Here is a 110,779-nt window from a genome sequence, read left to right as displayed (position 1 = left end):
GCAACCCGTAGTGCCTGAACACGTTTATCAGCTGTGACTGCACGGTCTCCCGCCGCTCATCGTCGCAGTGCGCCAGACAGAGGGAAAAACGGGAGTGGTCGTCGAGCAGGGTCAGTGGATGGCAGCGGCCGCCCCCAAAGGGAAAGTGGCCCTTAAAGTCCATCTGCCAGAGGCGGTTGGGGGCGTCATGCTCAAAGCGGCCAGTGGCCGGAATGCCCGGTGTCGTGCCCGGCAGCAGGCCGTGACGGGCCATCAGATTATGGACAGTGCTGAAAGCGGGCATCCTGTGCCCCTGGTCTTCGAGCCAGCGCTTAATCTTGCGCGCGCCCCAGCGTTCATGACGGGCATGCGCCAGGCGCAGCAGGTCAGTGATGCCGTCAGATGAGCAGTTCGGAGAATGATGAGGCACGCGGGAGCGGTCAGCCAGGCCGGCAGCGCCGTGTTCAGACCAGCGGGCGAGCCACTTGTAGCCAGTGGCAGGGGCAATGCCGAAATGACGGCAAAGAGAACGGATGTTCGCCCCGTCTTGCGAGGCGAACAGAACAAACTCGGTACGTAATGACATGATATCTCTCGCATCCCAGGGCATAAGCGACTCCAAAAACGGGTTCGTATGCCTTAGTTGTAAGTGTCTACCATGTCCCCGAACAAGTGTTCATGATGTGCCCGGACCGTACACCCACAGGGAGAGGGAGAAAAGAGTGTCCCTCTCCTCAGTCTCCACCCATCAGGCGGGGATGAAAAAACGGCTCCAGACCATCCGCTCTCTCATCGGATTAGGATAAAAAAAGACTCCGGACGATCCCCTCTCCCATTGGGAGAGGGTTAGGGTGAGGGGTAAAAAACTCAACGCTCCCAGTACGACTCTTCCAGACTGTCTTCCCGCTCCGGCAGGCCACGCGTTAAACGCGGGGAATGCTGGTTCAGCACCTGATAGCTCACGCGGTTCGCGTATTTACACACCTGCGCCAGCGACGAATAGGTCAACCAGCTCAGTTGATGCTTACTGGAGTTCGGCACGTTGGTCCGGTGGTAGGCGTTGGCGGTGATATCGTGGAGCAGTGCAGCCAGCGCGCCGTCGCCCGCGCCGTTGGTATTCATGATCTTCTCCGGGCCGCCCATGTACGGGGCAATGTGGGAGAAGATCCGCAGCGGATTCACGCAATCTTTGTGGCGCATCGCGCGGCTGAACTCGTACTGGTTGAACTCGGCAATCGCCCCCGGCAGCAGCGGATGCTGGGTTTTACGTTTGTTCTCTTCCTCGGTGAAACCGGCCATAAACAGCCCAATCGGACCGGCGGTGCAGAGCACCAAATCCACCCAGTCCAGCGCCTTATTGGACGCCAGCAGCGGATCGTTTTCACCGGTCAGCGCTTCGGCTTCTTCTTCGTTCATTGCCAGAATCGAAACGTGCTCTTTCAGGAACGCCTGCCACCACTCTGGGTTATCGGCGATCACAAACTTGGTGCCCAGCGTCAACACCACCGGCACGTTGTATTTCTTTGCGTATTCCACCGCTTTCATGGTCGCTTCCGGCATCGGCTCACCGGGCTTACAGCGCACCAGATAGGAGGTCAGCACCAGCGCGGACGCCCCGGCGATCACCTCTTCGGGGATACTTTCAGCACGCAGCTTATTCATGTGGCCAGGGCTGATGGCAAAGGTCCGTTCGCCGGAATCGCTGATCAGCGTAAAGCAGCGGCCAATCGCCCCGTCGACGCCTTGCAGGTAGTTCAGATCGGTGCGGCTGGAGGTGTTGCAGAGATAGCGGTAGGCGTAGCCACCGATTTCGATATTGCGGCACATCACGCCCAGTAATACTGAGCGGTCATCGGCAAGCACCGAATAGTTGTGCATGGTATTCCCGATAGTGCCACCGGCAAACTGATGAGTGATCAGATTTTCGTGCACCAGTTCCTGATACAAGGCTTCGGCGACATCGTCTTCGATTACCAGCGAATGCCCGGAACTGAGGCCATAACGAGCGACAAACGCATCATCCACTTTTGCTTCGATATCCACCAGCGTCTGATCGATACCGACCACCCACGCAGCGTTGGTTTCATTGACCGGCTGAGTTTGTTGCAGCAGCGGATCGCGGGCGTTGACGGGGAAATAGTGTTTGGATTTACGTTTACCGGGAAATTTCATTTTCTGCGCTGCAAGTGACTATTGGGCCGGAAATGGTAGCACAAACCCGGCCCACTGCGCGATTAGCGGCTCGCGGTCACCAGCGCCGCCATCATCTCTATATGTTCAGGTGAATCGTTAAGTGCCGGAATGTACTCATACTTTGTCCCTCCCGCTTCGAGGAAGAACTCCCGGTTTTGCACCGCAATCTCCTCAAGGGTTTCGAGGCAGTCCGCCGAAAAGCCCGGCGACATCACTTGAACGTGCTTCACGCCCTTCTCGCCAAGCATTTTGAGGGTTTCATCGGTATATGGCGTCAACCAGGGTTCACGGCCAAAGCGCGACTGGAAGGTCATCATCACCTTCTCTGGCGGTAATCCGAGCGCGGAAACCAACTCACGGGTGGTATCACGACAGCGCTGAGGATAATCATCGCCTTCATCAGCGTAACGCTGCGGAATGCCGTGGTAGGAGAGCAGGAGCAAATCCGGCTCGCCGTGTTTTTCAAACGAGGCGCGCGCACTGCTAACCAGCGCCGCGATGTAAAGCTCGTCTTCGGCGTAGTCGCGAATAAAGGTGATGGCAGGAATACGGCGACGGGTCGCCAGAATACGCGCCAGCTCGTCCCAGACGGCGGCGACGGTCGAACAGGAGTATTGCGGATACAAGGCCAGCACCACGATGTGGTCAACGTCCTGGGAGAGCAGCTCTTCGACCGCGCTTTCCAGTGACGGTTTACCGTAGCTCATCCCGAGTGCCACGGGCATATCCGGTAAACGTGCGGCCAGCGCTTTTTCCTGACGACGGCTATAAACCATCAGCGGCGAGCCCTCTTCCATCCACACGGACTGGTAGAGTTTAGCCACACGGGGGGAACGAATCGGCAGAATGACACCGCGCAGTAGCGGCCACCACAGCAATCTTGGGGTATCCACGACGCGGGAGTCGCTTAAAAACTGTCGCAGGTAACGTTTTACTGCCGCAGGGGTAGGTGCTTCTGGAGTGCCCAGATTGGCAAGCAGGATGCCGGTTTTCGCCTGACTCATTCACGCCTCTTAACCATTTGAATAGCTAATGATTGTAACTGAAAAGCAGGGAAACGGAACAGATTGCAGAAATAGGTGGGGGTTGGGTTGCCGGATGGCGCTTCACTTATCCGGCCTACAAAGTCATCTGCAGGCCGAATAAATCACACATTAGCCGAGGATTTTTTCCAGCTCTGCGCGCACGTCAGCGACAGCTTTAGTGCCGTCAACTTTCGCGTATTGGGTGTTGCCAGACTGCGCTTCTTTCGAGTAGTAGCCGATCAGTGGCGCGGTCATCTGATGGTATTCCACCAGGCGTTTACGCACGGTCTCTTCCTGATCGTCTTTACGCGTGGTCAGCTCTTCGCCAGTCACGTCGTCTTTGCCTTCCACTTTCGGTGGATTGAATTTGATGTGGTAAACGCGGCCAGAAGCAGCGTGAACGCGACGACCGATAATACGGTCAACGATCAGTTCATCAGGCACGTCGAATTCGAGAACGTAATCCACGTTGATGCCCGCTTCTTTCATGGCGTCAGCCTGCGGAATAGTGCGTGGGAAGCCGTCCAGCAGGAAACCGTTGCGGCAATCTTCCTGAGTGATGCGTTCTTTTACCAGCGCGATAACCAGTTCGTCAGTCACCAGCTTGCCTGCGTCCATGATGTCTTTCGCTTGTTTGCCCAGCTCGGAGCCAGATTTAACAGCGGCACGCAGCATGTCACCCGTAGAGATTTGCGGAATACCGTATTTCTCCATGATGAACTGAGCCTGAGTTCCTTTACCCGCGCCCGGAGCGCCAAGCAGAATAATACGCATTGCGAAAATCCCCTCAAAAGTTGGTTCAATATTTCAAAAAGCGCTAAACAATACCATCAGAATGGGTATCGCTCAAGGAAGCCGGGACGGCTGAAACGGTTAACGGGGGAGATTATTTGGGTTAGCGCGGTTTGGTGCCCTCACCCCGGCCCTCTCCCACAGGGTGAGGGAGAAGACCAGGGGAGGCCGGGTGATTACGCCATCAACAGCGCATTCACACGTTTGATGAACAGGTTCGGATCTTCCAGCGTGCCGCGCTCAGCCAGCAGGGACTGATCCAACAGCAGTTCAACCCACTCGTTAAACTGGGTTTCGTCCTGGGTATCCGCCGCACGTTTGACCAGCGGGTGATCCGGGTTCAGTTCAAAGATGTATTTCACTTCCGGGATAGCCTGGCCCGCAGCAGCGAACAGTTTCGCCATCTGAGTCCCCATTTCATCCGCGTCTGTGGTGACAATCGCCGGGGTGTCGGTCAGACGGTGTGTGAAACGCACTTCTTTCACGCGATCGCCCAGCAGGTTTTTCACACGCTCAACGAAGGGCTCCAGCGCTTTTTCCGCTTCTTTTGCGGTTTCGTCCACTTCATCAGCCAGCTTGTCGATAGATTCGTCAGCTTTGGCCACGGACTGGAATGATTTACCGTCGAACTCGGTCAGGTAGTTCATCATCCACTCATCAATGCGGTCGGAAAGCAGCAGCACTTCGATGCCTTTCTTACGCAGCAGCTCCAGATGCGGGCTGCTCTTCGCGGCAGCGTAGCTGTCAGCGGTGATGTAGTAGATTTTCTCCTGCCCTTCTTTCATGCGGGACACGTACTCTTCGAGAGACACGGTCTGCTCGGAAGAATCGGTATGCGTCGAGGCGAAGCGCAGCAGTTTAGCGATCGCTTCGACGTTAGAAGAATCTTCCGCTGGGCCTTCTTTCAGCACCAGGCCGAACTGTTTCCAGAAGGTCTGATATTTTTCAGCGTCGTCTTTCGCCAGTTTTTCCAGCATCTGCAGAGAACGTTTGGTCAGAGCGTTACGCAGATTGCGCGTCACGGTGCTGTCCTGCAGGATTTCACGGGAGACGTTCAGCGGCAGATCGTTGGAATCAATCAGGCCACGCACGAAACGCAGGTAGTTCGGCATGAACTGCTCGGCGTCGTCCATGATAAACACGCGCTGCACGTACAGCTTCAGGCCGTGCTTGTGATCGCGGTTCCACATGTCCCACGGCGCCTGGGCCGGGATGTACAGCAGGCTGGTGTACTCCTGCTTCCCTTCCACACGGTTGTGGGTCCAGGTCAGTGGATCGGTAAAGTCGTGGGCGATGTGCTTGTAGAATTCGTTGTATTCGTCGTCTTTGATTTCAGACTTGTTACGCGTCCACAGGGCCTGCGCCTTGTTGATTTTCTCCCAGGAGACCACGGTTTCACCGTCGACCTCTTCGGTTTTTTCAATCTCAACCGGCAATGCAATGTGATCGGAGTATTTGCTGATGATCGAGCGCACGCGCCAGTCATTCAGGAAATCGTCTTCGCCTTCGCGCAGGTGCAGGGTGATTTCGGTTCCGCGATCGGCTTTAGTGATGTCATCAACGGTGTATTCACCTTCGCCGTGGGATTCCCAGAACACACCATTTTCCGCGCTGTCGCCCGCTGCACGGGTGCGTACGGTCACTTTGTCGGCCACGATAAAGGCGGAGTAGAAGCCGACACCGAACTGGCCGATCAGCTGGCTGTCTTTCGCCTGATCGGAGCCCATCGATTCGAGGAACGATTTAGTGCCGGATTTCGCGATGGTACCGAGGTGATCGATAACCTCATCGCGGTTCATACCAATACCGTTATCGGCAATAGTCAGGGTGCGGTTGTCTTTGTCAAAAGAGACGCGCACGCGCAGTTCACCGTCGCCTTCATACAGATCCGGGTTGGACAGTGCGCGAAAACGCAGTTTGTCCGCCGCATCCGAGGCGTTGGAGATAAGCTCACGCAGGAAGATTTCTTTATTGGAATACAGGGAATGGATCATCAGGTGCAGAAGCTGTTTTACTTCTGACTGGAAACCACGGGTTTCTTGTCCTTTCATCTAGATCGACCTCAACAATGCCATTTTAAGTTAGGGTGTAAAAGCAGTTGAGTGAGAGATGGGGATAGTGCGGAAGGTTTTCAAGCGGAGGCCACGATTGCAGCCTCCGTTTGGTCAGAAAATAAGCTTGTGACGTCCAGCCAGAGAGTGTGACAGCGTGGTGCCGTCGACCATTTCCAGCTCGCCGCCAACCGGCACGCCGTGGGCGATGCGGCTGGCCTGAACGCCGTACTGCGCGCACAGTTCACCGATGTAGTTCGCGGTCGCTTCGCCTTCCACCGTCGGGTTTGTCGCGAGGATCACTTCGGTTAGCGTCTCGGATTCCAGACGCTGTTCGAGGCGATCGAGACCGATATCATCCGGGCCAATCCCATCCAGCGGAGAGAGATGGCCCATCAGCACGAAATAGCGGCCGGAAAACTGCCCGGTCTGCTCAATGGCGTAGATGTCCGCCGGACTCTCCACCACGCAAATCTGACCGTTTTCCTGACGACGCGGATTCGTGCAGATGTTGCACACATCCTGCTCGGTAAAGGTGCGGCAATCCGCACAGTGACCGATTTCTGACATGGCGCGGGTCAGTGCCTGCGCCAGGCGCATCCCGCCGCTGCGGTCGCGCTGTAACAGCGTAAACGCCATGCGCTGAGCTGATTTCGGGCCAACGCCCGGTAAGCAGCGCAGCGCTTCCATTAACTGCGTGAGCAGCGGACTGGTTTGCATCAGAACGGCATCTTAAAGCCTGGCGGCAGCTGCATTCCGGAGGAAACAGACGCCATTTTTTCTTTCTGGGTTTCATCGATACGGCGCGCAGCATCGTTGAATGCCGCAGCAACCAGATCTTCCAGCATGTCTTTGTCGTCTTCGAGCAGGCTAGGATCGATTTCCACGCGACGGCAGTTATGCGCGCCGTTGATGGTCACTTTGACCAGACCCGCACCGGATTCGCCAGTGACTTCCAGCTGTGCGATCTCTTCCTGTGCTTTCTGCATTTTGTCTTGCATCTGCTGGGCCTGTTTCATCAGGTTACCCAGACCGCCTTTACCACCAAACATAGGCTTCTCTCTTAAGTAGTCACGTTAAGGATTACGACTGTGAGTCAGACTCACGGTCAAATGGGACGGATACTCTCTTCATCCAGATCGGCGTCGAAGAAACGGCGCAAGGTCTGGATGTTATTATCCGCAATAATCGACTCGCGCGCCTGCGCGAGCTTCTCTTCATAAATGGCCTGACGCCACTCCAGTGGCGTGCGCATTGCTGGATTATCATCTTCAATGATAGTCAATTCAACCGGCGCGCCCTGTAATGTGGACAGCGCCTCAGCCAGCACCTGCTGTGCACTGGCAGAATTAAGGTGACGCTGGCCCGGACGTAAATGCAGACGAATTTGATGTCCGTCCTGCTCTTTCCAGGCATTCAGCGCAACCTGCTCGACCAGTTTCGGCAGCGTTAACTGGCTGACTTCAGCGGCCCAGGCATCCCGCTCGAGGGATTCTGCCGCCAGCTTCGCGGACAGTTCCGGCGTTTTATCATGCTCCAGCGCCTTTTTGAGCGCTTTCGGGGTCGCCACTTCCACCTTCACTGCTTCGGCGGTGTTGGTCGACTTCCAACGGTAAGCCTCTTTCTTCGCCGGGGCTTTCTGTTCGAGCGCCGACGGCGATGGGCGCGACTGAACGCGCTCCGTTACCGATGCCAGTCGTTCGAGGGCGGCGTTGTTAACCGGCCGCGCTCTTCCTGGCGCTGCCGGTTCACTCTTTTTTGGTTTGGTTGCTCCCTGCGCGCGCTGTAGCTGGCTACGGGCGGCGAGCACCGAACTGGTGGCATCCGGCAGCGGTACGTCCGGCCCAGGCGGCGGTGCAGAGTGTTGCGGCATCGCCGTAGGCGTCATGACCGCCGTCGGGGCAGCAGGAGCATAAGACTGGCGCGGCACTTCTGGCTCAGGCAACGGCATCCGCGGATGGAACGCCAGGGCGCGGAGAAGCGTCATCTCGACGCCCATTCGGCGGTCCGGCGCAAACGGTAATTCTTTGCGGCCAATCAGCAGCGTCTGGTAATAGAGCTGCACATCAGCGGGCGGAACGGTACGCGCCAGTTCACGCATCCGCTGTTCAATCATCGCCATATCCGCGCCAATGGCCGACGGGGAAAGTTGCAGCATCGCCACGCGATGCAGCAGCGCCAGCATTTCGACCAGCAGCGTTTCCCACTCGACGCCGCGAGACGCCGCAACGTTCACCAGTGACATGGCGCGTTCGCCGTTGGCCTCAATGATCGCTTCAATCAGCGACAGGGCCTGATCGTCGTCGAGCGTGCCGAGCATGGTACTCACCGCTTCGGTCGACAGCTGGCCGTCACCGCTGGCAATCGCCTGATCGGTCAGACTTAATGCGTCACGCAGGCTGCCGTCCGCCGCTCGCGCCAGCAGTTGCAGAGCGCGCGGTTCGTGGACGATCTTTTCTTCATCAAGAATGTGTTCGAGCTGAGTGCGAATCTGATCGACGTCGAGCGCCTTCAGATGGAACTGCAAACAGCGCGACAGGATCGTGACCGGCAGCTTTTGCGGATCGGTGGTCGCCAGCAGGAATTTGACGTGCGATGGCGGCTCTTCCAGCGTTTTCAGCAGAGCGTTAAAACTGTGGCGCGACAGCATGTGGACTTCATCGATCAGATAGACCTTGAAGCGACCACGCGCCGGGGCGTACTGCACGTTGTCCAGCAGGTCGCGCGTATCTTCGACTTTGGTGCGCGAGGCGGCATCGATTTCGATCAGATCGACAAAACGCCCCTGCTCGATTTCCCGGCAGTTATCACACACGCCGCATGGCGTAGCGGTGATCCCGGTTTCGCAGTTCAGGCCTTTTGCCAGCAAACGGGCAATAGAGGTTTTACCGACGCCGCGCGTGCCGGAGAAAAGATACGCGTGATGGATGCGTCCTAGCGATAAACCATTCGCCAGGGCGGTCAGCACATGTTCCTGGCCGACAACGTCAGCAAAGGTTTGGGGTCGCCACTTTCGGGCTAACACCTGATAACTCATGGGCAGGCTCTGCAACGCTGGAAGGTGGATATTCAGGGGGGTAATGCTAACACAACCTCACCCATTGGGCGAGGTTGCGGGAAGAGGGATTAATGACCCGGGAAAGGGACCAGGCTGTAGCTGGTGATACCCTGTTTTTCCAGGCGCTGTTCGCCGCCGAGATCGAACAGATTGATGATGAAGGCCGCATCGGTCACTTCGCCACCCAGACGACGGATCAGTTTCACGGTCGCTTCGATCGTACCGCCAGTCGCCAGCAGATCGTCAACCACCAGCACTTTGTCGCCAGGTTTGATCGCATCCACGTGAATTTCCAGCTGATCGGTGCCGTATTCCAGCTCATAGCTTTCGGCAATGGTTTCACGCGGCAGTTTGCGCGGTTTGCGTACCGGCACAAAGCCCACGCCCATCGCCAGCGCAACCGGTGCGCCGAACAGGAAGCCACGCGCTTCGGTCCCTACTACTTTGGTGATCCCGGCGTTTTTATAACGCTCCACCAGCAATTCAATGCTGAGTGCGTACGCTTTCGGGTCTTCCAGCAAGCTGGTGACATCACGGAAAAGAATGCCAGGCTTTGGATAGTCCTGGATGCTTTTGATGCTGTTTTTCAGAAATTCAAGCTGCTGCGCAGTCGCGGTCATAAATGTATGCCTGGTTAAAAACGGTGTTTCTCACGGCGCGCATAATCATGTGGTCAAAGTAACAAGCGATTAACTTTTGACCAGGCGCGCCTGTGCTCGAAAACGGTCGAATTTACTGGCTGAGCGGGATAATTGCAACAGCCATCATTGCTCTTCAGTGCTTTTGTTGCTTTTCATCAACGACGGGGATTCGCCACATAAAGAAAAGCAGACAGGCGAGGATCGCCAGCAGCAGGATACGCACCCACATCATCTTCACCAGCCATAATGAAATGGCAAAGGTCACAAGCGTAACTGCAATAGCACGAGGCTTTGCGCCAGGTGGCATCGCCCGGTATTGTTGCCAGTGGCGCAGATAGCCGCCAAACCACGAGCGATAGAGCAACCAGTGGTGAAAGCGCGGCGATGAACGGGCGAAACACCACGCCGCCAGCAGAATAAAGGGCGTCGTAGGTAGCAATGGCAAAACCACGCCGAGCGTACCCAGCACTACCGCAAGCCAGCCAATGATGATTAAAATAGTACGCTGCATAATGCGAATCGTTATCAAACTGAACGGCTACTTTACCACTGGAGAGCGTATTGAAAACAGCCTTGCTTTTGGAGACGCTGCAAAATCAGCTGATCGTCCTGCGTCAGCAGGCATCACCGCTGTTGCAGCACGCGACGCTGAAGCCACGCTTTGACCGGCAGTTGTTTCGTACCCGCAGTACCCTGATAAAAGATTATCTGGATGAAACTCAGCATAACCTTGATGAGCTGCGTCATGCCGTCGAGAGCCAGCAAAACGAGCAGGTGGCGTGGCTGGCGGAGCATCTGGTGGAACAGGTCACCGCCTTACACCGTGAAATCACCGCCTGGCCGCTGCGCGTATGGGATACACCTTCGCCGGGAGCGGCAAAATGGCAGCGTAAGCGGCTGGAGCATCAGGATTTTGAGCGTCGCCTGTACGCGATGAAAAACGAACGCGAACAGCAGCTTAAAGGAAGCGAAACGCTGGAAGAACAGCAGCGTTTAATGCGGGAAATTTCCGCCCTGGAAGGACGACTCATCCGCTGCCGTCAGGCGCTGGATGAGATAGAGCGCGTGATTGCGCGCATGACCCGCTAAATGGAGCTAAACATGTCGCTGGAAAATGCGCCTGATGAGGTCAAACTGGCCGTCGATTTGATAATGCTGCTGGAAAATCATGACCTTCCGGCGGAGACGGTGTTGAAAGCACTGGAGATTGTGCGGCGGGATTTTGAGGGGAAACTACGTCCTGACTCAGCGCCGTAGTTTCCCCCTCACCCCAGCCCTCTCCCAAAAGGAGAGGGAATAAGATCAAGCTGGCGTCGGATCGTCGCCCTTCACTTCGCGCTTCACTTCCGTGTGCTCGTCACCCTTCTCATTGCGCAGGTGAACTTCGAGCTGGTTGAAGGCGATATTGATGTCGTTTTCACGGCACAGACGATCGATGGTGCGGTTGAGTTCGTCCACCGCATAGCTACGATCGCGCAGTTCACGCACGTATAAACGCAGCTCGTGATCCAGGGTACTTGCCCCGAATGTGGTGAAGAACACGGACGGTGCCGGATCGTGCATCACTTTCGGATGCTCCGTTGCCGCTCGCAGCAGCACCTCTTTCACCTTGTCCAGATCCGAACCGTACGCCACGCCGAGGCGGATCACCACGCGAGTGATGGTGTCGGAAAGCGACCAGTTGATCAGACGTTCGGTCACGAAGGCTTTGTTCGGGATGATCACCTCTTTGCGGTCGAAGTCGGTGATCGTCGTCGCACGGATGCGGATCTTGCTGACCGTCCCGGAGAAGGTGCCGATGGTGACCGTATCGCCGATACGCACCGGGCGTTCGAACAGAATGATCAGGCCAGAGACGAAGTTCCCGAAGATCTCCTGCAAACCGAAACCGAGACCGACCGACAGCGCAGCGGCCAGCCACTGTAATTTATCCCACGAGACGCCCAGCGAACCGAAGACAGTCATCGCCCCGGTCACCAGAATCACATAGTTGAGAATAGTGGTGATGGCGTAAGAAGAGCCCTGGCGCATGTTGAGACGCGACAGGATAAGCACTTCCAGCAGACCGGGTAAGTTGCGGATCAGCGCCCAGGCCACCACCGACGAAACCAGCGCAAACAGCAGACTGCCCATCGTCACGCTTTTCATTACCGCCGCACCGGCTTCAGTGCCGTTGTACTGCCACAGGGTAATACTGTCGAGATAGGCAAACACGGTGATCAAATCAGACCAGATCGCCCAGAACATCACACCAAATAGGGCGATCATCACCAGCATGGTGATACGCAGCGTTTGCTGGTTCACCTGCTCCAGCGCGATGGTCGGCTCTTCCTGCGGCTCCGCCCCTTCAGCGCCCTCTTTCACCATGTTCTGACGACGGGCCAGCGCACGGCGATAGGCGATACGCCGCGCCGCAACGCTCAGACCGCGCAGCACCGTTTGGTACAGCAGGTTCCAGAGAATGACCAGATAGACGGTTTCAATCCAGCGGCCCGACAGGCGCAGCGTGGTGTAGAAATAGCCCGTCGCGGTGAGCACCATCAGCGCCAGCGGAATAATCGCCAGCACGGTGACGGTGATCAACCGAATGTTATGCGACTCTTTGTCGCGCCAGCTGTCGCGGCACATCGGCCACATCAGCACTGCAATCAGCAGCAGGTTCAGGAAGATAGCGAGCTGGCCGAGCACGTCGTCCATCAGATGCAGCGGAGAAAGTTCGGCCACAACTGACCAGAAGTGCAGCGGCAGCAGGGCCAGGCTCACGCGCACAATCTGGCGACGCCAGTGGCTGGTGAGCTGTTCAGGCATATTGAAGTGGCGCACCGCCACGCCGTCTTTTTCCAGCACTTTCCAGCACAGACCGAACACCAGCCAGAACAGCGCCAGTTTTTTGCTGAACGCCCACAGCAGATCGCTGATGTTGAGCTGCATGGTCAGCAGGATCAGGCCCGCCGCCAGGATCAGCAAACACACCGGCAGGGCGCGGATCAGGTCGATGAAAATCGCTTTTGGGGTGTGTAACTGGCTGTCATTGCGCAGTTGCCCCACTTCATGAGCCAGCTTCGCCTGATACTTTTTAAGCCAGCCGAGACGCCAGCGGATCAGTCCCGCAATCAACAGCAGCGGCAGACCGGCGAGGAATGCAATCATCACCGCAGGCCAGGCTTTCTCCCAGTTGACGGTAATTTTCATGCTCTTAATCTGGGATTTCAGTGTCTCAGGGAAAGACTTAATCCAGTCCCAGTCCATCGGTTTATTGCTGTTTACCCAGAAGATTTGCTGGGTAAGGATTTCCTTCAGGCTTTTCGACACGCTCACCAACTGCTGCTGGTTGATTTGCAGGTTAATCGCCATCATCAGCTGATTGCCCAACTGTTTGTTGAGCTGATCGAGCAGCTCACGGCGCATATCCACCACCTGGAGCAGCGCATCGTGAACTTCGTCATTCACTTCGCTGGAATGACCGTCTTCGACTTTGGCGACAAACACATCGCTCTGGAAAAGCGCATCGCGCTGCTGGTTGATTTCAAACTGTTCCAGACGCAAATCCGCAATGCGGTTGGTCATGTCTTCCAGTTCATCGGCGGACGGCAGCGTCTGCTGTTGCTGATAAAGAATGCGCGAAAGCAGCAGACTGCCCTTCAGCACCGCAATCTGTTCTTTAATATTACGTTCCGCCTGCAGCGCGCGATCCAGCCAGTTTTTAACTTTGATATTTTGCTGCACCAGCGAGTTACCGCTTTCAGTGGCCTGAATGAGCCGCTGGCTGAGCTGGTGGTTAATATCCAGTTCCTGCTTCACCAGCGGATTGCTCTGGATACGGGTAGTTTCGTCCGGCGAGACCGCTTCCTGCGCTGTTTTTTCCGTCAGCGTCAGGCGCTTACTGTTGACCGCTTCCTGCAATAGCTGGAGCTGATGCTCAAGTCGATTGATATTGGCCGTGACATAATCGCGTTGCTTTTGCAGCGTATCCTGCAAAATGGTATTGCCTTCGAGGCTTTTGCGTTGCTGGTCAATTTGCGCATTGAGCAGCGTTTGCTGGGCCAGGAGCAGCGTTTGCTGCGTCGGACGCAGCGCGCCCTCGCCCACCGTGGTGCCGTTCAGGCGGTTACGGATCTGCTGAAGCTGCTGCGAGGCGGAGTACATCGCGTTCTGCACGCGTTCCGGCTGTGTTTGCAGAGAAACCAGCTGGCTGTTGTAGGTGGCGAGATCGCTTTGCCCGGTTTGTAAATCATCGAGCACCTGCGACATGCGGGACTCAAGCTGGCGAAGGGAGAGCGTGGCCAGGGTCTTGCGGGTTTCATCGTCGTTGTCGACGTCGCTCAGGGCATTGAGCGAGGCCGTAGCCTGGCGCATTTTGTCCGGTGCTTCGGCCACTTTCTGACGTAGCTGGGTGGTTTCGGTTTTGACGCGCTCGATTTTATCCAGCGTCTCAATCGTTTCCGACAGATCGGCCTGCACTAGCTTTTCCTGCGGCGTGAGGTCTTTTTGCTTGTTCAGTGCGTCCAGTTGAGACTGAACGTCCGCACGGGTCGGGACATCGTTATTGTTGTCAGCACGAGCATGAACGACGGGGGCCATAGCGAAGTAAAACAGCACCGCGAAAATCAGGGCGAAAACAGGGTTTTGCGAGCGAGTGTAGTGCAGCATAGTGATGAATTTGATGTCAGAAATGACCGGAAATAGTCTGGCGCGAAGGATATCACGGCAGGTGCAGGCAGAATAGCGCGAACATAATGCTCCAGGATAATTCCTGGCCGCGCTCAGCCCGGCAGGGAATCGGGGTCAGCGCGAAGCGTCGGGCAGAACTGGCACATCTCCAGCAAAATGGCGACGTAGCTGCGTGCTTCTTGTCTCAGGTCGAACGACTGCGGGGCAAAAAGCCAGTTTTCCATCAGCCCGGAAATATAGCTGCGCATCAAAATAGCCGTTCTGCGGGTGAGCAAATTTGCTGGCAGCATGTTAGCCTGAATACATTGATTCAGCGTATATTCGATACGATCGTAACTTTCCAGGCATAAGCTTCGTTGTGCCTGTTGCACAACGGCCATTTCGCCGACAAACTCACATTTATGGAAGATGATCTCCATCATCAGGCGGCGTCTTTCCTCAATCACTGTCGCCTCAAGAACATGGACAAGAATTTCTCTCAGAACTGAGAGTGGATCGTCAGGGAATTTTGCCCGATACTCAGTCTCAAGATCGGTAATACTGGATTCTGATAACTCCCAAATTTCACTGAATAAATCTGACTTATTTTTGAAATGCCAGTAAATCGCTCCGCGTGTGACGCCAGCGGCCTGAGCAATCTGCGCCAGGGATGTAGAAGACACTCCCTGCTGAGAAAACAGGCGTAATGCCACATCCAGTATGTGTTGACGTGTCTCAAGCGCTTGTTGTTTGGTTTTTCGTGCCATACGTCAATGAATTTACAGGAGTCAGATTTACATACATTTATGAATGTATGTACCATAGCACGACGATAATATAAACGCAGCAATGGGTTTGCGGACTTTTGATCCATTGATCAATTTGAAATCGGACACTCGAGGTTTACATATGAACAAAAACAGAGGGCTAACGCCTCTGGCGATCGTTCTGATGCTCTCAGGCGGCTTAGCGCTTACAGGATGTGATGAGAAACAGGCTCAACAGGGAGCACAGCAGATGCCAGAAGTGGGTGTCGTGACGCTGAAAACTGAACCTCTCCAAATCACCACAGAATTACCAGGCCGTACAAGCGCTTACCGCGTTGCGGAAGTTCGTCCTCAGGTTAGCGGGATCATCCTGAAACGTAACTTCACCGAGGGTGGTGATATCGAAGCGGGTGTTTCTCTGTATCAGATTGATCCAGCAACCTATCAGGCCGCTTACGAAAGCGCTAAAGGCGATCTGGCTAAAGCCGAAGCGGCTGCCAAAATCTCCCAGCTGACGTTGAACCGCTATAAAAAATTGCTCGGCACGCAATACATCAGCCAACAGGATTACGACACGGCACTGGCCGATTCTCAACAGTCTAACGCTGCAGTTGTTGCCGCAAAAGCCGCTGTTGAAACGGCACGCATTAACCTGGCGTACACCAAAGTGACCTCCCCTATCAGCGGCCGTATTGGTAAATCAGCCGTCACTGAAGGCGCTCTGGTACAGAACGGACAAGCCACTGCGCTGGCAACTGTGCAGCAGCTTGACCCGATCTACGTGGATGTTACGCAGTCCAGCAACGATTTCCTGCGTCTGAAACAAGAGCTGGCCAGCGGTGCGCTGAAACAAGAAAACGGTAAAGCAAAAGTGGAACTGGTGACCAGCGATGGCATCAAATTCCCGCAGGCTGGCGCGCTGGAATTTTCTGACGTGACCGTCGATCAAACCACCGGTTCTATCACCTTACGTGCAATTTTCCCGAACCCTGACCACACGCTGTTGCCAGGTATGTTCGTTCGCGCGCGTCTGGAAGAAGGCACCAACCCAACCGCACTTCTGGTTCCACAGCAGGGCGTAACCCGTACGCCACGCGGTGATGCCAGCGCACTGGTTGTCGGTGCTGATGACAAAGTCGAAACGCGTCAAATCACTGCTACGCAGGCGATTGGCGACAAATGGCTGGTGACGGAAGGTTTGAAAGATGGCGATCGCGTGATTGTTACTGGTTTGCAAAAAGTACGTCCTGGCGCGCAGGTGAAAGCACAGGAAGTCAAATCTGACGAGAAACAACAAGCCGCAGCCGGTGGCCAGTCAGAACAAACCAAGTCTTAACTTAAACAGGAGCCGTTAAGACATGCCTAATTTCTTTATCGATCGCCCCATATTTGCATGGGTGATCGCTATCATCATCATGCTTGCAGGGGGACTGGCGATCCTGAAGCTGCCCGTAGCGCAATATCCAACGATTGCGCCGCCTGCAGTTTCGATCACCGCGACCTATCCTGGGGCTGACGCAAAAACGGTGCAGGACACCGTGACACAGGTTATCGAACAGAACATGAACGGTATCGATAACCTGATGTACATGTCCTCCAACAGTGACTCAACCGGTACAGTTCAGATTACACTGACCTTCCAGTCTGGTACTGATGCGGATATCGCGCAGGTTCAGGTGCAGAACAAACTGCAGCTGGCGATGCCGTTACTGCCGCAAGAAGTGCAGCAGCAGGGCGTGAGCGTGGAGAAATCTTCCAGTAGCTTCCTGATGGTTGTTGGCGTTATCAACACCAACGGCACCATGACGCAGGAGGATATTTCCGACTACGTGGGCGCCAACATGAAGGACGCGATCAGCCGTACTTCTGGTGTGGGTGACGTTCAGCTGTTTGGTTCACAGTACGCGATGCGTATCTGGATGGACCCGAACAAACTGAACAACTTCCAGCTGACGCCAGTGGACGTGATCAGCGCCATTAAAGCGCAGAACGCCCAGGTCGCCGCCGGTCAGTTAGGCGGTACGCCGCCGGTGAAAGGCCAGCAGTTGAACGCCTCTATCATCGCGCAGACCCGTCTGACGTCGGCCGATGAGTTCAGTAAAATTCTGCTAAAAGTGAACCAGGACGGTTCTCAGGTTCGCCTGCGCGACGTTGCGAAGGTTGAACTGGGCGGTGAAAACTACGACATCGTAGCGAAGTTCAACGGTCAGCCTGCTTCCGGTCTGGGGATTAAACTGGCGACTGGCGCAAACGCGCTGGATACCGCCAATGCGATCCGTGCTGAACTGGCGAAAATGGAGCCGTTCTTCCCGTCAGGTCTGAAAATCGTTTACCCGTATGACACCACGCCATTCGTTAAAATCTCGATTCACGAAGTAGTGAAAACGCTGGTCGAAGCGATCATCCTGGTGTTCCTGGTGATGTATCTGTTCCTGCAAAACTTCCGCGCGACGTTGATTCCAACCATCGCCGTACCGGTCGTATTGTTAGGCACATTTGCGATACTGGCGATGTTCGGCTTCTCGATAAACACCCTGACGATGTTCGGGATGGTGCTCGCCATCGGCTTGCTCGTGGACGACGCCATCGTGGTGGTCGAAAACGTCGAGCGTGTGATGGCCGAAGAAGGACTCCCGCCTAAGGAAGCGACGCGTAAATCAATGGGCCAGATTCAGGGCGCACTGGTCGGTATCGCGATGGTTCTGTCAGCGGTATTTATCCCGATGGCCTTCTTCGGTGGGTCAACCGGTGCGATTTACCGTCAGTTCTCCATCACCATTGTTTCGGCAATGGCGCTGTCTGTTCTCGTGGCATTGATCCTGACGCCAGCGCTGTGCGCCACCATGCTGAAACCGATTCAGAAAGGGGGCCACGGTGAGCATAAAGGGTTCTTCGGTTGGTTCAACCGCATGTTTGATAAGAGCACGCATCATTACACCGACAGCGTAGGCAATATTCTGCGCAGCACCGGTCGTTATCTGCTGCTGTATATCATCATCGTGGTCGGCATGGCGTTCCTGTTCGTTCGTCTGCCAAGCTCCTTCCTGCCGGATGAAGACCAGGGCGTATTCCTGACAATGGCGCAGCTTCCTGCGGGTGCATCGCAAGAACGTACCCAGAAAGTGCTGGATGAAGTGACCAATTACTACCTCACCAAAGAGAAAGCGAACGTTGAATCCGTATTTGCGGTTAACGGCTTTGGCTTTGCGGGTCGTGGTCAGAACACCGGTATCGCCTTCGTATCTCTGAAAGACTGGAGCGAACGTCCAGGCGAAGAGAACAAAGTTGAAGCAATTACCGGCCGCGCGATGGGCACCTTCTCGCAGATCAAAGATGCGATGGTGTTCGCCTTTAACCTGCCAGCGATCGTGGAACTGGGTACGGCAACCGGCTTCGATTTCCAGCTGATCGACCAGGGTGGTTTAGGTCACGAGAAACTGACTCAGGCGCGTAACCAGCTGTTTGGCGAAGTGGCGAAACACCCTGACCTGCTGGTCGGCGTGCGTCCTAACGGCCTGGAAGATACGCCGCAGTACAAGATCGATATCGACCAGGAAAAAGCACAGGCGCTGGGCGTTTCTATCAGTGACATCAATACCACGCTGGGCGCAGCCTGGGGCGGTAGCTACGTCAACGACTTCATCGACCGCGGTCGTGTGAAGAAAGTGTACGTGATGTCCGAAGCGCAATACCGTATGTTGCCGAACGATATCAACAACTGGTATGTACGCGGCAGCAATGGTCAGATGGTTCCGTTCTCGGCCTTCTCGACTTCCCATTGGGAATACGGTTCACCGCGTCTGGAACGTTACAACGGCTTGCCATCGATGGAAATCCTCGGTCAGGCAGCACCAGGCAGAAGTACTGGTGAAGCCATGAACCTGATGGAAGAACTGGCGGCGAAACTGCCTTCAGGCATCGGCTATGACTGGACGGGTATGTCCTATCAGGAACGTCTGTCCGGTAACCAGGCCCCTGCCCTGTACGCCATCTCACTGATTGTGGTGTTCTTGTGTCTGGCCGCATTGTACGAGAGCTGGTCGATTCCGTTCTCCGTTATGCTAGTGGTTCCGTTGGGTGTTATCGGCGCGCTACTCGCCGCTACATTCCGTGGTCTGACCAACGACGTTTACTTCCAGGTGGGCCTGCTGACAACCATTGGCTTGTCGGCGAAGAACGCGATACTTATCGTGGAATTCGCCAAAGACCTGATGGATAAAGAAGGTAAAGGCCTCATTGAGGCCACGCTGGAAGCGGTGCGTATGCGTCTGCGTCCAATTCTGATGACATCCCTGGCGTTTATCCTTGGGGTAATGCCGCTGGTCATCAGCTCTGGTGCAGGCTCCGGTGCGCAGAATGCCGTCGGTACAGGTGTAATGGGCGGGATGGTCACTGCGACCGTGTTGGCTATCTTCTTCGTTCCGGTATTCTTCGTGGTGGTACGCCGCCGCTTCAGCCGTAAGAGTGACGACGTTGAACATAGTCACCCGGTAGATCATCACTGATACCGGTTTCACATACTAAAAAGGCCGCAATTTGCGGCCTTTTTCTTTGTCTGAACGAAATCATAAAATACGCTTATTGTCGGTTCATTTATTTTCCCCATCGTAATATGGCGTATCCTATTTAATGCATTCATTAATCACTGCAGCGGGTATTATAATTCAGAGACACCTTAAATTATTAGGATTATTCCTGGTCGAGTAGTGTGACAAGCGACATGTCTGAATCCTGATTTCATTCGTAAATTTAAGCTAACGTGATGAATCTAAAGGTTGCAGCCAAATTACCAACCTTGATGACGTTAAAAATGCCCCCATTAATGATGGACATTCTCATAAAGCCCGTTAACTAAACTTTTAATTGTAATTTTTCGTAATAGCGCGGTGAAATCTTGATCAGCATGGATTATAGTTAAGGCATCAGGACAAGCACCCGTAAAGGCTAAGCCAGTTGTATCCATCCGGACATTGATGCTCGGTGAGTAAAGAATCACTCAAAAGGGGATGCGCTATGGACGAGTACTCGCCAAAAAGGCATGATATCGCGCAGTTGAAATTTCTCTGCGAATCCTTGTACCATGACTGCCTTGCCAATCTTGATGAAAGTAACCACGGCTGGGTTAATGATCCAACTTCCGCTATCAATTTGCAGCTAAATGAACTCATCGAACATATAGCAACCTTCGCACTTAATTATAAGATTAAGTACAATGAAGATAATAAACTGATTGAGCAAATTGATGAATATCTGGACGACACCTTTATGTTGTTCAGCAGTTACGGCATTAACACACAGGATTTGCAAAAATGGCGCAAATCGGGAAATCGCCTATTCCGTTGTTTCATCAACGTGAGCAGAGCTAACCCGGTCAGTCATTCCTGTTAAAATTATTACAAATACTAAGGTAAATTTATGTCTGATAAACCATTAACAAAGACAGATTATTTGATGCGCTTGCGACGTTGCCAGTCACTCGACACGCTGGAGCGTGTTATTGAAAAAAATAAATACGAGCTGCCCGATCATGAATTGGCTGTATTTTATTCAGCTGCCGATCACCGCCTTGCTGAGTTAACGATGAATAAGCTGTATGACAAAATCCCTGTTTCTGTGTGGAAATTTGTCCGTTAATTTTTAACTCTGTGTTTTATAGGTTTTATCGTTATCTTCTTTACGCTGAACTCACCTTTCGATTTACGATCCCTGTGTGACAGACAGACCCATCGTTTCAAATGTGCGCCAAGGCAACAATGTTGTGACTATCATCACATCAGCTCAATGGGAACGTTCCCTTTCACGATGAGGTTCTTTACGCTATTGCGCAAAGATTATTCCAGTGAGGTTTCCCATGAGTGAAGAAAAACAAAAGATGATTGCCGGTGAACTTTACCGCCCCTCGGATGAAACATTGCGGGCAGAGCGCCTGCGCGCACGCCATCTGGTTCATCGCTATAACCACACGGAACCCGATGCTAAAGCCGAACGTCGTACAATACTGGCTGACCTTCTTGGCCAGGCCGAAGGCGCATATATCGAGCCAAGTTTTCGCTGTGATTACGGCTATAACATTTTCCTCGGAAAAGATTTTTACGCCAATTTCGACTGCGTGATGCTGGACGTTTGCCCTATTCATATCGGTGATAACTGCATGCTGGCGCCGGGTGTCCATATTTATACTGCCACCCATCCTTTAGATGCGACAGAACGCAACAGCGGCGCCGAATTAGGCAAGCCGGTTACTATCGGTAATAATGTCTGGATTGGTGGACGCGCAGTGATTAATCCCGGTGTGACTATCGGCGATAACGTAGTCGTCGCCTCGGGCGCGGTGGTCACAAAAGACGTGCCAGCTAACGTCGTGGTGGGCGGTAATCCCGCGAAGGTCATCAAAACGCTGTAAGCGAGAAACCGGCAACTGTTATGGTTTTTCAGCGCATAACTGTTACTTTTTTCACACCAACCGCTCCCCTAAAATAGGCAGATCCCCTGTATTTTAAAATTCATGAAGGTTATAAATGACAGAGATACAGCGCCTGCTTACTCAAACCATCGACGATCTTAATTCCCGCGAAAAGCGCGACAATCGCCCGCGCTTTAGCATTAGCTTTATCCGTAAACACCCTGGCTTATTCCTGGCAATGTATGCCGCGCTGCTGGCGACGCTCGTCGTTATGTTGCTGTCAGAAACGCTGATTGGCTCAGTCTGGCTGCTGGTGGTTCTGTTTATCGTCTTTAATGCCTTTTTCTTCTTCGACGTTAATCCCCGCTATCGCTATGAAGACATCGACGTACTCGATTTCCGCGTGTGCTATAACGGCGAGTGGTACAACACGCGCTATGTGCCGCCGGAGCTGCTCAGCGAGATTCTGCATTCACCGAACGTGGAAGAAACGCAAAAGGCGAAATTGCAGAAGATGATCTCCACCAAAGGCGAACTGTCGTTCTACGACGTGTTTACCCTTTCTCGTCCAGCCACTGCGTAATTAGTATCTGCAAGCGCCTGATAGCAGGCGCAAATTGCGACGCTGAAGTATTCCCGTATCCCAGCACCAGACCGGTTTGCCCCTTCTGCGTATCAAGGTAATAGCCGCTCAGGGCCGCCGGTGCCAACTGATACTGCTTTGCCTGCTGCACGATCGCTTTATCATCCACGCCATCAATCGCCACCGTCAAATGCATTCCACCTTCTCCGGCCAGCACCCGGTGTTGAACGGTGAGTTCGGCTGTAATCGCTTCGCGAAGCTGTCGGTAACGCTTGCGATACAGTCGACGCATCGCCGCAAGATGTCTCGCGTAATGCCCCTCTTCGATAAACAACGCCAGCGTGCGCTGTTCGGCACGGTGCCCGCCGCGCAGCAAAGAACCTATAGCGGGCTGGACGGCGTGTGCTAACGCTTTCGGCAAGACCATGAATCCGGTGCGCAGCGACGGGAACAGCGTTTTGCTGAACGTCCCCAGATACACCACCGGCGCATTATCCTGCATTCCCATCATCGCCGGGACCAGTTCGCCGCTATAGCGAAACTCACTGTCGTAATCATCTTCGATAATCCAGGCATTGTGCTGACGCGCTATTTCCAGCAGCGCAAAACGCCGGTTGATACTGAGCACACTTCCGTAGGGATACTGATGAGATGGCGAGGTGAATATCAGTTTGGGTGAGTGCTCATGCATTTCCAGGCGCACGCCTTCTTCATCAACCGGCATCCCGACCATCGTCAGACCCGATTTTGCAAACGCGCTTTTTGCGCCTGCGTATCCGGGATCTTCAATCCAGGCAATATCTCCCGCCTCACTCAATAGCTGAGTACACAGGCTTACGCCTTCCAGCGCGCCTTCGGTAATCACAATCTGGCTGGCATCGCACTGAATACCACGCGAGAGCGCAAGGTGACGGGCAATCGCCTCGCGAAGCGTAAGTTCTCCGGCCGGAGAACCATAACCCAGCAGTGCGCTGCCCTCTTCGCGCAGCACCCGATCGTATAAGCGTCGCCACTGGGGTAAAGGGAAATAGTTGATTGCAGGCGTACCGGGCGTGAATGCAGGCACCGGCGTGCCGCGCGGCGTTGGCGCGGGAAGGTGTGCCACACGGCGCGCGAGGGTAACGTCCAGTCCTTGCGGCTCCTGAGTTGAATCATGATTCCCCAGACGGGCTACGCGTGTCCCCTGGCGATTACGCAGCAAATAGCCTTCGAGCGTCAGCTGTTCCAGCGCCGCGTTCACCGTATTGCGGGAAATCGCCAGATGCTGGGCGATAAGACGAGAACCCGGCAAGCGGCTGTCGGCCTGCAACCTGCCGCTTAGAATGGCTTCGCGCAGCGCCTTGTATAACGAACGCTGGAGCGTATTCTCGCCGCGCTGTTGCAGCGCTCGCGTAATTAATGCGTAAAAGTCGTCGCCTGGTATGTTCATGGCATCCTCCGTGGTACCACCATAACATAACAATGTGGACCTTTTTACAGAGCCACATATTCCCTACTCTGAAACTCTACTTAAGCAACGGGAATCAAGATGAACCAACTCAATCAGTTTGGCCAGCCAGTGGGTGACGCACTTATCGACTGGCAGCCGCGCCAGCATCCAGAACGTGTGGAACTTAAGGGGCGCTATTGTTCATTAACCCCGCTACGCCCGGAACATGCCGCCGCGCTTTTTGCCGCCTATCAGCTGGCGGAAGATACCCGCAGCTGGACATGGCTATTGCGTGAACCGGATGCCAATGTTGAAGAGTTTACCGCCTGGGTTTCAAGCGTCTGCGAGCTGTCCGATCCCATTCATTTCACCGTTATCGACAATAAAACCAACGCGCCCGTCGGGACGCTGGCACTGATGCGGATCGATCCTAAAAATGGCGTCATCGAAGTCGGCCACGTTCATTTTTCACCGCTGCTGAGCCGCACGCCACTGTCTACGGAAGCGCAGTATCTGCTGATGCGCTACGTGTTTGATGAGCTGGGCTATCGTCGTTTTGAGTGGAAGTGTAACAGCCTGAATGAACCGTCGCGCCGGGCAGCGCTGCGTTTAGGCTTTCAGTATGAAGGACGTTTTCGTCAGGCGCTGGTCATCAAAGGCCACAACCGCGACACCGACTGGTTTTCTATTCTTGATAAAGAGTGGAAAGCGCTGGACAGCGCATTTCAGAACTGGCTTGCCGCCGACAATTTCAGCGCCGACGGCAAGCAGATAAGATCCCTGGAAAATTGGCGAGAATCACTGAATTAACGTCTTTTCTTACGTCCCTGCACCGCTTTGAAACGCGGATTTGATTTGCAGATCACGTACAGGCGGCCTTTGCGTTTCACGATCTGACAGTCGGGATGGCGCTGTTTGGCACTGCGCAGCGAGTTCAATACCTGCATGATCAGCCTCGCTTCGCATTAATGAAACCGCCAAAACGCTGACGGAAACGAGCCGCGCTGCCTTCAGTCGAGAAGGTTTTCTGCTTACCGGTGTAATACGGATGCGATTTCGATGAGACCTCGATGGTGATATACGGGAACGTTTCACCGTCGAGTTCGATTTCGCGGTCGGTCTTAATCGTCGAGCCTACTTTAAAATATTCGTTGGCACTGGTGTCGTGAAAAACGACGGTGCGGTAGTACGGATGGATATCTGCTTTCATGGTCAACTCGTCATGTTTTGTTATAACATAACATAATCGTATCCGAGTCCCGAACAAAAAACAACCCCCGCCGCGAGGCGAGGGTTTCGCTTACTATTCCCCCGCCTGTTCTTTGCCCACCAGCACGGTCGTTAACACAAACGACAGAATCAGTGCCATCACCACGCCCGCAAGAGCGAAGACAAAATACGGCCCGATGTAGGCGGGTAGGCTGAAAATACTCGACAGAATGTAGCCGTAGAGGCGCACACCAAAGAAAGCGATAAACGCCGAGGCCAGTGAACTGGCAACCGTGGCCGCGATAAAGGCTTTTTTGTAGCGCGTCAGAACCCCAAACAGCGCCGGTTCCGTAATACCGAGCAGGGCGGAAATCGCCGCCGACAGCGTGACGGTGCGCTCCTGGCGGTCACGGCTTAAACGCCAGATAGCAAACGTCGAACCGGCAATCGCCATGTTGGCCATAAACATCATCGGCATCAGCATGTCGTACCCGCGATCGCTGAAGTTTTGCAGGGCGATAGGCGTCATGGCGTGGTGCATACCGGTAAGGATCGCCACCGGGCGAATTGCCCCCACGACTAAACCGGCAAAACTCGCCGACACGCTAAACAACCCTTCGATGAACAGCGCCAGTCCTTTACCCAGCCAAATCCCGATCGGCCCGATTACCACCAGCGCCGCCAGTGCGCCAATGAACAGCGTCAGCGTCGGGGTAAATACCGTTTTGAGCACATCAGGCATGATGCTATCCACCCAGCGGTGGATGTAACTCAACGCCAGGATGGAGAAAATCACCGGGATCACGCTCGATGAATAGTTAAAGACCGACACCGGGATCACATCCAGCAACCAGATAGCGCTCGCCGCCCCTTCCTGATGCGTTGCCAGTGCTTTAGCCGCCTCGATAAGCGACGGATACATCAAACAGGCCGCAACCGCCGCTGCCAGATATTCGTTGGTTTTGAAGATCTTCGCCGCCGAAACCGCAAGGAAGAACGGCAGGAAGTAAAAGACACCGCTGGCAATCAGATCGATAACCATCACCGTATCGCTTTTTGCCGACACCACTTTGAGGGCGATAAGTCCGGCCAGCAGACCTTTGATCATCCCCGCCCCGGCAATCGCCGGAACAATCGGACCAAACACACCCGATACCGTATCCATAAACAGCGACACCAGGCTCTTACGCCCTTTTGTCGCCGTCGGCGCTACGGAGTCGCTATTCCCCAGCACGCTCAGCATTTGCTCGTACCAGCTGTTCACCTTCGGTCCGATAATGACCTGAAACTGGTCGCTCTGCAGCTGCGCACCCAGTACGCCGGGTAATTTTTTAATCTCCGTCTGGTCAACTTTATTATCGTCAATCAGATCAAAACGTAGCCGCGTCATACAGTGCCAGACTTTATTGATATTCCCCTGGCCACCGACCAGACGAATAATATTATTGATGGCTTCTTGCGTCCCCATAAAGACTCCTGCCGGATGTTGTTGTCGTTTTAATGTTGCCATGAGGATAATTAAACCACCTCAACAAAACAAACCAATAAAATTTGATACCGCTCACATTTAGCCACTACAAAAGACTTAAAACTCGCACCAGGCTAAAATTGGTTCGTTTTTTAATAACTATTACGTTAAATACCTGACCAAAATAAATAGTCAAAAAAACGGTTTACCCACCAACATTTTTAGGGTGATGATATTCCCCATAACCTATTCCCACAGAGCACCAAAGGAGTTATTTCGTGACGCCTGTGATGATTAAAAATATCGAGTGTTTTATTACCCGACCGGACCGACATAATCTGGTGACGGTGCGAGTGACTACCGACCAGGGTATCACCGGACACGGCTGTGCCACTTTCCAGCAGCGCCCGCTGGCGGTAAAAACGCTGGTGGATGAATATTTGAAGCCGCTGCTAATTGGACGCGATGCCAACAACATCGAAGATTTATGGCAGATGATGAACGTCAACGCCTACTGGCGTAATGGCCCGGTCATGAACAATGCGATATCAGGTGTCGATATGGCGCTGTGGGATATCAAAGGCCAGTTGGCTGGCATGCCATTGTATCAACTGCTGGGTGGCAAATCTCGCGATGCGATCCCCGCTTACAGCCACGCCAGCGGCGACACGCTGGAAGCGCTTTTCACCTCGGTGGATAAACTGTTGGCGCAGGGTTATCGCCATATTCGCTGCCAGCTTGGTTTTTACGGCGGCACACCGTCAGCGCTTCACTCGCCAGATAACCCGACGCCCGGTGCGTGGTTCGATCAGCAGGAATACATGGCCAATACCGTCGATATGTTCCGCGCACTAAGGGAAAAATACGGCTGGCAGCTGCATATTCTGCACGACGTTCACGAACGCTTGTTCCCGCAGCAGGCCGTTCAGCTGGCAAAACAGCTTGAGCCGTTCCAGCCTTATTTTATCGAAGACATTTTACCGCCACAGCAAAGCGCCTGGCTGGAGCAGGTGCGTCAGCAAAGCTGCGTCCCGCTGGCGCTGGGCGAACTGTTTAATAACCCGGCTGAATGGCATGACCTGATCGTCAATCGCCGCATCGACTTCATCCGCTGCCACGTCTCGCAGATCGGTGGGATCACTCCGGCCATCAAGCTGGCGCATCTTTGTCAGGCCTTTGGTGTGCGTCTGGCGTGGCATGGGCCGGGCGATATGACGCCGATCGGCGTGGCGGTGAATACCCATCTGAATATTCATCTGCACAATGCGGCGATTCAGGAATTTATTCCTCGCTCCGCCACCACGGACGCGGTTTTCCCGGGCGCGCCAGAAGCGAAAGACGGATTTATCTATCCACCTGTGAATCCAGGCATTGGCGTGGGCTTCGTTGAAGAGTTAGCGCTGGCCCATCCGCTGGTGTATCGCCCTCATGAATGGACGCAAAGCCGCCTGCCCGACGGCGCGATTCATACGCCCTGATTTTGACGCCAGGTTAAATTGTCGTGGTTATACGGGATGACATAAGTACAGGTGTAATTGATGTCGATAATGTCACTCACTTCGAACACGCGTCCGCCATCCAGAATGCCGCGATTATTAATATGCATCGCCGGGCTGCCCTTCTTGCAGCCCAGAATCACCGCCTGTTCACGGCCCACGCTCACCGCGCGGTAAGTCGTTAACATATGGGAAATGGTGAATCCTTTGCTCAGGACATACTGTTGGATCGAGCGCTCAATCGCCTGCTGATTCAGATCGGGAAAATCAGCCACCGGCATACTGGAAATCTCGAGCTGCACCGGCACATCGTCAACGTAGCGCAGACGGCAGAAGTGCCAGATAAAACTCTCCTCATCGAGTCCAAAAATCTGCTGTGCAGCGCGGTCAGGGCGCGTTTTATGCAGACTGATCATGCGGTAGCGGATTTGATCGAAGCGTTTTTCGGTGATCGAGTTATAAACCAGAGGATTATTACGTGCATTCTCGTTGATCCAGATCCCCGAGCCTTGCACAATCCGCACCACGCCGATGCTGACCAGCTTTTCCAGTGCCTGTCGAATGGTAAAACGTGAAACGCCGTATTCCTCGGCGAGCTGTCTTTCCGGCGACAGCTTACGCGGCCCAGGAGTGGTGTTCTGGTAAATTTTGCTCAGCAGATCTTGCGTCACAAACTCTTTTTTTTTCATTAGCCTTACCTGAATGAAATCAAACTCTGCCGCATACTATAAGATTATCATTCCACGGTAATTTAAATCAGCACATCAGAAAGGAAACACGAGCATGACAACTCGCCATTTGGTCAGCCTGGTGACTGGTGTTCTGATCATTGCCGTGCTGATCCCCATCTGTCTGAGCGTCTGGCTGGCCCATCGTCAGGCGGAAGATACTTTTGTCGAAGCGTTGGACCGTTATTCCGAACGCGTGCTGATCCGCGCCGAGCGCGTGGTGGGCCAGGGCAAAATGGCGCTCAACCAACTCAACGAATTTCAGGACGTCCCCTGCAGCCACGAACATCTCCTGCAGATGCGCAGGGTGGCTTACTCCCTGCGCTATGTGCAGGAAGTGATGTATGTTGATGACCAAAAACCCGTCTGCTCTTCGCTCGAACAGGTCAGCAACGCCGCCCGCTTCCCGCCGCCAGCGCGCGTCACCGTCGATGGCTACAGCGCCTGGCTGACGCAACAAAACGATCTGGGCTTTAAGCGTTTTATGCTGGTGCTGGGAAAGGGTCACTACATGGTAGTGATCGACCCGGCCTCCCTGATTGACGTGATCCCTTTTGGCACCTGGCCCATTGAAGCTGCCCTGGTCGGGGAAGACAGCAATGTGGTTTTCGCCAGCAGTAACCCGCTGAAACTGGATGTCTGGCGTCAGCTCCACGACGAACGCCTCACGCAACTTCAGCATAAAGGGTCAATGTACGTGGTGAAAGACGTGCCGGAGCTGCGCTACGCCGTGGTCACCTGGGCGTCTCTTGAGCCGTTAAAAGAGAGTTGGCACCGGCAACTGCTGTTCTGGCTGCCCTTTGGCGCGTTAATCAGCATTATGGCTGCCGCGTTTATCATGCGCGTATTGCGCCGCCTGCAATCTCCACGCTATCGCCTGCTGGATGCAATCAACGCGCGCGAACTGGTGGTGCACTATCAGCCGATTGTGGCGCTGGATAGCGGAAAGATCACCGGTGCCGAAGCCCTCGTGCGCTGGCCGCAGCCGGATGGCAGCATGTTATCACCCAACATTTTTATCCCACTGGCGGAGCAAACAGGACTCACTACCCGCCTCACCCGGCTGGTTGTCGAGAAAGTATTTGAGGATATGGGCGAATGGCTGCGCCACTATCCGGATCAGCATATTTCCATCAACCTCTCTCCGGCGGATCTGTTCTGCGATGAACTGCCGTCGTTGCTGAGCCGTCTCCTGAACCACTGGAAAATCAAACCGCAGCAGATTGCACTGGAACTGACCGAGCGCGGCTTTGCCGACCCGAAAATCAGCGCCCCGGCCGTGGCCAGCCTGCGCCGTTCCGGGCATCCAGTCTATATCGACGATTTCGGCACCGGGTATTCCAGCCTCAGCTATTTGCAGGATCTCGACGTGGATACGCTCAAGATCGACAAATCTTTCGTGGATGCGCTGGAGTACAAAAACGTCACGCCGCACATTATCGAGATGGCAAAATCACTGAACATGGCGATGGTCGCCGAAGGGATTGAAACGGAAGGGCAGCTGGAGTGGCTGCGCCGTCACGGCGTGCAGTACGGGCAGGGGTGGCTTTACAGTAAAGCGCTATCTAAAGTGGAGTTCATCATGTGGGCGGAGATTAATCTCGATCCAGAGTAAAAGCCCGGCCAGTCTCGCCGGGCGCTGCGATTACTCGTCCAGCAGCGGCGCAAATCCACCGTAGATCATCCGTTTGCCGTCAAAAGGCATCGACTCGCCGAACTCTTTCATACGCGGGTCGGACATCAGCTTTTTATTCGCCTCATCGCGAACGGCTTTCGACGGATATTCAATCCAGCTAAAGACCACCTCTTCGCCCTCTTCGGCTTTTACCGCCATGCGAAAATCGGTCAGCTTTCCATCGGGCACATCGTCGGCCCAGCACTCCACGATCCGTATCGCACCAAACTCTTTGAACAACGGGGCCGCTTTTGCTGCCATCGCGCGGTAAGCCTCCTTATTTTCCGCAGGAACAGCGACCACAAAACCATCGACATACTTCATGAGTCAAACCTCCGAAGTGATAATGCGACCACCCGTGTGGCCGCATATAACGAGGTTAAGTTTAGTCCTGTCGCCAGCTAAACGCGTAACGCAGTTCCCTGTGCGCCAGGATAAACTCCGCCGACACGCTCGGGCTCCAGGAGTCATCGCCGCCCACGCCCATATGGAACGCATCGATGTTCAGCCAACAGCCCGGCTCCGCTTCCAGTAAATGGTGATGAGTCGTCTCACGCAGCTGCTGCTGGCTGTAGCGGCTGAGCGAGAAGTGGAACTGACCTCGCAACTGATGATCGCCAAATGCCAGTTCGCGCGTATTGCAGCGCAGGCCATTTTCCGTCGGGAAGATGTACGGCGTATGCAGCGCGTCGAGCGGCAGCGTCCAGCGCCCCTGACGTGCGGCCAGTTTTCTGTCCGGATAGTTTTCCTCTGGCCCGAGGCCCAGCCAGCTTGCGGACTGCGGTGCGTCTGCCAGCTGGCAGCTCAAACCGATACGCGCCGGTTCCGGGATATCGCCCGCCACCTGAATTTGCACATCGCCGTGCAATACACCGCTGCTGTCTACCGTCCAGATTTTCCGACTCAGGAACAGCACGTTGCCGTTGAACTCCCAGGCGTGCAGGGTGAAAATTGCCACTTCATGCGAGCGCTGTTCCGCCTCGCATTGCAACAGGCGCGGCGTCAGATTGTACATGCCCGCCGCTTTCCAGCGTTCTACCCAGGCATTCGGATCGATGCGCGTCGCTTCGCTGACGCCAATATCATTATCCAGCGGCGCGCGGGTAAAGTTGTCGACAAGCGGCGAGCGAAGCGTTGCTGTGCCGTTATTCCACCACTGGGCGAGATCCCCGCTAGTGCGATCAAACTGCCAGCGCTGTCCCTGATGGGTGATTTCCAGCGCGTCATCTTTGACCGTCAGCTCCGGTTTGACCTTTCCGATGACAGGCGGTGCAATATACAGCGGCGCGGGCAGAGGGAATTGATCCCAGGCGCAGCGATGACGGGCTGGCGACCAGCTTGTTGCCGCCGTCTGGAAAACGTCAAGATTCAGCCAGACTTCTCCCTCTGCGGGGGTGATTTCCGGCAGGGCAATCTCAATACGCTGCGTGCCCTGCGGTGCAATCGACAGCACGACCTCGCCACTCGCCAGCGCCTCGCCGTCGCGCATGATATTCCAGCACAGGGATTCGTTGTCGGTCTGACGGAACAGGTAATCGCTATGTACTTCCACCACCAGCGGCGAAGTGCTCACCTGGGTGAAGGTGAAAAATTGCTGTGCACGCTGGGCCTCAAACAAAGCCGGATGCGGGGTACGATCCGGGAACACCAGTCCGTTCAGGCAAAACTGACGGTCATTAGGCTTATCACCAAAATCACCGCCGTAGGCCCAGAATGTCTGGCCGTTGTCATCTTTTTTGGTCAGCGCCTGATCCACCCAGTCCCAGACGAATCCGCCCTGCAGACGCGGATGGCTACGGAACGCCTGCCAGTATTTGGAAAACCCGCCAAAGCTGTTGCCCATCGCGTGGGCGTACTCGCACAGAATCAGCGGGCGTGTCTCGTCCGGCATGCCGATCCATTTCTTAATCGACCATTTGGGTACCGCCGGGAACGGCTGATCCTGATCGACACGGGCGTACATCGGGCAGACGATATCCGTCGCGGCGGTGTTTGCCCCGCCACCTTCGTATTGAACGGGACGCGTCGGGTCGGTGGTTTTTATCCAGCGATACAGGGCATCGTGATTCGCGCCGTGACCGGACTCGTTGCCCAGCGACCAGATAATGATCGACGGATGATTGCGGTCGCGCTGCACCATGCGCGTCACGCGCTCGCTCATGGCCGGTAGCCAGCGCGGGTCGTCCGCCAGACGGCTCATCGGCACCATGCCGTGGGTTTCGATGTTCGCTTCATCCACTACGTACAGGCCGTAGCGGTCGCAAAGTGTGTACCACAGCGGATGGTTAGGGTAGTGCGAACAGCGCACGGCGTTAAAGTTGTGCTGTTTCATCAGTTCGATGTCGCGGCGCAGGGTGGCTTCATCCATCACCTGGCCGTTTTCAGGATGATGCTCGTGGCGATTCACCCCTCGGATCAACAGCGGCTGACCATTAACCTTCAGCAGGCCGTTACTGATTTCCACGCGGCGGAAGCCGACATCGCAGGCCTCCACTTCCAGCAAGTTCCCCTGTCCGTCGCGCAGTGCGATCGTTAAGCGGTACAGCGCGGGAACTTCGGCACTCCACAGCGCCGGTTTTTCAACGGGAATAGAAACACTTAATCGTTCAACCCAGTTGCCGCGTTCATCAACAACCGCAGAGCCGGGGCGGGCGGAGGTTGTGGCAATCGAATCGTCGCCCTGCCAGAGTGTCAGCGCGACTTCGCAGTCGGCAAATTTTTCTCCGCCAAGCGCGACTTCTACCTGCAATTTTGCGCGATCGTAATCGGCATTCAGCTCGGTGACGTGGTGATAATCAGCGATGTGAGTTTGCGGTTTATGCTGCAACGACACGTCGCGGAAAATACCGCTCATGCGCCACATATCCTGATCTTCCAGATAGCTTCCGTCACACCAGCGCAGCACCATCACCGCCAGACGGTTGCTGCCCGGCTTCAACATAGCGGTGAGATCGAACTCGGCAGGCAGTCGGCTGTCCTGGGAGTACCCCACCCACTCGCCGTTACACCAGAGATAAAACGCCGAGTTCACCCCGTCAAAAACGATGCGCGTTTGTCCACTCTCCAGCCACTGCTCATCCACCTCAAATGTGAGCGAGTAACAACCCGTGGGGTTCTCAGTTGGCACAAAGGGAGGATTGACGATAATCGGATAAGTGACATTGGTATAAATCGGCGTATCAAAGCCCTGCATCTGCCAGTTAGATGGCACCGGCGTGGCGATTGCATTCACCGTATCTTCCGTGATCCATTCGTCAGGAACGTCTTCAGGGGCAGTGAAAAAGCTGAACTGCCAGTCACCGTTCAGCGACCGTTTATAAGAAGGGTTTTCCTCATCACGCGCCTGAACTTCATCGCGCCAGCTGCGAAACGGCGCATGAGCAGGCAGACGATGCCACTGCGTGACGCCGGGGTTTTCCCAGTCACGGCGAGCTAAAACAGATTTGAGAGATGGCAGGGATAAAGCAGACATATAGACCTCGTTGCGAAGCGCTCACAATTTTAATCACAATGCCCTGGTGATATGATCCGGTAAAGGATCGGAACCCCGCAAAGCGAGGCCGATCACAAAAGGATTATTGCCGCGCCAGCTGCTCGGCCATCTGCGCCAGAGATTTCAGCTGCTGCGCCAGCGCTTCACGATCGGCCTGCTGCGGGGCGTGGCGCGCGCTGGAGTGACGCTCCACCAGCGTGACCGGAAGCTGCACCTGCCAGAGACCGTCCGCTGATTCAGAAAGGAGCCACTCGACGCTGCGCTCTCCGGCCTCGCGAAACGCCTGGCGAACGGTGGTCAGCGGCGGAGAAAACCATGCGCTATCGGCGGTGTCATCAAATCCCACAATCGAAATCTGCCCAGGTACGGCCACGCCTTTTTCGGCGCAGGCGCGCATCACACCCAGCGCCATCTGATCGTTCGCCACCAGAATGGCATCGGGTAACGCGTTCCCCGCCAGCAACTGATGGCCTTTCTCATACCCGGACGCCGCGCTCCAGTCGCCGTGAGCAATCGCACAAGGAATAATATTGTCCTGCGCCAGCCTCGCTTGCCATCCCGCGAGACGCGCGCGTGATGAAACGGAACTTTCTGGCCCGCTGAGCAAGGCAATTTTTCGATGCCCAAGCGACAGCAAATGCTCCGCGCCCAGCGTCGCGCCCTGCTGCGCATCAAAGGCCAGGCGATGTACTTTTGCTTCAGGGGAAACATCAAAAAACAGCACCGGCACCGGCGCGGCCAGCTGGCGTATTTTTTCGGCATCCCGATCGTCGAGCGGTACGTTAACCAGCAACCCTTCCACGCGCTGGGCCAGCAGTTCCTGAAGTGCTGCCTGGCAACGTTCGGGATGTTCCACCATCGAGATCAACACGCTTGCGCCACACTCGCCCGCGCGGGATTTGACCGCAGAGGCGATTTGCGACGGCGCATGCAGTGCCAGATCGGTGGTGATCAACCCCAGCGTGCGGGTGCGTTTCCCGGCGAGCTGCTGCGCCCCGCGATTGGGTACGTAATGCAGTTCACTCATCGCCTGCTGCACCTTGTCACGGGTGCGCGCGGAGACGTGTTCTGCATCGTTAATCACGCGAGAAACGGTCTGATAGGAAACGCCCGCCAGGCGGGCAACGTCATACAGAGTGATGGCTTTCATATTTCAACATCGCAGCGGGAGTTGCCGGTATTCTGGCACAGGCCGCTTGTTAAAGCATGTGAGCGCTTCGCAAATTAAACAATTTGCTCCGGCTGCGGCGCAACCGTCACCTGCGGCTTGTGACGAAACCACGGCAGGCAGATCTGAATCAGCGGCCCAATAGTCAGTGCGTACAGCACCGTTCCGACCCCGAAGGTGCCGCCGAGCACGCAGCCAATCAGCAAGACTGTGACTTCAATCGCGGTGCGCACGCTGCGTACCGACCAACCGGTGCGCGCGTTTATTCCGGTCATCAGGCCATCGCGCGGGCCGGAGCCAAACCCTGCGCCGATGTACATTCCGGTTGCCAGAGCATTCACCACCACGGCGGAGATTAGCAATACGCTTCGGGCTACCAGCGAGCTCATTTCAGGCAGCAACGACAGTGCGGCATCGGCGGCCAGGCCAATGACAAGCACGTTGCTGATGGTCCCAAGCCCCGGACGCTGGCGCAGCGGGATCCAGAACAGCAGAACCAGCGCACCGGTTAAAATCATCACCGTGCCGATATCCATTGCCAGCAGTCTGGCAACGCCCAGGTGAAACACGTTCCACGGATCGGCACCGAGATCGGCACGGACGAACATGGCAGTAGAAAGCCCGTAAAAGCTCAGTCCGACGTAAAGTTGCAGTAAGCGACGCAGCATTATTTTTCTCCAGCAGGTTATGCTTTCATCCTGGCTGAAAATGGCTTTATGATTAATGTCCAGTTTTCAAATAGTGGACTGCACATGTCATCTCGTCGCTTTGGTAGTCAGTCTTTGGTGCGCCTGCTTGGCCACTGGCAACAGCCTTCTTCCCGCACTCCGCTATGGCGTCAGTTGGCCGACGCGCTGCGCCTGCTGATCCTCGATGGGCGGTTGGCTCTTGATACGCGTCTACCCGGCGAACGTGAACTGGCTACGGCGCTTACAGTGAGTCGCACGACAATCGGTAGCGCGCTGGCGCATCTGCGCGATGCGGGCTATCTGGAAAGTCGCCACGGCAGCGGTTCACGCGTCATTCTCCCGGACAGTCATGCCGTTCCAACGCGAGCGGCGGCGAGCGTGGCGCTGGATCTCTCGACCGCCGCGCTCAGTGCCGGTCCTGAAATCCATCAGGCATACACCCACGCGCTCACCGCCATGACTCAGCATCTTTCGCAAACGGGATACGATCAGTTAGGTTTGCCAGCACTGCGAGAAATCCTTGCCGAGCGCTATTGCTCACGCGGATTGCCGACGCGGGCGGACGAAATCATGGTGGTCAACGGGGCCGTCAGCGGTTTTGCGCTGGTGCTGCGGATGCTCACCGGCCCAGGCGATCGGGTGGTGGTGGATCATCCAACCTATCCGCTGGCGATTGCGGCGATACAGGGTGCGTCTTGCCGCCCCGTCGGCGTGGCGCTCCCGGAATCGGGCTGGGATACCGACGGCTTTGCAGCAACACTGGCGCAAACCGCGCCGCGTCTGGCGTATCTAATGCCGGATTTCCATAACCCTACCGGGCGTTGCATGGATGTCGCGACCCGCAAGAAAATGACTGCAATTGCTGCGCAAACCCGTACCACGCTGGTCGTTGATGAAACGATGGTGGATCTGTGGTTTGATGCACCTCCCCCGCCGCCGCTTGCCGCATTTAATCCGCAGGCAAACGTCATTACGCTCGGTTCAGCGGGTAAAAGTTTTTGGGGGGGCTTGAGACTGGGATGGATTCGCGCGTCGTCGCGCACCATTGCCACGCTTGCCCAAACGCGCGATACCCTCGATCTCGGCTCACCGTTACTGGAACAGCTGGCGACGCTGTGGTTAATTGAAAATTCCGCCTCTTTTCTCCCGGCACGACGCCAGATGTTGACGGAACGCCGCAATCGTTGCAGCGCATTAATGCGCGAGCATTTTCCCGACTGGCGTTTTCACGAGCCAGAAGGGGGGCTGTCGTATTGGGTGGAACTGCCGGGCATGGTGGCCACGCAGTTTGGCGCACGAGCGGAGACGCTGGGGATTCATCTGGGAACCGGAACGCGATTTGGCCTTTCGGGGGCTTTTGATCGCTACCTGCGAATGCCTTTCTCAATGGATTCGGCAGAGCTTGAAAATGCGCTGCTGCGAATTAAACCCTTATGGACCACATTGAATAAAAGCGACAGTTTTTTAAAACGCGGCGTTATATAACCGGGTGAGAAATAAAAACTGCTGGCTGCAGAGGTGCAGTCAGCAGTTTTCACAGGTTTGTCATCAATGTTGAGGAGGAATCGGAAAGCCCTTCAGAGAAATAACAAAATTTTCTCCTTCTTTCTTTATTTTTGCGCCCGTATCACACCAGTCAGACGCAATGCGAAAGAACTCATCACTTCCTACATTCCAGCCAAGACGTACATGTTTCACATAGCCTGAACGAAGCAGGTCGCAGGCCTCTTTGTAGTCGTTGGCAGTAGACAGTTGTTGTTTCATTTTCTCTTCTTCAGAATTTTGCGTAGTGCCTTGATTTCTTTAGGAGTAAATGGAGTTACACTCTCTTCTTCCGTATGTTGATTATCGATATCCTCTTCCGATACTCCCGCCTCTTCTGCTGCTTCAAACGCCAGCAACAGCAGTTTTTCCGTAGTCACGCTTAGATTCTCGTTATTCACTTCAGCATAATGGCGAAGTCTTTCTTTTAGCGCTTCATCAATTTTAACGTTTAATACGGCAGTGCCCATGTTTGTTACTTCCCTTCGGAATAAGTTATTTATTTAATACACGAAGTTACCAGTGCAATCCACTTATATATTTTTTGCTTATGAACGAATAAAAACACCCCGACATTAATTTGCCAGTCTATTATTACAGGTTTATGACAATATTATTTCAGTACAATGAACGATATATTACATATCCACTTTATATTCATGGATATAATGCTAAAGAGAAGCGAGTAGATGGCGTTGAGCAAGGTGGTGAAAAGTTTGGGAAGCACAAATGGGTGGGGGCCCTGCCAGCTACATCCCGGCACACACGTCATCTGCCTTGGCTGCTTCCTTCCGGATCTGACCTGGTAAACAGAGTAGTGTTGCGGGAGAACCAACAGAGCCCCCATTGAGAGCGTTGGCTGTTACCCAACGCGCTGCCGCATTATCACTGCACAGGATCGCAATTGCAAGTTAACCATGACCGGATGCTGGTTTATTGCGCAAACCGCGAAAATAATCAGGTATTATGCCTGTCTTACTTAGACCAGCCACTTTCGCGCATGTTCCCGCACGGGTTCTTTGCGCACTCTTCAGCAGGAGTTTATCCGTGGATGAACACGACTCTTTTCCCCAGCGGGTGTGGCAGATTATTGCCTCGATTCCGGAAGGTTATGTCACGACCTACGGCGATGTGGCGCGCCTTGCTGGCTCCCCGCGTGCAGCGCGTCAGGTTGGCGGCGTACTGAAACGTCTCCCGGAAGGCAGCACGCTGCCCTGGTACCGGGTGGTGAATCGTCACGGTGAAATTTCCCTTACTGGCCCGGATTTACAACGCCAGCGCCAGGCATTGCTGTCTGAAGGCGTGCAGGTATCGGGTAAGGGCAAGATTGATATGCAAAAGTATCGGTGGGATTATTAGCCCTCCCCGGTGAGGAGAGGGCAAAGGTCGTGCTTAGTATTTGGTCGGAGCTGGAACCGCAGAAGACGGGCTCACCTGCGTTGGCGACGTTGACGGAACCGTCGTCGCAGCACCACCACCCTGCTGCATCGGTACGGCAGTCTGCTGAACCGGAACCAGCGTCAGGTCGGCTTTGGTCCCGCCCTCATTAATCACCGGTTGTACCGTATCGGTGATAAACACCAGTTTGTCATTCACGGTAATTGCCGCACTCAGCAAGATTCGCGCTTTAGGCTGAATGTCTGCCGGATTAAACGGCAGCACGAAGCTGAACGGCGCCTGTTTGCCTTCTGTACGAACCGCTTTCTGCGACAGCACTTTTGACGGCGCATCGGCCAGAGAAGCATCGGACAGAGTAACCGTTAATACCGCATCCGGCGGCAGCGCTACTTTCTGGCGAATCCACACCGTACCGGAAACATTAGGCTGCTGCATGGTTGGCTGCGTCGTCGCCCCGGCGGCATTTGGGTTTGGCGCTGGCGTCTGAATATCAGCACTTTTATCTGCACAAGCAGACAGAGCAACCGCTACCGCTAAACCACTTAACATGTGCACGAGTTTCATTGAGTTCTCCTTATCATCAATGCACCAGCGGGATCGATCCCACCAGCGGGTCGTTAACAAAAACGTAACGTAACTAAGTGTGGCACAAATCACTTATATATGCCTGGTTTCAGCCGATTATTCAGATTATTGCACCTCTCGGACCACTTTCCTTTTTCCGTTATATACCCGTCATAATTCAAGTTGCATGTGCGTTGGCTGCGTTCGTTCACCCCAGTCACTTACTTGAGTAAGCTCCTGGGGATTCTCTCGCTTGCCGCCTTCCTGCAACTCGAATTATTTTGGGTATAATCAACCTATCTTTCGCTGTGGTGTTTTATTGAGGACGACTATGAGTCAAGCGCTGAACAATCTGCTGACATTACTGAATCTGGAAAAAATTGAAGAAGGACTCTTTCGCGGACAGAGTGAAGACCTCGGCCTGCGCCAGGTTTTCGGCGGTCAGGTGGTCGGCCAGGCGCTGTATGCCGCCAAAGAGACCGTGCCCGCAGACCGTCTGGTGCATTCGTTTCACAGCTATTTTTTGCGTCCTGGCGACAGCGCGAAACCGATTATCTATGACGTCGAAGTGCTACGCGATGGCAACAGTTTTAGCGCTCGTCGCGTCGCGGCCATTCAGAACGGCAAGCCGATTTTTTATATGACGGCTTCGTTCCAGGCCCCGGAAACCGGGTATGAGCATCAAAAAACGATGCCGCCCGCACCGGCACCTGACGAGCTGAAATCCGAAACGGATATCGCCCGCGCGCTGGCGCATCTGTTGCCGCCGCAGGTGAAAGATAAATTCCTCTGCGATAAACCGCTGGAGATCCGCCCGGTCGAGTTCCATAACCCGATGAAGGGTCACGTCGCCGAGCCAAAACGCCAGGTGTGGATGCGTGCTAACGGCACGATGCCGCAAGATCTTCGTGTTCATCAGTATCTGCTGGGCTATGCGTCTGATTTCAACTTCCTGCCGGTGGCATTGCAGCCGCACGGTGTGGGGTTCCTCGAAAAAGGGATGCAGGTCGCGACCATTGACCATTCCATGTGGTTCCACCGCCCGTTCGATATGAACGAGTGGCTGCTGTACAGCGTTGAAAGCACCTCTGCGTCTAGCGCGCGCGGGTTTGTGCGTGGCGAGTTTTATACTCAGGATGGCGTACTGGTGGCGTCGACTGTGCAGGAAGGGGTGATGCGCAATCGGGGGTGATTTGTGCGGTCGAGTTCGTGCGGTCTGGTGCCCTCACCCCAACCCTCTCCCACAGGGAGAGGGAGAAAAACAAAGCCTCCCATTGGGAGGCTTTTTGCTACAGCAAATACTCAATTTAATCAGGCGTTATACGCATTCTCGCCGTGGCTGTTCACGTCCAGGCCTTCGCGCTCCTGCTCTTCCGGTACGCGCAGACCAACAGTCATGTCCGCCAGTTTATAGCCGATAAAGGCCACCACACCCGACCAGACGATGGTGAGGCCGATACTTTCCAGCTGAACCAGCAGCTGATGGCCCATAGTCACGCCTTCTGCGTAGCCCACACCGCCCAGCGAGGTAGCCGCAAAGATACCGGTCATGATGCAGCCAACGATACCGCACACGCCGTGTACACCGAACACATCGCAAGGGTCATCAACGCGCAGAATACGTTTCAGCGCCGTCACACCCCACAGACCCGCCAGACCAGAGACCAGACCAATCAGCAGCGCACCGCCCACACCGACATAACCACACGCTGGGGTGATGCCAACCAGGCCCGCAATCGCACCGGAACAGGCACCCAGAAGGGACGGTTTGCCACGAACGACCCACTCGCCAAACACCCACGACAGAATCGCACCCGCGGTAGCGACCACGGTGTTCACAAATGCCAGGGCTGCGATTTCGTTAGCGGCACTGGCGGAACCGGCGTTGAAGCCGAACCAGCCAAAGTACAGGATTGCCGTGCCAGTGAAGACCATCGGCAGGTTGTGTGGTTTGAATGCTTCTTTACCGAAGCCCACGCGTTTGCCAATCAGGTATGCCCCAACCAGCCCGGCAACAGCGGCGTTAATGTGCACCACGGTACCGCCCGCGAAGTCCAGCGCACCATGAGATGCCAGCAGACCGCCGCCCCAGACCATGTGCGCAATCGGCACATAGGAGAGCGTCAACCACACCACCACGAAGATCAGTACGGCGGAGAAGCGAATACGTTCCGCCAGCGCACCGACAATCAGGCCGACGGTGATACAGGCGAACGAGCCCTGGAACGCAACGTGGATGTACTGATAGAAGCTGCCCATCAAGGCGGTCAGCTGAATATTTTTGAGCATGACCCAGTTAAAGTTGCCGAAGAAGGCGTTACCTTCACCGAAGGCCAGCGAGTAGCCGTATACCACCCACAGAACGCACACCAGCGCGAATGTCACCGCGACCTGCGTCAGCATGGACAACACGTTTTTACCGCGAATCAGACCGCCGTAAAACAGCGCGATGCCCGGAATTGTCATGAACAGCACCAGCGCGGTGCAGATCATCATGAAGGCGTTATCTGCCTTGTCGGCTACCGCAGGAGCCGCCATCACCAGGCCCGGCAGCAGTGCCAGAGACCCCAGAGCTGTTTTGATTGTTAATTTGTTCATTTTCTCGATCCCTATCACTGTGTGCCAGGAGTTACTTACAGTGCCGCTTCGTCAGATTCGCCCGTACGGATGCGAATGACGCGCTGCAATTCGGCAACGAAAATTTTGCCGTCGCCAATTTTTCCGGTGTAAGCCGCTTTGCTCACGACGTCGATCACTTCGTCGAGTTGGTCGTCTGCAATAGCCACATCAATCTTCACCTTAGGCAGGAAGTTGACGCTGTATTCGGCGCCACGATAAAGCTCCGCGTGGCCTTTCTGACGCCCAAAGCCTTTCACTTCGGTAACCGTCAGTCCCTGAATCCCCATTGAAGAGAGCGCTTCACGCACGTCTTCCAGTTTGAATGGTTTGATGACAACCGTAACCAGCTTCATAGTTCCTCTCCCGTCAGAATTCGATAATGGCCTCAGCGTTTACACATGAGTTATTGCAAGCGGTGTGCCAGAGTTTGAAAACGCGAAGAAATCAGGCGGGAAAGGCAAAAAATGGCGATTGAGAAGAAATGGATAAAAAAAACGCACCATGACAGTGCAGGGTGCGTTTCATTTTTGCACCAACAGAAATCCCTGTTAGCGCCGTGCTTATTTTTGGTGCATCAGGCGCTAAGGGACTCCTCTTCGCGCGTGCAGGCGGCAAGCTCTTCACCCGCCAGCTGCAGCTGATACATTTGCCAGTAGCGCCCTTTTGCTTCCAGCAGCTCACGGTGGGTGCCGCGTTCAACGGCCTGCCCACGATGCAGGACCAGAATGGTATCGGCCTCAACAATTGTCGAGAGACGATGCGCAATCACCACCAGCGTCGTGTGCTCGCGCACTTCGGCCAGCGCTTGCTGGATGGCTTGTTCCGTGCCGGAGTCAATGCTGGCGGTCGCTTCATCGAGGATCAGCACCTGCGGCGTTTCGATAAGCACCCGCGCCAGCGCCAGCAGTTGCTTCTGCCCAACCGAGAGATTATTCCCCTGCTCACCGAGTTTGGTGTAAATCCCATCGCTCATTTCACGCGCCAGTTCTGCAAGCTGGACTTTCTCTAACACGTCCCAAACTTGTGCTTCGCTGAACGGACGGCCCAGCGCGACGTTGGCAAAGAAGGAGTCGGCCATCACCACCGGGTCCTGCTGCACCATCGCAATCCCTTTACGCAGCGCGCCGTGGCTCAGCGTTGAGAGCGGGCGACCATCAAGACGGATTTCGCCTTTCGTCAGCGGGTAGTAGCCCATCAGCAGGCTGGCAAGCGTACTTTTACCACTGCCCGTGTGTCCTACCAGGGCGACAAAACTGCGTGACGGGATATCAAGATTAATATCCTGCAGAACCAGGCGATCTTCGCGATAGGCAAAGGAGACGTTATCGATAGCAATCGCCCCGCTTTGCAGTTCACGCTCATCGTCGCCGTAGGTCTGGCGCGGCCTGTCCATCAGCTCGAACACACGCTCACCGGCGACCACCGCCTGTTGCAGCATCGACTGCTGGGTCGTGAGTTCGATCAGCGGCTCGTTAAGACGCCCGAGGTAGCTGATAAACGCGTACAACACACCCACTTCCATCGTGCCGCCAGAACCGAAGCCAAACAGCATCAGCAGACCGCACAGCACCAGCGCTGAAAACAGGCTCAACAGCGGACGCAGCAGGAATCCGTCCAGACGCAGGGTTTGCATGCGCGCCATATAGTGCGAACGGCTCGCCTCGCCCATGCGTTCACCAAACCGCGCCTGCTGGCGGAACTGCTGGATGACGCTCATGCCGTTGATGACTTCGTTAAAGCCGTCGTTGATATCCGCCAGATAGGCGCGTACCCGGCGCACAATCGGCGTACTGTAGCGCTGATATATGATCATCACGATCATCACCGCCGGGAAAATAGTGATTGCCACCAGCGCCATGCGCCAGTCGAGACTGAACATCGCCACCAGCATCGCGCCGACCAGCGCGGCACTGCGCAGCACCGTAGCGACAACGGTCACGTACAGGTCGCGGATCACTTCAGTATCGTTAGTCACACGGGAAATAACCTGGCCGACCGGCTGGGTATCAAACTCGCTGAGCGGCTGTCGCAGCGCCGCATCCATCACATCGGTACGTAACTGCTGCACCACGCCGACCGCCGCCTGATTAAACAGTAGCGACTGCGCGTAGTGCAGAGAGGCTGCCAACAGCTGCAATCCGATATAGGCAGCCCCCAATCCGGCAACCAGCCCCAGCGGCAGATAGCTTTTAGCGACCATGTTGTCGATAAAATAGCTGATCAGCAGCGGGCCGCTCACTTCCGCAATCGCCGCCACCCACAGCATCACGACCGCAATAGAGAGCGGTTTTCGCCACGGCGAACCATAGGCCAGCAGGCGTTTCAGCGTCGGCCACAGCTGAGTAAACTTACGCATGAGTGGCCTCCTCGTTCAGGTCTGGCGCGTCATCCAGTGCCGCCTCCAGCTGTTGATAGCGATACATGTCGCGATACCACCCCGACTGTTCCGCCAGATTTTCGTGATGCCCGCGCTGAGCAACATGCCCGTGCTGCATCACCAAGATTTCATTGGCTTCCGTCAACGCCGACAGACGATGAGCGCTGATAATGACCGTGCGCCCCTCGCCCCACTGACGCAGATTGTGCAGAATCTGATGCTCTGTGCGCCCGTCGACGGCAGAGAGCGCATCGTCGAGGATCAGGATTTCGGCATTCAGCAGCAGTGCACGCGCAATCGAAATACGCTGTTTCTGTCCCCCCGAGAGCATCACCCCGCGCTCGCCCACTTCGGTGGCGTAGCCCTGCGGCAGACGCAGAATATCGTCATGAACGCTGGCCAGACGCGCTACATGCTCGATCTCTTCCTGCGTGGCTGTCGGATGGCCCAGCGCGATGTTATTGGCGATCGTATCGGAGAACAAAAACGGCGTCTGGCTGACGACGGCCAGGCGGCTGCGCCAGGCATCAAGCTGTAAGCGGGTCAGCGGAATATCATGAAAACGGATGTCGCCTTTGGTGACATCAAAGTGACGCTGAATCAGCGACAGAATGGTGCTTTTGCCCGCGCCTGTCGGGCCACAAATACCGAGCATCTGACCTGGACGCAGCTCAAAGTTGACGTTTTCGAGCGTCGGGCGTTCAGTTTGTGGATAGGAGAATTCAGCAATGGCCACCTTCAGCACACCGCGTCCTTCCGGCACCGTTTCTGTCCCATCGTTGACCACCGGCGCTTCGGCCAGCATTGCGCGAATACGGCTGTACGCAGCACTGCCGCGCTCGACGATGTTAAACATCCAGGCCAGGGCCAGCATCGGCCAAATCATTAGTCCGAGGTACATAGCAAAACTGGTCAACTGGCCGAGCGTCATGGAACCGTTGACCACCATCCAGCTGCCACCGCCAATGGCCAACAGGTTGGCAGTGCCAATAGCGATATAAATCGTCGGGTCAAAACGCGCATCAATACGCGCCACGCGCAGGTTTTTCGCCCCCGTATCGGCGGCGTCGGCGGCAAACTGGGCCGACTGGCGATCTTCCAGGCCAAAGGCTTTGATCATCCGAATACTGGTCATGCTCTCCTGGGTTCTATCGTTCAAAGAGGAGAATGCCGCCTGCGCCAGTTTGAAGCGCTCGTGCAGTTGCTCACCGAAACGGTTGATCGCCAGCGCCATGAGCGGCATCGGCAGTAGCGCCAGGAGCGTAAGCTGCCAGCTGATCTGCGTCGACATCACGATCAGTACCGCGCAGCCCATCACCAGTGAATCGACCAGCGTAAGCACCCCTTCCCCGGCGGCAAACACCACGCGATCCACGTCGTTGGTGGCACGCGCAATCAGATCGCCCGTGCGGTGGCGCAGGTAGAATTCAGGATGCTGGCGGCTGAGCTGGCGGTAAAAATCTTCGCGTAGTTCGACGGCGAGTTGATAGGACGCTCCAAACAGCAGCACGCGCCAGACGTAGCGCAGCAGGTAAACAATCACCGCGGTCAGGACCAGCGTGCCTACCCACATCATCACCCGTGCGGTGGTGTAATGTTGTTCCGTGACGCCGTCCACCACATAGCCCACCACTTTCGGCGGGATCAACTGGAGAATGGCAATGATAATAAGCAGGGCCACGGCGCCGAGATAGCGTCGCCACTCCCGGCGAAAGTACCAGCTTAGTTGAGCAAATAATCGCACGCGGTAAATTCCTGAAGGTATTGTTCTGAGTTATTCAATGGGTAACGCTGTGGTGTATTTAATCTGTTCCATGGCGAAGCTTGAGGTCACATCTGACAAGCCGGGAACGCTGTTCACCAGCCGCTTGTAGAAGTCGTCGTAGCGTTTCATGTCCGCCACCTGGACGCGCATCAGATAGTCGTATTCGCCTGCCATGCGCCAGAAGCCGAGCACTTCGGGCATATCGGAAACCTCGGTGACAAACCGGCAGTACCAGTCGCTGCTGTGGTGCTGCGTTTTTATCAGAACAAAGGCGGTCAGTCCAAGCCCCAGTTTTTCGGGATCCAGTAGCGCCACGCGCCCGAGCAAAACACCGTCGTCTTCGAGTCTTTTAAGGCGTTTCCAGCACGGCGTGGTGGTCAGATTAACGGCATCGGCGAGTGCCTGCAAAGAGAGGGTGCAGTCCTTTTGCAGTAAGGAGAGCAGCTTACGGTCAATTTTATCTAACATACCCCACCTCGCAGAGAATAATTTTCTCCTGATATTCTATTTTAAAGGCCAGATAGCAACAATTTTTTCTGTGCTTTTCGCTATGCTAGGCACAAAATGACAAACGGACAGACACGATGAATAGCACCTGGGTCAAACACGCGATCAGCGAAATTAATGCCGACTATCAGCGCTCGGCGGACACGCACCTCATCCGCCTGGCTTTGCCGGGTTTTCCCGGCATTCAGCTGTACCTGAAAGATGAAAGCACCCATCCGACCGGCAGCCTGAAGCACCGTCTGGCGCGCTCCCTGTTCCTGTACGGGTTATGCAACGGCTGGATCAAAGAAGGCACCACCATTATTGAATCCTCGTCCGGTTCAACCGCCGTGTCCGAGGCTTATTTCGCCCGTCTGCTTGGCCTGCCGTTTATCGCTGTGATGCCTTCCTGCACCGCCAAACGCAAAATTGAGCAGATCGAATTTTACGGCGGACGCTGTCATTTTGTTGAAAGCGCCTGCGAAATCTACGCCGCCTCAGAAATGCTCGCCCGCGAGCTGAACGGCCATTATATGGACCAGTTTACCTTCGCCGAACGCGCGACCGACTGGCGCGGGAATAATAATATCGCCGACAGTATTTTCCGTCAGATGAACAACGAACCTCACCCGGAGCCGTCGTACATCGTCATGAGCGCGGGAACTGGCGGAACGTCAGCCACCATTGGCCGCTACATTCGTTGTCAGGGTTATGACACAAAATTGATGGTGGTTGACCCGCAGAACTCGGTATTCCTCGACTACTGGCAAAACCGTGACGCCAGCCTGCGCAGCCCGGTGGGCAGCAAAATCGAAGGTATCGGGCGCCCGCGCGTGGAGCCGTCTTTCATTCCTGATGTGGTCGATGAGATGCTGCGCGTGCCAGATGCGGCCAGCGTCGCCACGGCACACTGGCTGGAAACGCAGCTGGGCCGCAAAGTGGGCGCATCAACGGGCACCAATATGTGGGGTGCGTTACAGCTGGCGGTGCGGATGCGCGAAGAGGGCCGGTGCGGTTCTATCGTCACGTTGCTGTGTGACAGCGGCGAGCGTTATCTTGATACCTATTACAACGCGGAATGGGTCAAAGCCAATATTGGCGAGATTGAGCCGTGGAAAGCGCAGATTGCACAGATGACAAAATAAAAAAAGCCAGACCGATAAACATCGACGTCTGGCTTGCTGGAAGGGTCTCACTATTCGGGGGAATACGGGAGGTTTGGTTTATCCAGCCAATGAGTCAAAAAATGGGACACCGCTTCGTTACGGCAATGTCCGATAACCGGGAGATGCGACAGCTCAGCCTTCAGCTGCGGCATCGCATTTCCCATAATCACACCGCGACCCACGCTACCGAGCATCTCGCGGTCGTTCATGGCATCGCCAAATGCCATACAATCTTGCATCGTTAACCCGAGGTGGTCGCTCAGTACCGCCAGCGCAGAACCTTTGTTACACCCGACCGGCAGCACCTCCAGGCACTCCACAGCAGAGAACGTGAGATGCGCACGGTCGCCTAATACCTCGTTAAGCTGAATGCGCAGACGACACAGATCGTCGTGATCGCCGCAGAAACAGATCTTGGTCACCGAATGCGCAGGAATACGGCGCAAGTCGGTGAGCTGGTAACGAAAGCCGCTGTAGACATGCGCTTTCAGCAGTTCCGGGATCTCTTCGCCCGTCAGCCAGCCGGTATCGTTGAAGACATGAATGCTGGCCTGGGTATCCCAGGTGCTGTGCAGTACCAGATCCGCGACTTCCGGGTTCAGATCCTGACGGTGTAAAACATCGCCTTCGACGGAATGGATGCGCGTCCCGTTGCCGGTGATCAAAAACGCGTCCATCGACAGTTTGCCCAGCAGGTGGCGCATCTCAAGCACATGGCGACCGGTGGCAAACGTCAGGGTGATATCACGCTCATGCAGCCGCTTCAGCGCACTCAGGGTTTTGTCTCCTAAGCGGTGATCCGGCATTAAGAGCGTGCCGTCCATATCAAATGCTGCAAGCCGCGCCATGATGACTCCGTAAAAGTAATGGGGTTAATCTGGGTATCAGTATTGCCCGCAATATACGGAAGTAATAGTGAATAGATGAGGATTATTGTTCCGGGTTTATAAAAAAACGCTGCCGGGGCAGCGTCTTGAGGCAGTAAAATCAGGCCTGATTGAGCAGCAGATGTTGAATAAAACCGACATGGAGTTTGACGCCGATCTGGAGCGCCGCTTCATCCAGGCGGAATCGCGGATTATGTACACCGTAAGTTGCGCCAATTTGCTGATTGCCGCTGCCAATAAACACGAAGCAGCCGGGCACTTTTTGCTGGTATGACGAAAAATCTTCGCCACCAAACAGCGGATAAGTCATCTCGTGTAATGCCTGCTCTCCCAGCGCATCGCTGACCACTTTGCGTGCAATAACACAGGCATCGGGATGGTTGTTGCCACTGGCGTAGCCTCGCGTCCAGCTCAGAGTAAAGCGTGCGCCGTGCGCGGCGGTGATCCCGGCGATGATCTGCTCCATCTGCTGCGGCACCTGCTGGCGCACACTGTCGTGGTGAGTTCGTAGCGTTCCTGCGAGTTTGACGCGCTCCGGGATCACGTTATAGCTCTCTCCGCTCTGGAAAGTGGCGATGGTCAGTACCGGTACCTGAAGCGGATCGGTACGGCGTGACACCACGTTTTGCAGGGCCATCACCACTTCTGCACCGATCGTCACCGGATCGATGCAGAGATGCGGCATCGAGCCATGTCCGCCTTTGCCTTCAATGGTGATATCGAAGTTATCCGTGGAAGCGCAAAACACGCCCTCTTTCAGCACCACTTCGCCGGTTGGGAAATTCGGCATCACATGCAGCCCGAAGATTTTCTCCACGCCGTCGAGAACGCCCAGATCAACCAGCTCCTGGGCACCACCGGGCGGCACCTCTTCAGCATGCTGGAAGATAAAGCGCACCGAACCGTGCAGCATCGACTGACACTGCGTCAGCACTTTTGCCGCGCCGAGCAACATCGCGGCATGAGCGTCATGGCCGCAGGCGTGCATCACGCCCGGTACCGTCGAGCAAAACGCTTCGTCGTTTTCTTCCTGGATGGGTAGCGCGTCGATATCAGCCCGCAACGCGTAGCACGGCCCTTCATAGGCCCCTTTCAAATCGGCAATTACGCTATTGGGTGTCAGTCGCGTCAACGTCAGGCCGCCAAAACCGGCCAGCGCGTCGGCAATATAATCCGCCGTTTTATGCTCCTGAAATGAGAGTTCAGGATGAGCATGAATGTGTCTGCGCCAGCGTAAAACATCGTCTTTCACTTCAGCCAGCATCGTTTCAAAATTAAACGCCATCATACTTCTCCTCAGTTAATGCCTGGCGCGTTTTCAGCGCCAGCGGCAGCATGGCAAGCCCGGCAATCACCATTGCCAGCGCCAGAAAAACAAACGTCGACAGGTAGCCGTGGCTGACAGTGATCAGATACCCCATCACAATCGGGGCGACAAATCCGCCCAGCGTCCCACCGGTATTAATGATCCCCATCGCCGCGCCCATTACCTCTGGCGGCAGTCGTTTCATCGGTAAGGTGAAAACGGTGACGAAGGCAGCCATCAGGAATACGTAGCCGAGGAACAGGAACAACCCGGCGGTAAGCGCCGAGGCAGAACCGTAAACCAGCCAGATGCAGAGCGCGCTGAGCAACGCGCAGCAAAAAATCACTTTCGGCTCTTTGCCCTGCATATAGCGCCCCACCAGCCAGCCGGTCGCCAGCGATGAAATCCAGATCCCCAGTCCTCCCGCCGCGACAACCAAACCGGAAATATCCAGCGTCATGCCGCGCTGCTGCACCAGATACTTCGGCAGCCACGCCATCAGGCCGTAGGACGGAATGTTGATGCAAAAAATCGAGATGAACAGCAGGACCACAATCGGGTTTTTCAGCAACGTGCGATAACCAGTGACAGCTCCGGCCCGCGCTTTCACGGGCGCCGGATTCGGCACCCACAGCATAATCGCGACGGCAATTGCGAAGGCCAGCAGACCGAGAATCGAAAAAGAGCCGCGCCAGCCCAGCGAATTCAGGCTATACACGGCAACGAGCGGACCGGCGGTCATGGCCAGGCCAGCCGATGAGAGCAATATGGATTGAGCAAAGGTGCGCTTTTCAAGAGGGAAATTAGAGACAACGGCTTTGGCGCAGGAACACGGATAGCCGGAATGACCGACGCCGGATAAAAAGCGGAACGTGACCAGCAGCCCCAGACCGAAACCCAGCATACCAAAGCAGAGAGCGAAGCCGCCGAGCAGACACAGCGACATACTCAGCACTTTTTTGTAGCCAAACCGATCGTTCAGCCAGCCCGCTGGAATCTGAAACAGTGAATAGGCGAGGAAGAAAATCCCGGTAATGTAACCTAGTTGCTCGGGACGAAGGTCAAACTCTCGTTCGATGGGCAGCAGAGCAAAGCCCATCACCGTTTTGTCGAGATACACCACCACATAGCCGACAAAGAGCAGGAAAATCATCAGAAAACGATTCTTCACAGCCGATATCTCTTTTGTTATCACCTCGCCGGAGGGTTATCGACAGGTGAAGGTAAAATGCGACACGCATCACATAACAGACTGAACAACAACGTTTTATGTTTTATCTGCATCGACGTTAGCAGCTTTACCACCCCGCCATAAGATACAATTTTTGTACAGGTGATACTTTTTACTGATAGGGGCTGGCGTTGCGTTATTTGCCAAAGTTGCAGCAACTGAAGGTGTTTCAGCAGGTTATCCGCAGCGGCAGTATTCGCGGGGCGGCACGGGCGTTAGGTCAATCTCAGCCCGCAGTCAGCAGAACGTTGCGCGAACTGGAGCAAACGCTGGAGACCCGCCTCATCGTGCGCGGAAACCAGGGGATGACCCTAACGGAAACCGGGCGGGCATTTTCCCAGCGGATGCAATTTATTCTGGAGGAGCTGGAACGGGCCGCCGATGAGATCCGTCAGATCGACCAGTTCTCGCAAGGAGCGGTGGCGATGGGGTTCTCCTCACTCCTCGCGGTAACGGTTTTCCCGGCGCTCAACGACGCCTTCAAAGCGCAGTTTCCCCAGTCCACGCTGTTGGTGAAAGAGGGACAGCTGTCGATGCTGTTACCGGCGCTGCGCGAGGGACGGTTGGATTTCGCCGTCGGTACCGCCGGGCCAGGGTTCCCGCTGGACGACCTGGTGCGCGAGCCGCTGTTCAATGCCTCGTTCGGCATTATCGCCCGCAAAGGACATCCGCTGGCAGAGGCGACAACCTTCGACGCGTTGCAGCATGCACGTTGGGTGCTGCCAGAAACCGATATGGGGTATTACCAGCAGCTAGCGGTGAATGAACTTCTGCCGCCGTTGGCGCAAACGCCCCTGCGCACGGATTCAATGATCTCCGGGCTGAGTCTGGTGCTAAAGTCTGACTATCTGACCATCGTGGCGCGCGCGATGCAGGCCCCGTTCGGCTTGCAGGACCAGCTGTGTATGCTGAATATCGACAGCCTGCCGCAGGCGGAATATCACGTGCTGTATTCGCAAAAATCGCCGCTGACATTTACGGCACGCCGTTTGCTGGATCTGCTGCGTCAACACTGTCAGACGTACCACTGGCATTAACTTTTTACCACCAGGGCCGCGACGATGCGTCAACTTAACAGACTGAATCAATTTCAACGTCTCTGGCAGCCTTCCGCCGGTGAGCCACAGCAAATTACTGTGGCCGAACTGGCGACGCGTTGCTTTTGCAGCGAACGGCACGTGCGAACACTGCTGCGCCAGGCTCAGGAGGCCGGCTGGCTGAGCTGGCAGGCCCAGTCCGGGCGCGGCAAACGCGGCACCCTGACCTTTCACGTCACACCCGACAGCCTGCGCAATGAGATGATGGAGCAGGCGCTGACGTGTGGGCTACAGCATGACGCCTTAGAGCTGGCGCAACTGGATGCCCCGGAACTGCGCGCGTTACTGCATCCTTTCCTCGGCGGGCAGTGGCAGAACGACACGCCGACGCTGCGCATCCCCTACTACCGCTCGCTCGACCCGCTCCATTCCGGCTTTTTACCGGGGCGCGCTGAGCAGCATCTGGTCGGCCAGGTGTTCTCCGGGCTGACCAGATTCGACGGCGACAGCCGCGAACCCGTTGGCGATTTAGCCCATCACTGGGAGGTGTCTGCCGATGGATTGCGCTGGCATTTTTATATCCGCTCGACGCTGCACTGGCATAACGGCGATAAGGTCGAAACAGCGCAACTGCAATCGAGCCTGACAGCACTGTTTGCCATTCCCGCGCTACGACGCCTGTTTAATAGCGTGCTTCACGTTGAAGTGACGCATCCTCAGTGTCTGACCTTTGTGTTGCATCAACCGGATTATTGGCTGGCGCATCGTCTGGCAAGCTATTGCAGTCGTCTGGTGCATCCCGATCTTCCCTTGATCGGCAGCGGTCCGTTTCGTCTCACGGTGTTTGAGCCGGATTTGGTGCGCCTCGAGAGCCATGAGCAATATCACCTCAGCCATCCGCTGCTCAAAGCGATTGAATTCTGGATAACGCCGCAACTGTTCGAGCAGGATTTAGGCACCAGCTGTCGCCATCCGGTGCAAATCGCCATCGGCGAACCTGATGAACTGGCCAATCTGCGCCTGGTCAGCAGCAGCACGAGCCTGGGCTTTTGCTATCTCACGCTGAAACAGAGCCCGCGTTTGAGTCAACTTCAGGCGCGGCGGTTAATCAATATCATCCATCATACGACCCTTCTGCACACGCTACCCTTGGATGAAAACCTGATCACTCCGGCTCACGAATTGCTGCCCGGGTGGACGATTCCCGAATGGTCATCACTCGAAAACGTCGTTTTACCCGAAACACTAACTCTGATTTATCATCTGCCAGTCGAGTTGCATACGATGGCTGAACAGTTGAAACAGTACCTGGCAAAGCATGGCTGCACGCTGAAGGTCATTTTTCACGATGCTAAAACCTGGGATGGCTGTAGCTATTTTGCCGAAGCCGACCTGATGATGGGCGACAGACTGATCGGTGAGGCGCCGGGATATACGCTAGAGCAGTGGTTACGTTGCGATACGCTGTGGCCGCATCTGTTAAGCGCACCACAATTTGCCCACCTTCAGGCGACACTCGATTCGGTACAAACACAGGTCAATGAGCACACTCGTCACGCAGGTCTTCAGTCAATATTCAGCCACCTGATGGAAAATGCGGTACTGACGCCGCTGTTTAACTATCAGTATCAGATCAGCGCCCCGCCGGGGGTGAACGGGATTAGCCTGAACACACGTGGCTGGTTTGATTTTTCTAAGGCCTGGCTGCCGGCCCCGAACACGTGAAGAAGCTGGTCGCCCAGCTTGCCAGGCGTTACCATATTGTTTTTGCCGATACTGTTGAGACTATTTATGAAACGTGCCGTCGTCGTGTTCAGCGGAGGACAAGATTCCACCACCTGCCTGATTCAGGCCCTGCAACAATATGATGAAGTGCATTGTGTGACGTTTGATTATGGTCAGCGCCACCGCGCTGAAATCGACGTTGCCCGCGAACTGGCGCTGAAACTGGGCGCACGCGCGCACAAGGTACTGGACGTCACACTGTTAAACGAACTGGCCGTCAGCAGCCTGACGCGCGACAGTATTCCTGTCCCCGACTATGAACCAGATTCCAGCGGCATTCCGAATACCTTCGTGCCTGGCCGCAATATCCTGTTCCTGACGCTCACCGCCATTTACGCCTATCAGGTGAAAGCCGAAGCGGTGATCACCGGCGTGTGTGAAACCGATTTCTCCGGCTACCCGGACTGCCGCGACGAGTTCGTGAAAGCGCTCAATCACGCCGTCGATCTCGGCATGGCGAAAGAAACCCGCTTTGAAACGCCGCTAATGTGGCTGGATAAAGCCGAGACCTGGGCGCTGGCTGATTACTGGGGCAAACTCGACCTGGTACGCAACGAAACCCTGACCTGCTATAACGGCATCAAAGGCGACGGCTGTGGTCAATGCGCCGCCTGTAACCTGCGTGCCAACGGTCTGAATCATTATCTGGCCGATAAGCCTGGGGTAATGGCGCTGATGAAGAAAAAGACCGGACTAAAGTAAGCCGCTGTTTGACCGGGTGAATCACCTTCACCCGGTCGCAAATTATTCAATTAACAGATCAAGCTTCTCGCGTAATTCCCCTTCCAGCGGCAGCGCCTTCTGCGTTTTCAAATCGATACAGACGAAAGTAATCAGCGCATCGGCCACAACCTGCCCTTCCGGGTCGAGTGTCACGACCTGGCTCAACACGCCGCTCTTACCGTTTAGCTGTTGCAACTGACTGGTCACCGTCAGGCGATCGCCAAGCACGGCCGGACGACGGTAGTTGATGTTGATATTGGCGACCACAAAAGCGATGTTGTGTGCCGTGAGCCACTGGAAGCTTTCACTGTTCTCCAGCCCATCCCAGCGGGCTTCTTCGAGGAATTCGAGATAACGAGCATTATTCACATGCTGGTAAACATCGAGATGATAACCGCGTACTTTGATCTGAGTCTGCATAGCGCACTAACCTTGAAGTTGTTATAGGGTAAGAGATCATAACTGGTATGACCTCTTTATCCTGGCAAAATTTTGCCACTCTGCAAGTTATTGCGTGATTACAGCATCAGGTGAGCGAGGTTGCGCTCAACCAGTGCGCTGCCAATCCCAGGCACCTGCTTCAGGTCGTCGACCGTTTTAAATGGGCCATATTCATCTCGGTAGCCGACAATCGCCTGTGCTTTTTTCAGTCCAACGCCGTTCATGCCACGAGCCAGATCTTCTGCCGACGCCGAATTGATACTGACCCTGGTTCCTTCATCTTCGGCAGCTTTATCACTAACCTTTGCCTTAGTTTGTGCAGCACCTGCCTCAGCGCTGGGGGCTTCTGCGGTTGTGGACACTGCATGTGTTTTCGCCGCAGGTGTCGCCGCCAGTGCGCTAAAACTCATTCCCGCTGTGGCGATTGCGAGCGTAATAAAAAGTGCTTTGATTCCATGTTTCATGCTGTTTTCTCCTTGTTTGTTGACAGCCAGGCAACGATAGCCGCCCACAGAAACAAGCACAAACAGCAGATTTCAGAAATGGAAAAGGCCGCGAAAGCGGCCTTTGAATATTGCAGAGCGTTGCGAAAATCTGCGAGCAGCGCCGAAATTACTGCTGCTGCGTGATGATATCGCCCAGCTTGATTTTAGCGTCTTTACGCAGGTTGCTCATCAGTGCTTCGAAAGCGATCTGGGCGTTGTTCTGGGTGATTCCCTGAACCATTGCCTTTTTCTGCTCTTCCGGCATGGTGCCTGCTTTGACTTCATCCAGCGCAAGCAGAACAACGTTGCCCTGCATGTCAGAGGCCGTGCCGAAGCTCGGTTTATCCTTCGCAGGCAGGCTTAGACCAAACGCAGCCTGGCTAACAGGATCCTGACCGGTACGGCTCAGCGTTTTCGGCTCGCCGAAGCTCAGACCAGCGGCCTTCATCGCGGCATCACCTTTGCCCGCTTTCAGCTCAGTCAGCAGTTTTTCTGCATCCAGCTTCGCCTGCTGTTCCGCTTTGGTGTGCTTCACAAGCGTTGCAATCTGATCTTTCACAGCATCCAACGGTTTGATGGCTTCAGCTTTATGTTCCGCCACGCGCACCACAAACGCACGATCGCCGTCCACGGTAATGATGTCAGAGTTGCTGCCCGGCGTGCCGTTCTCACCGACCAGGCCACCGTTAAAGATAGCATCGGCAACCGGTTTGAAGTTCAGCTCTTCTGGCAGGTTATCGTGACCGAACCAGCCTGTTTCAACGGCTTTCACGCCAGCGGCCTGTTCTGCGCCTGCCAGGGATTCGTTGTCATTGCTTGCCGCGTCACTCACTTTCTGCTGCAAGGCGTAGTAAGCATCCAGCGCTTTTTCCTGCTTCACTTTCGCCGCGATGTCATCGCGAACGTCAGCCAGCGGCTTGGTTTTGGCAGGCTGGACATCATCCAGACGCGCCACCAGGAAGCCAACGGAAGATTTGATCACACCAGAGAGTTGACCTTTCTCTTTCAGGCCTGCGTTTTTCAGCTCATCAGGGGTGGTGGCATCTTCCAGCCAGCCCATATCACCGCCGTTTTTCGCAGAGATGATGTCGGTGGATTTTTCTTTCGCCAGTGCGGCAAAATCAGCGCCTTTGGTCAGCTCGTCGACAATCGCCTTGGCATCGGCCTCGGTTTTGGTCTGAATCACGCTGTAGCGGTTACGCTGCGCCTGAGTGAACTGATCCTGATGCTGATCGTAGTAAGACTGGATTTCGCTGTCTGACGCGTTTTCCTGCATCGCAGCGGCATCCAGCTTGATGTAGCTCACGCGGAACTGTTCAGGAGTGGTGAAGTTGTTTTTATTCTGCTCATAGTAAGCATTAACTTCTTCGTCTGTGACCTGTTGTTTAGCCGCCAGCGCATTGACGTCGATAGTCGCGGTGCGAACCACACGCTGCTGAGCAACCAGAGCGGCCAGTTCGTCAGTTTCGCCCTTGAGCATGAAATCAGTACCGACAACCGCATTGATCAGTTGCTGAGTGGTCAGCTGATTGCGCAGCGCCTGAGCGTACTGATCCGGGGTCATACCCATCTGGTTGACGATAGAGGTATAGCGCGTGTTGTCGAATTTGCCGTTGTTCTGGAAAGCTGGCGTCACGAAAATCGCTTTCTTAACCTGCTCATCGCTGATGCCCAGGCCCAGATGTTTGGCATACTGATCCAGCAGCGCTTCGTCGATAAGACGATTCACGGTCTGCTGACGTAAGGTTTTCATGTAGCCTTCGTTCGCTGCAAGCTCAGAGAACTGTTCGCCCAGTTGCTGCTGCATGCGGTTACGTTCTCCGGCAAAGGCATTTTCAAACTGCCCCCGGCTAATTTCCTGGCCATTCACTTTTGCGGCGTAGTTGCTACTTCCGCCAATCAGGTATCCACTCACGCCGGTCAAAATAAACGACACGATAATGATACCAAAAATAATCTTGAGCACGAGACTGTTAGCAGCCGTGCGTAAGTTGTCCATCATGGTGAAACCACACTCCGCTGTAGGTGACTGGTGACCTCACGCTGGGGAAAATCCTGACCGCAGCGCGTAAGGTCGTATTGTGACAAGAAACAGGGGTAAATGTCAGCCCACAACGCGCATAAAGTCACATAAAGTCGCGCTGGACAAACAAAAAAGGCACATCAAATGATGCGCCCTTGTACTTTTCAACTTCCCTTGAACGAGAAAGCGATCAGTTTACTGCGTCTTTCAGTGCTTTACCTGCACGGAAACCTGGCACTTTAGCGGCAGCGATGGTGATCTCTTTACCGGTCTGAGGGTTGCGGCCAGTACGGGCAGCACGCTCTTTAACAGCAAAAGTACCAAAACCTACCAGCGCAACGTCATCCCCGGACTGCAGAGATTCAGTTACAGAGGCAATTAATGCATCTAATGCACGTCCAGCCGCAGCTTTAGAGATATCAGCACCCGCAGCAATTTTGTCAATCAGTTGAGATTTATTCACTGTTCTCTTCCTCTCTTTATAATTTATATCGCGCGTGAATCCTTCACGACGCGACCGCGCAGCAGTTATATCAGGCCTGCCATGACCTTACAACACCCGTTGTTGATGGCTAACCCAATCAGCAATCTAAATTAGCTATACAAAAAAAGGCTGGCAAGTAAGAAATCACCTGCCAGCCTTGTTTTTCTTAACGCTCTTTGCGCGAGGTCACTATTTTGCGGTTACAACCTGCATTCCAGAGGGCTCATTCTGCAGCGCGAGGCTCAGAACCTCTTCAATGCGTTTCACCGGATGGATATCCAGATCGGCGATAACATTGTCAGGAATCTCTTCCAGATCACGTTTGTTCTCATGCGGGATCAATACGGTTTTGATACCACCGCGGTGCGCAGCCAGCAGTTTTTCTTTCAAACCACCGATTGGCAGCACCAGACCACGCAGGGTGATCTCACCGGTCATGGCGACATCAGCTCGCACCGGGTTACCCGTCAGGCAAGAAACCAGCGCGGTACACATCGCGATACCCGCACTTGGACCGTCTTTAGGTGTTGCCCCTTCTGGAACGTGGACGTGGATGTCGCGTTTTTCGTAGAAGTCCGGGTTGATACCCAGTTTCTCCGCACGCGCACGGACCACAGTCAGCGCCGCCTGAATGGACTCCTGCATGACTTCACCCAGAGAACCGGTATAGGTCAGCTTACCTTTGCCTGGAACACAGGCGGTTTCGATGGTCAGCAGATCGCCGCCCACTTCCGTCCATGCCAGACCCGTCACTTGACCGACGCGGTTTTCATTATCGGCACGGCCGTAATCGAAGCGCTGTACGCCCAGATATTCGTGCAGATTGTCGCCGTTAATCTCAATGTGTTTCAGCGTTTTATCCAGCAGAAGCTGTTTAACCGCCTTACGGCACAGTTTTGAGATTTCACGCTCAAGGCTACGTACGCCCGCTTCGCGAGTGTAGTAACGAATAATGCTGATAATGGCACTATCGTCGACTGTAATTTCGCTCTCTTTCAGCGCGTTACGCTCAATCTGTTTCGACAACAGGTGACGTTTGGCGATGTTCAGTTTTTCGTCTTCGGTGTAACCGGACAGACGGATCACTTCCATACGATCCAGCAGCGGTGCCGGAATGTTCATGGAGTTAGAGGTCGCTACGAACATGACATCGCTGAGATCGTAATCGACTTCCAGGTAGTGATCGCTGAACGCCACGTTCTGTTCTGGATCTAACACTTCAAGCAGAGCAGACGCCGGATCGCCACGCATGTCCGAGGACATTTTGTCGATCTCATCGAGCAGGAACAGCGGGTTTTTAACGCCCACTTTCGCCATTTTCTGAATCAGTTTACCCGGCATAGAGCCGATGTAAGTACGACGGTGACCGCGAATTTCTGCTTCGTCACGCACGCCGCCAAGCGCCATACGGATGTATTTACGTCCGGTGGCTTTAGCAATGGACTGACCCAGAGAAGTTTTACCCACACCAGGAGGCCCTACCAGGCACAGAATCGGGCCTTTAAGTTTGTTCACACGGCTCTGAACCGCGAGGTACTCAAGGATGCGATCCTTGACGCGTTCGAGGCCGTAATGGTCGGTGTCGAGGATTTCTTGCGCCTGACGCAGGTCTTTTTTGACCTTGCTACGCGCGTTCCACGGAACCTGAACCATCCATTCGATATAGCCGCGAACCACGGTCGCTTCAGCCGACATCGGAGACATCATTTTCAGCTTCTGCAGTTCAGCTTCGGCTTTTTCTTTTGCCTCTTTCGGCATTTTCGCCGCGTCGATCTTACGCTTCAGCGCTTCGTTTTCGTCCGGCGCGTCGTCCATCTCGCCGAGTTCTTTCTGAATGGCTTTCATTTGCTCGTTCAGATAGTACTCGCGCTGGGATTTTTCCATCTGCTTTTTGACACGGTTGCGAATGCGTTTCTCAACCTGCAGCAGATCGATTTCAGATTCCATCATCGCCATCAGATATTCCAGACGTTCATTCACGTCGGACATCTCCAGCACAGACTGTTTGTCAGCCAGTTTCAGCGGCATGTGTGCAGCGATGGTATCTGCCAGACGTGCAGGATCGTCGATGCTATTGAGCGACGTCAGCACTTCTGGTGGGATTTTTTTGTTGAGCTTGATGTAGCCTTCGAACTGGCTAATCGCGGTGCGCACCAGCACTTCCTGCTCACGCTCGTCGAGCGCAGGAGACTCAAGGTACTCCGCTTTCGCAGAGAAGTGCTCGCCGTCGTCAGAAAGAGTGGTGATTCGCGCACGCTGCAAGCCTTCTACCAGCACCTTTACGGTGCCGTCAGGCAGCTTCAGCATTTGTAAAATAGAGGCCACGGTCCCGACGGTGAAAAGATCGTTTACACCCGGCTCATCCGTTGATGCTTCTTTCTGCGCAACCAGCATGATTTTTTTATCATGATCCATGGCGGCTTCAAGGCAACGGATAGATTTTTCCCGCCCTACAAATAAGGGTATGACCATGTGCGGATAAACCACCACATCGCGCAGCGGCAATACGGGGATTTCAATGCGTTCAGAACGCTCAGGATTCATAGAGCTCTCTCTTAGTTTAGTGTCCGCCAGGTAAGCAGGTCATGTCACTGTGTTACACAACCATAAACATGTAACCAGTATATGGGGATGTTTCCCACACATTCAACGCTATGAATACGGAAAAATAAAAGGGGAGATAAAATCCCCCCTTTTTGATTAACTGCTTGTATGATTTGGCTAATTATTCGCCAGATGCCTGCTGGGCTTCCGGCTTGCCGTACATCAGCATTGGCTTGCTTTGGCCGCTAATCACAGACTCATCGATCACCACTTTCTCGACATCTTCCATGGACGGTAAATCGTACATGGTATCGAGCAGCGCCGCTTCAACGATAGAGCGCAAGCCACGTGCACCCGTTTTACGGACCATCGCTTTCTTGGCGATAGCGACCAGCGCTTCGTCACGGAATTCCAGATCCACGCCTTCCAGATTGAACAATGCCTGATACTGCTTGGTCAGCGCATTTTTCGGCTCTTTCAGGATCTGAATCAGCGCATCTTCGCTCAGCTCATTCAGCGTTGCCACCACCGGCAGACGACCGATGAACTCAGGGATCAGACCAAACTTGATCAAATCTTCTGGCTCGACCTGCGACAGCAGTTCACCTTCGTTCGCTTTCTCAGACTTGGCTTTCACCGTCGCGCCAAAACCAATGCCGGAGCCGGTTTCTACGCGGTTAGCGATCACTTTATCCAGGCCTGCAAACGCACCGCCACAGATGAAGAGAATCTTGGAGGTATCTACCTGCAAGAACTCCTGCTGCGGATGCTTACGACCACCCTGCGGCGGAACAGCGGCAACCGTACCTTCGATCAGTTTCAGCAGAGCCTGCTGTACACCTTCGCCCGACACGTCACGGGTGATAGATGGGTTATCGGATTTACGCGAGATCTTGTCGATCTCATCGATATACACGATACCGCGCTGTGCTTTCTGTACGTCGTAGTCGCACTTCTGCAGCAGCTTCTGAATGATGTTTTCAACGTCTTCACCCACATAACCGGCTTCGGTCAATGTGGTGGCATCTGCCATAGTAAACGGAACATCCAGCAGGCGTGCCAGCGTTTCAGCCAGCAGCGTTTTACCGGAACCCGTTGGCCCGATCAGCAAAATGTTACTTTTGCCCAACTCAACGCCATTGCTGGTATCGCCGTTACGCAGACGTTTGTAGTGGTTGTACACTGCAACTGCCAGCACTTTTTTAGCCGGTTCCTGGCCGATCACATAATCATCAAGATGATGACGGATCTCGTGCGGGGTCGGCAATGCGCTGCGCTCACGATGAGGCGCTACTTCTTTAATCTCTTCGCGGATGATGTCGTTACATAAATCGACACATTCGTCGCAGATATACACGGACGGCCCGGCAATCAGTTTACGCACTTCATGCTGGCTCTTGCCGCAAAAAGAGCAGTACAGCAGTTTGCCCGAACCATCTTTGCGTTTATCTGTCATGAGTCCAAACCTCTTTTTAAGTTCTTTGTGCCGCACATGACGACGCAAATGCCATTCTCAGGCGCAAGTCGCAATCAAGCAAAGTGCCGCCCTACCTTAGTATAGCGGCACACTCGCGCCGTGGGCATCAATTACGATGGGTCAAAATGGAGTCGACTAAGCCGTACTCAACTGCCTCTGATGCGGAGAGGAAGCGATCGCGCTCGGTATCACGCTCGATCTGCTCAAGTGATTGACCCGTGTGGTGCGCCATAAGTTCATTCATGCGCCCTTTCACTTTCAGGATTTCACGCGCATGAATTTCAATGTCTGTCGCCTGACCCTGGTATCCGCCCAGCGGCTGGTGAATCATCACGCGGGAATTTGGCAGACAGAAACGTTTGCCCTTCGCGCCTGCCGTCAGCAGGAACGCCCCCATAGATGCCGCCTGCCCCATACAAATGGTGCTGACGTCAGGCTTGATGAACTGCATGGTGTCATAAATGGACATCCCGGCAGTGATGACACCGCCTGGGGAGTTAATATACAGGTAAATGTCTTTTTCCGGGTTTTCCGCTTCCAGGAACAGCATCTGCGCCACGATCAGGTTTGCCATGTGGTCTTCCACCTGGCCGGTCAGAAAGATTACGCGTTCCTTGAGCAGACGGGAATAGATATCAAAAGAACGTTCCCCGCGAGAGGTCTGTTCAATAACCATTGGCACCAGAGCCATATGGGGTGCAAAGTTATCTCGTTCGCCACTGTATGACATTTCCGTCTCCTGGATAAAAATTGGAAAATACCTGCTGTACTGATTGTAACCTTATGGACGGATTATCAGCCAGTCTCATTCATCGTGATTACACACTTATGGGGACGGCATCGCCATATTTCAAGCATAACAATCTTTTGCTGTAACGCTAACACTGAAAGGGCGTTTTAGCACTCTTCCTGGGCTATTACTGCGATAAAAAAAACCCGTCACCAGAAGGCAACGGGTTTTCGTTCAAACTTTAAACCGTTGGGGCGAAATTACGCCTGCTGGTTCATCAGTTCGTTGAAAGAAGTGGCTTTTTCAGACACTTTGGCTTTAGCCAGAACGGCTTCAACGGCCTGCTCTTCCAGGGCAACGTTGCGCATGTTGTCCATCAGCTCTTTGTTGCTGCCGTAGAATTCAACCACTTCACGTGGATCTTCGTAAGCAGAAGCCATCTCTTCGATCAGGCCTTTCACGCGGTCTTCGTCAGCTTTCAGCTCGTGGGTACGAATCACTTCGCCCAGCAGCAGACCAACAACAACGCGGCGTTTAGCCTGCTCTTCGAACAGTTCACGAGGCAGTTCCAGCGCTTGCTGCTGGTTGCCACCGAAGCGCTGTGCAGCCTGGCGACGCAGAACGTCGATTTCGCTGTCAATCAGTGCTGCAGGAACGTCGATTTCGTTCGCTTTCACCAGACCTTCGATAGCCTGAGATTTCACACGGTTACGCACAGCGCCGTTCAGCTCGCGCTCCATGTTTTTACGCACTTCTGCACGCAGACCCGCTACGGAACCATCTTCAACGCCGAAACGTTTGATGAATTCTTCAGTCAGTTCTGGCAGTTCGCGCTCTTCAACTTTCTTCAGGTTGATAACGAACTTGGCTGCTTTACCTTTCAGGTTTTCAGCGTGGTACTCTTCCGGGAAGGTCACGTCGATAGTGAATTCTTCGCCAGCTTTGTGACCTTTGATACCGTCTTCGAAGCCTGGGATCATACGACCCTGGCCCATCGCCAGTACGAAGTCAGACGCTTTGCCGCCTTCGAATTCTTCGCCGTCTACAGAACCGGAGAAGTCGATGGTTACGCGGTCTTCTGCATCAACAGCGCCGTCTTTGTCTTTCCAGTTCGCCTGCTGCTTACGCAGAGTGTCCAGCATGCCATCAACGTCAGCGTCGGTCACTTCGACAACAGGTTTCTCAACTTCGATGGTTTCCAGACCTTTCAGCTCAACTTCTGGATAAACTTCGAACTCAACGGAGTAAGTGAAGTCTTCGCCCAGTTTGTATTCGCCCGGAACGTAGTTCGGTGCGCCAGCTGGATTGATTTTTTCTTTGATGATGGCATCAATGAAGTTGCGGCTCATCAGGTCACCCAGCACGTCCTGGCGAACAGAAGCGCCATAACGCTGAGCAACGACATTCATCGGTACTTTACCCTTGCGGAAGCCGTCAATACGTACTTTTTTTGCTACGTTGACCAGCTCGCTTTTCACAGCAGTTTCGATGCTGTCAGCAGCGATAGTAATCGTTACACGGCGGCCAAGGCCTTGAGTGGTTTCAACTGAAACTTGCATCTTGTTACCTCAAAAAAATCACAGTGCTCGGTCAACTCTGAATTTGTCTCGCAATACCGGGATGCTCACTTTTAGCAGATTCACATTCCCTGTCGCCAGAATCATCCCGAAGACATTCATTAAGACGCGGCATTATAGCGGCATCACTTGGGTGAGTCGAGAACGGTTGGGGCATCTTGCTGCGGCTTTTTTCACAATTTAAGGCTATTTTTGGCCTAAATTTCGCCCCACACGTTCAAAACGCAGACAAAACAAAACGGCCCGCAGGCCGCTTTGACATCATTCTGTATGCAACATACTGGAAAAACTCCAACGGTTGCAACCCGGATTGTTTACGCGATGCTTCCTGCACCTCGACAAGGTGGAGAAGCGAAAATGGTATCCTGCAACCCTTCCCACTCTTTAATGGTGTAGGTATGAAGGGCCAGCGCATGCACTGTAGAGGAGAGTTCTTCCGTCAGCGTTCCGTAGATCATACGGTGACGATTCAGAAAACGTTCCCCTGCGAAGCGGTCGCTAACCAGTACGACTTTGAAATGGCTTTCAGAACCGGCCGGCACATTATGACGGTAGCTCTCATCGACAACTTCGAGGAACACGGGATTAAACGCTGTCCTTAGTTTTTCTTCGATCTGTTCACGTATCATCATGATATTACTCCTCTGACAACGCTGAGATGTCACCCATCCCTTTAAATGTTAGCCGCTTTTACCGCTTCCATTACATCAAGACAACAAATATTTAGCTTTCGTCTGATTTCCTCATTCAAACGGATGAAGTTTACTGTGTCACTCATACCTTTTGCCTTAGATGCAGTGAGGAAAATGCACATGGTGGTCAGATTTCGGACAAGACGATGAATTTACATGCGTTGACCACTTCCCCTTGCCGTTGGCGATGTTATGATGGCGGCAATTTTTCGCTCTATATGCTAACGATCCGTTGAGAACCTGAAATGTTAAAAAAACTCTTCTTTCCGCTGGTAGCACTCTTCATGCTGGCTGGTTGTGCCACTCCGCCAACCACCATTGACGTCTCGCCAAAAATTACTCTGCCACAGCAGGACCCAAGCCTGATGGGCGTTACCGTGAGCATCAACGGAGCCGATCAGCGTCAGGATCAAGCGCTGGCAAAAGTGACTCGCGATAACCAGCAAGTCACGCTCACAGCCTCCCGCGACCTGCGTTTCCTGCTGCAAGAAGTTCTGGAAAAACAGATGACTTCTCGTGGTTATATGGTCGGCCCAAGCGGTGCAGTTGATCTGCAGATCATTGTGAACAATCTGTATGCCGACGTTTCTCAAGGCAACGTGCGTTACAATATCTCCACCAAAGCCGATATCGCCATCATCGCTACCGCGAAGAACGGCAATAAAATGAACAAAAACTACCGCGCAAGCTACTCGGTTGAAGGTGCCTTCCAGGCGTCTAACCAGAACATTGCTAATGCGGTAAATAGTGTGCTGACTGACACCATCGCCGATATGGCGCAGGACACCAGCATTCACGAATTCATCAAGCAGAACGCGCGCTAATCCCGCACACTGACCCGGCACCTCGCCGGGTCAGTCATATAGAAACATGTCCAGTCATTACTTGCGCATTTTCCAGCAGCCTAAATCAGCCATTTTGCTGATCCTTGGTTTCGCCTCCGGTTTACCTCTCGCCCTCACCTCCGGCACGCTTCAGGCCTGGATGACGGTCGAGAATATCGATCTCAAAACCATCGGTTTCTTCTCCCTTGTCGGCCAGGCCTACGTCTTTAAGTTTTTATGGTCACCGGTGATGGACCGCTATACCCCGCCATTTCTCGGTCGTCGTCGAGGCTGGCTGGTGATGACACAGATTCTGCTGTTGCTGGCGATCGCCGCAATGGGGTTCCTGGAGCCGTCAAGCCAACTGCGCTGGATGGCGGCGCTGGCGGTAGTCATTGCCTTTTGTTCCGCCTCGCAGGATATCGTCTTTGATGCCTGGAAAACGGATGTGTTATCGGCTGAAGAGCGCGGCGCCGGTGCGGCAATCAGCGTGCTGGGCTATCGTCTGGGAATGCTGGTTTCCGGTGGATTAGCGCTTTGGCTGGCCGACCGCTATCTCGGCTGGCAGGGAATGTACTGGCTGATGGCAGCCCTGCTGATCCCATGCATTATCACAACCTTTTTTGCCCCTGAGCCTAGCGATGTTATCCCCGTTCCTCGTTCGCTCGAGCAGGCTGTCGCCGAGCCACTGCGAGACTTCTTCGGGCGCAACAATGCCTGGCTGATTTTACTGCTGATCGTCCTTTATAAGCTCGGCGATGCTTTTGCTATGAGCCTGACCACCACTTTCCTGATTCGCGGCGTAGGCTTCGATGCCGGTGAAGTGGGGGTGGTGAACAAAACGCTCGGTCTGTTTGCGACGATTCTTGGTGCGCTGTACGGCGGGGTATTAATGCAGCGTCTGTCGCTGTTTCGCGCCCTGCTTATCTTCGGCATTTTGCAGGGTGCGTCCAACGCGGGTTACTGGCTGCTCTCTATCACTGATAAAAATATGTTCAGCATGGGCACGGCTGTTTTCTTTGAAAACCTGTGCGGCGGGATGGGAACAGCGGCGTTTGTCGCGCTGCTCATGACGTTGTGCAATAAGTCGTTTTCCGCGACCCAGTTTGCTCTGCTCTCTGCACTTTCCGCTGTTGGCCGTGTGTATGTCGGGCCGATTGCGGGCTGGTTTGTTGAAGCCCACGGTTGGCCAACGTTTTATCTCTTCTCAGTGATTGCGGCCGTGCCGGGAATATTGCTTTTGCTGGTCTGCCGCCAGACGCTGGAATATACCCAGCAAACAGAACATTTTATGCCGCGAACGGAATATCAGCGCGCCTATCACTATGCACTGCGACTGTTAATGATCGGCTGCGTACTCCTGGCGCTATGGCTGATCGTGTTGATTATCAACGCGTCCACACCACTCGCCCTGCCGTTCGAAGCAATACTCCTGGAAGTCGGCGGACTGCTTGCGGTCCTCGGTATCGTCACCGGGGGTCTTCTCGATTTCATGGCGTTGCGTAAAACCCAGCTGACCTGAAGCAAAAACCGAAAAGTTATTTCCCGTGGTAATAACGCCATGTAATTATAACGGTGAAATAACCGACGCCAGCTGAAAAAAATATTTGTTGTTTTGTGCGGGATAGGTTTCGGAAATTATAGGAACCCTCAGCGTTTCGCTATTTTTCATTAAACGATTCAGCTTTGGGAAGATTAAATTTTCGTATTTCAATTGTCTTTTTATTGATGCTTTTTTGTTAATTTATTGTTTATTTTTAACAATGGTTATACCAATTGCCCTGTTTGGGGTATCCTTATGGGCCCTTTCGTTATAACTCCCGTCCCGTGGGGCTTTTGTCTTAAAAGTAGACATAATTTGCAACACATGTGACACGTGCGGCAGAACCCAGTAACACCTTCCTGACACAGGGCTAATGATGTTTACAGTAATGTAACCTTCCCGTAAAATGCCCCCACACTTTAAACGCCACCAGGTCCCCGTGGAATTGAGGTCGTTAAATGACACTTAGGAAATACAATAAAAGTTTGGGATGGTTGTCGTTATTTGCAGGCACTGTTTTACTCAGTGGCTGTGATTCTGCGCTTCTCGACCCCAAAGGACAGATTGGACTGGAACAACGCTCGTTGATTCTGACGGCCTTCGGCCTGATGATGATTGTCGTTATCCCCGCCATTTTGATGGCAGTAGGTTTCGCCTGGAAGTACCGTGCAAGCAATAAAGATGCGAAGTATAGCCCTAACTGGTCACACTCCAATAAAGTGGAAGCTGTGGTCTGGACGGTCCCTATTCTGATCATCTTGTTCCTTGCCGTGCTGACGTGGAAAACCACTCACGCGCTTGAGCCGAGCAAACCGCTGGTTCACGATGAAAAACCGATTACCATTGAAGTGGTCTCCATGGACTGGAAATGGTTCTTCATCTATCCGGAACAGGGCATTGCTACCGTGAATGAAATCGCCTTCCCGGCGAACACTCCGGTGCAGTTCAAAGTGACCTCTAACTCCGTGATGAACTCCTTCTTTATTCCGCGTCTGGGCAGCCAGATTTACGCGATGGCCGGTATGCAGACTAACCTGCACCTGATCGCGAATGAAGCAGGCACCTACGATGGTATCTCCGCCAGCTATAGTGGCCCGGGCTTCTCAGGTATGAAGTTCAAAGCTATCGCAACGCCGGACCGTGCCGCTTTCGACCAGTGGGTCGAAAAAGCGAAACAGTCTACCAACACCATGTCTGACATGGCGGCATTCGATAAAGTGGCGACACCTAGCGAATACAACAAGGTGGAATACTTCTCTAACGTGAAACCTGATTTGTTTAAAGACGTTGTGAACAAATTTATGGACCACGGGAAGAGCATGAACATGACTCAGCCAGAAGGTGAGCACAGCTCGCACGAAGGTATGGAAGGCATGGACATGAGCCACGCGGAAACCTCTCACTAAGGGGCCGAGGAAGAAAATGTTCGGAAAATTGACACTGGATGCAGTGCCGTACCATGAACCGATTATCGTGGTTACGATTGCTGCAATTATCATTGGTGGCGCGGCCTTACTGGGCCTGATCACTTACTTCGGTAAGTGGAGCTACCTGTGGAATGAGTGGCTGACTTCGGTTGACCACAAAAAACTCGGTATCATGTACTGCATCGTCGGTATCGTCATGTTAATTCGTGGCTTTGCCGATGCTATCATGATGCGTAGCCAGCAGGTCCTTGCTTCGGCAGGTGAAGCTGGATTCCTGCCTCCGCACCACTACGATCAGATCTTTACCGCGCACGGCGTGATTATGATCTTCTTCGTGGCGATGCCGCTGGTTATCGGTCTGATGAACGTGGTTGTGCCGCTGCAAATTGGCGCGCGCGACGTAGCGTTCCCGTTCCTGAACAACCTGAGCTTCTGGTTCACGGTTGTCGGTGTAATTCTGGTTAACCTGTCACTGGGTGTGGGCGAATTCGCACAGACCGGCTGGCTGGCATACCCACCGCTTTCGGGAATTGAATACAGTCCTGGCGTAGGCGTCGATTACTGGATTTGGGCGATTCAGCTCTCCGGTATCGGTACGACCCTGACCGGTATTAACTTCTTCGTGACCATTATCAAGATGCGTGCCCCTGGCATGACCATGTTCAAGATGCCGGTATTTACCTGGGCATCTCTGTGCGCCAACATCCTGATTATCGCGTCATTCCCAATTCTGACGGTTACCGTCGCGTTGCTGACCCTGGATCGCTATCTGGGCACCCATTTCTTCACCAATGATATGGGCGGCAACATGATGATGTACATCAACCTGATTTGGGCATGGGGTCACCCTGAGGTGTACATTCTGGTTCTGCCGGTCTTCGGTGTGTTCTCCGAAATCGCCGCAACCTTCTCGCGTAAGCGTCTGTTTGGTTACACCTCGCTGGTGTGGGCAACCGTGTGTATTACCGTCCTGTCGTTCATTGTTTGGCTGCACCACTTCTTTACTATGGGTGCGGGCGCGAACGTAAACGCCTTCTTCGGTATTACCACCATGATTATCGCCATTCCGACCGGGGTGAAGATCTTCAACTGGCTGTTCACCATGTATCAGGGCCGTATCGTGTTCCACTCAGCAATGCTGTGGACCATCGGCTTCATCGTTACCTTCTCTGTAGGTGGGATGACCGGCGTACTGCTGGCGGTACCAGGTGCTGACTTCGTACTGCACAACAGTCTGTTCCTGATTGCGCACTTCCATAACGTTATCATCGGCGGCGTCGTCTTCGGCTGCTTCGCTGGCGTAACCTACTGGTGGCCAAAAGCGTTCGGCTTCACGCTGAACGAAACCTGGGGCAAACGCGCGTTCTGGCTGTGGATTGTCGGCTTCTTCGTCGCATTTATGCCGCTGTATGTGCTGGGCTTCATGGGTATGACCCGTCGCCTGAGCCAGCAGATTGATCCGCAGTTCCACCCGATGCTGGTGATTGCAGCCTGTGGTGCGGTGCTGATTGCGATGGGTATCGCCTGTCAGCTGATTCAGTTCTACGTCTCTATTCGCGACCGCGAGCAGAACCGTGACCTGACCGGTGACCCGTGGGGTGGACGTACGCTGGAGTGGGCAACCTCTTCCCCGCCTCCGTTCTATAACTTTGCCATTGTGCCGCAGATCCATGAGCGCGACGCATTCTGGGAAATGAAAGAAAAAGGCGAAGCGTACAAGCAACCTGAGCATTACGAAGAGATCCACATGCCGAAAAACAGCGGCGCGGGCATTGTGATTGCCGCCTTCGCAACGGTGTTTGGCTTCGCCATGATCTGGCACATCTGGTGGCTGGCGATCGCGAGCTTCGCGGGTGTGATCATCAGCTGGATTGTGAAGAGCTTTGACGAGGACGTGGACTACTACGTACCAGTCCGTGAAGTCGAAAAACTGGAAAACCAGCATTTCGATGAGATTTCTAAAGCGGGGCTGAAAAATGGCAACTGATACTTTGGCGCACCCAACTGCCCATGCGCATGACCACGCGCACCACGATACAGGGCCGATGAAAGTCTTCGGCTTCTGGATCTACCTGATGAGCGACTGCATTCTGTTCTGCTGTCTGTTCGCGACCTATGCCGTTCTGGTGAATGGCACAGCGGGCGGCCCGACTGGCAAGGACATTTTCGAACTGCCGTTCGTTCTGGTCGAAACCGCTCTGCTGTTATTCAGCTCCATCACCTACGGCATGGCGGCGATCGCCATGTACAAAAACAACAAGAGCCAGGTCGTTTCCTGGCTGGCGTTGACCTGGCTGTTTGGTGCTGGATTTATCGGGATGGAACTCTATGAATTCCATCACCTGATTGCTGAAGGCATGGGCCCGGATCGCAGTGGCTTCCTGTCCGCGTTCTTCGCGCTGGTAGGTACTCACGGTCTGCACGTGACATCCGGTCTTATCTGGATGGCGGTGCTGATGTTCCAGGTTTATCGTCGCGGCCTGACCAATACTAACCGCACCCGTATCATGTGCCTGAGTCTGTTCTGGCACTTCCTGGACGTGGTGTGGATCTGTGTGTTCTCGGTTGTCTATCTGATGGGGGCGATGTAATGAGTCATACTAACGATCATGGCGCTTCCCACGGTAGCGTAAAAACCTACATGACAGGTTTCATCCTGTCGATCATCCTGACGGCAATCCCGTTCTGGATGGTGATGAGCGGAACGGCTTCTCACACGGTGATTCTGGGCACAGTCCTGATCTCCGCTGTGGTGCAGATTCTGGTGCATCTGGTTTGCTTCCTGCACATGAACACCAAATCCGATGAAGGCTGGAACATGACGGCCTTCGTCTTTACCGTGATTATCATCGCTATCCTGGTAGTCGGTTCCATCTGGATTATGTGGAACCTCAACTACAACATGATGGTTCACTAAGAGCGGCGAGTATGTTTAAGCAATACCTGCAAGTAACGAAACCAGGCATCATCTTCGGCAATCTGATCTCCGTGATCGGAGGGTTCCTGCTGGCCTCTAAGGGCAGCATTGATTACACCCTCTTTGCATCCACGCTTATCGGAGTGTCGCTGGTGGTTGCGTCCGGTTGTGTATTTAACAACTACATCGACATGGATATCGACAGGAAGATGGAAAGGACCAAGAATCGGGTGCTTGTCAAAGGCCTGATATCCCCTACCGTCTCGCTGGTGTACGCCACGTTGCTGGGTATTGCTGGCTTTATGCTGCTGTGGTTTGGTGCTAACCCTCTAGCCTGCTGGCTGGGGGTGATGGGTTTCGTGGTGTATGTGGGCGTCTACAGCCTGTATATGAAACGTCACTCCGTCTACGGTACGCTGATTGGCTCTCTCTCCGGCGCTGCTCCGCCGGTGATTGGCTACTGCGCCGTCACGAACGAGTTCGACAGCGGTGCGCTCATCCTGCTGGCTATCTTTAGCCTGTGGCAGATGCCGCACTCCTACGCCATCGCGATTTTCCGCTTTAAGGATTATCAGGCAGCGAACATCCCGGTTCTGCCGGTCGTGAAAGGCATTTCAGTCGCCAAGAATCACATCACGCTGTACATCATTGCCTTTGCCGTCGCGACACTGATGCTTTCTCTGGGTGGTTACGCTGGATACAAATATCTGGTGGTGGCCGCTGCGGTGAGCGTCTGGTGGCTCGGTATGGCGCTACGCGGTTACAAAGTGGAAGACGATAAAGTCTGGGCACGTAAGCTGTTTGTCTTCTCGATTGTCGCTATCACTTCGCTGTCCGTAATGATGTCCGTCGACTTTATGGTGCCGGATTCACACAATCTGCTGACTTACGTCTGGTAAAAACGCTGATTTGAAAAAGCCGGGTGATGATAACCCGGCTTTTTTTTTGCCCGGCGGCGCTACGCTTGCACGAGCCTACGGGTTCGGTAGGCTGGGTAAGGCGAAGCCGCCACCCGGCAATGATTTGCACCCCGTAATATCTCTTAAACAAACACCTATTTACCGCACTTAACACCCCGCCTACACTAGTGCCTGCTTTTGAACTGAGGTGGTAATGAACGATTATAAAATGACACCAGGCGAACTGCGCGCGACCTGGGGTTTAGGGACTGTTTTCTCGCTGCGCATGCTCGGCATGTTTATGGTCCTGCCTGTTCTGACCACCTATGGTATGGCACTTCAGGGTGCCAGCGAGGCATTAATTGGTCTGGCGATTGGTATCTACGGTCTGGCCCAGGCTGTATTCCAGATTCCCTTCGGCCTGCTCTCCGATCGCGTCGGTCGTAAACCGCTGATCGTCGGCGGCCTGATGATCTTTGTGCTCGGTAGCGTGATTGCCGCGCTGTCGGACTCAATCTGGGGCATAATTCTGGGCCGTGCGCTGCAAGGTTCAGGGGCCATTGCTGCCGCCGTCATGGCGCTACTCTCTGATTTAACCCGCGAACAGAACCGTACCAAAGCGATGGCCTTTATCGGCGTCAGCTTTGGCGTCACCTTCGCTATTGCGATGGTTCTCGGCCCGATCATTACCCACAAACTTGGCCTGAATGCCCTTTTCTGGATGATTGCCGTGCTGGCCACCGTCGGTATTGCGCTAACTATTTGGGTCGTACCGGACAGCAAAAATCACGTTCTGAACCGCGAATCGGGAATGGTGAAAGGCTGCTTCAGTAAAGTCATCGTCGAACCGCGTCTGCTCAAACTCAATTTCGGCATTATGTGTCTGCACATTCTGCTGATGTCTACGTTCGTCGCCCTGCCCGGTCAGCTGGCAGCAGCCGGCTTCCCGGCAGCTGAGCACTGGAAGATTTATCTGGTGACGATGCTTGTCTCCTTCGTCTCCGTGGTGCCTTTTATTATCTACGCCGAAGTGAAACGCCGCATGAAGCGCGTGTTCCTGGGCTGTGTGGCATTGCTGTTAATCGCAGAAATTGTTCTCTGGGGCTCCGGACCGCACTTCTGGGAGCTGGTCCTGGGCGTGCAGTTGTTCTTCCTTGCCTTCAACCTGATGGAAGCCCTGCTGCCGTCGCTGATCAGCAAAGAATCCCCCGCCGGATACAAAGGTACGGCGATGGGCATTTATTCCACCAGCCAGTTCCTTGGCGTGGCGATAGGCGGCTCGCTTGGCGGTTGGGTAGACGGATTATTTGATTCGCAGACCGTGTTTCTCGCAGGCGCGCTGTTGGCAATGCTCTGGCTGCTGGTCGCCAGCACCATGAAAGAGCCGCGCTATGTCAGCAGCCTGCGGGTTGAAATCCCAGACGATGTTGAGATCAGCGACACGCTGAAACAGCGACTGGAAGCCACAGAAGGGATAAGTGAAGTGTTTATCGTCCCGGAAGAGCGCAGCGCTTACGTCAAAATTGACAGTAAAGTGACGAATCGCTTCGAGGTGGAACAAGCCATCAAAGCCTGAAAAAATGCCCGGCTTGCCGGGCATTTTCGTTTTAATCGCGGAAGTTCTTAAACTGGAACGGCTGACCCAGGTCGCCACCGCGCACCAGCGCCATGACTGCCTGCAGATCGTCGCGCGCTTTGCCAGTCACACGAATCTCTTCACCCTGAATTTGCGCCTGCACTTTTAGCTTGCTGTCTTTAATAAGCTTAACGATTTTCTTCTGCATCGCGCTTTCAATGCCCTGTTTAAGCTTAGCTTCAACAAACCAGGTTTTGCCGCTGTGCACGAACTCTTCCGGCACATCGAGAGACGTTCCTTCAATGCCGCGCTTTAACAGCTTGGCGCGCAGAATATCAAGCAGCTGGTTGACCTGGAAATCAGACTCGCTCAGCACCTTGATGGTCTTATTCGCGTCGTTCAGCTCAAAACTCGCCTCTACACCACGAAAATCGAAACGTGATTCAACTTCGCGGCTAGCGTTATCCACGCCGTTACGGACTTCCTGGATATCAACTTCTGAAACAATATCGAAAGATGGCATCTTTTCTTCTCCCTTTACTTTTGTTGCGTTGCATAATACCCGCAACGAGGCATAACTCAACAGAAGCTTAGCTGACGGCGCTATACTTAACCGACACGCCTGGCGCAGTTGCAGGTGAGGAGGAACAATGAAAATTACCGTGCTCGGATGCGGAGCCCTGGGCCAGCTTTGGCTCACCGCATTGTGCAAACATGGACACGAGGTACAAGGCTGGCTACGCGTCCCCCAGCCGTATTGCAGTGTAAACCTGATCGATGAAGATGGTAGTATCTTTAACGAATCGCTCACCGCCAACGATCCTGATTTTCTGGCGCAAAGCGACCTGCTGCTGGTCACGCTCAAGGCCTGGCAGGTCTCGGACGCCGTCAAAGTGCTGGCCGCCACCCTACCCCGTACCACACCGATTGTGCTGGTGCATAACGGCATGGGTACCATTGATGAACTCAAAAGCATCCATCAGCCGCTGCTGATGGCAATCACCACCCATGCGGCCCGTCGTGACGGGAACATCATCGTCCACGTAGCGAGCGGCGTGACGCATATGGGCCCGGCACGCGAGCAGGACGGCGATTACAGCTATCTCGCCGATGTGCTGCAACACGTGCTGCCCGACGTCGCCTGGCACAATAACATTCGCCCGCAGCTATGGCGTAAACTGGCGGTTAACTGCGTGATCAATCCGCTGACAGCGCTTCTGGACTGCCCGAACGGTGAACTCAAAAACCACCCGCTGGAAGTGGCCGCGCTGTGTGCTGAAGTGGCGGCGGTAATAGAGCGCGAAGGCATCCACACCTCGGCAGATGATATCCGTTATTACGTCGAACAGATTATCGATAGCACGGCAGAAAACATCTCATCGATGTTGCAGGACGTGCGCGCGCAACGGCACACTGAAATCGACTACATTACCGGCTACCTGCTCAAACGCGCCCGCGCGCATGGCATCAACGTGCCGGAAAATGTTCAACTGTATGACAGGGTAAAACGTAAGGAGAGTGAGTATGAGCGCGTCGGCACTGATATGCCTCGCCCCTGGTAGCGAAGAAACGGAAGCGGTCACCACCATTGATTTGCTGGTGCGCGGCGGGATCAGCGTCACCACGGCCAGCGTCGCCAGCGATGGCAATCTGGCGATTGTTTGCTCGCGCGGCGTCAAACTGCTGGCTGATGCGCCGCTGGTTGAAGTGGCTGACGGCGATTACGACATCATTGTTCTACCTGGTGGTCTGAAAGGCGCAGAGTGTTTTCGCGACAGTCCCCTGCTGGTCGAAACCGTCCGCCAGTTTCACCTTTCCGGGCGCATAGTCGCCGCCATCTGCGCAGCCGCAGGCACCGTATTGGTTCCGCACAATCTCTTCCCGCTCGGCAATATGACCGGTTTCCCGACCCTGAAAGACCGTATCCCGGAAGGGCAATGGGTTGATAAACGGGTAGTGTGGGACCCGCGCGTTAATCTGTTGACCAGCCAGGGACCGGGAACATCGATTGATTTTGCACTCAAAATTATCGACCTGCTGGTAGGGCGTGAAAAAGCCTACGAAGTAGCGTCATCGCTGGTGATGCCCGCTGGGATTTATAACTACTACGAGTCCTGATCCTCCCTCAGGCTGGCTCAATGCCAGCCTTCCTCTCTTTGCACATAATTGCGGCAGTTATCACACTTCCTATCTTTCTTTCTAAGATGGCTTCTCATCGCGTCCAATCCGTGAAAAACTCACCCCAACTGGTATATACCAGTTAAGAACTTCGCCTCACACTCGATAAGGAAATGAATAATGGCGAAGAACAGAAATCTCTTCTGGAGTAAGCAATGTGATTACATTTCTTGAGAACAGAGTCATTCCTGTCCTGATTCGCGTCGGTGAAAACAAAATACTGGTGGCGGTGCGCAACGGTATCGCCCTGACGCTCCCTTTCACTATCACCGGCAGCCTGTTTCTGATCCTGGCGAATTTACCAATTCCCGGCTGGACCGACTGGCTGGGCCCCTACGCCGAGAAACTGAGCGCGCCAGTTGCGGTGACTTTCGGGGCAATCGGGCTCATCTCGGCTATTGGCATCAGCTATAACCTGGCGAAAGAGTACAGTCTCAACGCCTTAACCTGCGCCATTGTCACGATGGTGGTGTTTCTGCTGGCGCAGCTCAACGATAAGTACCAGCTCAACGTTGATAATCTCGGTGCCGCCGGGCTTTTCTCAGCGATTATATTGTCGATTCTGACGGTGCAAATTGTCCGCTTGTTTATCCATCATAACGTGGTGATCAAACTCCCCGACGGCGTTCCCCCTGCGGTAGCGCAATCTTTCGCGAGCCTGATTCCAGCGGCTGTCGCGATTACACTTATCTGGTTCGTTAGGGTCATTCTTAACTTCGATATTAATCAGTTTTTTACCCTTATTCTCAGCCCGCTGGTCACCGGCTTAGGTTCGCTGCCCGGAATGCTGGTCTTAATCTTTTTAATTTCGCTGCTGTGGTGCTGCGGGATTCACGGGGATAACGTTCTTTCGGGGATCACCGCGCCGATTTTCCTGAAATATATCGCTGAAAATACGCAGGCCTATTTGCACCACCAGCCGATTCCTCATATCACCGCCGACGGGTTCTATATCGTCTTTATGTGTCTCGGCGGCACCGGCGCAACGCTCGGGTTAGTGATGGCGATGATGCGCTCGCGCAGCAAGCTGTATAAATCGGTCGGCAAACTCTCTTTGCCCTCCGCGATATTTTGCATCAACGAGCCGGTGATATTTGGCTGCCCGATTGTCTTCAACCCGTTGCTAATGATCCCTTTCACCCTCACCCCGATGATTCTGTGCATTTCGACCTATGCCCTGATGTATTTCGACATCATTGGCCGCCCGGTGCTGCAAATTCCGTGGACCATGCCGCCCATTTTCGCCGCGTGGTTCGTCACTGGCGGCAATATTCCTGCCGTAATTTGGTCGGTGTGCACCATTGCCATTTCGGCCCTCGTCTGGCTGCCGTTTTTCAAACTCGCTGAACGCAAACAGTTAGAAACCGAAGCGGCGGAAGAACATTCGCGCCGTGAAGCAGAAAAATTACCCGATCCCATCTTGTAAAAAGGATTCACGATGAAAAAGCTCAAAATTGTCACGATTGGTGGCGGCTCAAGCTATACGCCGGAATTGATCGATGGATTTATCAAACGCTACGACGAACTCCCGGTCACTGATTTCTACCTGCTGGATATCGAGGAAGGGAAAGAGAAACTGGAAATTGTCGGCAAACTCGCCCAGCGCATGGTGAAAGACGCAGGCATTCCGATGAATATTCACCTGACACTGGACCGCGAGGCGGCGCTGAAAGACGCCGATTTCGTCACCACCCAGCTGCGGGTCGGCTTCCTGGATGCGCGTATCAATGATGAGAAAATCCCGCTGAAATACGGCGTGCTCGGCCAGGAAACGACCGGTCCCGGTGGATTTATGAAAGCTCAGCGTACCATTCCCGTGCTGCTGGATATCTGCAAAGCGATGGAAAAATGGTGTCCGAATGCGTGGCTGATTAACTTCACCAATCCGGCGGGCATCGTCACCGAAGCCATCACCCGCCACTCGGCGATCAAAACCATCGGGATTTGCAGCGGTGCCAACAGCATGATGATGGACATCGCCAAAGCCTATGACGTCAGCAAAGCAGACATTTACGCGCGCATCATCGGTCTAAACCATCTGATCTTCGCCGATAAAATCTACGTGAAAGGCGACGATCTCACCGACGATTTCATTGAGAAACTGGCCGTCGGCAGCGCCAATAACTCGCTGAAAAACATCCCGGATATCGGTTTTACCGCACGCTTCGCTCGCGCCCTGCACATGTATCCGATCTCCTATCTGAAGTACTACTTCCTGACCCGCGAAATGACGGAGACGGCGATCCGCGACTCAGAGAAAAAAGGCACGCGCGGCGAGCAAACCCGTGAGATTGAGAAAAAGCTGTTTGAGCTGTATCAGGACCCGAACCTGAACCACAAGCCGAAAGAGCTCGAACAGCGGGGCGGCGCGTGGTACTCCGACACGGCCTGCTCGATCATTAGCTCGATTTTCAACGACAAAAAAGAAGTGCACGTGGTGAATACGGTCAATAACGGCGCCACGCCGGATCTGCCGGAACACGTTACCCTGGAAACCAACGCCGTGATTGATAAAAACGGTGCTCATCCGCTGGCCTACGGAAGATTGCCGGTGAAAATTCGCGGGCTAATCCAGAGCGTCAAAGCCTACGAAGAGCTCACCGTCGAAGCCGCCGTCACCGGGGATTACGCCACCGCCCTGCTGGCGCTGAGCATCAACCCTATTGTGCCTTCCGCCGCCATTGCCGAGCAGATCCTCGACGAGTATCTGGAAGTGAACCACGCTTATTTACCTCAGTACAAACGCTAAGGAACTGCGATGAACATTGAAATTGTTGAAGATTACCCGGCGCTCAGCGCCACCGTGGCCCAGCGCGTGATCGACACCCTCACGCGTAAACCCAATGCATTGATCTGTATTGCCGGGGGCGATACGCCGCTCGGCGTGTTTGATGCCCTTGTACGTGCCAGCGAAGAAGGGAAAGTCGATTTTTCCCATGCCGCTTTTGTCGGCCTGGACGAGTGGTTAGGGTTGGGCAAAGCAGACAAAGGAAGCTGTCGGGAAATGGTCTGGGGGCATTTCTTCAGCCACCTGACGCTTCGCGATGAACAAATCTGCTTCTTTGACGGCTTAACCACCGACCCGGCGCAGGAGTGCCGCCGCGTGGATCGCTTCATCAGCGAACACGGTGGAATTGATACGATTGTGCTGGGGATCGGTATGAATGGGCATATCGGTTTCAATGAGCCAGGCGCGGCCATTGATACGGAGTGTCACGTGGTCGATCTCGATGAAGTCACTCAGACCGTCTCCGTGAAATATTTCGGACAGGCGCGCGACGTGAAACAAGGGATTTCCCTGGGGATGAAAACAATTCTGGCGGCGAAGTCAGTGATTGTGATGGCCAGCGGGGAGAAAAAAGCCGCTATTGTGGCGCAAACGCTGCGCTCAGATATCGACGCTAATATTCCGGCAACGCTGCTAAAAAACCATTCGCAGGTGCAAATGCTGGTCGATAAGGCCGCTGCGTCTCAGCTTTAAAGAGCCCGACAGGCGCGCCCGCGCCTGTCATCTTTCAATGCGCATATTTTTGACTCGGAACAGATCTGCGCGGTTGTAGCTTATCGAATAGTTAAAGGCTTTTTTATCACTGAGGCGGGTGACTTCGGTAATTTTCAGCATCGCCTGTCCGGGCGTAATATCCAGCAGTTTTGCTAATTCGCGGTCGAAAAGCGCCGCTTCAATCAGGGAATCTGCGTCGCTGATTTTTTTACCGGTGTACTCTTCGATATAACCATACAGGGACCCCTTTTCAAGAACGGACTGGGGAATATCAGCAATAGTTTGCAGAGGAATATTAGTGTCTTCGACCAGAACAGGCTGACCATCGAGGAGGCGAACGCGGCGGATAAAATAGACATCGTCGCCAGGCTTAATCTCAAGATGTTGTGCCAGCGCGGTATCGGCGTGAATAGTCGTAAAGGTGATTAAGCGACTGGTGACATTCACGCGTCCCTGAAATTCACGAGAAAAACCCAGGATGCTGTCGCTCTTTTCATTGTTGAGGATATAGATATTGCTGTCGGTGTTTTTCAGCACAAACATGCCTTTGCCATGAATGCGCTCGATATACCCTTCCTGAACCAGAGTCGCCATCGCTTTTTGCACCGTCACCCGCGTCACGTTATAGACGCTTGCGAGGTCACGCTCGGATGGAATGCTTTCCCCGATTTTATATTTCTGGTCGAGAATATCCTTTTTAATCTTCTCTTTTATTTCCAGGTATTTATGCATGATTCCCTCACGACGTCCTGACGGATCGTTACTTTACCATGTGTGCATAATTTAGAAATAAAAAAGCCGGGTGGCGGCTACGCCTTACCCGGCCTACGATGCATTTTTGTAGGCCCGGTAAGCGCAGCGCCACCGGGCATTTTACTACGGGCGATACACCTTCACATTGGTGAAACCTTGCTCGCGCAGATAAAGCGCCTGCAGACGGCTCATTACACCGCGCTCACACCACAACAGATAGGTTTTGTCTTTCTCCAAATCGCCAAACTTGGTGCTCAGCTTATAGAAAGGCAGAGAGACAATTTCAACGCCCTCGACTTTCAGCGGGCTGGCGTCCTGTTCGTCGCTGGAGCGAATATCGACAATCACGTCGTTCGCGCCAAAACCGGTGACCGTTTCGACTTCAACGACGTCCTGATCGGTCTGCTGCGCGATTTCACGGATATCGACGTTGGTCGCTTCCGCTACCACTCTGTCGAGGATCTCGAAATCGAAGTTCTGCTCTTCCGCTTCGATCTTCGCCTTCACCGCTTTCACGGTTGGGCTTTTCGAAATCACACCGCAGTATTCCGGCATCGTACGGGCAAAATCTTCGGTACCGATTTTACGCGCCAGGTCGATGATGTGCTCTTTGTCGTGGGAAATCAGCGGACGCAGGATCAAGGTATCGGAAACATTATCGATCAAACGCAGGTTGGTCAGCGTCTGGCTGGAGACCTGACCCAGCGCTTCGCCGGTGACCAGTGCCTGCACGCCGTAGCGCTCGGCCACTTTAGACGCCGCGCGCACCATCATACGCTTCAGCACCACGCCCATCTGGCCGTCATCCACTTTTTCGAGGATTTCGCCAACCACTGGCTCGAAGTTGATCGCGACAAAACGCACGCGGTGGGAGCTGCCAAAACGGTTCCACAGGTAATGCGCCACCTGACGAACGCCGATTTCATGCGCCGCGCCGCCGAGGTTAAAGAAGCAGTAATGCACGCGACAGCCGCGACGCATCAGCATGTAACTAGAGACACCTGAGTCAAAACCACCGGAGATCAGCGACAGCACATCTTCCTGCGTGCCGATCGGATAACCGCCGATACCTTCGTAACGACCTTTGACCAGCAGCAGGCGATCGTTTTCGATCTCCAGATTGACAGTCACTTCCGGGTTGGTCAGTTTTACGCGCGCGGTTTCAACGTGCTGGTTCAGACCGCCGCCGACATAACGCTCGGCTTCGATCGAGCTGAATTCATGTTTGCCGCGACGCTTCACGCGCACGCAGAAGGTTTTGCCTTCGATCTGATCGCGGTACTGAGCCAGCGCCAGTTCAAAAATATTGTGCAGTGAGGTGAAAGGAACATCTTCCACATCCAGAATATGGTGAATACCGGGAATGCGGGTCAACGCATCGCGAATATCCAGACGCTTATTTTCGTCTTTCGCGCGGACTTCAACGTGATCCCAGTGACGAACCACGGCAAGCGTTTCGTCATAATCTTTTAAAACGTTACGAATGTTTCCGGTCAGGATTTTAATAAAGCGCAAACGCACAGATTGGCTTTTGATGGTGATTTCCGGGAACAATTTAATGATAAACTTCATGGCGGCAATGTTTCTTAGGCAAGCCAGTAAAGGCTTGTGATGGAAAGAGTACAGCAGCCCACATTGGTGGCTGCATCCAGGCGCAGAAGTATACCACCATCGTGTGCCTCCTGTGCACATTGCGCGTTATTTGCTTATCTGCCCGAGTCCGTTACCATGACGGAGCTGAAAACATGAGAGTTAACATTCACTATGCCGAAGAAAAATGACGCACCAGCCAGCTTCGAAACTGCGCTGAGTGAACTGGAGCAAATTGTCACCCGTCTGGAAAGTGGCGATTTGCCACTGGAAGACGCGCTCAATGAATTTGAACGCGGCGTGCAGCTTGCGCGCCAGGGGCAGGTCAAATTGCAGCAGGCGGAACAACGCGTGCAGATCCTGCTTTCCGATAGCGAAGATGCCGCCACAACCCCTTTTACACCGGACGCTGAGTAAATGGATTTCTCCAGAGAGCTTCAGGTTTGCGTGGAGCGTGCCAACGATGCGTTGCGTCGTTTTATCGAACCACAGCCTTTTCAGAACACTCCACTGGTTGAAGCCATGCACTATGGCGCACTCTTAGGTGGAAAACGCCTGCGCCCGTTCCTGGTGTACGCCACGGGTAATATGTTTGGCATCAGCGATAACACGCTCGATGCGCCAGCGGCCGCCGTTGAATGCATCCACGCCTATTCGCTGATCCACGATGATTTACCGGCAATGGACGACGACGATTTACGTCGCGGCCAGCCAACCTGCCACATTAAGTTCGGCGAAGCCAATGCCATTCTGGCGGGTGATGCGTTGCAGACCCTGGCGTTCTCGATTCTGAGCGATGCGCCGATGGCAGAAGTGTCTGACCGCGACCGTCTGGCGATGGTCTCCGAACTGGCGATGGCCAGCGGGATCGCCGGAATGTGCGGCGGCCAGGCGTTAGATCTGGAGGCGGAAGGTCGTCAGGTTAATCTGGAACAGCTGGAACGCATTCACCGTCATAAAACTGGGGCGTTGATTCGCGCAGCCGTTCGCCTGGGCGCACTGAGCGCGGGTGAACAAGGGCGTAACGCTCTGCCCGTTCTGGACAGATACGCTGAAAGTATCGGCCTGGCTTTCCAGGTTCAGGATGACATTCTGGATGTGGTGGGCGATACTGCAACATTGGGAAAACGTCAGGGCGCAGACCAGCAACTTGGCAAAAGTACCTACCCCGCCCTGCTGGGACTTGAGCAAGCCCAACGTAAAGCCCGGGACCTGATCGATGATGCCCGCCAGTCGCTGAATCAGCTGGCAGCACAATCACTGGATACCTCGGCACTGGAAGCGCTAGCGGACTATATAATCCAGCGTGATAAATAAACTATAAATCTCGATGAGCCTTTGATGAGTTTTGATATTGCCAAATACCCGACACTGGCGTTGGTTGACTCCACCCAGGAGTTACGTCTGTTGCCGAAAGATAGCCTGCCGAAGCTGAGCGACGAATTACGTCGTTATCTCCTCGACAGCGTGAGCCGTTCCAGCGGACATTTCGCCTCCGGGCTTGGCACGGTGGAGCTGACCGTTGCGCTGCACTACGTCTATAACACGCCGTTTGACCAGTTGATCTGGGATGTCGGCCATCAGGCTTATCCACACAAAATTCTCACCGGTCGTCGCGATAAGATTGGCACAATTCGTCAGAAAGGCGGTCTGCACCCGTTCCCGTGGCGCGGTGAGAGCGAGTTCGACGTGTTAAGCGTTGGCCACTCTTCAACGTCGATCTCTGCGGGTATCGGTATTGCCGTCGCGGCAGAAAAAGAGAACAAACAGCGTCGCACCGTCTGCGTGATTGGCGATGGCGCGATCACGGCGGGTATGGCGTTTGAGGCGATGAACCACGCGGGCGATATCAAGCCCGATATGCTGGTTATCCTCAACGACAACGAAATGTCGATCTCGGAAAACGTCGGCGCGCTCAATAACCACCTGGCGCAACTGCTCTCCGGGAAGCTCTATTCCAGCCTGCGCGAAGGCGGCAAAAAAGTATTCTCTGGCGTTCCGCCAATCAAAGAACTGCTGAAACGCACCGAAGAACATATCAAAGGCATGGTGGTGCCTGGCACCCTGTTTGAAGAGCTGGGCTTTAACTATATCGGTCCGGTCGATGGACACGACGTGCTGGGCCTGGTCACCACGCTCAAAAACATGCGCGACCTGAAAGGCCCGCAGTTCCTGCACATCATGACCAAGAAAGGGCGTGGCTACGAGCCCGCGGAAAAAGATCCGATTACCTTCCACGCCGTTCCGAAATTCGATCCGACCAGCGGCTGTCTGCCAAAAAGCAGCGGCGGGATGCCGAGCTATTCGAAAATCTTCGGCGACTGGCTGTGCGAAACAGCGGCCAAAGACAATAAGCTGATGGCCGTGACTCCCGCCATGCGCGAAGGCTCCGGCATGGTTGAGTTCTCCAAAAAATACCCTGATCAGTATTTTGACGTGGCTATTGCTGAACAACACGCAGTCACTTTCGCCGCCGGTCTGGCGATTGGTGGTTATAAGCCGATTGTGGCGATCTACTCCACCTTCCTGCAGCGCGCCTACGATCAGGTGATTCACGACGTCGCGATCCAGAAGCTGCCGGTGCTCTTTGCTATCGACCGCGCTGGCATCGTCGGCGCAGACGGACAAACGCACCAGGGCGCATTTGACCTCTCCTTCCTGCGCTGCATCCCGGACATGGTGGTGATGACGCCGAGCGACGAGAACGAATGCCGCCAAATGCTGTTTACCGGCTATCACTACCAGGATGGTCCGAGCGCGGTGCGCTATCCGCGTGGCAATGCGGTCGGCGTTGAGCTGGAACCGCTGGCGAAACTGCCGATCGGCAAAGGCCTGGTGAAGCGTCGCGGTGAAAAACTGGCGATCCTCAACTTCGGCACACTGATGCCAGAAGCGGCTAAAGTCGCGGAATCCCTCAATGCGACGCTGGTGGACATGCGTTTTGTGAAACCACTGGATGAAACATTAATTCTGGAGATGGCAGCGAGTCATGATTCGCTGGTAACGCTGGAAGAGAATGCCATTATGGGCGGCGCGGGCAGCGGCGTGAACGAAGTGCTGATGGCCCATCGCAAGGTGGTTCCGGTGCTGAATCTCGGTCTGCCAGACCACTTTATTCCACAAGGCACTCAGGACGAAGCCCGCGCGGCGATTGGCCTGGATGCCGCCGGTATCGAAGCCAAAATCCTCAGCTGGCTGGCGTAATATCCCTCCTCTTTTCCCTCCTGCTATGCTTAAAGGATGTGTTTTAAGCAATCAGCAGGAGTGGAAGCATGCAATACAATGCATTAGGAAAAACAGATCTTAAGGTTTCCCGTCTTTGTCTGGGCTGTATGACCTTTGGTGAACCCGCACGGGGAAACCACGCCTGGACGCTCCCGGAAGAGAGCAGCCGTCTCATTATCAAACACGCCATTGACGGCGGCATTAATTTCTTCGATACCGCGAACAGCTATTCCGACGGCAGCAGCGAAGAGATTGTCGGCCGCGCGCTGCGTGATTTTGCTCGCCGCGACGAGGTAGTTGTGGCCACCAAAGTTTATTATCCATCCGGCGATTTGGCTGAAGGGCTTTCCCGCGCGCAAATCCTGCGATCCATTGATGACAGCCTGCGACGCCTGAACATGGAGTATGTCGATCTGCTGCAAATCCATCGCTGGGATTACAACACGCCGATTGAAGAGACGCTCGAAGCCCTGAACGACGTGGTGAAAGCGGGTAAAGCGCGTTACATCGGCGCGTCGTCAATGCACGCCTCGCAGTTTGCCCAGGCGCTGGATTTGCAGGCGCAGCACGGCTGGGCGCGCTTTGTGACCATGCAGGATCATTACAATCTTATTTATCGCGAAGAAGAGCGCGAGATGCTGCCGCTTTGCTATCAGGAGGGCGTGGCGGTGATCCCCTGGAGCCCACTGGCACGCGGGCGTTTGACCCGTCCGTGGGGTGAAACCACCGCACGTTCCGTTTCCGATGAAGTCGGGAAGAATCTGTATAACGACACCGAAGCCAGTGATGCGCTGATCGCCGAACGTCTGGCGGGAATCGCCGAGGAGACGGGAGCAACCCGCGCGCAGGTCGCACTGGCGTGGCTTCTCAGCAAACGCGGGGTTGCGGCACCGATTATCGGTACATCGCGCGAGGAGCAACTGGACGAGCTGTTGAATGCGGTGGATTTGACGCTTACGCCAGAACAGATTGCCGAGCTGGAAACGCCGTATCAGCAGCATCCGGTGGTGGGGTTTAAATAATCAGGGTTGTGCGGCCTGATGCCCTCACCCCAACCCTCTCCCACAGGGAGAGGGAGAAAACATTAAAAACGGCAACGATGTTGCCGTTTTGCTTTTACCTCGCGCCACCGGGCAACAGGCCGCACAAACTCACGCGAAGTGATCGTAGCCTTTCCAGTCGAGCGCAACTGGCGTGCCGTTTTGCACAAACTGCATCCCTTCACTTTCCGGCAGAATTTGTCCGATACAGGTAAACGCCGCGCCGAGATTTCCCAGCGCCACATCCAGCGTACCGCGATTTAGCTCTGGAACCGTAAAGCACAGCTCGTAATCTTCGCCGCCTGATAGCGCCCATCGCAGCGCCTGCTCAGGTTCGACGTGTTTACGGATTTGCTCCGAGAGCGGGAAAGCATCAAGATCGACACGCGCACCCACGCCGCTGGCTTTCAGAATATGGCCGAGATCGGAAATCAAACCATCGGACAAATCGATCGCCGAACTGGCGCGTTCACGCAGCGCCTGACCGTGCAAAATCCGCGGTGTCGGACGCAGATGGCGCTTCACCAGATACGCCGCATCGTCTGCGTCGTTCACAGTAAGGCGGTCCTGCAAAATCGCCAGCCCCGCGGCGCTGTCGCCCGGCGTACCGGTGACATAAATCCAGTCGCCCGGCTTCGCGCCCGAGCGTTTCAACGCGCGACCTATCGGCACATAGCCGTGGATCGCCAGCGTCATCGACAGCGGACCAGCCGTAGTATCACCGCCAATCAGCTGCATATCGTAATAGTTGAGTTGTTCAAACAGCGCGTCGCTGAAGGCTTCAAGCCAGGTTTCATCGACGTTCGGCAACGTCAGGGCCAGCGTCAGCCATGCCGGATCGGCACCCATCGCCGCCAGATCGCTCACGTTGACCGCCAGCGCTTTGTACGCCAGATCGGCAGGATCGATATCCGCGAGGAAGTGACGCCCGCACACTAAGGTGTCGGTACTGATCGCCAGGGTCTGTTTTTCGGGAATATTAAGAAGTGCGCAGTCGTCGCCAATGCCCGTTTCAACATCAAGACGGGAGGTACGAACACGGTCAAAATAACGGGCAATCAGGGAGAATTCGCCGCATGCCATACGTTATGCCTCAGCAAATAAAATAAAAAACCGGAGCCGCACAGCCAGGCGGCGGTGCGAAACTCCGGTTTGCGGATCACTTTTTGTGGGGACGGATCGCAGGTGCGGCTTTATCCAGCACGCCATTCACAAATTTGTGGCTGTCTTCAGCACCGAAGGTTTTCGCCAGTTCGATAGCTTCGTTGATGGCCACTTTATATGGCACATCCTGACGTTTAGACAGCTCAAACAGCGCGATGCGCAGCACTGCTTTCTCAACCTGACCCAACTCTTCGAGCAGACGGGACAGGTACGGCTTCATCAGACCGTCGAGATACGCGCTATTAGTCGCCACTCCCGACAGCAGTTCACGGAAGTACAGGACGTCAACGTCTTTGACGTCTTGTTCCGCCAGGAACTGGTATTCAACATCAGAGATGTCGTTCTGGGACAACTGCCAGGAGTAAAGCGCCTGGACGGCACACTCACGGGCGCGGCGACGAGCAGCAGGTTTCACGGAATTCCCCTTACAAAAAAATCAGGCCTTAATGGCTTTCAATACGTTGATCATTTCCAGCGCGGTCAGTGCAGCTTCTGCACCTTTGTTACCGGCTTTGGTGCCAGCGCGTTCGATGGCTTGTTCAATACTTTCGGTAGTCAGCACGCCGAATGCGACAGGGATTTCAGAATCCTGTGCCACGTGCGCCAGACCATTGCTTGCACCACCCGCAACGTATTCGAAGTGAGCAGTGCCGCCACGAATTACCGTACCCAGCGCAATCACCGCGTCATATTTACCGGTTTTCGCCAAAGCACCCGCTGCCAACGGCAGTTCGTAGGCACCTGGAACCCAAACAACGGTAATATTGTCATCTTTGACCTGGCCAATACGTTTCAGGGCGTCAATCGCACCATCCAGCAGGCTGTCGTTAATGAAGTTGTTGAAACGCGCAATAGTGATGGCGACGCGAGCGTCCGGGGTAGCAACAGCAGCTTCAATAATGTTCATACTCTTCCTTTACGGGTTCATTTGGCCCCGCAGGGGGGCGGATTTTATCATAATACTTCACGCACTGCTTCTCTATTTCAGAAAGCCTCACGCAGGGGTTAAATGCAGGCACACGTCCGGGCCAACCTGCCGAATTTCACTAAATTTGAGTTGAGGTGCATCGGCCAGTTTTTCAAGGCCGGGCAGCACAAACAAGCCGCGCGCATCGCTACCTAACAGTTTAGGTGCAACGTACACAATCAGTTCATCCACCAGACCGGCCTGCAATAATGCCCCCGCAAGCGTCGGACCCGCTTCAACCCAGATGCTATTCACCTGCTGTTTGCCCAGCAGCATCATCAGCACCACTAAATCAATGTGGCCGTTATGTTCCGGCACCATAAAATGGCGTACCGCGTCCGGCCATTCGCGGCTGTCTTCCTGCGTGCGCGCAATCCAGGTTTCTCCAGGCTGCTGCACGATGCGGTGCGCCGGCGTCACACGATTCTGACGGTCCAGCACAATGCGCAGCGGCTGGCGCAGATTCTCCTGCGGATAGAGCGCCTGGGTATCGGCGTCGAGCTCGTCCCAGCGCACGGTCATCGCCGGATCGTCCGCCAGCACCGTTTCACTGCTGGTGAGAATAGCATGGCTTTGCGCGCGCAGACGTTGCACATCGCGCCTTGCCTGAGTAGAAGTAATCCACTGGCTTTCACCGCTGGCCATCGCCGTACGCCCGTCAACGGATGCGCCGAGTTTTAGCTGAATGTACGGAAAGCCGGTACGCATCCGCTTGAGAAAACCTTTATTCAACGCCTCGGCATCGTTCATCATCAACCCGTGGCTGACATCGATGCCCTCTTGTTGCAGGCGATATAATCCGCGCCCTGCTACCTGCGGATTCGGGTCCTGCATGGAGGTGACGACGCGCGCAATACCCGCTGCAATGAGTGCTTCGCAGCACGGCGGCGTGCGCCCGTGATGGCTGCATGGCTCCAGCGTTACATAGGCCGTTGCACCACGCGCTTTCTCGCCCGCCATGCGCAAGGCATGGACTTCGGCGTGCGGCTCACCGGCGCGATAATGAAAACCTTCGCCGACAATCTCGCCGTCTTTAACAATCACGCAGCCGACATTGGGGTTAGGATGGGTGGTGAATCGACCGCGCTGCGCCAGCTTCATCGCTCGCGCCATGTAAATCTCATCTTGCATGCGCTTAATCCTGTAGGCGGGCGATCTCTTCGCCGAATTCTTTGATGTCTTCGAAGCTGCGATAGACAGACGCGAAGCGGATGTAGGCCACTTTATCGAGCTTTTTAAGCTGCTCCATCACCAGGTTGCCGATCATCTTGCTCGGCACTTCACGTTCGCCAGTGCCGCGCAGATGCGATTTGATGTGGTTCAGCGCCATTTCGACGTCATCTGCGCTGACTGGCCGTTTTTCCAGTGCTTTTAGCATCCCTCTGCGCAGTTTCTCTTCGTTGAACGGCTCGCGTACATCGTTGCTTTTCACCACACGCGGCATGACCAGCTCAGCCACTTCGAAGGTGGTGAAACGTTCGTTGCACACCAGACACTGCCGACGACGGCGGACCGAGGAGCCTTCACCTACAAGACGAGAGTCGATTACTTTGGTATCCACAGCGGAACAGAATGGGCAATGCATACGGTGTCCTGGCTATCTGGTTAACTGAACTCTATTTTACCCTGAACTGGGCCGACAACAAAGGAAGAGCGTTTTTGAGACAAAGGATCTATACCTGACGGCAGGTTACTGACTACCATTAGGACAATCCGTTATTTCAAGGAATTAAACGCAATGACAAGACGTTACCTAAGAATTCTCGTGGTGGGAAGCCTCTTCACCCTCAGTGCCTGCGCCCAGCAAAGCGAAGTTCGCCAGATGAAACAGAGCGTCAACACGCTCAATACGGCAATGACCAAGCTGAATCAGGAAACGGTTAAGATCACCCAGCAAAATGCACTGAATGCCAAATCCAGCAGCGGCGTTTACCTCCTGCCGGGCGCAAATACACCTGCACTGCTGAAAAGCCAAATCGGCACGCTGCGGATGTCGCTGGTCAACGTCGCGCCAAACGCCGACGGTACGCGTGCGACTCTGCGTATTCAGGGCCAGTCCAACGATCCACTACCGGCGTTTAGCGGCACTGTCGAGTGGGGCCAATTGCAGGGCACGACCGAGAGCTACCAGGAAGTAAACGTGCAAAATCAGCTGGTGACAGCTCCGGCCAGCGTACTGGCACCCAGCGATGTCGATATCCCGCTACAGTTGAACGGCACAACGCCGGAACAGTTAGGTTTCATTCGTATCCACGACATTCAACCCGCCGTTCAGTAACACTTCCCAGCGGAACGCTTACCGCGTTCCGCCCTCCCTTACATTTCGCAAATATTGGCAACATGAATGATTGCCGCTACAATCCCCGCCGTTTAAAGTACGCAAACGTGAACGCAATCGATTACGCACATGAGAGATATGTGAAACAACACATATTTTTGTGAGCAGGGATTCCTATAATAGGCTCCGCAGAAACACGAAATATTTAGAAACGCAATTCGCGCATCTTTCACATCCCGGAAGGGATTTTCAATCAGTGGCATGATTATGAAAAAAACATTATTAGCGGCCGGTGCAGTTCTGGCACTTTCTTCCTCTTTCGCTGTTAACGCAGCTGAAAATTCAAAACCTGAATATGTTTCCGACTGGTGGCACCAGAGCGTTAACGTGGTGGGCAGCTATCACACCCGCTTCGGACCACAGCTCCGCAACGATACCTACCTGGAATACGAAGCTTTCGCCAAAAAAGACTGGTTTGATTTCTATGGCTACATGGATGCACCGGTCTTCTTCGGCGGTAACACCGATGCGAAAGGTATCTGGAACCACGGTTCTCCGCTGTTCATGGAAATTGAACCGCGCTTCTCTATCGACAAGCTGACCGGCGCAGACCTGAGCTTCGGTCCGTTCAAAGAGTGGTATTTCGCGAACAACTACATCTACGACATGGGCCGCAACGCATCTGGTCGTCAGAGCACCTGGTACATGGGTCTGGGCACGGACATCGACACCGGTCTGCCAATGAGCCTGTCCATGAACGTGTATGCTAAATACCAGTGGCAGAACTACCTGGCCGAGAACGAAAACGAGTGGGATGGCTACCGTTTCAAAGTTAAATACTTCGTCCCGATCACCCAGCTGTGGGGCGGTAACCTGAGCTATATCGGCTTTACGAACTTCGACTGGGGTTCAGAGTTGGGCGATAAGAGCCAGTATGCTGAGAATGGTATTAAACAACGTACCAATGATTCCATTGCCTCCAGCCACATTCTGGCACTGAACTACGATCACTGGCATTACTCTGTGGTTGCCCGTTACTGGCATAACGGTGGTCAGTGGAACGACGATGCCGACCTGGCATGGATGAAAGAGAACGTCCGTTCAACCGGTTGGGGTGGTTACCTGGTTGTAGGTTACAACTTCTAATTACAACCGCACGAACCGTAGGCCGGATAAGCAAAGCGCCATCCGGCATCAAAAGCCAGCTCAATGCTGGCTTTTTGCTATTTGCAGACCAGCGCCTTGCCCTGCTCCAACAGCCACGGACGCAAATAGCCCACGGTGTTAGACATCGGCAGCACCTCTTCCGGCAGCCTGATGCCGATATGCTCCCCAATGTACTTACGGCGCGCCACCACCCGCTCCCAAAGCGAAGGATACTCACTCGCAAGCTTCTGACGCAGCGGCTCATCCGCCAGCGCTACCGTATCTTCAATACTTGCCCCTGCATACCCCGCTCGGGAAGGAATAATGTCGATCTGTAGCATCATCCCGCTTCGCAAGAGAGCGTCTGATTTCGGGCCAATCGGCGAGCAGAGCCACTCTTCATCCGCCACCAGATGCCCTGGATTCAGGTGCCAGTGATATTCCGCTTTTGGCAAAAACCGTTCGATCAGGTCATACATCTCCCCCCCGCGCATCCCGATATGCAGATGTTCAAGCCAGGCGACCACCGCACTAAAATAGGGTTTTGCCACCACGTCGAGATAGTCCGCTACCGCGGGCGCAAGCTCCGATGCATCCGCCACGACGTAAGCCGCCCGGCTGCTTAAACCGCCTTTGTAGCTGGTGGTGAGCGAGAATTTGTCCCCGCGTTGAATGACCTTGTCGCTGGGGTAGAGATTGGCGTGGGCGAAGCGATCGCCTGTCGCCGCGATCGTCACCACAGTGTTCGGCTGACCTTCTGCCGCCAGCAGAGAAGCGATCTCTTTTTCGGTTTTACCGGGTGCGATGGCGTTTAGCGCCGTGAGGATCGCCGTGGAAGCCAGGTTCGCGCCATATTCGTAGTGCGCGATTTCATTGGCAGAGTTGGTTGTGCGGGCTCCGCCGTCAGGGTCGATAAAAATGCCGGTAGCATTACGCAGTTGCAGCGTTCCCTCACCCGCCTGGCGAATCGCATCGACGATAAAGGCCGGTAAATCAAACATCTGGTTCACATCATCGCCCACGCCCGTAAACAGCTTCCAGCCCGCCAGCCCTAGCGTTTTACCCGCCGTCACGCCCGCTTCTGTCAGCAGTTCCGGCAGCGATTTTTGATTGTTCATCGGCTGATTAGGCAGTGAGAACCACGGCGCGTGGACAACGCGATTCTCGAGTCGCGCGTGGGCAGCGAGCTTCAGGTTTTCATTCCCCAGCACCAGAACAGCTTCGCCCGTCGAATGCAGCACCAGCAGCGCTTCTTCAAAGCGGGGGATAAAACCCGTGAGATACTCAAAGTTGCCGCCGTGCTCTTTGTCAGCGTAGACAATCAGCGTATCAAGCCCAAGCTGGCGCATATTGCTCAGCACTTTTGCTTTACGTTGAAGCAGGGTTTCGTCACTCAGAATTACAGAAGGAACGCCGTGCCAGACGGCAGGCTGGGGAACAGAAGAGAGGGTGACCATCGGCAATACTCCATGTCGTTTGACGTCTACAAGGAGAGTAACCAAATTGGCCGGATCTGTAATAAAAAAATCCCGGCCTTGCGACCGGGATTCCGTAATCAGAATGCTGTTGCCGTTACGGCAGGATGGATGGCTGATCCGCCCCTTCCTTTTCAACTTTCTGCTGCAGCAGATGCTCACGCTTCATGCCCAGTTTCAACGCCAGCGCGGACGCGACGTAGATAGAGGACGCTGTACCGATGGACACACCGATTAGCATGGTCAGCGAGAAGCCTTCCAGAACCGGGCCGCCAAACAGGAACAGCATCAGGATAACCATTAAGGTTGTCCCGGAGGTGATCAACGTACGGTGCAACGTTTGGGTCAACGACACGTTAAAGATTTCGTACGGCGTACCGCGACGAATCTTACGGAAGTTTTCACGAATACGGTCAGAGACCACGATGCTGTCGTTCAGTGAGTAACCGATAACCGACATCAACGATGCCACGATAGTCAGGTCAACCTCAATATGGAACAGCGACAGCACGCCCATCGTAATGACCACGTCGTGCGCCAGGGCGATAACCACACCCGCCGCCAGACGCCATTCGAAGCGGAAACCAACGTATACCAGGATTGAGATCAACGCCGCCATCAGTGCCATCGCACCGTTTTGAGCCAGATCCGCACCTACGCTTGGGCCAACGAATTCAATACGCTTAACCGTAGCTTCCTGGCTGGTGGTGTCGTTAATGACCTTAACAACTTTGCTGCCCAGCTCCTGGCTGCCATTGGCATCGTGAACCGGAGGCATACGCACCATGATGTCGCGGCTGCTGCCGAAGTTCTGCAGCAGCGGCTCTTCGAAGCCCGCTTTCTGCAGGGATTCGCGCATATGGTCCATATCAATCGGTTTTTCCAGAGAGATTTCAATCACCGTACCACCGGTGAAATCCAGACCCCAGTTAAACCCACGGACACCGATAATGACAATCGACAGAATCAGGAGGAAACCTGAAATGCCGAAGGCCCAGTAGTCCCAGCGCATAAAGTCCCAGACTTTACGGCCGTGGTTCAATTGTTCAACAGTATATTCCTGTGCCACAACGCACTCCTCAGATAGACAGCTTTTTGACGCGCTTGCCGCCATACAGCAGGTTCACGATGGCACGGGTGCCGACAATAGCGGTAAACATCGACGTTGCCACACCGATACCGGTAGTGATAGCAAAGCCTTTGATCGCGCCGGTACCCACTGCGTACAGGATCAGAACCTTAATCAGTGTTGTTACGTTCGCATCGAAGATGGAGCTGAAAGCGCCTTTATAGCCTTCATCAATCGCCTGTTGTACGGAGCGACCATTGCTCAGTTCTTCTTTGATACGTTCGTTTATCAATACGTTGGCGTCGACCGCCACCGCAAGGGTTAGAACGATACCCGCAATACCCGGCATAGTCAGCGTCGCCCCTGGCAGCAGAGACATAATCCCGATGATCAACACCAGGTTTGCCAGCAGCGCGGAGGTCGCAATCAGGCCAAACTTCTTATAGAAGAACAGCATGAAGATAATGGATACCGCCAGACCAGCCAGACACGCTTCCAGGCCCTGAGTGATGTTTTGCATACCCAGAGTAGGACCAATGGTGCGTTCTTCAACAATCTGAATTGGCGCAATCAGCGCACCGGCACGCAGCAGCAGAGAGAGCTGACGCGCTTCGTTCGGGTTGTTGATACCGGTAATACGGAAGCTGTTACCCAGGCGAGACTGGATGTTGGCGATGTTAATCACCTCTTCCTCTTTCACCAGAATCGCACGACCGTTGGCATCTTTTTTACCGCTGTCTTTGTACTCCACGAACAGGGTCGCCATCGGTTTACCGATGTTATCCTTCGTGAAGTTGGACATGATGTTACCACCTGCGCTATCAAGCGAGATGTTAACCTGCGGCTGATTGTATTCATCCTGGTTGGAAGTGGAGTCGGTGATATGGTCACCGGTCAGAATCACGCGTTTGTACAGCACAACTGGCTGGCCTTCACGGGTCTGTTTCACTTCGGAATCACCCGGTACACGCCCGGACGCCGCTGCGGATTGATCCACATTGGTGTTCACCAGACGGAATTCCAGCGTTGCCGTCGCACCCAAAATCTCTTTGGCACGCGCGGTATCCTGAATACCCGGCAGCTCAACCACGATACGGTCAGCACCCTGACGCTGCACCAGTGGCTCAGCAACACCCAGTTGGTTCACACGGTTACGCAGGATGTTGATGTTCTGCTGAACCGCATATTCACGCGCTTCGCTCAGACGTTGATCGGTCATGACCGCACGCAGCTGATTGCTACCCTGGCGAGAAATCACCAGATCGCGGTGACGAGCAGTCAGATAATCCACTGCCTGATCGCGCGCCGTGGCGTCACGGAACGTAATGCTCAGACCGTAGTTATCTTCCTTACGCACGGTAGTGTAAGGAATGCTTTTTTCACGCAGATCGCTGCGCAGGCTATCAATGTTCTGTTCCTGCAGCTTGCCGAGCGCGGTATCCATATCCACTTCCATCAGGAAGTGAACGCCGCCACGCAGATCAAGACCGAGTTTCATCGGCTCTGCATTGATGGAGGCTAACCAACGCGGGGTTGCAGGAGCAAGGTTTAACGCCACGACATATTTGTCACCCAGCACGCCCATCAGCGCTTCACGTGCGCGGAGCTGCGTGTCGGTGGTGTCGAAGCGAGCAAGAATTGCGCCCTCTTCCAGTGCCACAGACTTAGCGGTAATTTTTTCTTCTTGTAACGTTTTCTGGACCTGGATCAGCGTTTGCTCACTGGCGGCGACACCGCGCGCGCCAGTGATTTGAACGGCCGGATCCTCACCATACAGGTTGGGAAGTGCGTACAGCAGGCCGACGATAATCACGACGACCAGCATGATGTACTTCCACAAAGGATAACGGTTTAACACGGCAGTTCCCTATGGGAAAAGTTAGATTACAGCGCCTTCATCGTGCCTTTCGGCAGTACGGCAGCAACGAAGTCACGTTTGATAACCACTTCAGTGGTATCGTTCAGCGCGATAGAGATGTAGCCGGTTTCAGCCACTTTCGTCACGCGACCCACCAGACCGCCACTCGTCAGCACTTCATCGCCTTTCGCGATGGAGCTCATCAGGTTTTTGTGTTCTTTGGTGCGTTTCTGCTGTGGACGCAGGATCATGAAATAGAAGATCAGACCAAACACCACCAGCATCAGAATCAGAGACATCGGGCTGCCCTGCGACGGTGCGCCAGTTGCTGCTACCGCATCAGAAATAAAAAAGCTCATTCAAATTCCCTCATTATTAAATTAGTCAACGTTCAAAGGTGGAACATCACGACCCTGACGTTGGTAAAAATCAGTCACGAAGCTCTCTAATTTACCCTCTTCGATAGCCTTACGTAAACCAGCCATTAAACGCTGATAATAACGAAGGTTATGAATGGTATTGAGACGCGCGCCTAAAATCTCATTGCAACGATCAAGATGATACAGATACGCGCGAGAATAATGACGACAGGTATAGCAATCACACTCGGCATCAAGCGTGCTGGTGTCATTTTTATGCTTCGCGTTACGGATTTTCACCACACCATCGGTCACAAACAGGTGGCCGTTACGCGCGTTGCGGGTCGGCATGACGCAGTCGAACATATCGATGCCACGACGCACGCCTTCTACCAGATCCTCTGGTTTACCCACACCCATCAGGTATCGTGGTTTATCCTCTGGGATTTGCGGGCAAACATGCTCCAGAATACGGTGCATGTCTTCCTTCGGCTCACCCACAGCCAAACCGCCGACAGCGTAGCCATCAAAACCTATCTCTACCAGACCTTTAACAGAGATATCACGTAAATCTTCGTAAACGCTGCCCTGAATAATACCGAACAGTGCATTTTTGTTTTCAAGGCCGTCAAAACGGTCACGGCTACGTTTCGCCCAACGCAATGACATCTCCATCGAACGCTTCGCGTAATCCCAGTCCGCAGGATATGGCGTACATTCGTCGAAGATCATCACGATTTCTGAGCCGAGATCGTACTGAATTTCCATGGATTTTTCAGGATCGAGGAAGATCGGATCGCCGTTGATCGGGTTACGGAAGTGCACGCCCTGTTCGGTGATCTTACGAATATCACCGAGGCTGAACACCTGGAAGCCGCCGGAATCGGTGAGGATCGGGCCTTTCCACTGCATGAAATCATGCAGATCGCCGTGCAGTTTCATCACTTCCTGGCCTGGGCGCAGCCACAGGTGGAAGGTGTTACCGAGGATAATCTGTGCGCCAGTGGCTTCAACTTCTTCCGGCGTCATCCCTTTTACGGTGCCGTAGGTGCCGACAGGCATAAATGCTGGCGTTTCAACGACGCCGCGATCAAACACCAGGCGGCCACGGCGAGCGCGTCCGTCGGTGGTATCGAGTTCAAATTTCATTTTTTCTCCCGCGTCAGAAAAACAGTCCGACGTGTAAACCAAGCGTAGCGGAAGTTATTCCCCAACGCGTTCCTGAATAGCGGACGGATTGTACGTGATAAACATCGCGTCACCGTAACTAAAAAAGCGATAATTTTGTTCTACCGCAGCCTTATAGGCATTCATGGTGTTCTGATAACCGGCAAATGCCGACACCAGCATAATCAAAGTCGATTCAGGCAGATGGAAGTTGGTCACCAGCGCATCAATCACTTTGTATTGATAACCTGGATAGATGAAGATCTGCGTGTCACCGAAGAAGGGCTCGATCAGGTCAGTTTTTGCCGCCTGCGCTGCGCTCTCAAGCGATCGAACGGACGTGGTGCCGACGGCAATCACACGGCTGTTGCGCGCTTTCGCCGCCAGTACTGCGTCAACCACCTCTTGCGGCACTTCGGCATATTCGGAGTGCATGATGTGATCTTCGATAGAGTCTACGCGCACCGGCTGGAAGGTCCCCGCGCCGACGTGCAGCGTCACAAACGCCATCTCGATGCCTTTCTCACGCAGTTTTTCCAACAGCGGTTCATCAAAGTGCAGACCGGCGGTCGGTGCCGCGACAGCGCCTGGTTTTTCGCTGTAGACCGTCTGATACAGCTCGCGGTCAGCATCTTCATCCGGGCGGTCGATATACGGCGGCAGCGGCATGTGGCCGATAGCATTCAGAATATCCAGCACCGGGCGTTCATCATTAAACTCGACTTCAAACAGCGCGCCGTGGCGGGCCGTCATCGTCGCGTTGATGCTTTCATCATCGCCCAGCAGCAGTTCCGCACCCGGCTTTGGCGCTTTGGAGGCGCGAATATGTGCCAAAATACGTTTGTCATCGAGCATGCGCTCAACCAGCACTTCAATCTTGCCGCCGCTGGCTTTACGGCCAAACAGACGCGCCGGGATCACGCGGGTATTGTTAAAGACCAGCAGATCGCCAGGGTTGAGCTTGTCGAGCAAATCGGTGAAAGTACCGTGCGTCAGCGCGCCCGTTGGCCCGTCCAGTGACAGCAAGCGGCAACCACTGCGCTCCGGCTGCGGATAGTGGGCAATCAGGGATTCAGGTAATTCAAAGGAGAAATCGGCGACGCGCATGACTTATACTCGTGACTTAAAAACAGGCGGCTTAGTCTAGTGCTCACACCTCTTTGCTGCAACAACTAGCCGTATCCGGATACCAAAACGCATGAATTTTCTCGCTCACCTGCACCTCGCCCACCTCGCTGACAGCTCACTTTCCGGTAATTTGCTGGCCGATTTTGTTCGCGGCAACCCGGCAGACGACTATTCTGCCGAGGTGGTGGACGGTATTTTCATGCATCGTCGCATTGATGTATTGACCGATAACCTACCGGAAGTGAAAGAAGCCAAAGCGTGGTTTCGTCCCGAAACGCGGCGCGTCGCACCCATTACGCTGGATGTGATGTGGGATCACTTTCTGTCTCGCCATTGGGCGCAACTGTCGCCAGACATGCCTCTAGCGGAATTTGTCCGCTATGCCCATTCGCAGGTAGCGTTAATTTTGCCGGAGTCGCCGCCGCGCTTTGTGAATCTGAATGATTATCTGTGGTCTGAACGCTGGCTTGAGCGCTATCGCGATATGGAGTTTATCCAGCGGGTGCTGAACGGCATGGCCAGTCGTCGTCCGCGACTCGATGCCCTGCGCGACTCCTGGCAGGATCTGGATACCCATTATGATGCACTGGAAGCTCGCTTCTGGCAGTTCTATCCGCGTATGATGGCGCAGGCGAAAAACAAACAACTTTAATAGAAGTGTGATTGATAGGTAAAAACTGGCTGAACGATTGCCCGTGCCTCTTTGTCTTAACCCTGAACACTCTCTATACTGGCCCGCGTTGCGTTCCAAATAACCTCAGTAACTACAGGAGAATCACATGGTTCTGGTCACTCGTCCGGCTCCGGATTTTACAGCTGCTGCCGTTCTCGGTAACGGTGAAATCGTTGAGAACTTCAACTTCAAACAGCACACCAACGGTAAAGCTACCGTTCTGTTCTTCTGGCCAATGGACTTCACCTTCGTTTGCCCATCAGAACTGATCGCATTCGACAAACGTTACGAAGAATTCCAGAAACGTGGCGTTGAAGTTGTCGGTGTTTCCTTCGACTCCGAATTTGTACACAACGCATGGCGTAACACCCCTGTCGACAAAGGCGGCATCGGTGCAGTGAAATACGCAATGGTTGCGGACATCAAACGTGAAATCCAGCAGGCATACGGTATCGAACACCCGGACGCTGGCGTGGCACTGCGCGGCTCCTTCCTGATCGACGCGAACGGCATCGTGCGTCACCAGGTAGTAAACGATCTGCCACTGGGCCGTAACGTTGACGAAATGCTGCGCATGGTTGACGCGCTGCAATTCCACGAAGAGCACGGCGAAGTGTGCCCGGCTCAGTGGGAAAAAGGGAAAGAAGGCATGAACGCGTCTCCGGACGGCGTGGCTAAATACCTGTCTGAGAACGTATCCAGCCTGTAATCGGCAACGGATGATAAAAGGCTCGCAAATGCGAGCCTTTTTTGTATCTCCCTCTCCCCGTGGGAGAGGGTTGGGGTGAGGGCACCAGGCCGCACCAATCCCGCCCTTGCGCCAGGTGGCGGCTTCGCCTTACCCGGCCTACAAAACCGCGAATTGTCACGTTAAAACGCGAAACACGAACATCCCAGTACGCCCCAGAACGCCTGGTCGTCCGACACCGGAATGCCAGACTGGCGAGCAATGCCGTGCTGATGCCCATGCACACCGCAGCTACCGATGCACTGATGCATCTGCACTACAGCACCGACATTTGAGGCAACCGGCGGCGCAGAGCGATAATGCCCCGGCACCTTCACCACCGGTGACCACTCGGGCAGAACAGGGATCGGCGGCGGCGACAGCGGGCTAAACTGCCCGGCGGCGTACACCACTTTCCCGCCCACCACCGTCAACACCGACTCAATGCCTTTGATCTCCTCTTCCGCCACGCTGAAGTAATCTTTCGACAACACCACCAGATCCGCGAGCTGCCCTTCGACGATGCGTCCTTTCTTGCCCTGCTCGCTGGAGAACCACGCGCTGCCCGCCGTCCACAGTTCCAGTGCGATATCACGTGGCAGGCGGTTGCTGTCGTCATACATCGACAATCCGCCAACAGTGCGACCGGAAACCAGCCAGTACAGCGCGGTCCACGGATTGTAGCTCGCCACGCGGGTGGCATCGGTGCCTAAACCTACCGGCACATCCAGCTCCAGCATTTTCGCCACCGGCGGCGTGTGTTTCACCGCCTCTTTACCGTAACGATCGACAAAATACTCACCCTGGAACGCCATGCGATGCTGCACCGCAATGCCGCCACCCAGCGCTTTGACGCGCTCAATATTGCGCTCAGTGATGGTTTCAGCGTGATCGAAGAACCAGTGCAGGCCGTTAAACGGAATATCGCGGTTCACTTTCTCGAACACGTCCAGCATCCGGCTGATGGACTCGTCGTACGTCGCATGCAGACGGAACGGCCAGCGCTGCTCCACCAGATGACGCACCACGCGTTCCAGCTCGTCTTCCATCCCTTCCGGCAGATCCGGGCGCGGCTGGAGGAAGTCTTCAAAATCCGCCGCCGAGAAGACCAGCATTTCACCCGCCCCGTTGGCGCGATAGAAGTCAGTCCCCTGCCCCGGTTTGAGCATATCGGTCCAGCGCTCGAAATCTTCCAGCTCCTGCTTCGGCCGCTGGGTGAAGAGGTTGTAGGCGATGCGGATCGTCATCTGCTCTTTGGCATGCAGCTCTTCGATGATTTCGTAATCTTCCGGGTAATTCTGGAAACCGCCGCCCGCATCAATCGCGCTGGTTAGCCCTAAGCGGTTAAGCTCGCGCATAAACTGGCGCGTCGAGTTCACCTGCTGTTCCAGCGGCAGCTTCGGCCCTTTCGCCAGCGTCGAATAGAGGATCATCGCGTTCGGTTTGGCGATCAGCATCCCGGTCGGGTTGCCGTTGTTGTCCCGCACGATCTCGCCGCCCGGTGGGTTCGGCGTCTCTTTGGTGTAGCCGACGGCTTTCAGCGCCGCGCGGTTGAGCAGCGCGCGATCGTAGAGATGCAGTACAAACACCGGCGTGTCCGGCGCGGCTTCATTTAGCTCCTGAATCGTGGGCATCCGCCGTTCGGCAAACTGAAATTCACTCCAGCCGCCGACCACGCGCACCCACTGGGGCGTCGGGGTCCGGTCGGCCTGCTCTTTAAGCATCCTCAGGGCATCGGCCAGGGACGGTACGCCTTCCCAGCGTAGTTCGAGGTTGTAATTCAGCCCACCACGAATCAGGTGCAGGTGCGAATCGTTGAGTCCAGGAATCACCGTACTCCCTTTCAGATCGACAATTTGCGTGCCTTCGGTGGCATAACTCATCACCCGATCGTGATTGCCGGTGGCGAGGATCTTGCCGTTGGCGATTGCCACCGCCTCGGTGAGCGGGTTTTCACGATCCAGGGTGTAGATCTGACCTTTGGTTAAGATCAGTGTGGCAGTTTGAGACATAACGTACTCCTTTGAGCCGGTCAGGCTTTTTTCAGCCACCCGGCGAACAGGCGGGTCACGATGGGCATCCACAGCCAGACCACCAGCGCGACCACACAAGCATCGTTAATCAAATGCAGGAAAAGAGACCCTTTCAGGCCTGGAAGTAACGCCCCGGTGAGTTGCGGCACCACCAGCGTGCTGGGGAAAATAACCATCAGCGTGACCAGAAACTGTTTCCACTGCTTGGGTTTACGCACGTGCGTTTCCGGCGGCGTAAACCAGAACGCGGCCTCGGTGCGCACTTCCGTTTTATCCCCTTCGGCCAGCAGCGGTTCAATTTCCTTCACCAGTACCGAACGCGTGTCGGACTGCGTCCAGGCGTATAAATGCTCGATGGTGTCGAAGCGAATGATGACCGTCCACAGATTCTGTCCTTCTGTCGGGCGAATGACATTCGCGCCAAGATGTCCGGGGAATTCCGCGGCAACGGGCATGATTTTGCCGAGCCACTGTTCGTATCGCGCCGCCTGTCCTGCCAGCAAGGTATGGGTGATCACCAGCGTCACATGTGAATTTTGCGCCATGAGGATGTCCAGGTCTGATGAAAATGGCGGGTCAAATCGACCCGCCGGGAGGGTTAGGCTTTACGCTCAGGCGCGCCGTGAACCAGGGTATAGGCATAATCGACGCCCATCCCGTAAGCGCCGCTGTGCTCACGCACCAGATCCATCACCGCGTCGTAAGTCTCTTTGCGAGACCAGTCGCGCTGGTACTCCAGCAGCACCTGCTGCCAGGTCACCGGAACCGCACCAGCCTGCACCATGCGGTCGATGGAGCGTTCGTGGGCATCCACAGAAGTGCCGCCGGAGGTGTCGGTCACCACGTAGACTTCGAACCCTTCGTCCAGCGCCATCAGCGCCGGGAAGGTCAGGCACACTTCGGTCCACAGGGCCGAGATGATGAGTTTTTTGCGGCCCGTTGCTTTAACCGCCGCAACAAACGCATCATCTTCCCAGGAGTTCATCGAGGTGCGTTCAATCGGCTTCACATCCGGGTGAACCGCCAGTAATTCCGGCCAGATATAACCGCTAAAACTTTTTGTTTCGACCGAGGTATAGATAACCGGCACATCAAATATTTTGCCCGCTTTCGCCAACGCAACCGTATTATTCTTAAGGAGTTGGCGGTCAATATTCGCCACGCCAAAAGACATTTGCGGCTGGTGGTCGATAAAAATAAGCGTCGAGTTTGATGGGTCAATCAGTTCGCGGATAGACATAAATGTACCTTTTAATCAAGATGTTAAAAGAAAACTAAATGTGTGCTATATGAGGTCGGGCCCTGACTGATAAAGCAAATTGAGTATAGCGAGTATTGATTGACGGGATATTAAAGATATTTGTCCGCTCTGTTTAATTAAACAGAACAACATGCGGGAATATTCTGCAACGAGCGGCAAATGCCCGTTGCAGAAAAGCGTTAATTACCGAACCAGATGGAGGCGGAAATCGCAGGCAGCGACAGCACGCCTTCCTGTATATCGCCTTTACCCTCTTTCAACTGCCAGGTCTGGAGATTGAGCAGTGGGGAATCATCGAGCACCACTTCACAGGCTTCGCCACGGTTGATCGCCACCAGCACGCGCTGCTGGTTATAGACGCGGGCAAACACCACCACATGATTGTGCGCATAGACCACCTGACAACCACCGTAGCGCAGCGCCTGATTATGCTTACGCAATTTCGCCAGACGTTGATACAGCGCCAGCAGGTTTTTGTCCTGCTTCTCGCTCTCCCACGGGAAAGTCTTGCGGCAGAACGGATCGTTGTTGCCGTCCAGCCCCACTTCGTCGCCGTAATAAATGCACGGCACGCCCGGCCAGGTAAAGAGCCAGGTGACGGCCAGCGGCAAGCGCGCCACGTCTTTGCCCAACAGGGATTTAAAGCGCGCGGTATCGTGGCTGTCGAGCTGGTTAAACATCCGCAGCTGCTGCTGATGCGACAGGCTGGCGCGATAGTTGTCCATCCACGCCATGCAGGTTTCCGCATCGATGTGCTGCGGATCGTAAGAGATATCAGTATTCGCGAGGAAACCCCACACTGGGAAGGTAAACCCACGATAGTTCATCGAGGCATCTTCTGCATCGGCCTGAAGCCATTGACGCGCATCGCCAAAATGCTCGCCGAACACAAAGGCGTCGGGCTTTGCAGCTTTTGCTGCCTGAGTGATGCCGGTCACGTGCTGAAGATTGTTTCGCGCGCCACCCGCTTCACCGAGCATATGCACCACGTCTAGCCGCCAGCCGTCCATGTTCCACGGCGCTTTCAGCCAGTGGCGAACGATGCTGTCTTCCCCGCCGTAAATCTCCTCCACCAGCGTCGGAGACTGAAAATCGAGTTTCGGCAGGCTGGGATAACCGAGCCAGTCGAGCGCCCGGCCCTCTTCGTTAAAACTGTACCAGTCGCGCTGGGCGGATTCAGGATTGTGACAGGCCCCACCGGTGGCGCGGTTATGCCGGTCAAACCAGGCGTGAGAATCCCCGCTGTGGTTAAACACGCCGTCGAGGATCAGGCGCATCCCCTCGCGGCGGGTGTTTTCCCGCAGACGCAGCAAGGCCTCATCGCCGCCAAACTGCCCGTCGACATGGCGATAATCTTCGGTATCGTATTTGTGTACGCTCGGGGCCTTAAACACCGGATTCAGGTACAGCGCCGTCACACCCAGCTTTTTCAGGTACGGCAGTTTTTCGCTGATCCCATCGAGATCGCCGCCGTAAAACGTCGAGCCGCCCGCCTGCGCCGTCAGCGGTTCGTCCCAGGTTTTACGGATAATGTCGTGGCCTGCCGCATGGTGGTAATAAACCTGATCCTGCTGCGTCGTGCGCTGCTGGCTTCGGGCAAAGCGATCGGGGAAGATCTGATAGAAGACCTGATCGTTGACCCACTGCGGGCCGTGGTCCGGGTAATCGACGGCGAACTGCTCGAGCCGCGCAGGAGGAAAACGGCTAAAGCCCTGCGGGGTAAACCACAGCTGGCGGTTATTCCACAGCAGCTTAAAGCTGTAACGTCGACGTGCCTGCCCCTGAGACAGATCGATAGTCGCCCGCCAGGCGGTGACGCCTGGCTGCGGCTGACTGCGCAGTTTGTGCATCGTCAGCGCCGTCTCTTCGTTATCCACTTCGGCGCGCAGCATGACGCGCTCCGGCTGATTTTCTCCTGTCAGCCAGAGCGTAATCACTAAATTGTCTTTGTTTTGCTTAACAAATGGGGCAACCGGAAGGTGCCAGGCGTTCAACATCACGAATCCCCTTTGATGAAATTGAGGCCACCTTGCCACAGCGTAGTGGAGGATAACTCATCATGAAAAGGTTTATTGGGGGATGAGGTGGAGGGAGGAGGGATCGGTGCAGCCCGATGCCCTCACCTTGACCCTCTCCCACAGGGAGAGGGAAAAGAAGGGATTACTGCGCTTCAGCCAGCTGACGCTCGCGGCGGCGCTTAAACGCCCAGCCGATCAGCAACAGGACGATCCACGCAAAGCCCACGTACAGGGAGATGCGCGTGTCTGGATGATAGCCAATCAGACCGATAATAAAGACCAGGAAGATCAGGCCGACGACCGTGGTCGGGACACCGCCCGGCACTTTAAACTTCAGCGCTTTCACCTCTTCCGGCGGTAGACGACGACGGAACGCAATCTGCGACACCAGAATCATGATCCACACCCAGACGGTCGCAAAAGTCGCCAGTGACGCAATCACCAGGAAGACGTTTTCCGGCATGATGTAGTTCAGATACACCGAGAGCAGCAGCGCGACAGTCATCACCATCACCGTCACCCACGGCGTGCCGCGACGCGAGGTTTTGGCGAACACTTTCGGCGCGTTGCCCTGCTCTACCATGCCGTGCAGCATACGGCCCACGCCGAACACATCGCTGTTAATGGCGGAGAACGAGGCGGTCAACACCACAAAGTTGAGGATACTGGCAGCAAAGGCAATGCCCAGATGCTGGAAAGTCAGCACGAACGGGCTGCCGCTGGTCCCCACCTGGTTCCACGGATAGATGGACATAATCACAAACAGGGTGCCCACATAGAACACCAGAATACGCATCGGTACGGAGTTGATGGCGCGCGGAATGGATTTCTCCGGGTCTTTCGCTTCACCCGCTGTGATGCCGATGATTTCGATTCCGCCGTAGGCAAACATCACCATCTGCAGCGACATTACCATCCCGAGCCAGCCATTACTGAAGAACCCACCGTTGCTCCACAGGTTATGGATCCCGGTCGGTTGCCCGCCGTTGCCAATCCCCCAGATGATGATGCCAAAACCGGCCACAATCATGATGATGATGGTTGCGACTTTGAAGAAGGAGAACCAGAACTCCAGTTCACCGAACACCTTGACGCTCATCAGGTTGACGGCGCAGATGATCAGCACCACGCTCAGCACCCATATCCAGTGCGGCACCAGCGGGAACCAGACGCCCATGTAGATGCCAAACGCCGTCACGTCGGCTATCGCCACGATCAGGATTTCAAAGCAGTAGGTCCAGCCAGTGATGTAGCCCGCCAGCGGGCCAAGGTTTTCCTGAGCATAGCGCGAGAAAGAGCTGGCTGACGGATTGTGTACCGACATTTCGCCCAGCGCGCGCATGATGATATAGGCCGCGACGCCGCCGATGATGTAAGCCAGCAGGACGCTGGGTCCGGCCATTTTAATGGCATCTGCCGAGCCATAAAAAAGGCCTGTCCCGATTGCCGAGCCAAGCGCCATAAAGCGAATGTGGCGGGTGCTTAGCCCACGTTTCAGTTTGTTCGTGCTTTCCATTTAAATCTTGCCATTCAACTCGAAAAAAACAAAAAACCACGGGGCCATAAGCCCCGTGGTTAAACAATTTGTCGTTGATTAATGCGCGCTGGAAGTGACCTGACGCCCTGCTGCACGGTCCCAGATAATCGCCAGAACCATCGCAACAACGGTTGGCATTAACCAGGCCAGGCCTTGCTCTGACAGCGGCAGACGCTGTGTCCAGTCAGGCAGGATCCCACTGAAGGCGGATGCTTTAATCCCGTCAAGGATACCAAAAAGCAGGCTGATAAACATCGTTGGGGCAATAATTCGCGAGGAATTATTCCACCACGGACGGGTAAAGCTCAGCACCACCAGCACAATACACGGCGGATAAATCGCGGTCAGCACCGGGATAGAGACCTGAATCAGGTGGCTCAGACCGAGGTTAGAGACCGCCATCGAGAAGCCGCCGAGGATGAACACCAGCGTGCGGTAGGACAGCGGAACATACTGAGCGAAGAACTCAGCACAGGCGCAGGTCAGGCCAACCGCGGTCACCAGACAGGCCAGGAAAATCAGCACTGCCAGCAGGAAGCTACCCGCACCGCCAAAGGTGTGCTGAACGTAAGCATGCAAAATCGCCGCACCGTTCGCATTTTGGTCGACCAGCGTCGCGCTATCAGAACCCAGGCGGAACAGCGCCAGATACAGCAGCGTCAGTCCGACACCGGCCATCAGGCCAGCCCAGATGGTGTAGCGGGTCAGCAGGCGCGCTTCGGTCACACCGCGAGAACGCGCGGCGTTAACGATGACGATACCAAAGACCATCGCGCCCATAGTGTCCATAGTCAGATAGCCATTCACGAAACCGTTGGAGAATGCCGCCGTTTTGTAGGCGTCCAGCGATTCGCTGATAGGACCCGCCGGCCACATGATGGCCGCCACGGCCAGCACGATCAGCGCCAGAATTTTCATCGGTGCCAGGAAGTTGCCCACGGTATCCAGCAGTTTGCCCGGATAGAGGGAGACCAGAATCACCAGCGCGAAATAAACCAGGCTATAAATCAGCAGCGGCAGCGCGCCGTCGCCGGTTAGCGGAGCAATCCCGACTTCAAAAGAGACGGTTGCAGTACGCGGGGTCGCAAACAGCGGGCCGACCGCCAGATAGCAGACCGTCGCCAGCAGAATACCCGCCACTTTACCGATCGGGGTGCTGAGACTATCGACGCCGCCACCGACTTTCGCCAGCGCCACGACGGTCAGAACCGGTAGACCGACCGCAGTAATCAGGAAGCCAATAGCTGCCGTCCAGACGTGTTCACCCGCCTGCAAGCCAACCATAGGAGGAAAAATGATGTTACCTGCGCCGACGAACAGCGCAAAAGTCATAAAGCCCAGCGCGATGATGTCACGCGATTTTAAATGATGGGTCATAGAACCTTACTGCCTGTGGATGTGGTGTTGAAAACGTTGAGATTTTCGCCATCCCAAATGGGATGATACAGCGGAAAATTGACTCAATTTCAGCGGGATATGCTCCCGTCATGCCGTGGCGAAGAATAGTTTTTCGATTTACCACGCAAATACAGTCGGTATGACAGTATATGGGGCGCAATTTAAACGCTTATAACGTTTAAAGGCAAGGAGGGATCTGAAAACCAGAACAATATGCCAGCATGAAAATGCAGACCAGAACAATCCGCTAAGGTTAAGAAAAACTCATGGCTAATCATGCGAACAAAAAAGCAACAACCGTATAATATTCATTCGCGTTTCGCTTGACTGCAAAGCAAACAGGCCAGCAAACGCTGGCCTGTGGAAAGGAAGGCTGACACACGCGCAATCAGGCACTTTTTTTGGCAATCAAACGTTCCGGGATAACAAAACTAAACCGCGTGCCTTTGCCCGGCGTGCTCTGAATATCGAGGCGGCTGTCGTGATGATTCACCGCATGTTTCACAATCGCCAGCCCAAGACCGCTGCCCCCCGTTTGCCGCGAGCGTGCTTTATCCACGCGATAAAACCGCTCGGTCAAACGCGGAATATGCTCCGGACCAATCCCCGGCCCATCATCTTCCACGCTGAACTCCGCGCCGGTCGGGACATGCTGCCAGCGCACCACAATATGTGTGCCCTCCGGCGTATGGTTCACCGCGTTATACACCAGGTTTGATATCGCACTGCGCAGCTGGTCTTCGCTTCCCAGCACCTTCAGACTGTTATCCAGTTCAAAGGTAAACTGATGTTTTTTATGGCTCAGCGTCTGCGCTTCACGTTCCACCACTCGCAGCATCATCGGCACGTCGATCGTTTCATTCAACGCCAGCGTCGGCGCAGCTTCAATTTTCGATAGCGTCAGCAGCTGTTTCACCAGCCCTTCCATGCGATGGGTCTGTTCGCGCATGGTGTGCAGCGCTTTCTCGCGCGGCGCACCCTCGAGCGTCTGCTCCTGCATCATCTCGAGATAGCCTTGCAGCACCGTCAGCGGCGTGCGCAGCTCATGGCTGACGTTGGCGAAGAAGTTCCGCCTCGCGCCTTCAAGCTGGTGCATCTGGGTCACATCGCGCGCCACCATCAACCACTGCTGATCGCTATAGGGCATCACGCGGATCTCAAGATGTCGGCCATTGTTCAGCACCAGATTGTGCGGGCGCGTAAAGTCGCGTTTTTTCAGGTAATGGGTGAATTCAGGGTAACGCAGGAGGTTCAGGATGTTTTGGCCGTTATCGTCCGGCCAGCGCAGTCCGAGCAGCTGTTGCGCCAGGCCGTTACACCAAAAAATGGTCCCTTCTTCGGTGGTCAGAATGACGGCATCTGGCAGCGACTCCGCCCCGCTGCGAAAGCGTTTGATCAGGCTTCCCAGCTCGCGACGGCGCTTTTTATTACGCATTTGCATCTGGTGCAGGCCGTACAACAGCGGTTCCCAGCTGCCGCTTCCCGGCGGTGGCGTCATGCTGCGATCGACCCACAGCCACCAGGAAAGACGCAGTAAATTCCAAAAATGCCAGACCAATAGCCCGGTTACTGCCGCCAGTAAAAACCACGGCAGATGACCAAAAATCGCCCCCAAAATGGCGGCGGGGATACAGCATAAGATCAGTTCAAAAACGAGCCTTTTCCATGACAGACGTTCCAGCACGCGTCACACTCCTGTCATTGTTCAGAAACGGGTCGAAAAACGATAACCCGTACCGCGGACCGTCTGCACCATACGATCGTGGCCGCTGTGTTCCAGCGCTTTACGCAAGCGGCGAATATGCACATCTACCGTTCTGTCTTCGACATAGACGTTAGTCCCCCAGACGTTATTCAGCAACTGTTCGCGACTGTAAACGCGTTCCGGATGAGTCATGAAGAAGTGCAAAAGTTTGAATTCTGTCGGGCCCATGTCCAGCGGGTTTTCGCCAGTCATGACACGATGTGAGGTTGGGTCGAGGCTCAAGCCCTGCATTTCGATCACCTCTTCCACCGCCATCGGTGAAATACGGCGCATCACGGCTTTAATACGTGCCACCAGCTCTTTCGGTGAGAACGGCTTGGTGATGTAATCATCCGCGCCAGTTTCCAGACCGCGCACGCGATCCTCTTCTTCACCACGCGCCGTCAGCATGACCACCGGGATATCGCGGGTCATCGCTTCGCGTTTAATGTGCTTGATAAATTGCA

The 110,779-nt window shown here is 54.5% G+C and carries 102 protein-coding genes, 1 other RNA gene and 1 other annotated feature (1 of these 104 only partly in view); of the genes, 39 read left to right on the top strand and 64 right to left on the bottom strand.

Annotated elements, in window-relative coordinates; translation table 11 throughout:
- The 10 genes from JBO43_RS12920 to JBO43_RS12875 form a co-directional block, all read right to left on the bottom strand.
- A partial coding sequence (locus JBO43_RS12920) for a helix-turn-helix domain-containing protein (RefSeq protein ID WP_456237258.1) occupies positions 1-589 on the bottom strand: 589 nt, incomplete at its 3' end.
- A 257-nt stretch (positions 590-846) separates the two neighbouring features.
- On the bottom strand, positions 847-2,151 hold the full coding sequence (locus JBO43_RS12915) for an inosine/guanosine kinase (RefSeq protein WP_202674461.1): 1,305 nt from the start codon (positions 2,149-2,151) through the stop codon (positions 847-849).
- Between the two features lie 62 nt (positions 2,152-2,213).
- Positions 2,214-3,176: a ferrochelatase gene (gene hemH / locus JBO43_RS12910; RefSeq protein ID WP_095281048.1), complete on the bottom strand. Its 963-nt coding sequence runs from the start codon at positions 3,174-3,176 to the stop codon at positions 2,214-2,216.
- Positions 3,177-3,326: 150 nt separating this feature from the next.
- Positions 3,327-3,971, bottom strand: a complete 645-nt coding sequence (gene adk, locus JBO43_RS12905; protein WP_095281047.1) for an adenylate kinase — start codon at positions 3,969-3,971, stop codon at positions 3,327-3,329.
- Between the two features lie 194 nt (positions 3,972-4,165).
- The gene (gene htpG, locus JBO43_RS12900; RefSeq protein ID WP_202674460.1) at positions 4,166-6,040 is read right to left on the bottom strand and encodes a molecular chaperone HtpG; all 1,875 of its coding nucleotides are present in this window, start codon (positions 6,038-6,040) and stop codon (positions 4,166-4,168) included.
- 114 nt (positions 6,041-6,154) lie between these two features.
- Entirely contained in the window at positions 6,155-6,760 is a 606-nt protein-coding gene (gene recR, locus JBO43_RS12895) for a recombination mediator RecR (protein WP_095281045.1), read from the bottom strand.
- Positions 6,760-7,092, bottom strand: coding sequence for a YbaB/EbfC family nucleoid-associated protein (locus JBO43_RS12890; RefSeq protein WP_095281044.1), 333 nt, complete (start codon positions 7,090-7,092; stop codon positions 6,760-6,762). The genes recR and JBO43_RS12890 overlap by 1 nt, the downstream gene beginning before the upstream one ends.
- A 56-nt stretch (positions 7,093-7,148) precedes the next feature.
- Positions 7,149-9,077: a DNA polymerase III subunit gamma/tau gene (gene dnaX, locus JBO43_RS12885; protein WP_103946781.1), complete on the bottom strand. Its 1,929-nt coding sequence runs from the start codon at positions 9,075-9,077 to the stop codon at positions 7,149-7,151.
- Positions 7,755-7,819: a sequence feature (DnaX frameshifting element), on the bottom strand. (Overlaps the previous gene by 65 nt.)
- Positions 9,078-9,166: 89 nt before the next feature.
- The gene (gene apt / locus JBO43_RS12880; RefSeq protein WP_010428187.1) at positions 9,167-9,718 is read right to left on the bottom strand and encodes an adenine phosphoribosyltransferase; all 552 of its coding nucleotides are present in this window, start codon (positions 9,716-9,718) and stop codon (positions 9,167-9,169) included.
- Positions 9,719-9,872: 154 nt separating this feature from the next.
- Positions 9,873-10,250 (bottom strand): DUF454 family protein, encoded by a 378-nt coding sequence (locus JBO43_RS12875; RefSeq protein WP_095281042.1) that lies wholly within the window; start codon positions 10,248-10,250, stop codon positions 9,873-9,875.
- Between the two features lie 50 nt (positions 10,251-10,300).
- Here JBO43_RS12875 and priC point away from each other — a divergent pair, with 50 nt between their 5' ends.
- Both priC and rsmS read left to right on the top strand, forming a co-directional pair.
- A complete protein-coding gene (gene priC / locus JBO43_RS12870; RefSeq protein ID WP_202674459.1) occupies positions 10,301-10,828 on the top strand; it encodes a primosomal replication protein N'' in 528 nt (175 codons plus the stop codon).
- 12 nt (positions 10,829-10,840) lie between these two features.
- The gene (gene rsmS, locus JBO43_RS12865; RefSeq protein ID WP_095281040.1) at positions 10,841-10,996 is read left to right on the top strand and encodes a pleiotropic regulatory protein RsmS; all 156 of its coding nucleotides are present in this window, start codon (positions 10,841-10,843) and stop codon (positions 10,994-10,996) included.
- A 45-nt stretch (positions 10,997-11,041) separates the two neighbouring features.
- On the opposite strand, the gene mscK is transcribed toward rsmS, so the two are convergent.
- A complete protein-coding gene (gene mscK, locus JBO43_RS12860; protein WP_165790615.1) occupies positions 11,042-14,395 on the bottom strand; it encodes a mechanosensitive channel MscK in 3,354 nt (1,117 codons plus the stop codon).
- Between the two features lie 107 nt (positions 14,396-14,502).
- A complete protein-coding gene (gene acrR, locus JBO43_RS12855) occupies positions 14,503-15,156 on the bottom strand; it encodes a multidrug efflux transporter transcriptional repressor AcrR (RefSeq protein WP_103946785.1) in 654 nt (217 codons plus the stop codon).
- 142 nt (positions 15,157-15,298) lie between these two features.
- On the opposite strand from acrR, the gene acrA reads away from it, so the two are divergent.
- The 6 genes from acrA (at position 15,299) to JBO43_RS12825 (ending at position 22,142) form a co-directional block, all read left to right on the top strand.
- Positions 15,299-16,492, top strand: a complete 1,194-nt coding sequence (gene acrA / locus JBO43_RS12850) for a multidrug efflux RND transporter periplasmic adaptor subunit AcrA (RefSeq protein ID WP_095281037.1) — start codon at positions 15,299-15,301, stop codon at positions 16,490-16,492.
- A gap of 22 nt (positions 16,493-16,514) precedes the next feature.
- Positions 16,515-19,661 (top strand): multidrug efflux RND transporter permease subunit AcrB, encoded by a 3,147-nt coding sequence (gene acrB / locus JBO43_RS12845; RefSeq protein ID WP_095281036.1) that lies wholly within the window; start codon positions 16,515-16,517, stop codon positions 19,659-19,661.
- 508 nt (positions 19,662-20,169) lie between these two features.
- On the top strand, positions 20,170-20,544 hold the full coding sequence (tomB, locus tag JBO43_RS12840; protein ID WP_095281035.1) for an Hha toxicity modulator TomB: 375 nt from the start codon (positions 20,170-20,172) through the stop codon (positions 20,542-20,544).
- Between the two features lie 27 nt (positions 20,545-20,571).
- Positions 20,572-20,790: a hemolysin expression-modulating protein Hha gene (locus JBO43_RS12835; protein WP_012016344.1), complete on the top strand. Its 219-nt coding sequence runs from the start codon at positions 20,572-20,574 to the stop codon at positions 20,788-20,790.
- A gap of 217 nt (positions 20,791-21,007) precedes the next feature.
- Positions 21,008-21,559: a maltose O-acetyltransferase gene (maa, locus tag JBO43_RS12830; RefSeq protein ID WP_095281034.1), complete on the top strand. Its 552-nt coding sequence runs from the start codon at positions 21,008-21,010 to the stop codon at positions 21,557-21,559.
- Between the two features lie 115 nt (positions 21,560-21,674).
- On the top strand, positions 21,675-22,142 hold the full coding sequence (locus JBO43_RS12825; RefSeq protein WP_095281033.1) for a YlaC family protein: 468 nt from the start codon (positions 21,675-21,677) through the stop codon (positions 22,140-22,142).
- Here the strand turns inward: JBO43_RS12825 and pdxR are convergent.
- Positions 22,114-23,571, bottom strand: coding sequence for a MocR-like pyridoxine biosynthesis transcription factor PdxR (gene pdxR / locus JBO43_RS12820; protein ID WP_202674458.1), 1,458 nt, complete (start codon positions 23,569-23,571; stop codon positions 22,114-22,116). The genes JBO43_RS12825 and pdxR overlap by 29 nt on opposite strands.
- 99 nt (positions 23,572-23,670) lie before the next feature.
- On the opposite strand from pdxR, the gene JBO43_RS12815 reads away from it, so the two are divergent.
- On the top strand, positions 23,671-24,381 hold the full coding sequence (locus JBO43_RS12815) for a GNAT family N-acetyltransferase (protein WP_095281031.1): 711 nt from the start codon (positions 23,671-23,673) through the stop codon (positions 24,379-24,381).
- On the opposite strand, the gene ykgO is transcribed toward JBO43_RS12815, so the two are convergent.
- From ykgO to JBO43_RS12800, 3 genes are all read right to left on the bottom strand, one after another.
- Complete coding sequence (ykgO, locus tag JBO43_RS12810; RefSeq protein WP_003859006.1) at positions 24,378-24,518, bottom strand: type B 50S ribosomal protein L36; 141 nt, start codon at positions 24,516-24,518, stop codon at positions 24,378-24,380. The two genes, JBO43_RS12815 and ykgO, sit on opposite strands and share 4 nt — an antisense overlap.
- Before the next feature lie 2 nt (positions 24,519-24,520).
- Positions 24,521-24,781 (bottom strand): type B 50S ribosomal protein L31, encoded by a 261-nt coding sequence (locus tag JBO43_RS12805; protein WP_095281030.1) that lies wholly within the window; start codon positions 24,779-24,781, stop codon positions 24,521-24,523.
- A gap of 93 nt (positions 24,782-24,874) precedes the next feature.
- Entirely contained in the window at positions 24,875-26,248 is a 1,374-nt protein-coding gene (locus JBO43_RS12800; RefSeq protein ID WP_202674457.1) for a PTS transporter subunit EIIC, read from the bottom strand.
- Positions 26,249-26,526: 278 nt separating this feature from the next.
- Between JBO43_RS12800 and JBO43_RS12795 the strand changes: the two genes are divergently transcribed.
- Positions 26,527-27,726, top strand: coding sequence for an enolase C-terminal domain-like protein (locus JBO43_RS12795; protein WP_202674456.1), 1,200 nt, complete (start codon positions 26,527-26,529; stop codon positions 27,724-27,726).
- On the opposite strand, the gene JBO43_RS12790 is transcribed toward JBO43_RS12795, so the two are convergent.
- Entirely contained in the window at positions 27,714-28,433 is a 720-nt protein-coding gene (locus tag JBO43_RS12790) for a GntR family transcriptional regulator (RefSeq protein ID WP_202674455.1), read from the bottom strand. The two genes, JBO43_RS12795 and JBO43_RS12790, sit on opposite strands and share 13 nt — an antisense overlap.
- Before the next feature lie 94 nt (positions 28,434-28,527).
- On the opposite strand from JBO43_RS12790, the gene JBO43_RS12785 reads away from it, so the two are divergent.
- A complete protein-coding gene (locus JBO43_RS12785) occupies positions 28,528-30,087 on the top strand; it encodes a cyclic di-3',5'-guanosine monophosphate phosphodiesterase PdeB (RefSeq protein ID WP_095281026.1) in 1,560 nt (519 codons plus the stop codon).
- 30 nt (positions 30,088-30,117) lie between these two features.
- On the opposite strand, the gene JBO43_RS12780 is transcribed toward JBO43_RS12785, so the two are convergent.
- From JBO43_RS12780 to yczE, 4 genes are all read right to left on the bottom strand, one after another.
- Positions 30,118-30,471, bottom strand: a complete 354-nt coding sequence (locus JBO43_RS12780; protein WP_095281025.1) for a DUF1428 domain-containing protein — start codon at positions 30,469-30,471, stop codon at positions 30,118-30,120.
- A gap of 61 nt (positions 30,472-30,532) precedes the next feature.
- Positions 30,533-33,619, bottom strand: a complete 3,087-nt coding sequence (locus JBO43_RS12775; protein WP_202674454.1) for a beta-galactosidase — start codon at positions 33,617-33,619, stop codon at positions 30,533-30,535.
- 103 nt (positions 33,620-33,722) lie between these two features.
- Positions 33,723-34,790, bottom strand: a complete 1,068-nt coding sequence (locus tag JBO43_RS12770; protein ID WP_202674453.1) for a LacI family DNA-binding transcriptional regulator — start codon at positions 34,788-34,790, stop codon at positions 33,723-33,725.
- Between the two features lie 74 nt (positions 34,791-34,864).
- Positions 34,865-35,476 carry a membrane protein YczE gene (gene yczE / locus JBO43_RS12765; protein WP_202674452.1) on the bottom strand — a complete coding sequence of 204 codons (612 nt, stop codon included), beginning with the start codon at positions 35,474-35,476 and terminating at the stop codon, positions 34,865-34,867.
- An 84-nt stretch (positions 35,477-35,560) separates the two neighbouring features.
- Between yczE and yczR the strand changes: the two genes are divergently transcribed.
- Positions 35,561-36,982 (top strand): MocR-like transcription factor YczR, encoded by a 1,422-nt coding sequence (yczR, locus tag JBO43_RS12760; protein WP_202674451.1) that lies wholly within the window; start codon positions 35,561-35,563, stop codon positions 36,980-36,982.
- A 63-nt stretch (positions 36,983-37,045) separates the two neighbouring features.
- On the opposite strand, the gene JBO43_RS12755 is transcribed toward yczR, so the two are convergent.
- The 3 genes from JBO43_RS12755 to ffs form a co-directional block, all read right to left on the bottom strand.
- Positions 37,046-37,261, bottom strand: a complete 216-nt coding sequence (locus tag JBO43_RS12755; protein ID WP_014069144.1) for a hypothetical protein — start codon at positions 37,259-37,261, stop codon at positions 37,046-37,048.
- The gene (locus tag JBO43_RS12750; protein ID WP_095281021.1) at positions 37,258-37,509 is read right to left on the bottom strand and encodes a hypothetical protein; all 252 of its coding nucleotides are present in this window, start codon (positions 37,507-37,509) and stop codon (positions 37,258-37,260) included. Before JBO43_RS12750 ends, JBO43_RS12755 begins: the two co-directional genes overlap by 4 nt.
- Before the next feature lie 270 nt (positions 37,510-37,779).
- An RNA gene (gene ffs / locus JBO43_RS12745) (signal recognition particle sRNA small type) lies at positions 37,780-37,876 on the bottom strand.
- Positions 37,877-38,086: 210 nt separating this feature from the next.
- On the opposite strand from ffs, the gene JBO43_RS12740 reads away from it, so the two are divergent.
- The gene (locus tag JBO43_RS12740) at positions 38,087-38,398 is read left to right on the top strand and encodes an MGMT family protein (protein WP_095281020.1); all 312 of its coding nucleotides are present in this window, start codon (positions 38,087-38,089) and stop codon (positions 38,396-38,398) included.
- A gap of 33 nt (positions 38,399-38,431) precedes the next feature.
- Here JBO43_RS12740 and JBO43_RS12735 read toward each other — a convergent pair whose 3' ends face one another.
- Positions 38,432-39,001: a YbaY family lipoprotein gene (locus tag JBO43_RS12735; RefSeq protein WP_095281019.1), complete on the bottom strand. Its 570-nt coding sequence runs from the start codon at positions 38,999-39,001 to the stop codon at positions 38,432-38,434.
- A gap of 331 nt (positions 39,002-39,332) precedes the next feature.
- Between JBO43_RS12735 and tesB the strand changes: the two genes are divergently transcribed.
- A complete protein-coding gene (gene tesB / locus JBO43_RS12730) occupies positions 39,333-40,193 on the top strand; it encodes an acyl-CoA thioesterase II (protein WP_095281018.1) in 861 nt (286 codons plus the stop codon).
- 119 nt (positions 40,194-40,312) lie between these two features.
- Here tesB and amtB read toward each other — a convergent pair whose 3' ends face one another.
- The 5 genes from amtB to JBO43_RS12705 all read right to left on the bottom strand — a co-directional run bounded on the left by amtB (position 40,313) and on the right by JBO43_RS12705 (position 46,230).
- A complete protein-coding gene (amtB, locus tag JBO43_RS12725) occupies positions 40,313-41,599 on the bottom strand; it encodes an ammonium transporter AmtB (RefSeq protein ID WP_095281017.1) in 1,287 nt (428 codons plus the stop codon).
- 35 nt (positions 41,600-41,634) lie between these two features.
- Entirely contained in the window at positions 41,635-41,973 is a 339-nt protein-coding gene (gene glnK, locus JBO43_RS12720; protein ID WP_006809867.1) for a P-II family nitrogen regulator, read from the bottom strand.
- A 221-nt stretch (positions 41,974-42,194) separates the two neighbouring features.
- Positions 42,195-43,976, bottom strand: a complete 1,782-nt coding sequence (locus JBO43_RS12715) for a SmdB family multidrug efflux ABC transporter permease/ATP-binding protein (protein ID WP_202674450.1) — start codon at positions 43,974-43,976, stop codon at positions 42,195-42,197.
- Positions 43,969-45,741, bottom strand: coding sequence for a SmdA family multidrug ABC transporter permease/ATP-binding protein (locus JBO43_RS12710; protein ID WP_103950124.1), 1,773 nt, complete (start codon positions 45,739-45,741; stop codon positions 43,969-43,971). The genes JBO43_RS12715 and JBO43_RS12710 overlap by 8 nt, the downstream gene beginning before the upstream one ends.
- 30 nt (positions 45,742-45,771) lie before the next feature.
- Positions 45,772-46,230, bottom strand: coding sequence for an Lrp/AsnC family transcriptional regulator (locus tag JBO43_RS12705; RefSeq protein ID WP_102104285.1), 459 nt, complete (start codon positions 46,228-46,230; stop codon positions 45,772-45,774).
- Between the two features lie 116 nt (positions 46,231-46,346).
- On the opposite strand from JBO43_RS12705, the gene JBO43_RS12700 reads away from it, so the two are divergent.
- The gene (locus JBO43_RS12700) at positions 46,347-47,393 is read left to right on the top strand and encodes a PLP-dependent cysteine synthase family protein (RefSeq protein ID WP_095281014.1); all 1,047 of its coding nucleotides are present in this window, start codon (positions 46,347-46,349) and stop codon (positions 47,391-47,393) included.
- 50 nt (positions 47,394-47,443) lie between these two features.
- On the opposite strand, the gene cof is transcribed toward JBO43_RS12700, so the two are convergent.
- The 3 genes from cof to JBO43_RS12685 form a co-directional block, all read right to left on the bottom strand.
- Positions 47,444-48,262, bottom strand: a complete 819-nt coding sequence (gene cof / locus JBO43_RS12695; RefSeq protein ID WP_095281013.1) for an HMP-PP phosphatase — start codon at positions 48,260-48,262, stop codon at positions 47,444-47,446.
- 139 nt (positions 48,263-48,401) lie between these two features.
- The gene (locus tag JBO43_RS12690) at positions 48,402-49,586 is read right to left on the bottom strand and encodes an amidohydrolase (RefSeq protein WP_202674464.1); all 1,185 of its coding nucleotides are present in this window, start codon (positions 49,584-49,586) and stop codon (positions 48,402-48,404) included.
- Positions 49,576-50,778, bottom strand: a complete 1,203-nt coding sequence (locus JBO43_RS12685) for an MFS transporter (protein WP_202674449.1) — start codon at positions 50,776-50,778, stop codon at positions 49,576-49,578. The genes JBO43_RS12690 and JBO43_RS12685 overlap by 11 nt, the downstream gene beginning before the upstream one ends.
- Before the next feature lie 191 nt (positions 50,779-50,969).
- Here JBO43_RS12685 and JBO43_RS12680 point away from each other — a divergent pair, with 191 nt between their 5' ends.
- From JBO43_RS12680 to queC, 3 genes are all read left to right on the top strand, one after another.
- Positions 50,970-51,875 carry a LysR substrate-binding domain-containing protein gene (locus JBO43_RS12680; RefSeq protein WP_095281010.1) on the top strand — a complete coding sequence of 302 codons (906 nt, stop codon included), beginning with the start codon at positions 50,970-50,972 and terminating at the stop codon, positions 51,873-51,875.
- Between the two features lie 24 nt (positions 51,876-51,899).
- Positions 51,900-53,600, top strand: a complete 1,701-nt coding sequence (locus JBO43_RS12675) for an SgrR family transcriptional regulator (RefSeq protein ID WP_202674448.1) — start codon at positions 51,900-51,902, stop codon at positions 53,598-53,600.
- Between the two features lie 66 nt (positions 53,601-53,666).
- Positions 53,667-54,362: a 7-cyano-7-deazaguanine synthase QueC gene (queC, locus tag JBO43_RS12670; RefSeq protein ID WP_095281008.1), complete on the top strand. Its 696-nt coding sequence runs from the start codon at positions 53,667-53,669 to the stop codon at positions 54,360-54,362.
- Positions 54,363-54,404: 42 nt separating this feature from the next.
- Here queC and JBO43_RS12665 read toward each other — a convergent pair whose 3' ends face one another.
- The 9 genes from JBO43_RS12665 to bolA all read right to left on the bottom strand — a co-directional run bounded on the left by JBO43_RS12665 (position 54,405) and on the right by bolA (position 64,776).
- The gene (locus JBO43_RS12665) at positions 54,405-54,803 is read right to left on the bottom strand and encodes a YbgC/FadM family acyl-CoA thioesterase (RefSeq protein WP_095281007.1); all 399 of its coding nucleotides are present in this window, start codon (positions 54,801-54,803) and stop codon (positions 54,405-54,407) included.
- A gap of 98 nt (positions 54,804-54,901) precedes the next feature.
- Positions 54,902-55,288, bottom strand: coding sequence for a helix-hairpin-helix domain-containing protein (locus JBO43_RS12660; protein ID WP_202674447.1), 387 nt, complete (start codon positions 55,286-55,288; stop codon positions 54,902-54,904).
- A 148-nt stretch (positions 55,289-55,436) separates the two neighbouring features.
- Positions 55,437-57,311: a peptidylprolyl isomerase gene (gene ppiD, locus JBO43_RS12655; protein ID WP_202674446.1), complete on the bottom strand. Its 1,875-nt coding sequence runs from the start codon at positions 57,309-57,311 to the stop codon at positions 55,437-55,439.
- A 211-nt stretch (positions 57,312-57,522) separates the two neighbouring features.
- Positions 57,523-57,795 carry a nucleoid-associated protein HU-beta gene (gene hupB, locus JBO43_RS12650; RefSeq protein ID WP_010428111.1) on the bottom strand — a complete coding sequence of 91 codons (273 nt, stop codon included), beginning with the start codon at positions 57,793-57,795 and terminating at the stop codon, positions 57,523-57,525.
- Between the two features lie 210 nt (positions 57,796-58,005).
- Positions 58,006-60,360 (bottom strand): endopeptidase La, encoded by a 2,355-nt coding sequence (lon, locus tag JBO43_RS12645; RefSeq protein ID WP_095281004.1) that lies wholly within the window; start codon positions 60,358-60,360, stop codon positions 58,006-58,008.
- 181 nt (positions 60,361-60,541) lie between these two features.
- Positions 60,542-61,816, bottom strand: a complete 1,275-nt coding sequence (gene clpX, locus JBO43_RS12640) for an ATP-dependent protease ATP-binding subunit ClpX (RefSeq protein WP_095281003.1) — start codon at positions 61,814-61,816, stop codon at positions 60,542-60,544.
- Positions 61,817-61,943: 127 nt separating this feature from the next.
- A complete protein-coding gene (gene clpP, locus JBO43_RS12635) occupies positions 61,944-62,567 on the bottom strand; it encodes an ATP-dependent Clp endopeptidase proteolytic subunit ClpP (RefSeq protein ID WP_003021624.1) in 624 nt (207 codons plus the stop codon).
- Between the two features lie 260 nt (positions 62,568-62,827).
- On the bottom strand, positions 62,828-64,126 hold the full coding sequence (gene tig, locus JBO43_RS12630) for a trigger factor (RefSeq protein ID WP_095281002.1): 1,299 nt from the start codon (positions 64,124-64,126) through the stop codon (positions 62,828-62,830).
- Positions 64,127-64,458: 332 nt separating this feature from the next.
- Positions 64,459-64,776: a transcriptional regulator BolA gene (bolA, locus tag JBO43_RS12625; RefSeq protein ID WP_095281001.1), complete on the bottom strand. Its 318-nt coding sequence runs from the start codon at positions 64,774-64,776 to the stop codon at positions 64,459-64,461.
- A gap of 305 nt (positions 64,777-65,081) precedes the next feature.
- Here bolA and JBO43_RS12620 point away from each other — a divergent pair, with 305 nt between their 5' ends.
- From JBO43_RS12620 to JBO43_RS12585, 8 genes are all read left to right on the top strand, one after another.
- A complete protein-coding gene (locus tag JBO43_RS12620; RefSeq protein ID WP_095281000.1) occupies positions 65,082-65,660 on the top strand; it encodes a lipoprotein in 579 nt (192 codons plus the stop codon).
- Positions 65,661-65,706: 46 nt separating this feature from the next.
- Complete coding sequence (gene ampG / locus JBO43_RS12615) at positions 65,707-67,182, top strand: muropeptide MFS transporter AmpG (protein ID WP_202674445.1); 1,476 nt, start codon at positions 65,707-65,709, stop codon at positions 67,180-67,182.
- Positions 67,183-67,661: 479 nt separating this feature from the next.
- Positions 67,662-68,609 carry a cytochrome o ubiquinol oxidase subunit II gene (cyoA, locus tag JBO43_RS12610; RefSeq protein ID WP_095280998.1) on the top strand — a complete coding sequence of 316 codons (948 nt, stop codon included), beginning with the start codon at positions 67,662-67,664 and terminating at the stop codon, positions 68,607-68,609.
- Between the two features lie 16 nt (positions 68,610-68,625).
- Positions 68,626-70,617, top strand: a complete 1,992-nt coding sequence (gene cyoB / locus JBO43_RS12605) for a cytochrome o ubiquinol oxidase subunit I (RefSeq protein WP_095280997.1) — start codon at positions 68,626-68,628, stop codon at positions 70,615-70,617.
- Positions 70,607-71,221 (top strand): cytochrome o ubiquinol oxidase subunit III, encoded by a 615-nt coding sequence (locus tag JBO43_RS12600; protein ID WP_095280996.1) that lies wholly within the window; start codon positions 70,607-70,609, stop codon positions 71,219-71,221. Before cyoB ends, JBO43_RS12600 begins: the two co-directional genes overlap by 11 nt.
- Positions 71,221-71,547: a cytochrome o ubiquinol oxidase subunit IV gene (locus JBO43_RS12595; RefSeq protein ID WP_064325048.1), complete on the top strand. Its 327-nt coding sequence runs from the start codon at positions 71,221-71,223 to the stop codon at positions 71,545-71,547. The genes JBO43_RS12600 and JBO43_RS12595 overlap by 1 nt, the downstream gene beginning before the upstream one ends.
- A gap of 11 nt (positions 71,548-71,558) precedes the next feature.
- The gene (gene cyoE / locus JBO43_RS12590; RefSeq protein ID WP_095280995.1) at positions 71,559-72,446 is read left to right on the top strand and encodes a heme o synthase; all 888 of its coding nucleotides are present in this window, start codon (positions 71,559-71,561) and stop codon (positions 72,444-72,446) included.
- Between the two features lie 214 nt (positions 72,447-72,660).
- The gene (locus tag JBO43_RS12585; protein ID WP_202674444.1) at positions 72,661-74,022 is read left to right on the top strand and encodes an MFS transporter; all 1,362 of its coding nucleotides are present in this window, start codon (positions 72,661-72,663) and stop codon (positions 74,020-74,022) included.
- A 31-nt stretch (positions 74,023-74,053) separates the two neighbouring features.
- Here the strand turns inward: JBO43_RS12585 and JBO43_RS12580 are convergent, their stop codons facing one another.
- Complete coding sequence (locus tag JBO43_RS12580) at positions 74,054-74,545, bottom strand: YajQ family cyclic di-GMP-binding protein (protein ID WP_095280993.1); 492 nt, start codon at positions 74,543-74,545, stop codon at positions 74,054-74,056.
- Between the two features lie 127 nt (positions 74,546-74,672).
- On the opposite strand from JBO43_RS12580, the gene panE reads away from it, so the two are divergent.
- The 5 genes from panE (at position 74,673) to JBO43_RS12555 (ending at position 79,681) form a co-directional block, all read left to right on the top strand.
- The gene (panE, locus tag JBO43_RS12575; protein WP_202674443.1) at positions 74,673-75,584 is read left to right on the top strand and encodes a 2-dehydropantoate 2-reductase; all 912 of its coding nucleotides are present in this window, start codon (positions 74,673-74,675) and stop codon (positions 75,582-75,584) included.
- A complete protein-coding gene (yajL, locus tag JBO43_RS12570; protein WP_103946805.1) occupies positions 75,547-76,140 on the top strand; it encodes a protein deglycase YajL in 594 nt (197 codons plus the stop codon). The genes panE and yajL overlap by 38 nt, the downstream gene beginning before the upstream one ends.
- 217 nt (positions 76,141-76,357) lie before the next feature.
- A complete protein-coding gene (locus JBO43_RS12565) occupies positions 76,358-77,626 on the top strand; it encodes a PTS sugar transporter subunit IIC (protein ID WP_103950111.1) in 1,269 nt (422 codons plus the stop codon).
- Positions 77,627-77,638: 12 nt separating this feature from the next.
- Positions 77,639-78,949 (top strand): 6-phospho-beta-glucosidase, encoded by a 1,311-nt coding sequence (locus JBO43_RS12560; RefSeq protein ID WP_202674442.1) that lies wholly within the window; start codon positions 77,639-77,641, stop codon positions 78,947-78,949.
- Between the two features lie 9 nt (positions 78,950-78,958).
- Complete coding sequence (locus tag JBO43_RS12555) at positions 78,959-79,681, top strand: glucosamine-6-phosphate deaminase (protein ID WP_202674441.1); 723 nt, start codon at positions 78,959-78,961, stop codon at positions 79,679-79,681.
- 27 nt (positions 79,682-79,708) lie between these two features.
- Here JBO43_RS12555 and JBO43_RS12550 read toward each other — a convergent pair whose 3' ends face one another.
- Together JBO43_RS12550 and thiI are read right to left on the bottom strand one after the other, a co-directional pair.
- On the bottom strand, positions 79,709-80,434 hold the full coding sequence (locus JBO43_RS12550; protein WP_202674440.1) for a GntR family transcriptional regulator: 726 nt from the start codon (positions 80,432-80,434) through the stop codon (positions 79,709-79,711).
- A 144-nt stretch (positions 80,435-80,578) separates the two neighbouring features.
- Positions 80,579-82,027: a tRNA uracil 4-sulfurtransferase ThiI gene (thiI, locus tag JBO43_RS12545; protein WP_095280986.1), complete on the bottom strand. Its 1,449-nt coding sequence runs from the start codon at positions 82,025-82,027 to the stop codon at positions 80,579-80,581.
- 192 nt (positions 82,028-82,219) lie between these two features.
- Between thiI and xseB the strand changes: the two genes are divergently transcribed.
- From xseB to JBO43_RS12525, 4 genes are all read left to right on the top strand, one after another.
- A complete protein-coding gene (gene xseB, locus JBO43_RS12540; protein ID WP_100777420.1) occupies positions 82,220-82,462 on the top strand; it encodes an exodeoxyribonuclease VII small subunit in 243 nt (80 codons plus the stop codon).
- Complete coding sequence (gene ispA, locus JBO43_RS12535) at positions 82,463-83,362, top strand: (2E,6E)-farnesyl diphosphate synthase (RefSeq protein WP_202674439.1); 900 nt, start codon at positions 82,463-82,465, stop codon at positions 83,360-83,362.
- 24 nt (positions 83,363-83,386) lie between these two features.
- The gene (gene dxs / locus JBO43_RS12530; protein ID WP_103950108.1) at positions 83,387-85,249 is read left to right on the top strand and encodes a 1-deoxy-D-xylulose-5-phosphate synthase; all 1,863 of its coding nucleotides are present in this window, start codon (positions 83,387-83,389) and stop codon (positions 85,247-85,249) included.
- A 68-nt stretch (positions 85,250-85,317) separates the two neighbouring features.
- On the top strand, positions 85,318-86,292 hold the full coding sequence (locus JBO43_RS12525) for an aldo/keto reductase (RefSeq protein WP_095280982.1): 975 nt from the start codon (positions 85,318-85,320) through the stop codon (positions 86,290-86,292).
- Positions 86,293-86,421: 129 nt separating this feature from the next.
- Here JBO43_RS12525 and thiL read toward each other — a convergent pair whose 3' ends face one another.
- The 5 genes from thiL to nrdR form a co-directional block, all read right to left on the bottom strand.
- Positions 86,422-87,393, bottom strand: a complete 972-nt coding sequence (gene thiL, locus JBO43_RS12520) for a thiamine-phosphate kinase (RefSeq protein WP_202674438.1) — start codon at positions 87,391-87,393, stop codon at positions 86,422-86,424.
- A 76-nt stretch (positions 87,394-87,469) separates the two neighbouring features.
- A complete protein-coding gene (gene nusB / locus JBO43_RS12515) occupies positions 87,470-87,889 on the bottom strand; it encodes a transcription antitermination factor NusB (protein WP_095280980.1) in 420 nt (139 codons plus the stop codon).
- A gap of 21 nt (positions 87,890-87,910) precedes the next feature.
- Positions 87,911-88,381, bottom strand: coding sequence for a 6,7-dimethyl-8-ribityllumazine synthase (gene ribH, locus JBO43_RS12510; RefSeq protein ID WP_095280979.1), 471 nt, complete (start codon positions 88,379-88,381; stop codon positions 87,911-87,913).
- Between the two features lie 87 nt (positions 88,382-88,468).
- Positions 88,469-89,572: a bifunctional diaminohydroxyphosphoribosylaminopyrimidine deaminase/5-amino-6-(5-phosphoribosylamino)uracil reductase RibD gene (gene ribD, locus JBO43_RS12505; protein ID WP_202674437.1), complete on the bottom strand. Its 1,104-nt coding sequence runs from the start codon at positions 89,570-89,572 to the stop codon at positions 88,469-88,471.
- 4 nt (positions 89,573-89,576) lie between these two features.
- Positions 89,577-90,026, bottom strand: coding sequence for a transcriptional regulator NrdR (gene nrdR, locus JBO43_RS12500; protein ID WP_064325018.1), 450 nt, complete (start codon positions 90,024-90,026; stop codon positions 89,577-89,579).
- A 153-nt stretch (positions 90,027-90,179) separates the two neighbouring features.
- Here nrdR and JBO43_RS12495 point away from each other — a divergent pair, with 153 nt between their 5' ends.
- Positions 90,180-90,719 (top strand): SadB/YajI family lipoprotein, encoded by a 540-nt coding sequence (locus JBO43_RS12495; RefSeq protein WP_095280977.1) that lies wholly within the window; start codon positions 90,180-90,182, stop codon positions 90,717-90,719.
- A 267-nt stretch (positions 90,720-90,986) separates the two neighbouring features.
- Positions 90,987-91,865 (top strand): nucleoside-specific channel-forming protein Tsx, encoded by an 879-nt coding sequence (locus JBO43_RS12490; RefSeq protein WP_095284190.1) that lies wholly within the window; start codon positions 90,987-90,989, stop codon positions 91,863-91,865.
- 77 nt (positions 91,866-91,942) lie between these two features.
- On the opposite strand, the gene JBO43_RS12485 is transcribed toward JBO43_RS12490, so the two are convergent.
- The 6 genes from JBO43_RS12485 to queA form a co-directional block, all read right to left on the bottom strand.
- Positions 91,943-93,328: a M24 family metallopeptidase gene (locus JBO43_RS12485; protein WP_202674436.1), complete on the bottom strand. Its 1,386-nt coding sequence runs from the start codon at positions 93,326-93,328 to the stop codon at positions 91,943-91,945.
- A gap of 109 nt (positions 93,329-93,437) precedes the next feature.
- A complete protein-coding gene (gene secF, locus JBO43_RS12480) occupies positions 93,438-94,409 on the bottom strand; it encodes a protein translocase subunit SecF (RefSeq protein WP_202674435.1) in 972 nt (323 codons plus the stop codon).
- 10 nt (positions 94,410-94,419) lie between these two features.
- A complete protein-coding gene (secD, locus tag JBO43_RS12475; RefSeq protein WP_095280974.1) occupies positions 94,420-96,267 on the bottom strand; it encodes a protein translocase subunit SecD in 1,848 nt (615 codons plus the stop codon).
- Positions 96,268-96,293: 26 nt separating this feature from the next.
- Positions 96,294-96,626, bottom strand: coding sequence for a preprotein translocase subunit YajC (gene yajC, locus JBO43_RS12470; protein ID WP_095280973.1), 333 nt, complete (start codon positions 96,624-96,626; stop codon positions 96,294-96,296).
- Between the two features lie 21 nt (positions 96,627-96,647).
- Positions 96,648-97,775 carry a tRNA guanosine(34) transglycosylase Tgt gene (gene tgt / locus JBO43_RS12465; RefSeq protein WP_202674434.1) on the bottom strand — a complete coding sequence of 376 codons (1,128 nt, stop codon included), beginning with the start codon at positions 97,773-97,775 and terminating at the stop codon, positions 96,648-96,650.
- A gap of 54 nt (positions 97,776-97,829) precedes the next feature.
- Positions 97,830-98,900 (bottom strand): tRNA preQ1(34) S-adenosylmethionine ribosyltransferase-isomerase QueA, encoded by a 1,071-nt coding sequence (gene queA / locus JBO43_RS12460; RefSeq protein WP_103947628.1) that lies wholly within the window; start codon positions 98,898-98,900, stop codon positions 97,830-97,832.
- Between the two features lie 91 nt (positions 98,901-98,991).
- Here queA and acpH point away from each other — a divergent pair, with 91 nt between their 5' ends.
- Both acpH and JBO43_RS12450 read left to right on the top strand, forming a co-directional pair.
- Positions 98,992-99,573, top strand: coding sequence for an ACP phosphodiesterase (gene acpH, locus JBO43_RS12455; protein WP_202674433.1), 582 nt, complete (start codon positions 98,992-98,994; stop codon positions 99,571-99,573).
- A gap of 127 nt (positions 99,574-99,700) precedes the next feature.
- Positions 99,701-100,303 (top strand): peroxiredoxin, encoded by a 603-nt coding sequence (locus JBO43_RS12450; RefSeq protein WP_012016277.1) that lies wholly within the window; start codon positions 99,701-99,703, stop codon positions 100,301-100,303.
- 161 nt (positions 100,304-100,464) lie between these two features.
- Here JBO43_RS12450 and JBO43_RS12445 read toward each other — a convergent pair whose 3' ends face one another.
- The 8 genes from JBO43_RS12445 to phoB form a co-directional block, all read right to left on the bottom strand.
- Complete coding sequence (locus tag JBO43_RS12445) at positions 100,465-102,333, bottom strand: amidohydrolase (RefSeq protein WP_202674432.1); 1,869 nt, start codon at positions 102,331-102,333, stop codon at positions 100,465-100,467.
- A gap of 20 nt (positions 102,334-102,353) precedes the next feature.
- Positions 102,354-102,899, bottom strand: coding sequence for an antibiotic biosynthesis monooxygenase (locus tag JBO43_RS12440; RefSeq protein ID WP_103947630.1), 546 nt, complete (start codon positions 102,897-102,899; stop codon positions 102,354-102,356).
- A gap of 53 nt (positions 102,900-102,952) precedes the next feature.
- Positions 102,953-103,594 carry a hydrolase gene (locus JBO43_RS12435; protein ID WP_095280967.1) on the bottom strand — a complete coding sequence of 214 codons (642 nt, stop codon included), beginning with the start codon at positions 103,592-103,594 and terminating at the stop codon, positions 102,953-102,955.
- A gap of 200 nt (positions 103,595-103,794) precedes the next feature.
- On the bottom strand, positions 103,795-105,612 hold the full coding sequence (malZ, locus tag JBO43_RS12430) for a maltodextrin glucosidase (protein ID WP_103950102.1): 1,818 nt from the start codon (positions 105,610-105,612) through the stop codon (positions 103,795-103,797).
- 163 nt (positions 105,613-105,775) lie between these two features.
- Positions 105,776-107,149, bottom strand: a complete 1,374-nt coding sequence (gene proY, locus JBO43_RS12425; RefSeq protein ID WP_202674431.1) for a proline-specific permease ProY — start codon at positions 107,147-107,149, stop codon at positions 105,776-105,778.
- A 78-nt stretch (positions 107,150-107,227) separates the two neighbouring features.
- Positions 107,228-108,547 carry a branched-chain amino acid transporter carrier protein BrnQ gene (gene brnQ / locus JBO43_RS12420; protein WP_095280964.1) on the bottom strand — a complete coding sequence of 440 codons (1,320 nt, stop codon included), beginning with the start codon at positions 108,545-108,547 and terminating at the stop codon, positions 107,228-107,230.
- Between the two features lie 409 nt (positions 108,548-108,956).
- Entirely contained in the window at positions 108,957-110,252 is a 1,296-nt protein-coding gene (gene phoR / locus JBO43_RS12415; protein WP_103947633.1) for a phosphate regulon sensor histidine kinase PhoR, read from the bottom strand.
- 21 nt (positions 110,253-110,273) lie between these two features.
- On the bottom strand, positions 110,274-110,779 hold the 3' portion of the coding sequence (gene phoB / locus JBO43_RS12410) for a phosphate response regulator transcription factor PhoB (RefSeq protein ID WP_095280962.1). 184 nt of this gene lie beyond the right edge of the window; only the last 506 of its 690 coding nucleotides appear in the window; its start codon lies off the right edge, out of view; it ends in the stop codon at positions 110,274-110,276.

The organism is Lelliottia jeotgali (assembly GCF_016771845.1).
Lineage (GTDB): Bacteria > Pseudomonadota > Gammaproteobacteria > Enterobacterales > Enterobacteriaceae > Enterobacter > Enterobacter jeotgali.
This window is presented reverse-complemented; position numbering and strand designations above follow the sequence as displayed.

Excerpts from the sequence above, each read along its gene's own strand:
- JBO43_RS12915 (WP_202674461.1), bottom strand. The coding sequence starts at position 2,151 with ATGAAATTTCCCGGTAAACGTAAATCCAAACACTATTTCCCCGTCAAC.
- hemH (WP_095281048.1), bottom strand. The coding sequence starts at position 3,176 with ATGAGTCAGGCGAAAACCGGCATCCTGCTTGCCAATCTGGGCACTCCA.
- adk (WP_095281047.1), bottom strand. The coding sequence starts at position 3,971 with ATGCGTATTATTCTGCTTGGCGCTCCGGGCGCGGGTAAAGGAACTCAG.
- htpG (WP_202674460.1), bottom strand. The coding sequence starts at position 6,040 with ATGAAAGGACAAGAAACCCGTGGTTTCCAGTCAGAAGTAAAACAGCTT.
- recR (WP_095281045.1), bottom strand. The coding sequence starts at position 6,760 with ATGCAAACCAGTCCGCTGCTCACGCAGTTAATGGAAGCGCTGCGCTGC.
- JBO43_RS12890 (WP_095281044.1), bottom strand. The coding sequence starts at position 7,092 with ATGTTTGGTGGTAAAGGCGGTCTGGGTAACCTGATGAAACAGGCCCAG.
- dnaX (WP_103946781.1), bottom strand. The coding sequence starts at position 9,077 with ATGAGTTATCAGGTGTTAGCCCGAAAGTGGCGACCCCAAACCTTTGCT.
- apt (WP_010428187.1), bottom strand. The coding sequence starts at position 9,718 with ATGACCGCGACTGCGCAGCAGCTTGAATTTCTGAAAAACAGCATCAAA.
- JBO43_RS12875 (WP_095281042.1), bottom strand. The coding sequence starts at position 10,250 with ATGCAGCGTACTATTTTAATCATCATTGGCTGGCTTGCGGTAGTGCTG.
- rsmS (WP_095281040.1), top strand. The coding sequence starts at position 10,841 with ATGTCGCTGGAAAATGCGCCTGATGAGGTCAAACTGGCCGTCGATTTG.
- acrR (WP_103946785.1), bottom strand. The coding sequence starts at position 15,156 with ATGGCACGAAAAACCAAACAACAAGCGCTTGAGACACGTCAACACATA.
- acrA (WP_095281037.1), top strand. The coding sequence starts at position 15,299 with ATGAACAAAAACAGAGGGCTAACGCCTCTGGCGATCGTTCTGATGCTC.
- acrB (WP_095281036.1), top strand. The coding sequence starts at position 16,515 with ATGCCTAATTTCTTTATCGATCGCCCCATATTTGCATGGGTGATCGCT.
- tomB (WP_095281035.1), top strand. The coding sequence starts at position 20,170 with ATGGACGAGTACTCGCCAAAAAGGCATGATATCGCGCAGTTGAAATTT.
- JBO43_RS12835 (WP_012016344.1), top strand. The coding sequence starts at position 20,572 with ATGTCTGATAAACCATTAACAAAGACAGATTATTTGATGCGCTTGCGA.
- maa (WP_095281034.1), top strand. The coding sequence starts at position 21,008 with ATGAGTGAAGAAAAACAAAAGATGATTGCCGGTGAACTTTACCGCCCC.
- JBO43_RS12825 (WP_095281033.1), top strand. The coding sequence starts at position 21,675 with ATGACAGAGATACAGCGCCTGCTTACTCAAACCATCGACGATCTTAAT.
- pdxR (WP_202674458.1), bottom strand. The coding sequence starts at position 23,571 with ATGAACATACCAGGCGACGACTTTTACGCATTAATTACGCGAGCGCTG.
- JBO43_RS12815 (WP_095281031.1), top strand. The coding sequence starts at position 23,671 with ATGAACCAACTCAATCAGTTTGGCCAGCCAGTGGGTGACGCACTTATC.
- ykgO (WP_003859006.1), bottom strand. The coding sequence starts at position 24,518 with ATGCAGGTATTGAACTCGCTGCGCAGTGCCAAACAGCGCCATCCCGAC.
- JBO43_RS12805 (WP_095281030.1), bottom strand. The coding sequence starts at position 24,781 with ATGAAAGCAGATATCCATCCGTACTACCGCACCGTCGTTTTTCACGAC.
- JBO43_RS12800 (WP_202674457.1), bottom strand. The coding sequence starts at position 26,248 with ATGGGGACGCAAGAAGCCATCAATAATATTATTCGTCTGGTCGGTGGC.
- JBO43_RS12790 (WP_202674455.1), bottom strand. The coding sequence starts at position 28,433 with ATGAAAAAAAAAGAGTTTGTGACGCAAGATCTGCTGAGCAAAATTTAC.
- JBO43_RS12785 (WP_095281026.1), top strand. The coding sequence starts at position 28,528 with ATGACAACTCGCCATTTGGTCAGCCTGGTGACTGGTGTTCTGATCATT.
- JBO43_RS12780 (WP_095281025.1), bottom strand. The coding sequence starts at position 30,471 with ATGAAGTATGTCGATGGTTTTGTGGTCGCTGTTCCTGCGGAAAATAAG.
- JBO43_RS12775 (WP_202674454.1), bottom strand. The coding sequence starts at position 33,619 with ATGTCTGCTTTATCCCTGCCATCTCTCAAATCTGTTTTAGCTCGCCGT.
- JBO43_RS12770 (WP_202674453.1), bottom strand. The coding sequence starts at position 34,790 with ATGAAAGCCATCACTCTGTATGACGTTGCCCGCCTGGCGGGCGTTTCC.
- yczE (WP_202674452.1), bottom strand. The coding sequence starts at position 35,476 with ATGCTGCGTCGCTTACTGCAACTTTACGTCGGACTGAGCTTTTACGGG.
- yczR (WP_202674451.1), top strand. The coding sequence starts at position 35,561 with ATGTCATCTCGTCGCTTTGGTAGTCAGTCTTTGGTGCGCCTGCTTGGC.
- JBO43_RS12755 (WP_014069144.1), bottom strand. The coding sequence starts at position 37,261 with ATGAAACAACAACTGTCTACTGCCAACGACTACAAAGAGGCCTGCGAC.
- JBO43_RS12750 (WP_095281021.1), bottom strand. The coding sequence starts at position 37,509 with ATGGGCACTGCCGTATTAAACGTTAAAATTGATGAAGCGCTAAAAGAA.
- JBO43_RS12735 (WP_095281019.1), bottom strand. The coding sequence starts at position 39,001 with ATGAAACTCGTGCACATGTTAAGTGGTTTAGCGGTAGCGGTTGCTCTG.
- tesB (WP_095281018.1), top strand. The coding sequence starts at position 39,333 with ATGAGTCAAGCGCTGAACAATCTGCTGACATTACTGAATCTGGAAAAA.
- amtB (WP_095281017.1), bottom strand. The coding sequence starts at position 41,599 with ATGAACAAATTAACAATCAAAACAGCTCTGGGGTCTCTGGCACTGCTG.
- glnK (WP_006809867.1), bottom strand. The coding sequence starts at position 41,973 with ATGAAGCTGGTTACGGTTGTCATCAAACCATTCAAACTGGAAGACGTG.
- JBO43_RS12715 (WP_202674450.1), bottom strand. The coding sequence starts at position 43,976 with ATGCGTAAGTTTACTCAGCTGTGGCCGACGCTGAAACGCCTGCTGGCC.
- JBO43_RS12705 (WP_102104285.1), bottom strand. The coding sequence starts at position 46,230 with ATGTTAGATAAAATTGACCGTAAGCTGCTCTCCTTACTGCAAAAGGAC.
- JBO43_RS12700 (WP_095281014.1), top strand. The coding sequence starts at position 46,347 with ATGAATAGCACCTGGGTCAAACACGCGATCAGCGAAATTAATGCCGAC.
- cof (WP_095281013.1), bottom strand. The coding sequence starts at position 48,262 with ATGGCGCGGCTTGCAGCATTTGATATGGACGGCACGCTCTTAATGCCG.
- JBO43_RS12690 (WP_202674464.1), bottom strand. The coding sequence starts at position 49,586 with ATGGCGTTTAATTTTGAAACGATGCTGGCTGAAGTGAAAGACGATGTT.
- JBO43_RS12675 (WP_202674448.1), top strand. The coding sequence starts at position 51,900 with ATGCGTCAACTTAACAGACTGAATCAATTTCAACGTCTCTGGCAGCCT.
- queC (WP_095281008.1), top strand. The coding sequence starts at position 53,667 with ATGAAACGTGCCGTCGTCGTGTTCAGCGGAGGACAAGATTCCACCACC.
- JBO43_RS12665 (WP_095281007.1), bottom strand. The coding sequence starts at position 54,803 with ATGCAGACTCAGATCAAAGTACGCGGTTATCATCTCGATGTTTACCAG.
- JBO43_RS12660 (WP_202674447.1), bottom strand. The coding sequence starts at position 55,288 with ATGAAACATGGAATCAAAGCACTTTTTATTACGCTCGCAATCGCCACA.
- ppiD (WP_202674446.1), bottom strand. The coding sequence starts at position 57,311 with ATGATGGACAACTTACGCACGGCTGCTAACAGTCTCGTGCTCAAGATT.
- lon (WP_095281004.1), bottom strand. The coding sequence starts at position 60,360 with ATGAATCCTGAGCGTTCTGAACGCATTGAAATCCCCGTATTGCCGCTG.
- clpX (WP_095281003.1), bottom strand. The coding sequence starts at position 61,816 with ATGACAGATAAACGCAAAGATGGTTCGGGCAAACTGCTGTACTGCTCT.
- clpP (WP_003021624.1), bottom strand. The coding sequence starts at position 62,567 with ATGTCATACAGTGGCGAACGAGATAACTTTGCACCCCATATGGCTCTG.
- tig (WP_095281002.1), bottom strand. The coding sequence starts at position 64,126 with ATGCAAGTTTCAGTTGAAACCACTCAAGGCCTTGGCCGCCGTGTAACG.
- bolA (WP_095281001.1), bottom strand. The coding sequence starts at position 64,776 with ATGATGATACGTGAACAGATCGAAGAAAAACTAAGGACAGCGTTTAAT.
- JBO43_RS12620 (WP_095281000.1), top strand. The coding sequence starts at position 65,082 with ATGTTAAAAAAACTCTTCTTTCCGCTGGTAGCACTCTTCATGCTGGCT.
- ampG (WP_202674445.1), top strand. The coding sequence starts at position 65,707 with ATGTCCAGTCATTACTTGCGCATTTTCCAGCAGCCTAAATCAGCCATT.
- cyoA (WP_095280998.1), top strand. The coding sequence starts at position 67,662 with ATGACACTTAGGAAATACAATAAAAGTTTGGGATGGTTGTCGTTATTT.
- cyoB (WP_095280997.1), top strand. The coding sequence starts at position 68,626 with ATGTTCGGAAAATTGACACTGGATGCAGTGCCGTACCATGAACCGATT.
- JBO43_RS12600 (WP_095280996.1), top strand. The coding sequence starts at position 70,607 with ATGGCAACTGATACTTTGGCGCACCCAACTGCCCATGCGCATGACCAC.
- JBO43_RS12595 (WP_064325048.1), top strand. The coding sequence starts at position 71,221 with ATGAGTCATACTAACGATCATGGCGCTTCCCACGGTAGCGTAAAAACC.
- cyoE (WP_095280995.1), top strand. The coding sequence starts at position 71,559 with ATGTTTAAGCAATACCTGCAAGTAACGAAACCAGGCATCATCTTCGGC.
- JBO43_RS12585 (WP_202674444.1), top strand. The coding sequence starts at position 72,661 with ATGAACGATTATAAAATGACACCAGGCGAACTGCGCGCGACCTGGGGT.
- JBO43_RS12580 (WP_095280993.1), bottom strand. The coding sequence starts at position 74,545 with ATGCCATCTTTCGATATTGTTTCAGAAGTTGATATCCAGGAAGTCCGT.
- panE (WP_202674443.1), top strand. The coding sequence starts at position 74,673 with ATGAAAATTACCGTGCTCGGATGCGGAGCCCTGGGCCAGCTTTGGCTC.
- yajL (WP_103946805.1), top strand. The coding sequence starts at position 75,547 with ATGAGCGCGTCGGCACTGATATGCCTCGCCCCTGGTAGCGAAGAAACG.
- JBO43_RS12560 (WP_202674442.1), top strand. The coding sequence starts at position 77,639 with ATGAAAAAGCTCAAAATTGTCACGATTGGTGGCGGCTCAAGCTATACG.
- JBO43_RS12555 (WP_202674441.1), top strand. The coding sequence starts at position 78,959 with ATGAACATTGAAATTGTTGAAGATTACCCGGCGCTCAGCGCCACCGTG.
- JBO43_RS12550 (WP_202674440.1), bottom strand. The coding sequence starts at position 80,434 with ATGCATAAATACCTGGAAATAAAAGAGAAGATTAAAAAGGATATTCTC.
- thiI (WP_095280986.1), bottom strand. The coding sequence starts at position 82,027 with ATGAAGTTTATCATTAAATTGTTCCCGGAAATCACCATCAAAAGCCAA.
- xseB (WP_100777420.1), top strand. The coding sequence starts at position 82,220 with ATGCCGAAGAAAAATGACGCACCAGCCAGCTTCGAAACTGCGCTGAGT.
- ispA (WP_202674439.1), top strand. The coding sequence starts at position 82,463 with ATGGATTTCTCCAGAGAGCTTCAGGTTTGCGTGGAGCGTGCCAACGAT.
- dxs (WP_103950108.1), top strand. The coding sequence starts at position 83,387 with ATGAGTTTTGATATTGCCAAATACCCGACACTGGCGTTGGTTGACTCC.
- JBO43_RS12525 (WP_095280982.1), top strand. The coding sequence starts at position 85,318 with ATGCAATACAATGCATTAGGAAAAACAGATCTTAAGGTTTCCCGTCTT.
- thiL (WP_202674438.1), bottom strand. The coding sequence starts at position 87,393 with ATGGCATGCGGCGAATTCTCCCTGATTGCCCGTTATTTTGACCGTGTT.
- ribH (WP_095280979.1), bottom strand. The coding sequence starts at position 88,381 with ATGAACATTATTGAAGCTGCTGTTGCTACCCCGGACGCTCGCGTCGCC.
- ribD (WP_202674437.1), bottom strand. The coding sequence starts at position 89,572 with ATGCAAGATGAGATTTACATGGCGCGAGCGATGAAGCTGGCGCAGCGC.
- nrdR (WP_064325018.1), bottom strand. The coding sequence starts at position 90,026 with ATGCATTGCCCATTCTGTTCCGCTGTGGATACCAAAGTAATCGACTCT.
- JBO43_RS12495 (WP_095280977.1), top strand. The coding sequence starts at position 90,180 with ATGACAAGACGTTACCTAAGAATTCTCGTGGTGGGAAGCCTCTTCACC.
- JBO43_RS12490 (WP_095284190.1), top strand. The coding sequence starts at position 90,987 with ATGAAAAAAACATTATTAGCGGCCGGTGCAGTTCTGGCACTTTCTTCC.
- yajC (WP_095280973.1), bottom strand. The coding sequence starts at position 96,626 with ATGAGCTTTTTTATTTCTGATGCGGTAGCAGCAACTGGCGCACCGTCG.
- tgt (WP_202674434.1), bottom strand. The coding sequence starts at position 97,775 with ATGAAATTTGAACTCGATACCACCGACGGACGCGCTCGCCGTGGCCGC.
- queA (WP_103947628.1), bottom strand. The coding sequence starts at position 98,900 with ATGCGCGTCGCCGATTTCTCCTTTGAATTACCTGAATCCCTGATTGCC.
- acpH (WP_202674433.1), top strand. The coding sequence starts at position 98,992 with ATGAATTTTCTCGCTCACCTGCACCTCGCCCACCTCGCTGACAGCTCA.
- JBO43_RS12450 (WP_012016277.1), top strand. The coding sequence starts at position 99,701 with ATGGTTCTGGTCACTCGTCCGGCTCCGGATTTTACAGCTGCTGCCGTT.
- JBO43_RS12445 (WP_202674432.1), bottom strand. The coding sequence starts at position 102,333 with ATGTCTCAAACTGCCACACTGATCTTAACCAAAGGTCAGATCTACACC.
- JBO43_RS12440 (WP_103947630.1), bottom strand. The coding sequence starts at position 102,899 with ATGGCGCAAAATTCACATGTGACGCTGGTGATCACCCATACCTTGCTG.
- JBO43_RS12435 (WP_095280967.1), bottom strand. The coding sequence starts at position 103,594 with ATGTCTATCCGCGAACTGATTGACCCATCAAACTCGACGCTTATTTTT.
- malZ (WP_103950102.1), bottom strand. The coding sequence starts at position 105,612 with ATGTTGAACGCCTGGCACCTTCCGGTTGCCCCATTTGTTAAGCAAAAC.
- proY (WP_202674431.1), bottom strand. The coding sequence starts at position 107,149 with ATGGAAAGCACGAACAAACTGAAACGTGGGCTAAGCACCCGCCACATT.
- brnQ (WP_095280964.1), bottom strand. The coding sequence starts at position 108,547 with ATGACCCATCATTTAAAATCGCGTGACATCATCGCGCTGGGCTTTATG.